The following is a 115,343-nucleotide window of genomic DNA, read 5'->3' on the forward strand; positions in this document are numbered from 1 at the left end:
AGCAGTTAAGCCCGCCAGAGCCGATGGTATTGCCGTAACAGGCGTGAGAGTAGGTCGGTGCCGGATTTTATTAAGCCCCTTTGCGTTCGCAAAGGGGCTTTTTTTTTTTTGCGATTCCTGCTTCAATTTGTACCTAAGCCCAACAATCCAGTGTGGCAGGCTCCATTTATTTACGTCATAGCTAAATTGGAGAGCTGCGGGTATCTTATTTGTTCCGCTATTGTCAGGTTTGATCCGTAAATTAGCCCTGAAACAGGTTGATCCTGAAACAGGTTAATATGGAAACAAAGCGATATGATGCGGTAGTGGTTGGATCCGGGCCAAATGGTTTAGCGGCAGCAATTACGTTGCAGCGGGAAGGATTGTCGGTACTGCTGTTGGAGGGCAAGTCAACTATTGGGGGTGGTATGCGCACCGGTGAGCTTACCCTGCCAGGGTTTCAGCATGATGTATGCGCGGCTATTCATCCGATGGGTGCGGCATCGCCGTTTCTGAAGTCACTGCCGTTGCAAGAATTCGGGTTGGAATATATCCATCCGGAAGTGCTGGCCGCGCACCCTTTTGATGACGGTAATGCGGCAGCGCTTTATCAGTCGCTGAACGCAACCGCCGAGGGGCTCGGTGATGACGGGGCAACATACCGTAAACTCTTTTCTCCCTTAGTGAAGGCGTGGCCACTTATTGAACATCACGTCTTAGGGCCGATGCTTAAAATGCCTCTAAATCCCAGACGGTTGGCTTTATTTGGCATGAAGTCACTTCAGTCGGGCAAAGGGATCGCGGCTCGATATAAGGGCAAGGAAGCACGGGGATTATGGGCTGGTATAGCAGCGCATGGGATGATACCGTTGGAGGCGTTTACCTCTTCGGCCATTGGTTTTGTCTTGACGATTGCGGGACACCGTGACGGATGGCCTTTATCAAGAGGCGGCTCCCAACGTATTGCAGATGCGTTGGGAGGTTATTTTCATTCGCTTGGCGGCACCATACAGACCGACACCATGGTGGAGAAGCTGGATAATCTTCCTCAAGCTAGCGTGATCCTTTTTGATCTGTCACCCCGGCAACTGCTTGATATTTGTGGTGAAAGGCTTTCTCCATTTTATCGATGGCAATTGAACCGTCATCGATATGGCATGGGCGTGTTTAAGGTAGACTGGGCGTTGAGTGAACCTGTTCCGTTTACAGCTGAGACAGCCCGCAGGGCCGGCACGGTACATCTTGGGGGTACATTTGAAGAAATAGCCCGGGGTGAACGGGAAGTCTGGCAGGGGAAGCATCCTGATCGTCCATTTGTCCTGTTTGCGCAGCAAAGCCTATTTGACGAAAGCAGGGCACCAACCGGCCGTCACACCGGATGGGCGTATTGCCATGTGCCTAATGGCTCGATTCAGGACATGACCGATAGGATAACGGCGCAAGTTGAGCGTTTTGCTCCTGGTTTTCAGGATATTATCCTGGGTATTAATGCTGTTAATACGGCAGCCATGGAACGCTATAACCCGAATTATATTGGCGGCGACATAAACGGTGGCGTTATTAATATTGCGCAGCTGTTTAACCGTCCGGCACTTCGTTTTTCGCCCTACCGCACATCAGCCAAAGGCATATACATCTGCTCAGCCTCCACCCCGCCGGGGGGAGGGGTGCATGGTATGGGAGGCTATCATGCCGCTAGACAGGCATTAAAGGATGTCTTTAAAATCGACGTGGCTCTTTCACGTTAGAAGTCAAATTCGTAACTTTAGTGCGTTTGTGACCTAACAATACGGCCGGTGGGTAGAAAATAATACACTGGAAACCTTCGCGGTGCTGCGCATAAGGCGGTGTAGCACATAAAAATTTGATGGATAAGGAATTATGGTATTAAGAACCAAGATTATGTTTGCGGCGTCAGTAACGCTCCTGGTCGCCTGCAACCAGCCGTCCAGCAGTGACAGCGATGCAGGGCGTATGGTAAGTACAGACAGTGCAGCTACCTGCGTCGCTCATGGTATTCCGTCGCGGGCAGCGGCAATAGCGGAGTCCAGGGCTTCACACAGCTTCCTCGGAGCTGACGATGCCCGGATGGTTTACATCGAGGGTGGGGAGTTTGAAATGGGATCTGAGGATTTCGCTGACGCGAGCCCGGTTCACAAAGTGACTGTAGATGGCTTTTGGATGGATGAGCATGAGGTGACTAATGCACAATTTTCCCGGTTCGTGGCAGCGACAGGCTATCAGACGGTGGCTGAGCGACCGCTGGATCCGAAGAACTTTCCCGATGTGCCACTTGATGCATTGCAACCCGGTTCGGCGGTATTTACACCGCCAGCGCGGGTTGCGGGCTTAAGCAATCACCTTCAGTGGTGGCGGTACGTTGTGGGTGCGAATTGGCGGCAGCCCGAGGGCCCTGGGAGCAGCATAAGCGGGCGGGAGAACGAACCAGTAGTGCACATTGCCTATGAGGATGCGGCGGCTTTCGCCAAATGGGCGGGCAAGCGGCTTCCTACAGAGGCGGAATGGGAATATGCTGCGCGTGGCGGCAAACCCAACAGCAAGTATTATTGGGGCGATGAGCTGAAGCCAGGCGGAAAGTGGGTCGCGAACGTTTATCAGGGTGATTTTCCAACCAATGATGCAGCTGAAGACGGGTACCGCGGGCTGGCGCCCGTCAAATCGTACGCGCCGAATGCCTTTGGTTTGTACGATATGGACGGCAACGTGTGGGAGTGGTGTGCTGATTATTATAGGCCCGACTTTTATAGCAATAGCCACGGCAAAAATCCCCAGGGGCCATCAGATAGCTACGACCCTATGGAACCTGGACTGGTAAAACGTGTGCAGCGAGGTGGGTCATTTCTGTGTAACGAACAATATTGTGAACGGTACATTGCAGGCAGCCGTGGCAAAGGCGAGGTGAGCAGTGCTAGTAATAACCTTGGGTTCAGATGTGTGAGTGATGATCCCCCTCCGGCAAATTGACCCACTGCTGCTCCTGCCGATGGATTGCTATATTGAAATTATTTATACATGTCATTAGCTAGACAAAGGCTCACTGAAGATTGGGCCGTTGTGATATTGGGGTTTGTTATCATCTTTTCGACTATCGGAGGACTTGCCATTCCGATGCCGAATTACAAATGGACTGACCATGATGCACTGCAATCATTGTTTTCGACCGGCAATTTGCTAAGTGTCCTTTATCAATTTTTCTTTGCTTATGTCATTGTCATTGTAGGAGCGGCCATGGTTGGGAGGCCTGCCAGGCCCCAACTTTCAGGCTTTCCTATGGTATTCGCGCTTACCGTGGGGGCATTGTTGCTGGCGGGAAATGCAACGTTGCGCGACTTAGGATTGGAGACTGTTATCTTTAGTCTGTTCATTGGACTTTTGGTGGGCAACTTGTTTAGGTTACCGGAGTGGTTCAGGGCATCGCTCAATGCGGAGCTGCTTGTAAAGATCGGATTGGTACTGTTGGGAACGAGTGTGATTTTTTCAGACATTCTGAAAGCGGGCTCACTGGGGCTCGTGCAGTCGCTGATTGTCGTACTGTCGGTATGGTATTTTGCCTTTTGGCTCTGTCGGAAACTGAAAGTCGATAAGGAATTGACGATGATGATATCGAGTGCGGTCTCCATCTGTGGCGTTTCGGCAGCCATCGCAACGGCGGGTGCAATCAGGGGTGATTCCAAGAAGCTGTCATACGTGGTGTCGATGGTTTTGATCACAGCAATTCCCATGATGATTGCCATGCCTTACGTGGCTCGTAAGTTCGGCTTTTCAGAGGAAATGACCGGCGCATGGTTGGGGGGAAGCATCGATACAACGGGCGCGGTGGTTGCTTCGGGTAGCTTGGTCGGCGAACGGGCGCTGGAGATCAGTACAATTGTCAAGTTTTCACAGAACGTGCTGCTTGGCATCGCTGCATTAGCAATTTCCGTCTACTGGACCTATCGCGGTGCACCAGATAACGGACAGATAGAAAAGCCGGGACTCCGGATGATTTGGGAGCGGTTTCCGAAATTTGTTCTAGGCTTTTTAGCCGCGTCCCTGTTGTTTTCTTTTGCATTGGAACCGAGTACGGTAAATCAGGTAAGGAGCGGTCTAAAAAACATTCAAGGACTGTGGTTTGCGCTAGCGTTTACAAGCATCGGCTTGGAAACAAACTTCAAGGACTTATTAGGTAATAACAGTGCAAAGCCTTTTTGGGCGTTTCTTATAGCGCAGGCGTTCAATATACTTGTTACTTTGGCCATCGCCTGGTGGCTATTTGGTTGACGTGAAGGAACCAATAATTGGCCGGCGTGCTCTAAATATGTAAAAAGCCGCCGGATACGCTTTACGTCGCGATGAAGCTCGACAGTGGAGCCTAAAATCGATCATACGGGGTGCCTGACGGTGATAGCTGCAAACCGGGGAAGGAAATTGCGCCGGAATGCCGTGCACAATAGCCCATTCGATGTTATATGATGCAGCATAATCCAGTTCGTCGTATCCGCGGCCAGAGACGAATAATTTCCCGCCTGCGGTTGCTTTACTGGCATCGGGTTTATCGTTGGTTAATGTGATTGTCAAGACATCGTCATAATCGTGAATAAAAGCCAATTTGCCCGATGTGCACAAAGGCGTTGGGTGCGGTATTCCGAAGTAGAAATTGGTTCATGTACCCTGCCTCAAGATCAAATCGGGGAGAAAGCCGATATCCAAATGAGAGATAAGCGCGGTTTTGATCGAAAAATCGCCCATTGAGCGTGTTTTTGTTTTGAATATTGAAAAAAAGTTCGTTCTGAAGCGATATAAACAAACCGCGGTCAAATTTTTTTTCAAGAGGGGAATTAACCGGAATAATACCGCGGATGAAATACCTTGCTCGTTGGGCAAAAGCCGTTTCATCCGGCCGTTTAAGAAATCGTTGTTCCAGCCGAAAGCGGTGCTGGACGGAGAATCCCAGTAGTTTATCGCTGATAATATATTGCTGCCAAATGCGGTGTTCGGTTAGCCGTCGGCTATTGTCGGATAGCTCGTTGGTCACTAATGTAGTAGCATAACCCATAGACGCGGTGTGCCGTTCATTGATATAATAGTTAACTCCCGGCCGGATCAGCAGGAGCGAACTGCTATTCCAGTCTTTTCCTGCCCGGAATTGGATGTCGTTGTTCATCCCCCATCTCTCCGAAAACTTGACATTATTGAACCAGGCGAACCAACTGTTGAAGGTGTGGTCTTGGGCCTGTGCGTACAGGGAGAGCTGTATAAATATTACGATTAGTCCCCATTTCCGAACAGCATGTTGCAACGGTAAATCCATGTTTTCTAACTGTTTGTTTTTATTGCTGAGTTATTTTTTTAGCGCCCTTAAAGTAATAAAAAAAAACAAAATTCGGTAGGAAGAATTTAACGCCTTGTCGGTTCGATAAGGACGGTATTTAAATAGGTAGCCTGCCCCCCTGCAAAGGTTTTGCTTCACGAAATATTGTAGCGATTAAGCTTCATAACATTTCGGCCTAACACCTTTTTTTTGAAAAAAGGACTCGTTATTCAACAAACTTTTATCTTTATGCATGATATAACCATATGATGCAGATGTTTCGTAGTTTCTTAAATCAATTATTGCCAGGGGTTATTTTCTTGGCAGGTGCGTGCAATCCATCATCCGGTACGCAATTGGCAGATGAACCGGCTCCCTATGGCCCAATACCCACACCCGCTCAATTAAATTGGCATGAAATGGAAATGTATTGCCTGATTCATTTCACTCCGACCACATTTCAGAACAAGGAATGGGGATTTGGGGATGCACCCGTTGAGCTGTTCAATCCGCAGAAATTTGATGCCAACCAAATTGCCGAAGCGGCTAGATCCGCCGGGTTCAACGGATTGATTTCTGTAGCCAAACACCACGATGGCTTTTGTCTTTGGCCCACTAAAACCACAGCATACAGCATTGCTCATAGCCCTTGGCGTAATGGGAAGGGTGATATGGTGAGGGAGTTTGAACAGGCGGCTCGTAAGCAGGGAATGCAATTCGGGATTTACGTATCTGCTTGGGACCGCAACCATCCGGAATACGGCAATGAGAAGTATGCCGACGCTTATCGCGAGCAATTGCGCGAATTATACAACGGTTACGGCGAGTTGTTTACCAGTTGGCACGATGGAGCAAATGGCGGTGACGGATACTACGGCGGTGCTAATGAAATGCGCCGGATCGACCGCTCCATTTATTACGAATGGGAAGAGAAGACCTGGCCTATTACCCGCGATATGCAGCCTTCAGCGGTAATCTTCAGTGATATCGGCCCCGATGTACGTTGGGTGGGCAACGAAAAAGGAATTGCAGGAGAAACCTGCTGGGCAACATTTACGCCGCTTGCCCCCGATGGAGGCAAGCCTGCCCCTGGGCATATCGACGAAAGATTTTTGGGAACCGGGCAGCGCGATGGCCGGTATTGGATACCTGCTGAATGCGATGTGCCGCATCGTCCGGGTTGGTTTTATCATCCCGAACAGGACCATCAGGTGAAGACTCCTGACCAGCTGTTTGACCTTTACCTCAAAAGTGTGGGTCGGGGTGCTGCTTTTAACCTCGGCCTTGCACCAACTACCGATGGGATATTGCACACAAACGATGTCACTTCGTTGAAGGCTTTTGGGGAGAAGCTGTCGAAAACATTCGGGGAAAATCTAGCCTTGGGCAGCACATTCGAGGCATCGAATATCCGCGATAGGCAAGAAAGGGAATTTGGCCCTCTTCATCTGCTGGACAACGACCGGTACAGCTATTGGGCAACGGACGACGAGGAAACTTCGCCTGAATTGGTCATTTCGCTGAAAAATGAAACGACGTTCGATCTCATTCGTTTGCGCGAAAACATCAAGTTGGGCCAACGGCTGGATAGTGTGTGGGTGGATGTGCGGCAAGCTGACGATTGGGTACCTTTGGCCATGGCCACTAGTATAGGGTCTAGTAGAATTATCCGTTTAGATGAGCCTGTTACAGCCAAGCAGCTTCGATTGCGCTTATTCGCGCCGGTTGCCATAGCACTAAGTGATTTTGGGTTGTTCAGGGAAGCCCAAGTAGCTTATCGTATACAAGATGTATACCGAACCCCGCTTAGCCGCGCGCTATGGACGGCCGTTGGCAGCCAGTTTGAGGGCGGGGATTCGCGGCTGGCTATTGACGGAAAGTGGGAAACGTTTTGGTATACGTCCGCCACGCAGCTGCCTGCGCATTTCGAGGTCGATATGGGACAAGCGGAGACCATCAGCGGTTTCAGCTACGTTCCCAGACAGGACGGCAATGCGGAAGGACTCATAAGCCATTACACTTTCGAGACCAGTGCAGACGGCACGATTTGGGAGATTGCGGCTGCCGGTGAGTTTTCCAATATTGTGGCCAATCCGATTGCCCAACACGTTGCGTTGGGGAGACAGCTCCAGGCGCGTTACTTTCGCTTTACGGTTTCAGCTGTTGCTAACGCTCCTTACCAACCGGTTCCGATTTCGATTGCGGAAATCGAGGTATATTAAGGGAGAGCTATAGTGCGCCCAATAGATTTCGCCACCCCACCAAGTTGCTGATAATCTCCTCCAGCTCGGAAGCGGCCACCCGTTCCTGTTCCATGCTGTCACGGTGACGTAAGGTAACGGTGTCGTCTTCTAATGACTGGTAGTCAACAGTGATGCAGAAGGGGGTGCCTATAGCATCCTGTCTTCGATAACGTTTTCCGATGGAGTCTTTTTCATCGTATTGTACGTTGTAATCGATCTTAAGCCGGTTGAGGATCTGCCTTGCCTTGTCGGGCAGTCCATCTTTCTTGGTAAGAGGCAGCACCGCTGCCTTTACAGGGGCCAGTGCAGGGTGAAAGCGCAGTACCGACCGGGAATCCTTTTTGTCGTCGGTACTCAAATCCTGCTCCTCAAACGAATTGCATAACACGGTGAGGAACAGCCGATCCAAGCCGATCGATGTCTCAATGACATAAGGCACATAGTTCTGATTGACTTCGGGGTCGAAGTACTGCAATTTTTTACCTGAATATTTTTGATGTTGGCTGAGATCGAAATCTGTGCGGGAGTGGATGCCTTCCACTTCTTTGAATCCAAACGGGAAGTCGTATTCGATATCCACTGCGGCATTGGCATAATGCGCCAGCTTAACGTGGTCATGATAGCGGTACCTCGCTGGGTCACCCCCGATGGCAAGGTGCCATTTCAATCGGTTTTCCTTCCATTTACCATACCATTCTAGCTCGGTGCCTGGGCGCACGAAGAACTGCATTTCCATCTGCTCAAACTCCCGCATACGCATGATGAACTGGCGCGCGATAACCTCATTGCGGAATGCCTTTCCAATCTGGGCGATGCCGAATGGTATCTTCATCCTTCCGCTTTTCTGAACGTTCAAAAAATTAACGAAGATACCCTGAGCGGTTTCCGGACGCAGATACACCATTTCGGCGTCTTCAGCGGAAGCACCCATCTTCGTCGAAAACATGAGGTTAAACTGGCGCACTTCCGTCCAGTTTTTGGTGCCGGATATTGGGCAGACGATGTTATGTTGTTCGATGATCGCCTTCAGCCGGGGCAGGTCGTCGCTATTCAGTGCCGCATCAAGGTCGGTTTGCAGCTGCTGCGCAACTTCCGTTTTGCCATCGGCCTCATAACGTGCAATTTGATCTTCGATGAGTTGATCCGCGCGGTAGCGCTTTTTTGAGTCTTTATTGTCTATCATCGGATCATTGAAGCCGTCTATGTGGCCAGACGCCTTCCAGGTGGTTGGATGCATGAAAATTGCCGCATCGATACCCACAATGTTCTCATGGAGCTGCACCATGGCCTTCCACCAATACGTCTTCAGGTTGTTTTTAAGTTCGGCACCCAGCTGTCCATAATCGTATACAGCGCTGAGGCCATCATATATCTCGCTTGAAGGAAATACAAAGCCATATTCCTTTGCGTGCGAAACCACATTCTTAAAGAAATCGTCTGTTTGCTTGCTCATAAGACGGCAAACATAGCCAAAATGCTTTGTATTCGCGAATACATCTTAAACAAAAATGGGCTGGAGCAAGCAGCCTGAATTAAGCGGTCACGGGGCTAATTGCTGTGCCGTAATCGCATAGACAGCGAAAGATGCCAGCCAGTGCTCCCCCATGTAGTCTCCGCTTGCTACATGCGGCAGTGCAGCTTCTAAATGTGTTTTTGCCAACGAAAAAAGTACCTTTTCGTTTCTACCTGCATGTTTGGCAATACCATACAAGCACCAAGCACGACTAAGGTTCAGCCCATCGAGGTGCACGAGCTTACCGTCGGTGCGGTCACTTACCGTGCCTGTTTCCAGGGTGACGGATTTTTTGAAAAGCGATGGCAGAAATCTTTTTACCCATTTCCTGTATTCGGCGGGGGGCAATATCCGCCACATCAGGTCGGCCTCTTCAAGGCAGGGACTTAGGAAATCCGCGCCTCCCGGTTCCCAGCTGATCGGACAGTCCGTGTCGCTCGCGTAGAAACGAAGGGCCGTGCTGCGGATGACCTCCTTTAACGTTATGTCATTGACCTGAGCAGCATAGTCATATGCGAGCTTCAACCCAAAAGCCAAGTTCGAGTGTTCGCCCACCCGTATAGCATAATTTATCTTGGGTAAGTATTCTTTGTATGATTGTGAAATTAAGTCAGCCATTGGCTGGAGATTCCGGCTTAATTTTCTGCCAACCGGATCATCCCATGATAACAGTTCGGCTTGAAGTTGCAACAGCCATGCCCATCCATATGTCCGCTCAAAGCTCTTGTTGAGTGCTGTGAAAAGCTTCACTTCAGTCGCGATATTTTCCGCACTCAGGTTTTCCGACAATGTACTTTTAATTTCTGCGGCTTCTGGCAAATCCGGAAAAAGCTTGAGTAGCCTTATCAACATCCAATGCCCATGTACGCTGCTGTGCCAGTCAAAGCATCCGTAGAAAGCGGGATGATAGTCAATGGGCGGACGGACCAGTGAGGAGTCGACAAAGACCACCCCTGTTTTGTACGGATAAGGTTGTTGGATGCAATGAAGCGGCAGCTGAGCGAGATGCGAGGCCCCTTCCAATGTAAGGGTGAACCGGTCTCCAATTGTTTGGTAGTGAACTCCGGGCTGTGCCTTGCAGACCCCGCAGGTCAACACGACAACGAGTGGAAAGATAAGATTGCGCATAACCATGAAAATCAACAGGCAAAGATATCAGTATACGGCTAAATACATAGCCTTTTACCGTGTTTAACGTTGGATCGGTTAAGATTTCTTGTTGCGTACGACAAAGTTGTCCGGAGGTGCATCATCTCCCCGCTTATTCGTTTCATAAATCCGTACCGTGATTAGGAAATACGACAGTAGTAATGGTCCGTAAACTAACCCCATTAAACCGAACAAGGGCAGGCCGATAATAACGCCAACCACGGTAATAATCGGATGTATATCACCGACTTTTTTGGCAATGATCAGGCGCAGTACATTATCAATATTGATTACTACCACAAAGCCGTATACCAGCAAGCCTATAGCGGCTACGTTATCTCCTTGCGTAAATGCGTAGACCGCAGCGGGCAAAAAAATGAGGGGCGGCCCAAGCAGGGGTATGAACGAGAGGATGGCACAGATCACTCCCCAAAAGAGCGGATCGTCAAAGCCGAATATCCAAAAGCCCAGCGACAGCGCGCCACCCTGCACGATGGCAATCAGGGTCTGGCCCAGCACGTTGGAATATGTGATGTTACGTAGTTCGAGGCCGAAGCGCATAGCGTTTTCCTCCTTAAAGGGCGAGTAGCGGAGCAAGCCGCGTTCAAATCCCCTGAAATTGGCAAAGATGAAGTACAGCAAGAAGTACATGACCGCAATGTCCAGGAAAAGGCTTGCCGCGCCACTGAGCAGCGACGTGAGTAGACCGCCGAGGTACGACGCACTTTTTTCGAGCTGTTCCTGAAGCAAATCCGGTTTTCCCAGCTTGTCACCGGCATACTCATTAATTGTATTCACCGTATTTTCTATCCACTGAGGATTTTTAACTAACGTTATTATCTTATTCGTCAGCATGGTGCCTATTCCCAAAAAGGGCAGTACAATGATGACAAAAGAAATAACCATAATGGTGACAGCGGCAATTGACCTTCGCCATTTCAACCGTTCAACCATCCAGATGTTCAGCGGCCTAAAGATGGTGTACATCACCATGGTGCCCAGCAGTGCGCCAATAATGCCCCGTACCGCGTAGGCGATCGTTGCGCCAAGCAGTATCAGCAATACAAGCGTAATGATATTACGTTCTTTTTGATTAAACACAGAAGTGGGCATACATGAGCGGCCGTTTACGACTAAACGTCAGATTTGAAGTTTGGTTTTCGTTTCGCTAAAAAAGCATCCACGCCCTCCTTGAAGTCGGGGGTGCCAAAGCATGCACCAAATTCTTCAATTTCCGTTGCAAACCCGCTTTTTACATGGCCAAGGCTGGCGTTGACCGCCCGGATCGCCGCCCGGATTGCGTTTGGCGAGCGCTCTGCGATTTGCTGGAGAATGCCTTCTGCTTTGGCAAGCAGCTCGTCGGGCTCCACCACATGGTTCACAATGCCATAGTCGTATGCTTCTGCTGCGGAAATCATGCCGCCTGTAAGAATCATTTCCATTGCCCTTGCCCTTCCGGCCAACTGAGTAAGCCTTTGGGTGCCGCCATATCCCGGGATAAGTCCAAGTGAAACCTCCGGCAGGCCCAATTTGGCATGGGATGCTGCAACCCGGATATGGCAGGCCAGTGCAAGCTCCAGACCACCGCCCAACGCATAGCCGTTGATCGCCGCAACGACGGGCTTTCCGGCGTTGTGTATCCGGTCAAACACCTTAGTCTGGCCATCGAGGGCAAGCGCTCGCCCCTGAGAAGGGTCGAACGACGAAAATTCGGTGATGTCTGCACCTGCCACAAATGCTTTAGGGCCTGCGCCAGTCAGTATGACGCCCCGTATGGTGTCGTCGTCCAATGCATCGGTAAGTGCTCGGTGCAAGTCAGCAAGAAGAGGTGTGTTCAACGCGTTAAGCTTGCTCTCTCTGTTGATAACGATACGCCGTAAACTGCTGTAGTCCTCGATTAACAAGTGTTTGTATGTCATCATAATTATGGGCTGTGGATTAGAAATCAACTTTCAAACTGAAACGGAATCCGCCACGGTCTACATCCGGATGGTTAAGATACGACAATCTCCTTACATATTCCACACGCAATACGTTCAAAATATTTTCTACTCCAGCGCTGGCCTCCATATAGGGTTTGCGTTCAAGGGTGAAGGTTGTCGCATCACCCTGGGCATTCGTCGGTAACATGAAAACCATCGGGTTGTACTCGGGACGGTTTTCTGGGCGCACGTTTCCATAAAGCAACTTGAAGCCCGCCAATTCGCGTATCTTCAGCTTTTTCAACAGCGGAATCTTATTCAGAATGAAACCGTGAAGTCGATGCTCGATACTCAACTTGATATACTGGTCGCTTACGAATTCTAGATCGTTCAGCAATGCGTAGGAGTCCGGCGCCAGTATGTACGTTTGGCTGGCGTTTGGAATATCGAGCAACGGAAATGGCACCGAGCCGAATATATATCCCGTACCCACGCTGATGTCGGCCAAACCCAGTTGCGAAAGGAACACACGTTTTGAGACATCCAGCCGCAGCGCGTGGTAGTTGTATTCCCCTCCGAAAAGACCTTTTATGCCCATGTTGTAGCGAAGGTTAAATACGGGGTACTCGTTGACGATGGGCGACCGTTCGAGGTTGCGTTGGAAAAATTCTTCATTCGGTGCCCAGCGTAAGTCTATACCTAATTCAGAGGTCTGCAGTATATTAATTGTGTCGGGTTTGGGTCCAGCAGCGACGAAATGCAGATTTGCTGCAGGGTTCTGTCGTTGTGAAGCAAAAAATGTCTGGAGCCGCATATGGTTGCCAAACTCAATGACATGGTTGAGCCTAAAGACGTCGTGGTAAGACCATTTATCCTGCTCGCCGGTGCGGAACGAGCGGGAAAAACTGTCACCATTTCGGAATCCCAGCAACTGACCCGGTTCGCGTACGTCCTGCTGATAAGTGGCCTGCAGGTAATGTGCCGGGTATTCCGCGATACGCTTCCGGTTGAGTGTATGAGCTACGCCGCCAAAGAATTTCAACCGCTCGTCGCGAAACCCATACGCGGTGTATGCTTCGGCATAAAGCTTTTCAGAAAACTGGCGGGTGGTGCGTCCGCTCAGTCTGATGCGACTGCCCTCAAGGTCATTGTAGCTGTATGAATATTCTAGTGGGCCGAACTCCACCGGCCCTGCATTCACATAGCTCTGGGCGAGGAGGTATCCGAGCTTTAGTGTGCTCTTAAAAGCTCGGTTATTTCGCAGACTGTCTATGTTCGTATAGGTTTTAGTCTCCACTTCGGTAAGCTGCAACGGGCGTTCGCGTTCCCATTGGCTGTCTGTCCTGCGGTTGGCATCCGCGGTTTTCACCCATTGCTGGCCGCTGAAGGTGCTAGCCGGTATTTCTGTTTCGGTGTCATAATTGCTATGGACAAGTGTTCGCTGGCCGAAAGCCCCACGCTTACCCTCGTAGAGGCCAAAATTGATTTTCATATCGGAATAGGTGAGCAGGTATATACCGGTGCGGCTATGGCGTCCGAAGCGCAGGGAGATGCTCACATCATTCACCCAGTTGAGGTTTGCTCGTCGGTCTATCCAAATATCTGCGCGGCGAATGCCGTAGTTGCCGTCGAGGGAGATTTGCAGCTTGCCCGAAAACAGTCGGTCTTCCTCATTGCGTGGCACGAAGGTTAGCTCTACAAATTGTCCATCAGCGGTTGAAATGGTATCAGTGATGAAGAACTTGTAAAAAACGGAGGCCGCATCCGCCGTAGGGCTGAGAAAAGGTTTATTGAGGATGAGAATGTTATTTTCATAAATATCGATGTCACCGTGGATAAATTTAAAATAGGTTTCAATGTTTTCATTGTTTATGTACCGTTTGTCGAGTTCGGTCTTTTTACTGGCAGTGACAACCGTCTTCCGTGCTTTTGGGTACATTCGTTGGTACCGCTTTGACAGGTTCTCTTCTAAGTAAACAGGCAGGAGCGAGCGACCCGGCACCAAGGTGGTATCTACGTTTTCAAAGGCAAAACGATAGCCCCGCGTCAGCGCGCTATTGGAGACGAATTTCGGCAGATCACTTACCGCCATCATAATTTTTTCGTAGGACTCATATGATACGTAATCAAAGCGAGAGAGACGGTTTACCTTTTTATGTTCGATGACTTTCTTGATAAGATCTACGGCTGGGTTATTCCGATTGCGGTATCGGCCTTTGCCGCTGATCACGACTTCATCAAGCGTATGAAAATCCTCTTCCAGCTCCACGTTGAGGGGTAGCCCGTTGTCGGGTAATGGCCTAGTTGCCGGCTTGTAGCCCAACGCATCGAATTGGATATGTGACGCGGTGGCGTCGTAAGTCAAGCTGTAGTGGCCCAGACTGTCCGTCGATGTTCCGACGGTGGTGTTCAGCAACGATACGGTAACGCCCTGGATGCCCTCCCCGGTGGATGCATCGGTCACTTTCCCCCGAATGGCTGTCTGGGCGTAGGTATAGGAAAAGGTAAATATTCCAATTATTATCCCTAGTCCCATTAACGTGGCAAGTCGTAGCGTTAGCCTCATAAAAGCACATCTCGTTCTTTATAACGAGCATAAACGCGGGCAAGATACAATTGTTTAGCAGATAATCCCAAAAAATGCACTCGGTCGACCGACAGGTCGCTTAGTTTCCCGTTAGGTCGCCAAAGTGCTTGCTCGCCACATCTTCAACCACCTGCTTAAGTGTGTTCAGATCAAAGGGCTTTGCTAAGAAGGCATCAGCTCCAGCGGTTTCTGTTAGCTGTTTGATATCGCTATTCGCGGAAAAAAAGATAACAGGTATGTCCTTGTATTCCGACTGCTTCAGCTGTTGTGTTGCTTCAATTCCGCCGACGTCCGAGATGCGGTTGTCCATCATGATCACCAATGGACGAATCTGCGCTATTTTTTCGATAATCGCATTAGACTCTCGAAACGCATACACATCCCAGCCTTCTCGGCTCAACACATATTCACAAATCGACAATATGTCTTCATCATCGTCAAAAATCACGATTTTCTTTTGCACAACATCCTCCTTTGTTTTCTCCATCGGCTATCCGCCGTAGGCATTTCCATGCCTGAATGATATCCTCCGATGCCATTGATAGCACCAATGCCGGTATGGCTTTACGTGTTGCGGACCGGGTGATTCAGGGAGAAGCAACACGAGCAAGCAGCAAGCCCGGATTGCCTGCGTGGGTCTTCCAGTTAACTAGAGGTGATGCGTGTCAACTGATGTGTTGGCGCTTATAAAATCAATATCAACACAAGTATGATCACAATAACAGCGCCTACAGACAAGTATATACCGCCTGAACCCCACTTTCTGGCCTGCTTGTTCATTTCCCTTAATTCCTTTTTAAGGGCCTTACGTTCCACCTTGCTTAAACTGGATTTATCCATAGCCTTGATTTCGGCCACCCGGGCACGCATTTCAGCCAGCCTGGCCTCTATTTCTGCATCGGTCATTTCCGTTTTCTTCCCAGGATCGTCGGCCAACGCTTTGGCCGACACTGTCTCGCCGAAAGTGAATGCCATCATCACTATCGCCAATAAAGTACAAGTTTTCCGTTTCATATTGTATCATGTTGACTGTAGATAAGACAGTCAGACACGAAAATTGTTTGCGTTGACCGACAGGTATCATTAAATAGCGTATAAAAAAGATTGGCTACCTACGAGTGGCTTTTCATCTTTTCTGTGCGAGTCCTCAGCAACTGAAGCACCTTATCAGTGGCTTGCCGGAAGGCCACATCAATGTTGTCGGCCGTAGCTGTCACAGCTTCGGGCTTCATGCTTTTTATGCGCACCTCGATGGTACAACGCTTGTCGTTGCTCCCTTGTCTTGCGCTGTTTTCGTCGGCCAGAAAGACTTCAACTCGGGAGATAAAATCTTCAAAATGGGACAGCGTATCGTTTATGTCTTGCGTGATTTTGCTGATGAAGCTTTCAGTTACTTCGATGTTTTTGTCTGAATTGATTTGTACAGTCATGATTCTTTTTTTGCGATATTACAAATAAGAATCGTGAAGGTTTAACCGTTAGGCCATAAAAATGTCATTTTGCGGCGGAGTCGGTAGTCCTACACTGACGCCATTCCTTTCAAGGCAGGTGACCATTGGCCCGTGGGTTGCCAAAAATCTGGAAGGGGCAGCCGTATAAAGCGCTAACGCAATCGCTCCAAAGCACCTTTACGTTTGACCAAGTTTTTGTAATCCCATTGAATGTTTCTGGCTTTTTCCAGCCATCGGTGTAGGTCAATGATGTTCAGTTGCGAGATTGCTGCATAGCGTATTTCTGCGGCCTTGAATTTACCTTCAGGTTTTAGATCGGCCTCGTCAAAAGATTGCCCGCTCCAAAACATCAAATTTAGTCCGTCTTTGCGTGTACTGTATCCCACGACCGGGTTGCCATCAAGGAACCACACTGGGTGACGATGCCAAATTTTGTGCTCGGCTTCGGGCAGGCGTGTACAGATGTGCTCATATAGCAAGGCTGCGATGGGCTGGTACACCCCGGGTAAGCTGTCGTGAAACGCTTTGATTGCTGCATTCATACACCAAAGATACAAGTGACGAAGGGCTTGTACAAGAGGAAGGCGCGACAACCACCGTGGCAATTTGCGCCATGAATTAGGCAAGCCTCATAATAATAGCTTTTCGGAAAAAGTTGCTCATACAAAGCAATTATCCATACCTTTGCAGCTGAAAACATTAAACGCCGTTTGCAGCGGTATCAATGAGTATATGAAAAAATACCAAACCCTGCTGTACTATTGCTACAGCCGCATCGACAATGCAGAGCAGTTTGCCGAAGATCACCTTACTTTCTGTAAATCATTAGGCTTGGTCGGGCGCATCATCGTGGCGAACGAAGGCCTCAACGGCACTGTATCCGGTACTCGCGAAGCTTGCAAGGCCTACATGGATGCCGTACACGCCGATCCGAGGTTTGCTAAGATCGACTTTAAAATCGATGAGGAAGAAAAGCCCTCGTTTATTAAAATGCACTGCCGGTACAAACCGGAAATCGTCCACTCGGGGCTACGCGATCCGAATATGATTGACCCGGCAAAGGAAACCGGCAAGCATCTGGCTCCCAAAGAATTTCTCGAAATGAAAGACCGAGAAGACGTGGTCCTGTTGGATGTGCGCTCCAACTACGAGCACAGTGTAGGGCGCTTCAAAAATGCGGTGACACTTGACATCGAGAACTTCCGCGAGTTTCCCGAAAAGATAAACGAGCTGGCGAAGTATAAAGACAAAAAAATACTCACCTATTGCACAGGTGGTATCAAGTGTGAAAAGGCGTCAGCCCTGCTGCTCAAAGAAGGGTTCAAGGAGGTTTACCAGCTTCATGGCGGTATTATCAAATATGGCAAGGAGGCTGGCGGCAAAGATTTCGAAGGTCAGTGCTATGTATTTGACAATCGCGTTACCGTAGAGGTCAACTCCGTGAACCCGACAGTGGTGTCTACCTGCTACAATTGTGGAGCGACCACCAGCCGGATGATCAACTGCGCCAACCCGGTGTGTAATGAACATTTTACGCAATGCGAATCGTGCGGGTGGAAGATGGAGGGGTGCTGCTCCGACACGTGCATGGAGCATCCGCGCAAACGGCCTTACGATGGCACGGGCTTTTATGTCAAGATACCGCAGCCCGTAAATGTGGAAAAGATCAGCAAGCGCAAACACAAGCGGCTCAACGCCAACTCCACTTTGCGTAGTTAATGTTCTTGGCTGTTGCGAGGTACTTCCGTTCGTAATAGGTCTTGATGGAGAGCACTTCATCGACGATATCGGAACGGTAGAGATCTGTCGTCTGCAACTGTACGGCCAACTCCAGCTCCGCTAACTTTTCCAACGTGTAGGCGAATAGCATGTCATTGTCAGTTTTCAGGTGCATAATGCCCTGCGGTGTTAGGATTTGTTGGTATTTAGACAGAAAGACGGGATTGGTCAGTCGTTTCTTTTCACGGCTTAACTGCGGCTGCGGGTCGGGAAAGGTGATCCAAATCTCGGACACCTCGTCCTCGGCGAAATAATCCAATATGGTTTCAATCTGAATCCTGAGAAATGCGACGTTGGCAATACCTTCTTCCAGTGCGGTTTTGGCTCCGCGCCAGATACGGTTTCCTTTGTAATCGATGCCGATGAAATTCCGGTCGGGAAATAATTTAGCCATATTGACCGTGTATTCACCCTTCCCGCAGGCCAGTTCCAGTACAATAGGATGGCCATTGCCAAAATGTGTTGCCGACCATTGGCCTTTCATCGATTTGCCTTCATCCAGTTGCAGGACATTGGCGAATGTGGCTATCTCCCCAAATTTTCTTAGTTTGTCTTTTCCCATGTTCCCGTCGCGTATGTTCTATCAAAGCGGTAATTTTCCCTCAAGCCACCTGCGGGCAGGCATGGTTGAAGGGCCTCAAGCGGCGTGCAAAAATAACCTTATCTTTGCATGATATTATAAAGTACTCGTGAAAAAAGACGCTAAAATATACATCGCCGGCCACCGCGGAATGGTGGGATCGGCGATACACCGGAGATTGAATGCACAAGGATTCAGTAACCTGCTGTTACGAACGTCTGGCGAACTGGACCTGCGCAATCAGCAGGATGTCGCTGAATTTTTTGCCGCAGAAAAGCCGGAATATGTGTTTCTTGCTGCGGCAAAAGTGGGCGGCATACTCGCCAATAACACCTTCAGGGCAGATTTTCTTTATGAAAACCTGGCCATTCAAAACAACGTCATTCACCAGGCATACCTCCATGGGGTGAAGAAACTGCTTTTTCTGGGGTCGAGCTGCATTTATCCAAAGCTAGCTCCACAGCCGATTAAAGAAAGCTCCTTGCTCACGGGATTGCTTGAGCCGACCAATGAGCCCTATGCTATCGCTAAGATAGCAGGCATCAAGCTCTGCGAGGCTTACCGCGCCCAATATGGCTGTAATTTCATCTCGGTGATGCCCACCAACCTCTACGGCTACAACGACAATTACCACCCGGAACACTCGCATGTGATGCCAGCCTTGATCCGCCGTTTCCATGAGGCTAAGGCCCTGGGCCAGCCAGAGGTCGTAGTATGGGGAACGGGCACACCCAGGCGCGAATTTTTGTTTGCTGATGATTTGGCGGATGCGTGCACGTATTTGATGGACCATTACACCAGCCCGGACCTGATAAACGTTGGAACCGGTGAAGACATCAGTATCAGGGAACTGGCCAATTTGATAAGATCTGTGGTTGGCTATGATGGGGAATTGATCTTTGACCGGTCTATGCCGGACGGCACACCGCGCAAGCTTATGGATGTGAGCAAACTACACGAAATGGGCTGGCGCCACAAAACATCTCTTGAGGCAGGCGTAAAAATGGCCTATGAGGATTTCATAGGCCGAATTGCACGTCAGTAGGTTTCGCTGTCAGGCGGGATCCCGTAATCCATGTGTTTATGAGCTTTCCGACGCCTTTTGGGCGGGCGGATAAAATCAGCCACTTTGTTGATCATATTGCTGACGTTATCCTTGTTCAGGACACCGGCTGCTTGCTGTGATAGCAACGTAACCAGCGCTCTTTTAATGAATCCCGCTTTGCGTAGGAAAAACCGGTTGAGGATGACGGGAAGCCCTATCCGAAGCGATTTGCTTATCCAGTCTTCGTCGCCCCTGCTTTTGGCAAACAGCCCTTTCGCGACGCCTGCCCCCGGAATCCAGTTAGCCAGCGAATTCATAAACCGTACAGGTGCGGCGATCCTTTCGTTAAAAAGCAGGTATTGATCATTCAGGTAGCGTTCCTGTTCGCCGGCAAGCGCTTTAAGGCGTGCAATCTCCAGCTTAAGCTCGTTGAGGTTCCTAACCTTGCTTTCCTTGCTCATCTTCATCGTCTATTTCATCATTCCATTTTTGCAGAAACCGCTTGATGGAAAGGTTCATGAATAAGCGTTCTAAGGGTGCTTCCATCAGCGATATCAATGCGATTAATATCACGAATATACCCGCCGTGGCAAGAAAACCTAATGACCGACTCCCTAATAGTTCACTCAAGTAAAATCCTAAAGCCAGGCTGAGGAAGAAAATAACGAACAAGGCTAATAGGGTCTTCGCTACGTCAACAATCAGGCTCGCAATCAGTCGAGAAGACCGTTCGACGAGCTTGAGTTTGACCAATTTGAATCGGGTGTCGATGTATTCCTTGCTCTTCTGGAACACTCCTTTAAGTGAAAATTTTCTTTCCTCCATCTGGCTTCACCAAGGATTTATAGATTATTAAAATATAACACACGGGCAATAGTGAGCAAATCATAGCTGTTTTCGCCCGTCGGGGATATTCCGACGCGATGACCTGCAGTGCCATGTCATGGCCTAGGGCCGGGCCCCTTTCTATATTCAGGCGTGCTCTTCCAATGCTTCTTCAACGGTTTGCTCCGCCTTGTTCGTGTTGGATTTTACAGCGGCCACTACCTTTTCTTTGAAATCATTGAGGTGCTCCATTTGTTCAGCCGTACGTTCTTTTAGTGCTTCGCCAAGATCTTTTAAGGAGTCATTAAGTTTATCACGCGTCTCAGAGCCTTTGTCTGGGGCGAATAAAATGCCGAGAGCGGCCCCTGCCGCCAATCCTGCTAATAGTGCTGCTACTACTTTTGCGTTATCATTCATAGTCTGTCGTGTTATTTTATGAAAACTTTTAGCGTTGTTTATATGCGTTCTGCTAAATATACAAATTTATCTGCAAATCGTTTGCCAAAAACTTAAATTGATTCCAACCGCGTGTATGTATGGGGCGAACAGTCAACATCGCGTATTTTAGCAGCGATTCTCAGGAACGGCATTAATGGCATAAATATTGCGTCCCTTACGTTAACGCGATTCAAATAATTCGAACAAATATCCATGTACTTGGTTATTTAGATTATCTTTGTCTCGGCTTGCTTCGTACTATACGCTATGCTATATGATAGACATTTACTTGGTGCTTTTTTCATTTTTGTTTTCATGCGTCATCACCTTATATGCTGTTCCTTCCCTGATTAAGCTTGCTTATCAAAAACGGTTGTTTGATGACCCGGCGCTTGAGGAGCGGAAAATTCACAAATACCGCACCCCGAATTTAGGAGGCATTGCTGTACTGACTTCATTTGCTTTCACCTCCTGCCTCTGTATATCCGGAAACATTCTACCTTACGCCAATTATATATTTGCTTCAGGGATCCTCATCTTTTTGGTGGGTCTGAAAGACGACCTGGCGGCCTTAAACCCATACAAAAAGTTTCTTGCCCAATCCATAACGGCGCTTATCGTTGTCTACTTTGCCGACATCCGGTTGACCGGGTTTCATGGTATTTTTGGCATCCACGATATTCATCCTGTTGTAAGCTACCCCTTTTCCAGTCTGCTTATCGTGTTTATCATCAATGCGTTTAATCTAATCGATGGTATCAACGGCCTGTTGGGAAGTGTGAGCCTGATTGTCAGCCTTACGTTCGGATATTTTTTTTTCCGGATGGAAGAATACGGACTGTCGTTATTGGCGGTGAGCATGGCGGGCGCAGTTTTGGGTTTTCTTAGGCATAATGCCGGGAAGGCTCGAATTTTTATGGGAGATGCCGGTGCATATACCATTGGCTTCATCGTATCGGTGTTGGCTATTCAGTTTATTGAATTGGCCAGTGCTCAGGAGTTTGCTCCGACTACCGCGTTTTTTGTTGAGTCGGTTCCCGCGGTTACCATCGCCATCCTCAGTATCCCGATATTTGACACGTTGCGCGTCATTATCATACGGCTTGCACAGGGCAAATCGCCTTTCATGGCCGACCGCAATCATTTGCATCATCGCTTGTTGGACACCGGTATGAGCCACACTCAGGCTACCTTGGTGCTCTCTGGTTTCAATGTGCTGATAATCGGAACGGCACTGTCATTCCAGCATATCGGTACCATCGAACTTTTGCTCCTTATCGCGCTGGTAGCGTTAGTGATGAACACAATGCTATGGTTATACGATGTACGTCAAGTCATCTCACAATCGCAGCCTCTTCTCGTAGAAGAGGATAAAGAAAACGTCTATCAGCTCCGGGACCATGCCCGCGAAGTAGCCGAGGAAGCGTTGCAGCAGTACGAAGAAAAGCAGCATCAAAACTGATTTTTTTGTATATTTAGCAGAAATTAAACGATTTCTGCCTATGCTGATCAAAACCTATGGGAGTGCTGTCTATGGCATTGAAGCAACCACCATTACCATCGAAGTCAACATTTCAGGGGGCACTAAGTATTACATTGTCGGCTTGCCGGACAATGCGGTGAAGGAAAGCCTGCGGCGTATTGAAAGCGCACTGTCCACGTCCGGCTACCGAATGCCCCGGCAAAAAATTGTTGTCAATCTTGCGCCTGCCGATATCCGAAAGGAAGGGTCCTCCTATGACCTGGCCATCGCCATTGCTATCCTCACGTCATCCAAACAAATAGAGGCACATGCGTTAGGTGAGTTTCTCATCTTAGGAGAGCTTTCTCTGGATGGAGGTATATTGCCTATCAAAGGGGTTTTGCCGATCGCCGTACAGGCCGCCCGAGAGGGGTTCAAAGGCATTATTCTTCCGCTGGCAAATGCCCGGGAAGCGGCGGTTGTGGACGGCCTGCAGGTTTATGGCATTCGGCATTTGAAAGACGCAATTGCTTTTTTTGCCGATCAAGGTTCGCTCGGCCGTACCGAGGTGAACACAGCGGACGAGTTTCTAAAGAATATTGATAACTATGATACCGATTTTGCGGATGTGCAGGGACAGGAGAACATCAAGCGCGCGCTGGAGATAGCTGCTGCCGGCGGCCATAATGCAATTTTAATCGGTCCTCCCGGGTCGGGCAAGACGATGCTGGCAAAACGCCTGCCGACGATATTGCCACCCTTGAGCCTGGGCGAGTCGCTGGAGACTACTAAGATACACTCTGTGGCGGGCAAGCTTGGTGCTACCGACTCGTTGATGACCGTAAGGCCATTTCGCGCCCCTCACCACACCATCAGCGACGTTGCATTGGTAGGCGGCGGAAATACGCCGCAGCCTGGAGAAATTTCACTCGCCCACAACGGCGTGCTCTTTCTGGACGAACTGCCAGAGTTTAAACGCGCCGTGTTGGAAGTGATGCGGCAACCTCTTGAGTCGAGGCAGATCACCATTTCGCGTTCCCGTTTTTCCGTCAATTATCCGGCTAGTTTCATTTTAATCGCTGCCATGAACCCTTGCCCATGTGGATTTCACAACCATCCGCAGAAAGATTGTGTGTGTCATCCGGGAATGGTGCAAAAATATTTAAGTAAGGTGTCTGGGCCGTTGTTGGATCGGATCGATCTGCATGTGGAAGTGACGCCAGTTGATTTCAGCGAGCTGACTTCGGTGCGCGTGCCGGAGAAAAGTGCGGTGATCCGCAGCCGGGTTATAGAAGCCAGGAAAATACAGGCAGCACGTTTCAAGTCCAACCCGGATATCCACAACAATGCGCAGATGAGCGCTAAGCAGGTGCGGGCAATCTGCAGCATCGATGAAGCCGGACGGGCGCTGTTGAAAACAGCCATGGAACGGCTGGGACTTTCCGCCCGGGCTTATGACCGGATATTAAGGGTATCGCGTACCATTGCCGATATGGACGGTAGTATGGAAATTGAAACGGCACACCTAGCCGAGGCCATTCAATTCCGAAGCCTTGACCGTGAAAGTTGGTCGGATTGATCGGACGGCAGTTCAGTTATTGAGTCGTTCTTCAAACAGTTTCAAAATACGCTTGTATTCGTCGGTCCAACTGCTCGGTTCCAAAAAGCCATGGTCTTCAACGGGATAAACAGCCAGCTCCCAGTTGTCCTTGCCCAGCTCGATTAAACGTTGGCTCAGCCTCACGATATCTTGGAAATGAACGTTTACATCGACCATGCCGTGGCACATCAACAGATGTCCTGTTAGCCCTTCAGCAAAATATATCGGAGAAGAGCGCTTGTAGGCGATCGGATCTGTGGTTGGTTCGTTGAGGATGTTAGACGTGTATCCATGGTTGTAGTGTGCCCAATCAGTTACTGAACGTAATGCAGCCCCCGCGGCGAAAACCTCCGGCTCATTAAACATCGCCATAAGGGTGATGAAGCCGCCGTAGGAGCCCCCATATATACCAATATTCTCCGGGTTTACACCATATTTTTCGGCTAGCAAATTTGCGCCGTCTACGTGGTCGCTCAGGTCTTTGCCGCCCATGTGACGGTATATACCGGTACGATGGTCACGCCCATATCCAGCACTACCCGTATAGTCGATATCCAAAACGGTGTACCCCAGATCAACCAGCAGGTTATGGAACATATATTCCCGATAGTATTGGCTCCACCAGTAATGCACGTTCTGCAGGTAGCCAGCACCATGTACGAATATGACTGCCGGTCGGCCGCGCTTTGGTTTATCAGGCTGGTAAAGTCTGGCATATACATCGTCACCAAATCGGTTTTTGAACGAGATGACTTCCGGTTCTCTCCATGCATATGCATTGAATTCATCGGTAAGCGATGCCGTGATCTTTTCCGCGTTGGCCCCCGGCTTATTTTCCTGAAGATAGAGCTCCCACGGCTTGTTGGAATAGGAATAGCGAATTGCCAACCATTTTTCATCTGGCGAAAGCGTGACCTCATTGCCGCCGTCCATGCTCGTTAGCTGTGTTGCGGTGCCACCTTTCACGGGGATGCTGTAAAAATGCGTGATTCCGGGGTGCTTAGCATTCCCGGTGAAGAAAAAGTGGCTTTTGTCGGCAGACAGCTGCAGGTTGCTCACCTCCCAATTGCCGTGGGTGAGCTGTTGTCGTTGTCCGGTATGTACGTTGGCAGTATACAAGTGCGAATAGCCGGATGCCTCGCTTTGGAAGTAGATCGTTTCTTCATCTATCCAGCCAATGTTGCCGCCCCCCCATGATCCGCCGATACCGGGGCCGGCAATCCAGGCTTCGTCACGCTGGCGGTCGATCAGGTGCAGTGAGCCATTTTCTGGATTGAGGCGCATGATCCACCGGTCTTTATTGTCTGCTGCAGTCACGACCACACATGCCGCCGTACCAGCTTCATTCCAATTTACCTGTCCAATGGTAACCTGCCGATCTTTATTCTCCTCCTGCAGCTCCCTTTTTCTGGTGGGGTAGTCGTCCCAAAAATCTGGCAGATCTCTTATTCCGGGTATCGTCTTTGTGTCGACACGGTACACCGTGTCCCGTTGCCGGTCATAAACAAAAGTCCGTGACACTGGTAGCGCACTGCCCACCTTGGTCCGTGCGGGAATATCTTCGGTGTATCCCGATTCGGTCACGTAATTGGGTACGATCGTATTCTTGTTGCCTTCGGCGCGTTGGGTAAGCCGGTACGTGATATAGCGGCGATTGGGGCTCAGCTGCTGCATCGACAGTATGTCATCCCCGATTTCCAGCTGCTTCAAGCCTCGCACATCGATTTCTTGTTGCCGGGCTCTTCTGATCGAGTCTTTCCGATTCCGTTGTGTCAATACGTTGAAAAGCTCCAATTGGTCGTCCTGTAGCCATTGGTTCTGCGGCGATAAATTTTCCGAAGGCTCGCCCCGCGTACGGCCATTCCTGGTGAAATTGCTGAGCTGGACCCAATCATACTGTTCCAAGCCGAGCTGGAACAGATTGTCCCCCTGTTGGAAGATTATGTGTTTTCCATCGCTGCTGAACTGCGGGTTGCTTTCCCGCAGCACCGTGTTCGTCAGCCGGACTTCCTGGCCCGTTTTCAATTCGTAGAGATAGATGTCGCCGTGCCGCTCAAAAACCGCCCGTCTGCGGGTTTTGTCGTACGTATATTGGTCAATTATTCCCTGTTCTTTTCTGGGGTTGATTTTGCGTGGCGTACGGTCAGCGGCGGTTACACGGTATAGCGAGGCAGCCTCTTCCGCCTCCGGATTCCAAGTGAAATAAAGTGTGCCGTTGATGTCCCAGTGTACCCGCTCTGGCGAGGAGCCGATCCATTTGGGATCGCGCATGATACGCTCTACCGTAAGCGAAGCTTGCTGCGCATAGGACAAATGGAAGCCGACGAAGGCAATGGTAAGCAGAATTTTATACATTGGCTGCCGTTTTTCTTGATACGAATCAACAGCGAATGTAACTAGTTTTTGCAGAACCGGAAGTAACAATTTGGTTTGCTTACCAAAAGAGGCTATACAGCAACACTAAAATCATACAGATGATGAAGCCGCCGATGTTGAATGCTGCTGGCGTCTTGAAGATCGACCGTTCCAAAACAATTCCTTTCTCATAGTCCCGTCCCTTGCCTTCTATGTAGCTGATGACGACCATGATGAGCATGACCAGTATCCAAGTAATCATCATTTGGTGCATAAACGGGAGATTCACGAACAGCGGACCTGTAGCCCAGCCGTTGGGTGCCACTTTGAAGTAAAAAGCAATAGGAATGGATGCCAGTATACCCCATATCGCCGCATTGTTGGTCGTTTTCTTCCAAAACAGGCCGAGCATAAACACGGCAAGGACGCCGGGGCTCACCACCCCGGTGTATTCCTGTATGTATTGAAAGACCTGCCCGAGGTTGGCGAGCTGGGGGGCGAGGACAATGGCGACCAACAACGCAAGCGAAGCTGAAATACGGCCCACGCGCACCAATCCTTTTTCTGATTCGCGTTTTTGGAAGTAAGGCTTGTAAATGTCCATCGTGAAGATCGTAGCGGTTGAGTTGAGCATGGAGGCCAGAGACGAGACGATGGCTGCCGCCAATGCAGCGACCACCAGCCCCTTAGCCCCGGTGGGCACAAACTCCCTGATGAGCCAAGGAGAAGCGTTGTCACTGATCACCGCTCCGGTTCTTGAAAAGAACGATGGGTCAGCGTGTTCAGCCGTAATCTGCCCATTGGCATCCATGTTCATGACGAAAGCGACAATGCCTGGAATGACCACAAGCAACGGCATAAGCAGCTTGATAAACCCTGCAAGGATAATTCCTTTTTGCGACTCCTTGAGGCTCTTGGCTGCCAGCGTACGCTGGATGATATACTGGTTGAATCCCCAGTAGTACAAGTTGGCCACCCACATGCCGCCGATGAGTACCGCGATACCGGGGAGGTCCCACCAGGCATCCCGCCCGCCAGGTGAGATCACTTCACCCTGTTCGAGAATCATTGAAAACTTTTCAGGTACCGCTTGGTATACCTTGACCAGGCCGGAGATTACGCCGCCGTCGTCCGAAATATGAGACAATGCCATGAATGTGGTGATGAGGCCACCGATAACCAGAAGCACCACTTGAACCACGTCTGTCCATGCCACCGCCGACAACCCGCCGTACAGGGAATAGGCGGCAGCAAATAGCGCCAGCCCGTATATGGCGTACATAAACAAGGAGCCATCGCCGGTGCCGAGGATCGTGTCCAGTGCCGTCGCTCCCAGGTACAACACGGAGGTAAGGTTAACGAAAACGAACAGGCAGATCCAGAAAATCGCCAAGATGGTTTTCAGGTTGGTGCCATACCTCACTTCGATAAATTGCGGGATGGTATATAATTTTTTCTGTATAAATATCGGCAAAAAGTACTTGCCTACGATCAAGAGCGTAAGCGCAGCCATCCATTCATACGATGCAATGGCAAGTCCAATCGCAAATCCAGAGCCTGACATCCCGATAAACTGCTCCGCTGAGATGTTGGCTGCGATCAGTGAAGCCCCTATGGCCCACCAAGGCAATGATTTACCTGCTAAAAAATAGTCTTCGGATGATGAGCCCTTTCCCCTTGATACCCACAAGCCAATCCCGATGATTAATACACCGTATCCGATGAAAATCAGTTTATCTATTAATGCAAATTCCATGCGTTGTCCGTTGGTGGTACACGATTAAGTTTACAAATCGGGCTAAAGTAAAAATAAATTGCTATAAATCCATACTACCCGTTGATATCAGTGGGGGTTGGTATGGCAAATCGCTGATTGCAAATCAGTTACAATGGTGTTCTAAAAACACCAAGGATCACCCCGTAAACCGCTGAATGAAGTGTTGTATCACCCAGGGGTAAAAGATGATTGTAAGCAAAATGCCAAAAATGGCGCCATAGAAGTGCGCGTCATGGTTGATGCTATCGCGTGCATTTTTAGAAGCCCAAACGCAATACGCCAGAAAGAGTACGCCGAACAGCCACGCGGGCATGGGAATAACGAAAAATATGCCCAACATCATTTTCGGATCGAAGAGGATAAAACTGAACAGCACCGCACAGATAGCCCCTGATGCCCCAAGGCTATAGTAGGAGAAGTTGTTTTTTTCTTTAAAAACGGTGCCAACATCACTCAATACGAGCCCGAGTACATAAATCAATGCAAATTGAAGGTGTCCCCATGTGCTTAAACCTGCCAACAGCGCTTCCAACGAAAAACCAAAAAAATAAAAGGTGAGCATATTGAACAGTAAGTGCCCCCAATCCCGGTGAATAAGCCCGCTGGTCAACAACGTGTGCAGGCGCTGTCCTTTACTCACACTATATGGGTGCAACATGAATCTGCCGAAAAGCTGATGGTTTGAAAAAGTATAAATACTGGTGGCTATCGTGAAGGCGAAGATAATGCTTGCCACCGGCGTATTAATCAGGTATTCTCTCATGCTTTTGTATTCGTGTGTCGAAAGTAAGAAAAAATATCTGCTATCAAAACAAATTCAGTTGCTTTCCGTTTTTCGGGGAAAAGCGGTCAAGCCGGAGTTCGGGTATCCTCGCCCCGCCCATATACCGTTTTATGCTCAACTTCACCAACTGGCGGATGCTATCTGCCAGTTTTCCCTCCCCGTGCATTCGTACCCCCCAGCGGCTGTCATTAAGTTTCCCGCCGTGGCAGGCAGCAATGCTATGCAGCACTTTGTCGGCGCGATCTGGATAAGCTTTGTGTATCCAATCCGTAAACAGTTCGCCTATGGCGCCGTTCAGCCTTACGATGGTGTATCCTGCGGCCCTTGCGCCATGGTCAGCAGCCGCTTTGATCACCTCAGGCACCTCGTCGCTGTTTAGCCCCGGCAGGATAGGCGCACACATGACCATGGTGGGAATGCCTGCATCACTGAGTTTCTGGATTACGTTAAGCCGCCCCTTGGCGGTAACCGTGCGCGGTTCCATCTTTTGCCTAAGCTCTTCATTCAGCGAATTGATGGAAATGGCTACATGAACAAGGCCAAGCTGTGCCATTTCTGATAAAATATCCATGTCTCGAAGCACAAGGCTGTTCTTGCTGATGATAGAGACTGGATGGCGGTATGCAAGCATAACCTCCAACATGGCGCGCGTAATCCTGAGTTTTCGCTCTACTGGTTGATAGCAATCGGTATTGCCCGAGAGCATGATCACCTTCGGTTTGTAATTCTTGGCGTTAAATTGACGCTCCAGCAATTCAGCAGCATTGCGCTTGACGATGATTTTACGCTCAAAGTCCAGACCGGCGCTATACCCCCAGTACTCATGCGCATTACGGGCATAACAATAGATACAGCCATGCTCGCAGCCTTGGTAGGGGTTTACTGAGTAACCCATGGGAAGGTCTGGACTGTCGTTGGTGCTGATGATTTTCTTGGGGTGTTCATTGATCAGCTGTGTACCCGAGTTCTCTAAAAACTCCTCATCCAACCCTTCGACGTGCTCAGCGACATACCGTTGCGCCACGAATTTATTGTGTGTATTTACCTGGGCACCGCGCCCTTTGAAATACGCTGAGTTTCGCATAGTTTTCATAAGGCAAATATACTAAATAAATTAGTATATTTACCTTAAGTCTATTGGTCTTCCAATAAGAACACGAATACCTCTTTGGGGCCGTGTGCGCCCAAAACGAGGGTCTTCTCGATATCAGCGGTACGGCTTGGGCCTGTGATGACGCTAATTAACGAAGGGAGCGCAACACCATAGCGTCGGCGCATCAAACCTAGGCCATCTTTGATGTCCATCACCAGTTGTGAGGTGTATGCCACGACAATGTGCATGTGCGGGTAAATGGTCAGCTGTCGGCCGGAGGCATCAGCATTACTTATCAATATGCTGCCAAATCGGGCAATAAGCGCCTCACAACCGGTGATTCCCGCTTCAGCTTCTGCGAACCCTTTATTGCTTCGGAAAAAAGGAAATTCATACTGCTCCAGCAGCTGCTGTATTCTTGGTTCCCAGGCATACATCCTGCGCAGCACTTCCTTATCCGCCAATGAAAGCAGGTTTTCGATGAAACTGACCTCGTTTTCACAATACACAAACTTTCCCGCGGCAGCGGTAAATCGTTGTGCAAACAGCACATCAATAGAATCAGTTTCTTCGGCATATAATTCCGTTTCCTCGAAACCGGGATAAGGATGCTCGCGCTTCTGTAGCAGCGCATGCCTGATTTTTTTCAGCATGCGCTCTTTTGCCGTTGTAGTCTTTACGTTCTTCTGCAAGGCATTACCTCTATATTAACCATCCCGTTTATCCGTGGCTTGCGTGTCGTCCTCGGACGGCTTGTTTTCAAATGTGCCCGAATTATCACCTACGCCGTCGTGCACCAAGCCTTCGGCAGCTTTTCGCTGATCGCCGTCTCCGTGCTCGCCGTTCACAAACTCGTCATACGTAGTACGGTGGTCAAACGGACGTTTCCCCAATATTTCTTCCAGATCAGCTTGGAAAAGGATTTCTTTTTCAAGTAGCTTTTCCGCCAGGGCTATCAAGCCCTCCCGCTTGTCGAGAAGCAGCTCCTTTGTCTTTTGGTAAATTTCCGCAATCAGTTTGCGTACTTCTTCGTCGATCAGCTCGGCTGTTTTGTCGGAATACGGCCGTTGGAACTGGTTCTCCTGATTATCGTTGAATGACACATTTCCTACGCGAGGGTTCATGCCGTATACAGCGACCATGGCATAAGTCAGTTTCGTTATCCGCTCCAAATCGTTTTGGGCGCCTGTTGAAATTTTGCCGAACGTAATGTCCTCGGCAACCCGCCCGCCCATGGTCATGCACAAGCCGTCTATCAGCTGTTCTGTGGTATATAAAAACTGCTCCTTGGGTAGGTATTGCGCATAGCCAAGTGCTGCCACGCCGCGGGGCACGATCGATACTTTCACCAACGGGTCTGCATGTTCCAGAAACCAACCCGCTATGGCGTGTCCGGCTTCATGGAATGCTACAATACGTTTTTCCTCAGGAGAAATGATCTTGTTTTTCTTTTCCAGGCCGCCGATTACCCGGTCTATCGCATCCTGGAAGTCTTGCATATCGATGGATGCCTTATTGCGCCTCGCGGCGATCAGTGCCGCTTCGTTGCAGACGTTGGCGATTTCTGCGCCAGCAAAACCTGGAGTTTGCGCGGACAATTTTTTGGCATCCACTTCGGCCGACAGTTTAAGGGGTTTGAGGTGTACCTTGAAAATCTGCTCACGTCCAACCAAGTCCGGTTTGTCAATGGATATCTGTCTGTCGAAACGTCCCGGGCGCAACAGGGCGGAGTCTAGGACATCCGGCCTGTTCGTTGCCGCCATGATGATGATACCCGAATCGGTACCGAAGCCATCCATTTCTACCAATAGCTGGTTCAAAGTATTCTCCCGTTCATCATTGCCACCCATTACGCTGTTTTTTCCACGGGCGCGCCCGATGGCATCAATCTCATCGATGAAGATGATACAGGGCGCCTTATCTTTAGCTTGGCGGAAGAGGTCCCTTACGCGTGAAGCGCCGACACCGACAAACATTTCCACAAAGTCAGATCCCGAAAGGGAGAAAAATGGTACTTGTGCTTCGCCCGCAACTGCCTTGGCCAACAATGTCTTTCCGGTTCCTGGCGAGCCGACCAGTAACGCGCCCTTGGGTATTTTTCCCCCTAAATTTGTGTATTTTTTGGGGTTCTTCAGAAAATCTACTATTTCCATCACCTCCTGCTTAGCCTCTTCGAGGCCGGCAACATCGCTGAATGTGATGGCCACTTGCGACTCTTTGTCAAAAAGAGTAGCTTTGGATTTGCCGATATTGAAAATCTGACCGCCGGGGCCTGCGCCGCCGCCGCCCATACGACGCATAATGAAAATCCAAAATACAATAATCAACAACAGCGGCAGCATAATAGAGAAAATCCATCCCGTCCACGCATTGGTTCGGTCCTCTAACCGCAAAGGCACCCTGTCATTGGCGTCTATTTCTTCTTGTGCCGTGTTCAACTTACGCTCCAAGGCGTCATATGAGCCGTCTGTAAAGAAATACTGCGGTCCGCTTGACGGGGTAAGTGTAAGGCTGTTCGAGCTTGGCTGTACGTCTTTGTATTTTGGATCTGAAAGCCGGTCTTTCTTGATGAATACCTCTACGAAAAACAGATCATTCCGTTTGTAAGCAACCAAGCGATCCACGTCACCCGTCTTCAACATGTTCTCTTCGAATTGTTGATAGGTGATCTGCTTTGGTTTGTCGTCGGCAAACATGTACTGCAAAGCAAAAAAGCCAAAAATCATGGCTACCCATAGCCACATGATATTGAATCTGGGTGGCTTGGGTGTCACCTTTTTGCTGGGCACTCTCTTTATTTTATCGGGTCCGTTAGGCATACCTTATCCTTCTCGTTTGTTAAATTTCCTTAGCAATACGCACTCTGTTAGAATTACGCACTCTGATAATATTCCAGTTCGGCATCGCCCCAAAGGTCTTCGATGCCGTAGTATTGACGTCTATCTGTTTTAAAAATATGTACAACCACATCGACAAAGTCCAAGAGGATCCACTCTCCGTGTTCCAAACCTTCTTTGCGCCATGGCTCCTGCTTTAATGCTTTGAACACTTCGTCCTCAACACTTCTGGCCAACGCATTTACCTGCGTAGATGAATCTGCGTGGCAAATTACGAAATAATCTGACACCGAACTATGGATGTTTCTTAAATCAAGCCGCACAATTTCATTTCCCTTCTTCTCTTGCATACCGTGGATGACAATCTCCGATAGGCGCGCTGATATGGCTGATTTTTCGTTTTTTATCATTAAAAATAATTATAGTTTTGGGCAATATTACCCCTTAATCTCATTCGTATTGCAAAGTAACACATTTTCGGGATTATTTGAAGGACAAAATGTTATTACATTACAGCGGATCCCTTCCACAAATGAATATCTGAAAAAAGAATTGTCAAAATCTGCGCCAGTTGCCGAAGGTACTGTAATAATGGCAGTTGACCAATATGCTGGCAGGGGGCAACACGGTACGTCTTGGCAAAGCGAAGCGGGACAAAACCTCACTTGCAGCGTGCTGCTTACGCCCACATTTATTGACCCCAAATACCAATTCCACCTTACCGTTGCGATCAGTTTAGCTATTGTCAGCTTATTGGAGCCTTTGCTTCAGACCAAGGTAGCGGTAAAATGGCCCAACGATATTTATGTCGGCGATAAGAAAATCGGAGGTATGCTCATTGAAAATATTCTCAAGGGAAAGCTGTGGAAATCAGCGGTTGTTGGCATCGGCATCAACGTAAACCAAACGGTTTTTCCGGAGGCTATCCGGCACAAAACCACTTCAATCAAGCAAATTTTGCATCGCGACACCGGATTGCCCGAATTGTTGGCCGGCCTTTGCCGGCATATCGAACGGGAGTACACGGCGCTCAAGAACGGTGCGTATCAGGAACAATTGCTCAGGTATAGCGCATGTCTTTACCGGATTGGCGAATCGCATCCCTTCCTGGTTGACGGTGTCGAGGTGCATGGGGTGCTGAGCGGTGTAAACGAAACAGGACGGTTGCTGATCGACTTCAACGGCCACACCGTTGACTTCGGTATCAAGGAGATTGCTTTTGTCATTTGACAGGAAAATTTTTATCTTTGCAGTGCAAACACCGAATATACCGGTTGATATTAAACCCCAGCCGGTGACGCGAGTCTTACATTAAACAATACACTTGAATGATTATGAAAAAAGTCGCATTAGCAGTAGCTATTTTGTTTGTTGCAGCAACCGGTGTTTCTGCGCAGATTTTAGACCCTGTAAAATGGCAATTCGGTGCCAAGAAGATCAGTGACGGTGAGGCCGTGGTTTTCATGAAAGCTACCATTGAGGACGGCTGGCATATCTATTCGCAGCATGTCGAAGAGGGCGGCCCGATAAAGACATCGTTCGCCTTTGCCCCTTCAGCTGACTATGCGCTGGTGGGAAAGCCGGCAGAGCCTAAGGCGAAATCCAAATTTGAACAGGCTTTCGGTATGGACGTTGCCTATTTCGACAAGGAAGTCGTCTTCCAACAGAAAGTCAAGCTGAAAAAAGGAACAACCACCGTGAGGGGTACCGTTGAGTTTATGGCATGTGATGCCGAGCGGTGCCTTCCACCGGATGAGGTGGAGTTTGCCGTAGCTGTGAAATAGGCGGCACCATGAGATACTGAAAAAGGCAGTTTACTGCCTTTTTTCATTAATGACGTTGGTATGGCCGTTTCCATCTCAAATCCATTTGGTACCTCGTAGGGGTTTTAGTATGTTTGCAATCCCCTTTTTTAAAGAATTTATTCATGAAGCATATTCTTCTTGCTTTATTGCTCCTTTCCGGAACCGTTATTACGTCTGCATTCCCTGCCTTTGCCCAAGATACCTTGTTCAACTTTGACGATATCGAATTTACGGATGGGCAGGACACCGATGGGCAGGACACCGCTGCGCAGGAATACTTGAATGTGCCCGACGATATAGAATTTACCGATGGGCAGGATGCCGCAGTGGCACCCGGGGATGATGCAGCCAGCAACAACAACCCCACCACATTGTGGGGAATATTCATTGCAGGCATCATCGGCGGATTCGCTGCATTCCTGATGCCGTGTATTTATCCCATGGTGCCGCTTACCGTTTCTTTTTTCACCAAGCAGAGCGGCACTAGAGCCAAAGGCGTGGCCAATGCACTGCTATATGGCCTTTTCATCATTGTGATCTACGTCGCATTGGGAATGCTTGTTACCCTTGTCTTCGGGGCTTCTGCGCTCAACGAGGCGGCAAGCAGTGCATGGTTCAATCTCCTATTTTTCATTATCATCGTCGTTTTTGCCGTTTCCTTTCTGGGTGCTTTCGAAATCACGTTGCCCTCACGGCTCGTCAATAAAATGGACGAAAAGTCCAACCGAGGTGGGCTGCTCGGCCTGTTTTTTATGGCTTTTACATTGGCCTTGGTGTCTTTTTCATGCACGGGACCAATCATCGGCTACCTGCTCGTAGAAGCGGTGTCGAAGGGTGCGTTGATGGGGCCCGCCATGGGCATGCTGGGCTTTTCAGTAGCGTTAGCAATACCGTTCATGCTGTTTGCTTTTTTTCCCTCGCTGTTGAAAGAGATGCCGAGTTCCGGCGGTTGGCTTAATACGGTCAAGGTATCGCTGGGCTTTCTGGAACTGGCCCTGGCGTTCAAGTTTCTTTCAAACGTAGACCTTGCGTATCACTGGGGTATTCTTGATCGCGAAGTATTCCTTGCCATCTGGATTGTCATATTCGGTTTATTCGGTCTTTATCTGCTTGGTAAACTGAAGTTCGCTCACGACAGCGATGTTTCCTTCATTTCTATCCCACGGTTATTTTTTGCCATAGCCGTCCTGTCGTTTACCGTATACATGGTTCCGGGCATGTGGGGCGCGCCGCTCAAAGCGCTGAGCGCCTGGCTGCCACCTTCACCTACGCAAGATTTCAACCTGCATCAGGCCAGTATCGCTGGGGCGACGCCCCCGGAAAGCGCGGGTATTGTCAAGAAATATGGAGATGTGTTTCATGCGCCCCATGGCATCGATGCCTTCTATGATTACGAGCAGGCGCTGGCATATTCCAAGCAAGTCAATAAACCTGTTCTACTAGATTTTACCGGGTGGAGCTGTGTCAACTGCCGCAAAATGGAAGAGTCGGTTTGGCCCGATCCGACGGTGTTGAAGTTGCTTAAAGAAGATTATATTCTCGCCTCCCTGTATGTTGATGATCGCACTGCCCTGGAACTTGATGAGCAGTATGTGTCGTCATTTAGCGGCAAAAAAATCCGTAGGGTAGGTCAAAAATGGTCTGATCTCCAACAGTCGAGATTCGGGGTAAACGCCCAGCCTTATTACGTCATCGTGGATGGCGAGGGCAATCAGCTTGTTCCAGCTCAAGCATATAACGAAGACATCCAAAATTACGTCCGTTTTTTGGAAAGCGGCTTGTCCGCATTCCATGCAAAAACATCAGCACACTAAGCAAAACCAATAATATATAATGAGTAGCAACATCAAAAACATCGCCGTATTTACTTCCGGTGGAGATGCACCGGGGATGAATGCAGGCATACGGGCAGTGGTCCGTACGGCATTGCACTATAATCTGAACGTTTTTGGAATAGGCCGGGGCTATGACGGTATGGTAAACAACGACATCTTTCCGATGGATGCCAAGTCTGTGGCCAACATCATCCAACGGGGGGGGACCATTTTAAAAACCGCGCGGAGCGAGGAGTTCCGTACCGTTGAGGGCCGCCGCCGCGCCTATGAAAACCTACAGAAACATGGCATTGACGGATTGGTCGCCATTGGCGGGGATGGCACCTTTACGGGAGCTGCCAAATTCATTGAAGAACATAATATTCCGGTGATCGGCTTGCCCGGCACGATCGATAATGACCTGGCCGGTACCGATTTTACCATCGGCTACGATACCGCCATTAATACGGTCATTGACGCGGTAGACAAAATCCGCGATACCGCCGAATCGCATGATCGTGTGTTTGTGGTGGAGGTGATGGGCCGTGATTCCGGCCTTATTGCATTACGTTCCGGTATCAGCGTTGGAGCAGAATGCGTGCTGATTCCGGAGATTAAGGTAAACTATGAAGCCATGATGGATCGGTTGGACCGTACGCGCAAGAATAAGGCCTCACGGGTGATCATTGTAGCTGAAGGTGATGAGGTTGGTGGCGCTTTTGCAGTGGCCGAGCGGATTAAGGAACGCTTTCCGCAATACGATTTGCGTGTATCGATCCTCGGCCATATACAGCGGGGCGGTAGCCCAAGCTGCATGGACCGCGTTTTGGCCAGCCGCTTAGGTGTTGCCGCTGTTGAGGCGCTGCTGGAAGGCCGTCGAGGCGAGATGGCCGGCCTTATCCATGGGAAGATTGCATTTACCCCTTTTGATAAAGCCATCAAGCACATTAGTACGATCAATGAAAACCTGCTCAGTATCGTAGATATCTTATCATCTTAGAAGGGCGTGCGCAAACGCCCATAAAAAAGGCCCGCCATTAGCGGGCCTTTTTTATGGGTGAGCAGGGCGCAAGTAAGTTGTAGTTAGTCCAGTAATTCCGCCAACGCCGCGTGAAGCGCTTCGCCGCGCAGGTTTTTGGCTACGATGCGCCCTTCAGGGTCAAGCAAGAAGTTGGCCGGTATGCCTTGGATGGCATATTGCTTGACGACATCAGACTCCCACCACTTCAACTCAGAGACATGTGGCCAGTCCTGCAAGCCGTCATCGTGGATGGCTCTAAGCCAAGCCTCTTTTTGGCCCGGTCGGTCAAGGGATACGCCGAACACGGTAAAGTTTTTGTCTTTAAATGCTTGGTATGCCGCTACTACGTTCGGATTTTCGTCCCGGCAGGGTCCGCACCAGCTTGCCCAGAAATCAACCAGTACGTATTTGCCTCTGAATGAAGATAATGGGATAGTGTTGCCGGCAGTATCGGGCTGAGCAAATTCCGGAGCAATCGCACCGATATCGATGCGTTTGACCGCTTCCAGCTGATCAGCAATCGCTTTGCCCTTGTCTGAGTTTTTAAGGGCTGCCGACAATCCGTTAAATGCCGGCTCCACCACCTCTGCTGCCGGCTCCGAACCGACATACGGGAAAAGCAGATCAAGACTCACGACGCTTGCCGGATTCGCTTTGATGTACGCAAAATCAATGATTTTCTGCTCCTCCTGGATAGCCATCGCTTCGGCCTGCAGTCCCGTGACAAATGCCTGATCTTGCTTCTGCTCGTCGGACGCCGCATAATAACGGCCCATAAGGGCCTCCATTTTTTCCTTTGGAGCGTCTAACTTCTCCTGGTATGCCGCAAAATCACGGTTTACGGCGCCACCCTTTACCGAAGCATTTACCAATGAGTCATCAGCGGTGATACTGATCGCGCCTTTTTCCAGGTAAAACTCCAACCGGTCAGGATCTTCCATTTGGCGGATGTCACCCCCTTCGTGAGCAAGAAGCACCAGCGCGCGCGATGGCTCGGCAACACTCCCGTTAAACTTAAATTCGCCGTTGGAAACGACTGCCGAATCCAATACCGCACCGTTGGCTGTACGGTAGCTTAGGTAAGCCTTTGCAGGAGCATTCAAGTTCCCTACGTTAGCTTTTATCGTGAAATCTTCTTGTGCAATTCCGGCAAACGGCAACACTGCCATCACCACCAAAACCATTTTTTTCATCTTGTGCCTGTTTTTCTTATTTAATAATGAAATCTGTTAAGCCGCAAATATGCTGTATTTTTATGTCAGCCTTGCAATATAAACGTTTTTTACAACATACTGAACAGACGGCCTTTCGGTACTTTACCACCGTCCACTGGCTCCGCCGCCGCCGAAGCCCCCGCCGCCAAAGCCTCCAAAACCGCCGCCGCCACCGCCGAAGCCGCCACCGCCGCCAAAGCCACCTCCTCTGCCCCCGCGGCCCATGCCGCTTAGGAGCGTCCACCACAGCAAATCGGATGTACCGCGGCCGCCCAACACCTTGCCGCCTCCTTTTCCGCCGCCGCGGCCGAGCAGGGATATGACCACGATGATGATGATAAACAACAGGACAAGTAAACCGCCGCCGCCGCCCGGCCGCTCTTTTTTAGGAGGCGCTTTATATTCCCCTTTGGTATAGGCGATGAGCGCATCGGTAGCGCGGTTAATACCCGTGAAATAATCCCCTTGCCGGAAAGGGGGTTTGATTTCGTTCTCTATAATCCGGTAAGCGATAGCATCCGGTACCGCGCCTTCCACACCATACCCCGTTTGTATGGTTACCGCCCGGTCCCCCAAAGCAACCAACAGCAGGATGCCATTGTTGTTCTCCTTACCACCGATACCCCAACGCTGGGCCAACCGCACCCCGTAGTCTGCAATGTCATATTGCCCGGTAGACTGCATCACGACAACGGCGATCTGGGTAGATGTACTATCGTCGAATGCTACCAGCTTGCGTTCCAACTGCGCTACCTGTGAAGCAGACAGCGTATTGGTATAATCGTTGACCAATTTATTGGGTGTCGGTGGAAATTCTTGCGTCCACGCGGTGGTTCCCGTTAGTAATAGGATGAATGCGGTTATAGAAAAGAGCCTAGTGCTTATCATCTTAATTTTTACCATCTCCAAAGGCTATGTCATTGGGCAGTTCATTTACGTCGTCATCCTGCCGCGGGAAGAAATGCTGCAACTGCTCCCCTGCATGCATAATCCCTTCGATAAGCCCCTGAACCAAATCTCCGCGCTTGAAATGCTGCAGCATGAGTGCTTTGGTTTCCTCCCAAAAATTCGGCGGCACCTTTTCATGGATTCCTTTGTCCCCTATGATCGCAAACTGATGGTCTTCCGTGGCGATATATATCAGCACCCCATTGTGCTGGGCGGTTTGGTTCATGCCCAACCGGTGGAAATACACAGCGGCACGATCCAGAGGCTCTTCTTTGCAGAATGGTTCCACGGCTAAGCGGATTTCTCCAGACGTACGCGCTTCAGCCAGCTGTATAGCATGTACAATCTTTTCCTGCTGTTCCGTTGTAAATCGCTCCATAAATCTTTGCTAAAACTGTACTTCGGGTGCTTGATTGGCGCCCGCATCCGCAGTGAAATATCCCTTTTGTTTAAAGCCGAAAAGTCCGGCCATCAGGTTATTCGGGAATCGTCTCACCGCAGAATTGTATTGCTGCGTAGCTTCGTTAAAGGCCCGCCGCTCCGTGCTGATGCGGTTTTCAGTGCCTTCCAGTTGTGCCTGCAATTCCAGGAAGTTCTGATTGGCTTTCAATTCAGGGTAGCGTTCTACGGAGACCAGCAAACGGCCCAGCGATTGCGACAGCGCATCCTGCGACTGCTGGAATTGCTGGATAGCTTCCGGCGTCAAATTTTCCGGGTCTACCGTGATGGATGTTGCCTTGGCTCTCGCTTCGATGACCTGTGTGAGGGTTTGCTGCTCGAAGTCGGCCGCACCTTTCACCGTATTTACGAGGTTCGGAATAAGGTCTGCACGCCGTTGATAAGCGTTTTCCACTTGTGCCCATTTGCCTTTTACGTTTTCTTCCAGGTTAACAAGGGTGTTGTAACCGCATGAACTGAACGATAACGTGACGAGCAGCCCCGTTATAGCCAGGAATAATCTTCTTTTCATGTTGACTGAGTTTAAATGCAATATTGCCCCTAATTTAGCACTTTGATGACAAAATTCATACCTTTGTTACACTTCGGGATAAAAACCCGACATCATTGCATGCAACACGAAATCGAATTGAGCATTCTTCCGGAACACATTTCGGACGAATTGTACATCATAAACCAAGGTGCCTTACGGCTGAAAATTGTCCCCTCAAGGATCAAAAGCCTGAAAATCCGGAAACGGTCCATCGATGCACGCGGTAAACAGGTGGTGTTCCGCGTGCGTGTGATTTTCTTTATCGATGAAGTGCCCGCACATGAAACACGACATGTGGAGTATGCCAATGTTGCAGACGCCATGCCAGTACTTATTATCGGCGCCGGTCCTGCCGGGTTGTTTGCGGCGTTGCGTTGCTTAGAAAAAGGGCTGCGCCCAATCGTTGTCGAACGGGGAAAAGATGTGCAGCGGCGACGCCGGGACCTGGCGTTGCTGAGCAAGGAGGGTGCCGTTGACCCCGATTCGAACTATTGCTTCGGCGAAGGCGGCGCCGGCACCTATTCGGACGGCAAGTTGTACACGCGGTCAAATAAGCGTGGCGATGTGCAGCGTGTGTTGCAGGTGCTGGTGGCTCATGGGGCTACAGAGGACATCCTGGTCGATGCGCGCCCTCATATCGGAACCAATAAACTGCCGCATATCATCCAAGCTATACGCCATACGATCTTAGAACATGGCGGAGAAATCCATTTTGATTGCCGGGTAACGGACATCATCGTAAGTTTCGGGCAGGTAAAAGGCGTTACATTGGCTGGGGGCGAAACAGTCACGGCAGAGCACGTCATTTTAGCTACAGGGCATTCCGCGCGCGACATGTATGAGCTCTTCCACCGCAAGCGCTGGCTTGCCGAGCCGAAGCCGTTTGCCCTAGGTGTCCGTATTGAGCATCCGCAGGCCATCATCGATCAGGCGCAATATCACTGCGCGGTACGGAGCGAACACTTGCCGCCGGCTTATTACAGCCTTGTTGAACAGATCGATGGCCGCGGTGTATTCTCCTTCTGCATGTGTCCGGGAGGCATCATTGCCCCCTGTGCTACCGATAAAGGGGAGGTGGTGGTCAACGGCTGGTCGCCCTCCAAACGCAACAACCCTTACGCCAATTCAGGTACGGTGGTGCAGGTCAATCTTTCAGATGTGCCGAACTCGGCGCGGTATCCGTTCGCGTTATTGGATTTTCAGCATGAGGTGGAAGAAAGAGCCTATGTAGTCGGTGGGGGCAAGCTGGTAGCGCCTGCCCAGCGGATGGTTGACTTTGTCCAGCGCAGGTTGTCTGCCGATCTGCCCGCGAACTCCTACAAGCCGGGAACTAAAAGTGCTATGCTCTCCGAAGTGTTGCCGCCATTTGTTGATCATGCGCTACGCAGGGCCCTGCCGCTGTTCGGCAAAAAAATGAAGGGGTATTATACAAATGAAGCCATCTTAGTAGGCGTGGAATCTCGCACGTCATCCCCCGTGCGTATAACGCGAGATAATAACACATTGCAGCATCCCCAAATCAAGGGATTATACCCCTGCGGCGAGGGAGCTGGATATGCTGGTGGTATCGTTTCGGCAGCGATTGACGGCATGAATTGCGCGGACGCAATAAACCGGTAAAAAGATTTGGAAATAACCGATTTACCGCACTACATTTGCAGTTGGAGAACACCAAGCGAAAGTAGCTCAGTTGGTAGAGCATCAGCTTCCCAAGCTGAGGGTCGCGAGTTCGAGCCTCGTCTTTCGCTCTCTTTGTTCTAAAAGGGCCTTGCCCGTTTTTTAGCATATTTTGTTCTTTGCGTTGCCATATGCTAAAACAACTTCCCTGTATCGATCCTGCAGTTTGCTCTTCACAATGTAGCCTGATGGTGTTTTTCGTAAAAATCAGTGTTCAATAATCATGATAAAATAAAGTCAGTATTGGCGAAGGAATAGATATGACTATATTCTAAAACACCCGACCTTAGTAATCAAATAAGATACTAACTAATATAACAATACGCTATTTAATAGCTGTATCGTACCTAAAGTTAACCTTGTAGGATATGTTAAAGGAGTAGATGCTATGACGTGTTGACTTAGTTTGTAAACCGCAAAATATCATTTTAGGACACCGGTTAGGCTTAAGTTTAGCCGTAGGTCACCGAGTTAATAGGTCGGTACAGGAGGGTTATGTCTTGAGAATTAAGAATTTCAAACGTTCCAATAAACTTAACATTATGAGAGTTTTTATCTTTTTAAACAAAATTGCGCTGAGTTGCATGCTCTTATTTTATGCAGGTAGTTCCGCTGCTGAAGCTATTCCTCAGTCGGTCCGACAGGATAAAATCGTGCAGGGATTGGTTTCAGAAGCAGGGACAAATGAACCGCTGGCCGGAGCAAGTGTTCATATCAAGGGAACTACCGTTGGTACGTTGACCAATAGCGCAGGGCGATATGAGATCAGCGTCGGCTCGGAGGATGCAGTGCTTGTTTTTTCTTACACCGGAAAAAAGCAGGAGGAACGCCCAGTAAGGGATGTGACCCTCATCAACGTGGTAATGGAGGATGAGGAAACCATGCTGTCGGAAGTCTATGTTGGGTACATGACCCAACGGAAAGCGGATCTCACCGGATCGATCGCGATAGCGACAGCTAATGACATCGCGAAAAACCCTTCGGCAAATGCTATGAAGTCACTGCAGGGAAAGCTTGCGGGCGTGCACATTACGACAAATGGTGGCAACCCGGCAGAAGGTGTGAATGTACAGATCAGGGGGCTTTCATCACTTTCCGGAGGCGTGAGGCCGCTAATTGTATTGGACGGGATGCCAACAGAGAATTTGAATCTTCGCGATATCAATGCAGGAGATATCGAATCTATTCAAGTGCTGAAAGATGCGGCATCGGCGAGTATTTATGGAGCAAGGGCTTCTGGTGGCGTGATTTTGGTGCAAACGAAGAAAGGGAAGGTTGGCCAGACGAAGGTCGATTATAACGGTAGCGTCGCGTTAAGTACGGTGATTGAAAAGCCTACGTTAATGAACGCAGAGCAGTATGGAGTAGCCACATTTCGTGCGTATGCATACGACGAATTGGCGTATGGTATTCCGATGTCGTTACCAGGTACTTATGAGTTCTCGTGGCACAGAAATGCTGGTGGAAGGCCGGTATTAGACGCAGTGAGACCAGCCGAATGGCTTAATGCGGATCAGACGGTGAAAGGTTCGGACACAGACTGGCTGGGCGAGATCCTGCAACCGGCTATGATGACCAACCATCAGGTGACGATATCGAGTGGAACAGATCGGTCAAGAAGCTTGTTTTCTTTAGGCTATTTTGATAATGAGGGCACGCAAATCCACACGTTCTTCAGGCAATATTCTATACGCACCAATACAGAGTACAGCCTGATAAATAATCGGTTGAAAATCGGTGAGAATTTAGCGGTGTCTTATTTGCAATACAGGGATGCCAATGAGATGCGTTGGGCATTGATCAATCCGCCGGCAGTTCCCGTCTATGACATAAACGGAGGATGGGCTGGGGCTGCAGGTTTTGACGATTTCACCAATCCGGTGCGTGTACTGACAGACAATAAAGATAACATCAGTAACTATGTTAAAATAATCGGAAATGTCTTTATGGATCTCAACATCTGGAACGGGATATCAGCCCGCACCCAATTCGGTATTGATTACGGAAACGCTTACAGCCGGACGGTTGAAAAGATGTGGTCAGAAACCGGAGGTAGGAATAGCAACGGAGAAAATTATGTAGGCAACAATCAGTCTCACCCGTTAAGCTACGTGTGGGCCAACACCTTGTCATATAACATGAGTAGCGAAAAACATAGCCTTGATGCCGTAGCAGGCGTTGAATATACCCGGTTTGTGCAGGAAGGTTTTTCTGCGAGGCGAGAAGGCGTCTATCTGGAAGATCGTGATTTCGCCCATATCGGCGTTACAACCGGGACGAGGTACTCGCTCGGCAGTTCGGCGGATGAATACATCTATTTCTCCTTGTTCGGTAAAGCTAATTACGTGTATGACCAAAAATATTTGTTTTCGGCAACATTGCGCCGCGATGGCTCATCCCTTTTCGGCGCAAACAACCGGTTCGCAATATTTCCGGCGTTTTCGGCCGGATGGCGTCTCAGCAACGAATCGTTCATGGAAAACCAGGGCTTTATATCCGACCTGAAAATACGCGCCGGCTGGGGAGCAAACGGCAATGTGCAGGGGCTGCCCAGGGGCTATACATCCACTCCGTTTACGACAGACTATTCCGGAACGTCTTATCCGATAGAAGGAAATGAAACCGGACCGCTGTACTCGGGCTATCGACGGACCTGGTTGGGAAATCCCAACCTGAAATGGGAAACAACGACACAAACCGACGTGGCGGTAGACTTCGGTTTTCTGAATAATCGGATAAGCGGATCGTTTGGCTACTACTTCAAAAAGACAAGGGATGTGCTGGTGCAGACACCGTACATCGCTGCAATGGGGGAAGGCGGCGAACCCTGGATCAATGGTGCGGATATGAATAATCGGGGCATCGAATTCGAAATCAGTTATCGCAATGACCCCAAACGTGCGTTCCAATACGGCATTTCAGCTAATATAGGCACCTATAAGACCAAGCTAGTGAGCCTCCCCGAAAACGTCATTAACAAATATCCGGGTGATGGCGTCCACGATCTAGTATTGGGCCGCACGCCCAATATCTTATATGGATTGGTGGCAGATGGCATATTTAAAACACAGGAAGAGGTAGATAACCACGCCGAACAACCCGGAAAGGCTATCGGCCGCATCCGTTATAAGGATTTAGATGGCAACGGTATAGTACAGGAACTCCATGATAGAACCTACATCGGAATCACGGATCCGGATTTCTTTGGCGGAGTTACTTTTGATTTTAGTTATCACAATTTCGATATGAATGTGTTTTTTCAAGGCGTCTTTGGCAATAAGGTAAATAACGTGTGGAAGCGGGAATCCGACTTATGGAACATCTCCGTACCGGCACATAAAAACCATCCCATCCGGATCTTGGACGCTTGGTCTTTCGACAACCCGACTTCCAGCATTCCGGCCATATCAAACTCCACCCAAAATGCAGAACACCGCTTCTCCAGCTATTTCGTGGAAGATGGGTCATATCTGAAAATGAGAAATGTTGAGCTGGGGTATACCCTTCCGTCCGCGGTGTCAAGCAAGATGATGATGCAGCATTTAAGGTTGTATGCCTCGGCGCGCAATGTGTTTACGCTCAAAAAATGGTGGGGCGCTGATCAATTTACCAGTTTCGATCCGGAGATGCCAGGCTATGGCTACCTGACTCCGTTCTTTCTAACTTTCGGACTTAACGTTACCTTTTAAATTTACTGTCATGAAAAAGTTTAAGTTCATCATACCTTCCGTTGTTTTCGTGTGCACGACCTTAAGTTGTGCCGATTCGCTCAATGTGCCGCCTAAACAGGTGCTTGATGAGTCACTGCTAACAAAGCCAAGCGATATGGAAGGTTTTGTTACGGCCGCATACGCCAGAATGGCGGATATACCGTCATGGGACTCGCCGTTCTCTCCCTGGTGGACGGGCTCGCTGCGTGCTGACGACTCATACAAGGGCGGCGGCGGTACGTGGGACGGAGACGGCTGGCACTTCATGGAAACTTTTGTCGGCGTTACGCCTAATGGCTGGCCGCTCGACTATCCGTGGTATGTTTCTTATCAGATCATCCAGCGGTGCAACACCGCCATACAAAAGCTGCATAACATCTCAGAGGAAGATTTTCCGCAAAAGAATGCCCGGCTTGGTGAAGTGACCTTCATCCGAACGTTTACACACTTCCGGCTCAAACAATTCTTCAAATATATCCCTTACATCGACGAAACTGTAGTCGGCACTTCTGCGGAATTCGAAGCTGTTCCTAACCGGGACCGGGACCAACCCAATGACCAATACCTATGGGGCCGTATTTTGGCCGACTTCAAAAAGGCAGAAGAGCTATTGCCTGCAGTGCAGCCTGAGAAAGGACGGGTAGACAAGAATGCAGCGACCGCCATGGTAGCACGAACACTGATGTTTATGGCGTATGAACAGGATGACAGACATAACGTGGTAAATATCAATAAAGACAGATTGGCTGAAGCGTTGCTTTACTTGGATAAATTGACCGATCAGGAAGGGGCAAAGGTTGGTTTACAGGCTGATTTCGCCGATAACTTCGATATCGCTTTCGACAACAACACGAAGGAATCGATTTGGGAAATACAATATTCCATCGACGACGGCAGCGCTGCCGGAGGCAAAATAAACCGGAGCGAGGGCTTGAATCATCCGTTTCAATGGGGCGGGTTCCAATGCTGTGGTTTCCACCACATCAGCTATAACATGGCCAACGCGTTCAAGACCGGGCCTGATGGACTGCCGATGTTCGATACGTATAACAATGGCAGCTATGCCGATGGACATGACGTCTTCTTCGGCAAGAATACATTCGATCCGCGTTTCAGCCACACGGCCGTCGCCCCGGGACAGCCCTGGAAATATAGGCCGGAGCTGCTGTTCGAAAGAGCCGGAATCCGCAACGGTGCCGAATACGGTTACCTGAAATCCGTCAAGGAATTAGTGCCGCCTGACTGCAATTGCTTGCTGTATGACGGCTGGCAGTTCAATTCGATGAACAAGCGGATGATCCGGTACGATGAAGTCCTGCTGTGGAAGGCCGAAGTGCTTATCCAGTTGGACCGGTGGAACGAATCTTTGCCGCTGATCAACAAAATCCGCGAACGGGCAGCGAACAGTACAGGCCGCTTGGTTATGGCCGACGGATCCCCCATATTGAACTACCGTATCGAAACTTACAAGCCGGGTATAAACTGCACCTGGGATAAGGAGTTTGCGTGGAAAGCATTGCAATGGGAAAACCGTCTCGAAATGGCTGGTGAGGGACGCCGCTTCTTTGACCTCCAGCGCTGGGGAATACTGGAAAAAACCATGAACGACTATTTCGCCGTCGAAAAGAACCGGTTCTCTTGGATGGATATCGCGCGCTTCACGGCCGGTCGCGATGAATATTTCCCGATACCTCAACCACAGATGAACTGGGCAAAAGGCAACTATACGCAGAACCCGGGTTATTGATAATTTACAAGATAATTTACAACATTTGGCGATGATACCGGCTGCCAAGCTAGTATCATCACCGTTAAATAAACGATTATAACGATGAAGAATTTAGTCCGTGTACTCATTATAGCAGTCACCATCACCGCGATTTCAGGTTGTTACGATAGGGGTATTATCGATTTTAAAGATTTCGGTCACGCGCTGCCCAGCGTAGACAACCTTACTTATACCAAGCAGGAAGATGCCGTCCATTTGACGTGGGAAATACCTGGTGACATATCCCCTGCTTTTCGGAGGCCGCTGGAGGTCAGTATACAAAAGGTTGAGAATGAAATTTATCGGGAAATCATTATTGTAGGAGTTGAAGGCACATCCCGCGAAATAGCCATCGATCCTGCCAAATCATACCGGTTTGTGGTAAAGTTAGCGGGATACCTGACAGACGAAGCAAGAGAAGCCGGAAAGCCCGACAGGGTCTATTCCCCGGGCAAGGTGATAGAAATCCATTGATCGGACGCTGATGATATCGGGAAATATCAAACATTATGCGGTATATATGACTTTGGGTTTTTGCCTATGCCTGTTAATTTCATGCCGCAAGGAGGGCGATAAAAAGGTTTATGTCCCGATAGATGAGATTACCTCTTCAGAAATAGACCTTGTTCCCGACAAGGATACAAAAACGGTTTCTACCGTGTTAAATTTCAAGAACGTTGATGCTATTGCTTATTTACTGGTCAAAAAGAGTGGTGGTGATAGTTATTCAGTCAAAATAGACCGACAAGCGCTATCACCATCCTATGTGCTTACCTACACCATTCAACCCTCAGATCCTGACTCTTTCAAGTTGGTGCTGACTGCCTACTACCCGGATGGTAATGCTTCCAAAGATCTCTTCCTGAGCATAGACAACCGTTGGGGATTTTTCATTCGAAATGTAAGCCGTATAGCCCGGGTCACAGGGAGGCCGTTGGCAGGTGAATCGTTTCCAAGTCCAAACAACACGGCTACAACCTGGAATGTAGGTGGAACCGACCTGGGTGTGGTGTGGGAAATGGAGCAGGGAAAGTATGGGCTTTTTTTCGGCGATACCTTTGGGCGCGATTTTGTGCCTAATCCGGCCAATCCGGGGCCCAATGGCGGCAGCTGGCGCAGTAATGTGCTCGCTTTTTCAACAGACACTGCGTTAAAAGATGGACTTTCCCTGAGCGGAATGGCTACCGACAACAATTGGAATGCCCGTGAAATTATTTACGGCGGGAAAGACCAGTCCGGCAATGGCAATTGGACCTCTATCCCCACTGCGGCTATTCGCGCAAATGGGGCTGACTATGTCCATTACTTCAACATCAGGTCGTGGACGGGTTGGGTTACAAATTATTCGGGGGTGTATAAGTCTGTGGATGATGGGCAGACATGGACGAAATGCACAGATGTCTTATTCTCGTCAACCAGCAATTTCGGACAGAGTGGCTATTTCAAAAAGGACGGTTATGTATACATGATCGGTACCAGAACAGGACGGGATAGCCCTGCATACCTGGCTCGTTTCAGAGAATCCGATATGGAATATCGTGAAAATTATGAATATTGGTGCAGCACTGCAGGCCAATGGGCGAAGGGCGACGAAAACAGGGCGACCGTACTAATCGACGATAAGGTCGGCGAGCTGTCTTTTATCTACAACAACGCGCATCAAAAATGGATCATTGCCTATTTTAATGCCGATAGGTATAACATTACCATGCGTACAGCTGCGGACATCACCGGCCCATGGAGCGCGCCTTATGAATTGGCTTCCGGGCAGGATTACAACCAGCTCTATGGTTCCTATTTCCACCCGATATCTGCAACCGGGAATAACTTGTATTTCCTGATGTCAATGTGGATGCCCTATAACGTCTTCCTGATGAAAGCTGAGCTGGCCGATATGGGGCTTTTCAGTCAGCGTTAGCCGCTACAGCCCCTGCTCCACCAAATGCTCGACATACTCCCGTACCACGGGGTTTGCAAACCGGCTGGTTACGTCAAAGGCAAAAGCGTGGACCAGCAGCACCCGCGCCTGCGCTTCGCTGATACCCCTTGCGCGTAGGTAAAACAGGGCGGCATTGTCAAACTGGCCGATTGTACAGCCATGGCTGCATTTGACGTCGTCTGCGAAGATTTCCAGTTGGGGCTTGGTGTACACGGCAGATTTCTCACCGATGAGCATGTTATTGTTTTGCTGGAATGCGTTGGTCTTCTGTGCATCCTGGCGGACAAATATTTTGCCGTTAAACACTGCCGTAGAAGTATCCTGTGTGATATTCTTGTACCATTCGTAGCTTTCGCAATGCGGCTTCAGGTGGTCCACGATGGTATGGTTGTCCACAAACTGCTTATCCGCGGTAAGCGTGATGCCGTACAAGTGGCTTTCCACTTCGCTTTCACCCAGCCGCACATTGATGTTGTTGCGCACAAAGGCTGCTCCCGGAAATGTGCAGTTGTAGTTGTTATAAAGACTGTGCTTTTCCTGGTAGATCTCGGTGTGGTTTAGATAATTGCTATGAGGCTCCGCGACTTGGAGGTAATAGTGCTGCAGTTTGGCATTTTCACGAACCACGATTTCACTCACAATATTGTTCAGGTTGCGTGCCGCGCCATCACCCGTGATAAACGATTCGATGAATTCGGCTTCAGCAAATGCACTGACCACATACAAATTCCGGGTTTGGGTAAACAGCGGTTTTGCCGAAGTGGCCATGTGGATGATGTGTACTGGCTTTTGCAACTGGTGGTTTTTTTCAACCTCGATGAACAGCCCCGAAGTGAACAGCGCGGTGTTCAGCGCAACAAACGGGTTGTCGGTTTTATCGGCATACTCCGCAAAGTACTTGGCGAAACACAGCCGCTCAAAAGCCTGGTCTATCGGCAGGATGGTCAAGCCGGGAATATCCTCGTCTGTGGATAGTTCACTGCTGTACTGCCCATCTACCATCACAATGCGGTAGGCGTCCAAACTCGGGATATCGGCCTTGCTCAAGTCCACATTGGGTGCCGCCGAAGGCAATTCAAGCGAATAGTCCTGGCCGATAAGTGGCTGTACATTGGTGTACTTCCAGTCTTCATCTTTTACGGTAGGAAACCCCGTATTCTTGAAACGCTCAAAAGCCTGTCTGCGGATTGCACCGAGTGAACGCGGCCCAGCCGAGGGCAGGCTGCCATCGTATGTCCGCATTAATTGTGTATGTAACGAATCGCTTACTTGTGTGATCATGGTTCGTTTGGTCAATCCACTGTGATTTTTTTTACCTACCAACACGTCATCCAACATAATATTCCTCTTTTAACAATGGACTGTTCTCATTTATTAACATGTTTGGTTCAAATCGCTCCCGCCGCATCTACGGTTTCCTTCAACCAGTCGTATCCTTTTTCTTCCAGCTCAAGGGCCAGCTCTTTGGTGCCGGAGCGGACAATCCGTCCGTTGTACAGCACATGTACGAAATCCGGAACAATATACTCCAGGAGGCGCTGGTAGTGGGTGATGACGATGAATGCATTGTCTTTGGAGCGAAGCTGGTTTACACCGTTTGCTACAATTCGGAGTGCATCGATGTCCAGGCCCGAATCGGTTTCGTCAAGGATGGATAGCTTAGGCTCCAGCATCGCTAATTGAAAAATCTCATTGCGCTTTTTTTCGCCGCCGGAAAATCCCTCATTCAACGAGCGGTTTGCCAGCTTGGCATCAAATTCCACCAGCTTTTGCTTTTCCTTTACACGGTTTAGGAAATCCCGGGCTTCCATTGCCGGTAGGCCCTTGTAAGTACGTATCTCGTTTAGTGCCGTTTTCAGGAAATTGATATTGGATACCCCCGGTATCTCTACCGGATACTGGAAGGCAAGAAACACGCCTTCGCGTGCGCGATCTTCGGGAGAAAGCTCTAATAAGTCTTTTCCATCCAATAACACTTCACCCCCGGTTACTTCATATGACTCCCTGCCGGCTAGTACATTGCCCAACGTGCTCTTACCTGATCCATTCGGTCCCATGATGGCGTGTACCTCACCCGCTTTCACGTCGAGGTCCAACCCCTTTAGTATGGCTTTATCTTCTATTGATGCGTGTAAATTCCGTATCGTCAACATTGCTTTCTTCGCTCTATTTTATGCTATAGTTAATTCAAAACGCTATCCCACACTTCCTTCGAGGGATATGGCCAGTAGTTTCTGTGCCTCCACGGCAAATTCCATCGGTAGTTGGTTCAGCACTTCCTTGGCGTAGCCGTTGACGATTAAGCCCACGGCCTTTTCAGGGTCAATACCGCGTTGCGTAAGGTAAAACAATTGGTCTTCCCCAATTTTAGATGTCGTGGCCTCATGCTCCAGCGTGGCGGTCTTGTTGCGGCTCTCGATATACGGAAACGTATGTGCCCCGCAACGATCGCCAATCAGCAGCGAATCACACTGCGTGAAATTGCGTGCGCTTTCTGCCCCCGGGCCGATTTTTACCAACCCACGGTAGCTGTTGTGGCTTACGCCGGCGGAGATCCCTTTGGAAATGATTTTGCTCCGTGTGTTCTTGCCCAGGTGAATCATTTTGGTACCCGTATCGGCCAGCTGCCGATTGCGGGTGAGTGCTACCGAATAAAATTCGCCCACGGAGTGATCGCCTTTCAGGATGACGCCCGGGTATTTCCATGTGATGGCTGAACCGGTTTCCACTTGGGTCCAGGCGATTTTACTGTTGTCACCCTTACACAAACCGCGCTTGGTAACGAAATTGTATATGCCTCCCTTTCCTTCCTTGTCGCCCGGATACCAGTTCTGTACCGTCGAATATTTTATCTCAGCATCTTTGAGCGCAACCAACTCCACCACCGCAGCGTGCATCTGGTTTTCATCGCGCATCGGAGCCGTACACCCTTCCAGGTAACTGACATAAGCGCCTTCATCGGCAACGATCAACGTGCGTTCGAATTGTCCTGTGTTTTCCGCGTTGATCCGGAAATACGTGGACAGCTCCATAGGGCAGCGTACGCCTTTGGGTATATATACGAAAGAACCGTCTGAAAAAACCGCAGAATTCAGCGCCGCGTAGATGTTGTCGGTCTGGGGCACCACCGATCCTAAGTATTGTTTGACCAGTTCAGGGTGTTCCTGTACGGCTTCGCCAAACGAGCAGAAGATAACACCCTGCTCCTTTAGTTTTTCACGGAACGTCGTCTTTACCGATACACTGTCAAATACCGCATCCACGGCCACCACACCGGCAAGCACTTTCTGCTCATCCAACGGAATACCCAGTTTCGCAAATGTAGAGAGCAGCTCAGGATCAACCTCGTCAAGGCTGTTCAGCTTTGGCTTGGCCTTGGGTGCAGCGTAGTAAGATATATCCTGGAAGTCGACATCCGGGTGCTCAAAGTTCTGCCAAGAGGGCGTCTTCATTTGCTGGAAGTGCCGTAATGCTTTAAGCCGCCATGCAAGCAGCCACTCCGGCTCGTTCTTCTTAGCTGAAATCAGCCGCACCGTATCTTCGGTAAGTCCTTTCGGAGCGATATCCATTTCGATATCGGTGGTGAAGCCGTATTTATATTCTTCGAGCGCAAGCTCTTTCAGCAATTCATCGTCTTTTGTACTCATAACGCTCCTTCACATGTTTTATCGTCAGGCAGACGGGCCACCTTCAAACTTTCGAAATGCAAAGTTACAATTTAAGTGGCAATAAACCGCATAGAAAGTCCATTCGTCGCAGGGTATTGCTATACGGGCCGTCATTTTTACAAATTGGTGATAATGAGCTGGATTGGCATGAAGTGGTGACGACTGTTTCGGTTGGTCTACTCGAGAATGACAGAAAGTATGAAATATTAATCGTATTATTGCAGAATATAATTTGGTTTCAAAAGCTTTCAGACATGCCTTTCCAACCCGATAAAACCGATTTCAAAATCCTGAAATTGCTACAGGAAAACGGACGCATTACAAACCTGCAACTCGCGTCGAGCATCGGCTTGTCGCCCGCACCCACGCTGGAGCGTGTGCGTAAGCTTGAAAACTCCGGCTATATCAAAAGTTACCACGCATTCGTCGATGAAGAAAAGCTCGGCCTGGGTATCAAATCGTTTATTCAGGTGTCGCTCGACTTTCATACGCACAATGCGATCCCCGAGTTTGTGGAAGCGGTGAAAAACATTAAAGAGGTAACCGAATGCCATCACGTGACCGGTCAATGCGACTTTATCCTGAAGGTATATGTGAAAGACATCAAGGCGTACGAAGCCGTCATCATGGAGAAGATCAGCAAGATTCCCTACGTCAAGACATTCCAGACGATGATGATCATGTCAACAAGCAAAAAAGAGCCCATTGTCCCGATGGAATATTGACGGTTAAACCTGCCAATCTATCGGCTCCAATCCCTGTGCAACCAAAAGGGCATTGGCCTTCGAGAAATGCTGGCACCCGAAAAAGCCGTTGTAGGCAGATAGGGGCGATGGGTGCGCCGCGGTCAGGATATGGTGCTTGCGATGGTCGATCAGGGCGGCTTTATTTTTGGCATACTGTCCCCACAACAGGAACACCACGCCGCTGCGTTGGGTAGCTAACTCCGCGATGGCCTTATTGGTAAACGCTTCCCACCCTTTGCCCTGATGCGAACCTGCCACATGTGCCCGTACCGTAAGCGTGGCATTAAGCAGCAGTACCCCTTGGTCAGCCCAGGCCGTAAGCTCGCCGTGGTTGGGAATCCGGAACCCAGGGATGTCCGTACTCAACTCCCGGTACATGTTGCGCAATGAGGGCGGGACGGGAACCCCGCGGGGTACCGAAAAGGCCAGCCCATGAGCCTGGCCAACGTTGTGGTACGGGTCTTGCCCCAAGATGACCACCTTCACACGGTCAAAAGGGGTGTGATTAAAGGCATTAAAAACGAAATTGCCCGGCGGAAATACGGGATGTTGCTTTTTTTCTTCCTGCAGAAACAGCTTGAGCGCTTGCATGTAAGGCTTTTCAAACTCCGGCCCCAGAGCCGTTTTCCAGCCACTTTCCAGTTGAATACTCATACCGCAAAAGTACACTTTATTGTAAAATCTAGTTCACCAACTGCTGAAGCGGGCAAATAGACGGATATTCCAGCTGGGGTCAAGAGGACTTCGCCGTTCCCAGTGGCGGCGAAGCGCGTGATAACTGCGTATGTTCATCAGCACCGATGAGGCAATCTGACGCGAATTATTTGCTTTTAAATGCAAGCAAATTTAGCTAAGTTTGCACGGTTATTGAGCACATTGGGAATAAATCACATCGACATGTCTAATCTCGTCCGCATCATCATATCTACGCTTATCCTTATCGGCACCGTTTCCCTGTTTTTTTATGGCGAATGGGGGTGGGGCATCCTGGGCATTTTGGTAACTATCATCGCCTTCGTCACGGTGTTTTTCAATGAGAATATGCTTGTCGCTCAGTTTTATCTGCGCAAGGAGAACATGGCCAAGGCAGCCCGGTGGTTGAGCCGTATCACCAACTACGAAAAGCAGCTCATCCGTGCTCAGCACGGCTATTATCACCTGCTGCTGGGGCTGATGGAATCGCAGAAGTCGCCGATGCAGTCAGAAAAATATTTTAAGAAGGCGCTTTCGTTGGGGTTGCACATGGCGCACAATGTGGCCTTGGCCAAGCTTAGCCTTGCCGGTATCGCCATGGCCAAGCGCAACAAGCGGGAGGCCGCCAAGTACCTACAGGAGGCGAAAAAGGCGGATAAAAATAAGCTGCTGGCAGACCAGATCAAGATGATGAAAGACCAAATGGGTATGATGGACCGGCAGCAAATCCGGTATCGTTAGATCGCTACTACCGGCCCGCTGCAGCTGGTGCCGTCAGGTATACATCCAAAAATTTGCCTTCATCCGTGCTATCTTCAAACACGATCTTCATAACCTGTATAGCGTCGGCGTCAGCGGAAATGTTGTCAGCGGTAACGGTTAGCTTCACGGCCGTATCTGGCTGCAGCAGGTAGTGCAGGTAGTTCTGTTTATCTTCAAACCGCATGAGTACCCGCCCCAGTTCGATGGTCGAGAAATAATAAGCATTCCGGTTGTTATCCACCAGCTGGGTCCCGTAAACGTTTAGTTTTAATTCGCGGGGCTTATCCTTCAGGCTGGTAAGCAATAGCTCCGCCCTGGCGTTCGCTGAATCAATCAGAAACCGGGATACTTCAAACCGGATATCGTCCAGCACAACGACATTGGAATCCTGGCCGGCATTGGAGTCGGCCATGCATTGGAAGGAAACACCGATAACACACCACAGTGTCAGCGCCGATATGAATGCCGTATTGCTCATCATCTCAACCGATCCGCTGATTTGATCAATTTTTCATCCTTTCGGATACCACCGATGGCCATCAATAAGAAAATAATACAGATGGGCAACAGGAAGAATCCTACCCCGACGTTTCTGGCCGAGAGAAATTGTCTGGCCTCCGTCAACGCTGTGCTGGCCGTTACATACAACCATACACCGAACAGCAGAAGTAGTACGATTTCAAGTATAATCAACTGAACCTGCTGCTTACGGTTTCGGAACTTGAAAATAATAAAAAGCGGAAAAAGGCCCAACAATACGGTGACGATGGTCTGTAGAATAAAAAACTCTTCGCGGATGGACTGCCCTTCAAGTCCATGGTATATTCCGGTTACTTTCAGTGCCTTGCCGACACCACCGATATCCGAATATTGGAGATAGGGAAAAAGGAATAACGCAAACACCGTTGCCGAGGCCAGAAACAACCAAACAGTCTGAATACGTTGGATCATAGGGTTTCTAATTTATGTTGTTGGGCAAACTTAGCTAAACTCGCCAATATACACAACATCCGGATGCCACTTGTGTTTGTCCTTACTTTCCCAAAACAAAACTGACCGAGCGCTGTATATTACTCTGTCCAGCATACGATTGAAATAAACACGTTCTGCGGTTACCCGCTGAAATCAACAGTTTAAAATAATTTAATTGGATATGACGTTCAGTAATAGTATGCGGGTGCTTCTATGCATGAGTTGCTGCGCAGGGATGCTTTGCAGCAGCTTGAAAAGTTATCCCACCACATTAGCAACCTTTAGCCAGCAGTCTTCCGCGCAAGATACCACCCAAGTGTCCCAACAGGACACCACTCAGGCAGATACCGCGCAGCGGGTGGTAAAAGGGCGGGTGACCGATGATAAGGAGACTCCGCTTAGCGGCGTTACGATTAGCATCAAGGGCACTGACGTCCGAAACCAGACCGACGAGGCAGGAGCCTTTGAAATCCGGTCGTCCACAGATTCGGCGGTCATGTTGGTGTTTTCCATGCTGGGCTTTGAGCCTTTGGAAATGCCTATGAGTGTGGCCGATGGTCAGGACATCGTGCTGACCCCCGCGGCGGCTGAGGTGTTGGATGAGGTAGTCGTCATCGGCTATGGCACGGTGCGGCGAGAAAATGTAACGGGCGCGGTGAGTTCACTTGAGGGCCGCGCCTTCCAAAACAATGCCATCAGTCACAGTGAAGAGGGAATCGCAGGCAAAATTGCGGGCGTACGGGTGAGCCAGAGCACCGGGGGGCCTGGGAAAGCGGCCAATATTACCATAAGGGGAATCAACTCCATCACCGCATCCAGCAATCCACTATATGTGGTCGATGGCATTCAGCAGAATCACATGCGCAATGTAAATCCTCGTGATATTGCTTCCGTCGAAGTGCTGAAAGACGCCGCTTCAGCCGCAATTTATGGTGCACGGGGTGGCAACGGCGTTATCGTCATTACGACCAAGGAAGGCGCGGCCGGGAAGACCACGGTTGATGCAAACAGTTACGTGGGGTATCAGGCGGTTGACCGCTTCCTGCCCATGATGAATACCCAGGAATATACGGCATACATCCGCTACCTGCGAGATTCGCGGTTTCAGCAGGCTGGGGGCGATCCCTCCCTCCCCATAGCCGGTAGGCCGGCGGAATTCCAGTATCCGGAAAGCTACCTCAACCCTGGGTCGCTGCCCGATAACAACTGGCAGGATATTGTGTATCAGAATGCCCCCATGCAAAACTATGCGTTGACCGTGTCGGGTGGCGGGGATGTGGGTACGTTTCTGCTATCGGGGTCATATCTTCGCCAAGATGGAGTAATGCAATACACGGGGTTCGAGCGCTATAACTTCCGGGCGAATACCAGTTTCAATATCGGCGAAAAATGGCGCCTCGGGGCCAACGTAGCAACGTCTTTCAACATCATGAATGATCCGGAAACGGACGGGAAGGAGAGCAACGCGCATTACGCCCTGGCGATGCCGCCGGTGGTTGGCATCGATCAGAATACCGTGGCAACCGGATTTTCGCCGGCGCAAACGTATGTCAACCCCTTGGCTCGTCTGCGCGAAATGACGGCCCGATCCCGGGCGAATGAGATGCAGCTCAACAGTTTTGCGGAGTACAGGCCAATCAAGACGCTGACGCTGCGCACCCAATTGGGTTATATCTATTCACATGCCGCCTATAATGAATTCCTCCCTGCAAATGTGAACCCTGGCGCCCAGGCGGTCGGCTACGCATCGAGCACGGACAACGGTACCTTCAGCATCCAGAACACTGCCACTTATCGCCCATACCTGGGTGACGACCACGTGCTTGAAATCTTGGGTGGCCAGCAATACGAATTTATACGTCAGGATGTTATGGCGGCGTCTGGCGACGGCTATCCCAATGACCTGTTGCCTACACTCAACAATGCCAACAATCCACTCCTGGCCCGTACCACCATCGGCGAAAGCGCCACAGCCTCTTTCTTTGGGCGTGTACAGTATCAATGGTTAGACCGGTATCTGGTGTCGGCCAGCGTCCGCTACGACGGGTCGTCCAGGTTCGGTGCGAATAATAAGTGGGGCCTCTTCCCAGCCGTCTCTGCAGGCTGGAAAATCAACGATGAGCCGTTCTTGAGTGATGCGGAATGGCTTTCGCTGCTGAAAATCAGGGGATCCGTCGGGAAAGCCGGTAACGACCGCATTGGCAATTACGAGCATATCTCGCTGCTGGGTAGGCAAGACTATAACCTCAACGGCAAACGCGTGATCGGTCTGGTTCCGAGCAATATCGCCAATGAAAACCTGAGCTGGGAAACGACCTTGTCCCGCGACATCGGCTTGGACTTCTGGTTGCTAGACAACCGCATTCAGCTGGCGGCCGACCTGTACTTCAACAAGACTTCCAATCTGCTGCTCAATGTGCCAACAAGCCGCGTTAGCGGCTTTTCCACCATCCGCAGCAACATCGGGGAGGTGGAAAACCGGGGGGTGGAACTGCAATTGACGACCGAAAATATCCGGAGTGAGGCCTTCACCTGGACGACATCACTAAACTTCTCCAAAAACACGAACCGCGTCCTCTCGCTTGCCCCAGGGATCAATGAGCTTATCCACCTGAGTACGCTCAACGATTTTAACGCCTACGCGACGATTGTGGGCCACCCCATAGGCAGCTTTTTTATGTACCAGACAGACGGAGTGCTCCTGCCGGAGCATTTTGATGCGGAAGGCAATGCACTAGTGCCGATCGTAAACGGGCAGCTCGAAGGCAATATCCGCATCGTAGACCGCAACGGGGACGGCGTGATCAACGAACAGGACCACACCATCGTGGGTAATGCACAGCCGGATTTCCTTTGGGGCGTATCTAGTCGTATGGGGTATAAGGGGTTTGACTTCAGCTTTGATATCCAGGGTCAGCGCGGTGGCGATCTTTTCTACCAAGGAAGGCGCGGCTTCAACAATGGACTGGGAGAGGGAACCAACCAATACCGCGACTGGCTACATGCCTACAAGCCCGAGCGTTTCCGGGGAAATATCCCGGCAGGGGTAGACATGAGCTGGGACGGTGTGACACCCAGCGTCGTGGGAGTGAATCCGGCATATAACGACACTTGGGTCTACGACGCCACCTTCGTGCGCATACGGAATGTGACATTAGGTTACAATTTCGCAGGCTCCTTGCTCAAAAAATGGAATGTCGGTGCGGTCCGCCTCTATGTTATGGCCGACAACCTGCACACCTTCACGCAATATCCCGGTTCCAACCCCGAAGCAAACAATGCCGGCGGGGGAGGCACAGCCGAGCATACGCAGCCGGGCACGGATTACGGCGGATATCCGATATCTAAACGCTTTACCATGGGAGTGAATGTCTCTTTTTAACTATGCCAACGCTTAGACAGCCATGAAAAAAATACGAATCATATTATTGCCCTTTATACTGCTGGCGAGCTGGGGGTGTAACAAGGAATTGCAGCTCACCCCTGAATCGGATTATAACACTGCTGATTTTTACCGATCGGTAAATGACTTCCGCCAGGCGCTGTTCGGTGCTTATGGCGGGCTGCGCAGCGTGCACGGCTTTGACTACCCCATGTTGGTGGAAAGCCTCAGTGACAATGTCAACACGCAGCAGAACACCGCAAATCTCCCCACTGCACGGTTTGGCTTTACTGCCGGCGACGACCTGATCCTTGGCGTATGGGGGGCGTACTGGGCGGTGATCAACCGTACAAACAATATCCTCGATCAAATCGACGATGGGGATTTTCCGGATGAGAATGTACGTGCCATCATGAGGGGAGAGACACGTTTCATCCGCGGTTTCTGCTACTTTCAGCTCGGCTGGCTGTTCGGTGGTATGCCGCTGATTGACCGCGTGATGCCCGCAGCGGAGATTGTTGCGGTAACCCGGAGTTCCCAGGAAGAAACCTTTGCCTTTGCAGCGGCTGACCTGGAAGCGGCGGCAGCGGTGCTGCCTGAAAGCCAGGGTGGAGATAACCTGGGCCGCGCAACGCGTTATGCCGCTAAAGGGATACTGGCCCGGCTGCACCTTTACATGGGCAACTACGGGGCTGCCCGCCCGTTGCTGGAGGAAATAATTGCCTACGAAGGCCTCAGCCCCTACCCCAAGTTTATTGAGTGCTTTCTGAACACCCGGGACAACGGCCCGGAACACGTCTTCCAAATTCAGTACACCAGCGGGCTGGTAAACCAGGGCAACCCGCTGGTATACTCTCTCGTCCCCCAAAATCTTCGCGCTGAGCAGTTTCCGCAGGGTGGACGGTCTACCTGGGTTGCCGTGTCAGACGACCTGTACGAGGCTTATGATACTACTGATGTGCGCCGTGATGTTACGATTCAAAAGGGTTACACGACGGTTAACAATGTCGTTGATAGCCTGACGAAGCTTTTCGTAAAATTTTCGCATGGCACGGTTCCGCTCAACAATATGGATAATGATGTAAACTTCCCGATACTACGCATCACGGATGTCCAGCTAATGTATGCCGAAGTGCTCAATGAAATGGGATATGAGGCAGACGGCGAAGCCTTTTCCCTGCTTAATGCGGTGCGCAGCCGTGCCGGCCTGGACAGCCTAACCAGCGTAGGTGTGCCAGATCAGCAAGCTTTCCGCGATTCGCTGTTCGCCGAACGCCGGTTGGAGTTTGCCTGCGAGGCACTGCGTTGGTTTGACATTGTACGCCAGGGGCCAGAGCGGGCAACCGAAATCATGAATGCCTTCCTTGCCCGTCCGGAAGAGGGTGGAGGTTCGTTGACGTTCGATCCCAGATATTTGTTGATGCCCATTCCCGAGAGTGAAATGCGTACCAACCCGTCATTAACACAAAACCCCGGCTACTGAAGCCGGGGTTTGCCTATATGATAATAAAGTCTGCTATTGGAATTTCTTCGCGTTGACCTTCCGCTCGTTTTCCGTGAGGTATATCTTGCGTAGCCGGATGCTCTTGGGCGTTACCTCGATGTATTCATCCGCCTGAATGTATTCCATGGATTCTTCCAGTGAAAATTTAATGGCTGGGGCGATACGTACATTGTCGTCGCTGCCGGAAGCACGCATGTTTGTCAACTGCTTCCCCTTCACCAAATTAACCACAAGGTCATTGTCGCGGATGTGTTCGCCAACGATCTGTCCCTCATAGATTTCCACACCTGGCTCTACAAAGAAACGGCCCCGGTCCTGTAGCTTGTCAATGGAGTAAGCCGTGGTTTGACCTTTTTCCATGGACACCAGCACGCCAGCCAGTCTTCCCGGTATTGGGCCCTTCCAGGGCTCATACGCCTTGAAACGGTGCGCCATTACGGCCTCACCCGCGGTAGCCGTAAGCACATTGTTCCGCAGGCCGATAATTCCCCGGGAAGGGATATCGAATTCGAGGTGCTGCATATCGCCCTTGGTTTCCATTACCAAGAGCTCTCCCTTGCGCTGGGTAACCAATTCGATGACTTTGCCCGATACTTCAGCGGGAACGTCGACCACCATTGTTTCGATCGGCTCGCATTTCACACCGTCGATTTCTTTAACGATGACCTGCGGCTGGCCAACCTGCAACTCGTACCCTTCGCGGCGCATGGTTTCGATCAGTACCGACAGGTGAAGGATACCCCTGCCGTACACCAGGTAAGAATCTGGCGATTCCGTCGGAACTACTTTGAGGGCCAGGTTCTTCTCCATTTCCTTATACAGCCGCTCCTGAAGATGGCGCGAGGTCACAAACTTGCCCTCTTTTCCGAAAAACGGGGAGTTGTTGATGGTGAAGAGCATATTCATCGTAGGTTCATCGATTTTGATGACCGCCAGCTGCTCCGGATTGTCAAAATCTGCGATGGTATCACCGATGTCAAACCCGTCGATGCCCACGACGGCGCAGATATCGCCCGCTTTTACCTCCTCTACTTTCACGCGGCCCAGCCCCTCGAAGGTATGGAGTTCTTTCACCCGCGATTTCACCATCTTGCCGTCGCGTTTGACCAAGGTTACGGGCTGATTCTCCTTAATGATGCCCCGTGCCACACGCCCGATGGCTATGCGACCCACGAAAGACGAATAATCCAACGAAGTAACCTGCATCTGCAAGGTTCCTTCTACATAAGGCGCCGCCGGAATGTGCTCCAGGATAGCTTCCAGCAGGTCCGTAAAATCTTCCTTGGGCTGCTTCCAGTCGGTCGACATCCACCCTTGTTTGGAAGACCCGTATAGCACCGGGAAATCAAGCTGATCCTCTGTGGCATCAAGGCTGTAGAACAGGTCGAACACCGCTTCATACACTTCGTCCGGGCGGCAGTTTTCCTTGTCGACCTTGTTGACCACAACGATTGGCTTAAGCCCTAAACCAAGTGCTTTTTGGGTCACGAAGCGGGTTTGCGGCATGGGCCCCTCAAAGGCATCCACCAAGAGGATCACCCCGTCTGCCATCTTCAGCACCCGTTCCACTTCCCCGCCGAAGTCGGCGTGGCCCGGTGTGTCAATGATATTTATCTTGACATCTTTGTAGCGGACCGCTACGTTCTTGGAAACGATGGTGATCCCCCGTTCACGTTCGAGGTCATTGTTGTCCAGAATCAACTCTCCGGTTTGTTCGTTATCGCGGAAGAGGTTGGTGAAGTGGAGAATTTTGTCTACCAGGGTGGTTTTGCCGTGGTCTACGTGTGCGATAATCGCGATATTTCTTGTTTTTTGCATCCCGGTGATGGGTATTTTTATTAAAATTGAGGGCGCAAAGGTAAACAAAAACTATGAGAATCAGGAGTTTTTTTAACCATTGCGAGGCTTTTATATAACCTTCAGCGCTTTTCCTACTTTTGTAAATGCCGCAATGGCCTTATCAAGATGATGCTGCTCCTGTGCGGCTGATAACTGCACGCGGATACGGGCCTTGCCTTTGGGAACTACCGGATAATAGAAACCAATGACGTATATACCTTCCTCGAGCATCCGCGCTGCAAATTCCTGTGCTAAGGGCGCTTCATAGAGCATCACCGGTACAATGGGGTGTACTCCGGGCTTGATATCAAACCCGGCTTCGGTCATTTTCTCGCGGAAATATCCCGTATTGTACTCCAGCTTGTCACGTAGTTCGGTGGTTTCACTCAGCATATCCAGCACAGCGATGGATGCCCCGGCAATAGCCGGAGCAAGGGTGTTGGAAAACAGGTAAGGGCGCGACCGCTGCCGCAGCATGTCGATGATCTCTTTCCGGCCGGAGGTGAATCCGCCGGAAGCGCCGCCAAGGGCTTTGCCCAAGGTGCCTGTAATGATATCTACCCGATCCATCACACCATGCAATTCATGCGTGCCCCGGCCTGTCTTGCCGATAAATCCCGTGCAATGCGACTCATCGATCATAACCAGGGCCTCGTACTTATCGGCCAGGTCGCAGATTTTCCCCAATGGCGCGATACTGCCGTCCATGGAAAATGCACCGTCCGTGACGATGATGCGGTGGCGGGCAGACTGTGCTGCTTTGAGCTGCTCTTCCAAATCGGCCACATCGCAGTTTTTATAGCGAAAGCGCTGCGCCTTGCAAAGCCGTACGCCATCGATGATGGAAGCGTGGTTGAGCTCGTCTGAAATGATGGCGTCTTCAGCGCCGAACAGGGGTTCGAACGCCCCGCCGTTGGCATCAAAAGCCGCCGCATAAAGGATGGTATCTTCGGTGCCGAGAAATTCTGAGATTTTCGCCTCCAAAGTTTTATGGATATCCTGGGTGCCGCAAATGAACCGCACGGACGACATGCCGTAGCCATGCGTATCGATGGCCTGCTTAGCCGCCTCGACGACTCTCGGGTTTGACGATAAACCCAAATAGTTGTTGGCGCAAAAGTTTATTACTTCTTTACCGCCCTGTACCTTGATATCCGCCCCTTGCGGGGTGATGATCATCCGTTCGTTCTTATATAGTCCGGCATCTTTGATGGCTTGTAATTCCTGCTGAAGCACGGGTTGGAGCGTTTTATACATAATCACTGGGTTTTGGTAGCAAAAGTACCTTTTTTCAGCATAAGGCAGAAAATCAAAATAGGAATAGTTATACCGGCACTTCATTAGAAGCGTTGCCCCTCTTTTGCAAACGCGTTTCTAACTGATCCTTTACGGTCCCCCATTAAATCGCTACCTTTGCGCCATGGCACGTGAAATCTACGAGACAAAACGCAAAGCATTGAAGATCAATCTAAACGACGAAATATACGGCACATTTGCGGAAATCGGGGCCGGGCAGGAGGTTGCCCGTAACTTTTTCAATGCGGGTGCAGCGTCAGGCACAATTGCCAAAACCATATCGGCCTACGACATGGCGTTCAGCGACGCTATCTATGGCGCGGAAGACTCGGGGCGCTATGTAAGCCAATCCCGGTTGCGCAAAATGCTCGGACATGAATATGCATTGCTTGCGGAACGCCTCGTTGGAGAGAAATATCAAAAAAAGCGGCTCTTCGCATTTGCCAATACCGTTGCAGCCCTCAATTTCAGTAAATCGAACGATCCGCACGGCTGGCTGGGCCTGCGGTTTCAGCACGAACTGGACAGCGAGCCTAGCGAGATCATTTTTCACGTGAGGTTGCTCGATAGTGACAACCTGCTGCAGCAAAAGGTGCTGGGTATTCTTGGTGTAAACCTTGTCTTTGCCGCTTATTACTATACACGGGATATCCAAACCATGATCGAGTCACTCGCTGATAACCTTTCGCCGGGATCAGTGGAAATCGACTTGGTAAAGGTCAGCGGTCCTGCCTTCAATGGCGTAAATGAACGGCTGATCAACCTCTACCTGATCGCCAAGGGGTTCTCAAAAGCTGCGATCTTCAACCCGGATGGTAGGGCCTATCAGAGCAAAGATTTCCTGTATAAAAAGGACATCATGATCTTGCGCACCAAATATCGGCAAAAGTCCAATCCAAACTTCGATTTGTTTAACCTCGCCGTAGACCAGTTCAAACGGAACCTCGGCATCCAAGACGATAACCTGGTGGTCATGATTGAGGTGTTGATGAGTAATGCGCTCGACCAGACGCCGCAGTTTACGAATGAGGACTTACAGTATTTTGCTGAGCGGGCCGAGTACCTTTGCAGTACGGGCAACCACATTCTGGTGTCCAATTTTACGAGAAACCATTACCTCGCAGAGTACCTTGCTCAGTTCAAACCGCGTAATGTGGGCATCTCCACGAACATCTCCAACCTGCGCAACATTTTCAATTCCAAACAATATACCAAAGGCAATTACACCGACGAGCTGCTGGCGTATGTAAGCGGGATATTCAGCAAAAATGTAAAGCTGTACGCTTACCCCTATCTCGACAAAAAGGACAACCGGATTATCAATACCGGCAATATGCCCGTATCGAACGAGGCACTGCCACTTTTCGATTTTCTTGTCAAGAATAAGTACATTATTGATATTGAAAATTACGATGAGCGGTATGTAAAAACGGTATAAAAGTGAATAACCAGTTAAGCGAAAAAATGAAAACGGAAAACGTCATATTAGTAGATGAGCAAGATCGTGAGATCGGCTCCATGGAAAAATTGGAAGCGCATCGCAAAGGGTTATTGCATCGCGCCATCAGCGTCTTTGTATTTGACAGCAAGGGGCGCTTGCTTTTGCAGCAACGCGCGGCACATAAATACCACACCCCCGGCCTTTGGACCAATACGTGTTGCAGCCACCCCGCTCCGGGAGAAACTGCCGCAGCGGCGGCAACGAGACGGCTTCAGGAAGAAATGGGGTTGGCCGTTCCGCTCACCTTCGCATTTACGTTTCTGTACCGTGCCGCTTTTGACAACGGCTTGGTAGAACATGAGTTGGATCATGTTTTCGTCGGATATACCGACTCCAACCCAGCTCTTAATCCGGATGAGGCTGCCGCTTTTCACTGGGCCGGCCTGCAAGAAATCGGAGAGGGTATAAAGTCCAATCCCGACCGGTATACGGCATGGTTCAAGCTCATTTATGAGCGCGCATTCGGATCAGCGGCCTCCGACAACCGATCTGGCGATTAATAAAGCCGCCGCGCCAGTTGTTCTTCTACCGCTTTATAGACTTGTAGCGGCTTTTGGTTGCGCCAGTTCAGCTCATCAAGTTTGCCGCCGAAGTTGATGAAATAATCGATATTGCTTGACTTAAACTCATCGATCACATGCCCGCGGAAGTTGACGCCTGCAATCCAGCCGTCCTCGATATCCTGAAACCACTCCTCGTAATAACAATCGTCAGAAGAATGGAAGTTCAGCACATTCTCACCGATCAGGATGAATTTGCCAATACCCGCGCTTACCATAATGTCAATGACTTCGCGCTTGAAAAGCATGATATCGTTATATATCGCATCATTCCATTCGCCTATCAGTTCAATGATTGCAAACCCGCGCTCATAGTCTGCAAACAGGATTTTGAGGTATAACGTGTTGGACCCGAATGTATCCCATTGCGGGTGAAGCAGGAAATTGTATATCTGCTTATCAAATTCAAATTCGCTGTACTCTGTGCCGTAAAACGGCGATAGCTCGTCGTCGGCAGCGATGTAATCATCCCTCCAGCGGTAGTATGGCTCAATCTCGTGCATCGCTTTTGTGCTTTTGCTTCCTGCAAAAATGCTAATATTTTGTGACAAGTTAAAGCGTTGCCGCTGCTATCCAGTTTGAAGAAGACGCGAAGGTTTATTTCGTATCAGAATATTGTCTTTTTTAGGTGTTTGGCAGCGAGAAATGCAAGAAACTATTTAATTTAGCCCGTGTTATCTAGGATGATGAGCAGGGAAACAAAAAGGAATTTGTTTGTGGCGGCTACGTACGGTGCCGTCCTGTTTTTAGGATTGCTGCTCGGTCAGAATTACGCAGGTGAAGACGCCCGCACGGGAGGGGGAGCACTGCTGCCTTTCGGTATTACGGACAAGACGGGCAAGGTGCAGCGGCTGATTGATATCATCGCGTCCAATTACGTAGACAGCGTAAATATAGGCCAGCTTCAGGATCTCGCTATCGATGAGATCGTATCACAATTGGATCCGCACTCGGAGTATCTGCGCCCTAATCAGGCACATAAGCAGCAAGAATCCCTTGAAGGAAGTTTCGAAGGTATCGGGATTGAATATTACAGCCTGAATGATACATTGATGACCGTCGGGTTGATTGCCGGCGGACCGGCTCAGCGTGCTGGTTTGCGCGTGGGCGACAAGCTCATTGCTATCGATGGGGATACCATTGCGGGTACCCCCATTACGGAAAAGGCGCTTGAAAAAAAAATCCGGGGGCGAAGGGGCACCGCTATTGAACTAACGGTACACCGAAACGGCAAAAATCTGCCGTTGCCCTTGAAGGTGATGCGCGACCGAGTGGAAATAAGTAGCATCGATGCGGCATACATCATCGATACGGCGACAGCCTATATCAAGATCCGGCGTTTTGGCGCCAAAACGGCCGATGATTTCGAGCAGGCCCTGCTTCACCTCAAGAAGCAGGGCGCTCAACGCCTGGTGCTTGACCTGAGGGAAAACGGCGGAGGGTACTTCCATGCCGCGACAGCGTTGGCCAGCCATTTTTTTGCGGATAAGCAACTGATCGTTTACACAGAGGGAGCGCACGAGGTACGCACTGACTATTATTCCAGCGCTGATGGCATATTTGGCGACGGCGACTTGGTGGTACTTATAGACGAACAATCAGCTTCAGCAAGCGAAATCGTGGCCGGCGCGGTACAAGACCTTGAGCGGGGCATCATTGTTGGGCGGAGGTCATACGGCAAGGCCTTGGTCCAGGAGCAGTTCGGCTTCGGCGACGGTTCAGCGCTAAACCTCACCGTGGCACGTTATTACACGCCACTGGGCAGATGTATACAGAAAACTTATACCGTCAATACACGCAAAACCATGCAGGTAACTAACCTGCCGGCCGTAGGAAGGCAGGATACCGACACTACGGTCTATAAAACCTTGTCCGGAAAGCTTGTGTACGGTGGCGGAGGCATTTCGCCAGATGTGTGGGTACCCGTGGATAGCAACGGGATCAGTGCATTGTACCGGAAGATACGGCAAGCCAGCATCATCGAAACGTTTGTCTACGGTCAGCTCACCAAATCCACACCGGCTTATTCGGTAGAGAATTACCTGAAGGGGTATTTCCTTCCCGATAAAGAATACCACGAATTCCTGCAGTACGCCAGCGAGAAAGGCATTAACTATACCCCAGATGAAGCTGATGCCGTGAAGCCATTGGTACGCACGGATATCGAAGCCTTGTTGGGCCGTTATTATTTCGGCAGTGAAGCCTTTTTCAAAGTGCGGAACCGCTCGGATAAAGTATTGGCAACAGCGCTGTTAGCCCTTCATGGAGAATGACCCTTTCTGATCAACTAACAATCTGTCCGTCAAGTAGCTCTACGATGCGATTGCCATATTCTGCATTTTTTTCCGAATGCGTTACCTGTACAATGGTTACCCCATCCTCTTGGTTGAGTTGCTTGAAGAGGTTCATGATCTCCTCTCCCTGCTTGGAGTTGAGGTTGCCGGTAGGCTCATCAGCCAGGAGCAGTTTTGGTGTAGTGGCCAATGCACGGGCAATACCTACCAACTGCTGTTGACCTCCGGATAGTTGCGTAGGAAAAAGATCTTTCTTGCCCACGATGCCAAAACGATCTATCAAATCACCCACGATAGCCTTTCGCTCGCTGCTTTTCAGGTTTTTGTAGATCAGCGGCGTCTCGATGTTTTCGTATACGGTAAGTTCGTCTATCAGGTGATACGCCTGAAACACGAAACCAATATGTTGCTTGTAGAGGGTCGACCGTTGCTTTTCCTTCAATCCAAGCACATTTTCATCCAGAAAGAGATATTCTCCTTCGTCGGGTTCGTCCAAAAGCCCAAGGATGTGGAGCAATGTCGATTTACCCGATCCGGAAGGCCCCATGATGGATACAAACTCACCCGCCGCAATGTGCAGGTTGATGTCCTTTAGCACAAAGGAGCGACTGCCGCCCACGTTGTACCATTTGAATATGTTGGTTAAGTGAATCATGTAGTTACTTGTTCGGTATCAGTATTCAGCATTGGGACGTCGCGCAAGGCATTCAAATATATTCATTCTTTTCGGCTTACCATGCCAAAATCCTACCAACAATGCAAATGCTTATTAACGAACTAAATGCCTGAATTTGATAAGCCGGTGGTGTGCGATTCCGAACAGCCCGTGTGCGATTTCGAACACCTTAATGCTTCGGCATGAACTGACTTTATCCGGTCAATGCCATATCATATTTTTAAATAAACGTTGGTGGATGCCTATAAATCAGCAGGAAGTATTTACATTTGTGTACTTTGTACACTAAGGCGTGAATGCACAAAGACGCAAATGGCAATGAAGAAGAGTTTACTACCACTTATGTTTGGCGGCTTGGGTATTGGAATTACCGAATTCGTCATGATGGGATTGTTGGAAGATATCGCCCGTGACCTGCATATTGACATTCCCTCGGCTGGCCATTTGATAGCTGCATATGCCTTGGGGGTCGTTATCGGGGCACCTTTGCTGGTAGTCATTGCCGGCAGATATCCGCCGAAGCGCATCTTGGTTGGTTTAATGATCTTGTTTACCGTTTTTAACGCTTTTTCGGCATTTGCGCCCAGCTATACCTCCCTGCTCATTTCGCGTTTGCTCGCTGGGCTTCCCCATGGCGCCTTTTTCGGGGTTGGCTCGGTAGTTGCCAGTCGCTTGGCCCAACCAGGCAAAGAGGCTCAAGCGATTTCGCTGATGTTTGCTGGGCTTACCATCGCAAACCTCATCGGCGTACCGCTCGGCACCTATGTCGGCCAACAACTTGTCTGGCGGTACTCATTTGCCATTGTGGTATTGGTAGGACTCGTCACGTTACTATCGTTGAACCGCTGGCTTCCGAACCTCCCCGTACGGCAGGCGGGTAGCGTGAAAACACAACTCGGCTTTTTCAGGCAGCGGTCGGCCTGGCTGATTATCGGGATGATTGCCATTGGCACCGGTGGATTATTCTCCTGGTATAGCTATATTTCGCCCTTGATGACAAAGGTCTCAGGTTTCGCGGAAACATCGATGACCTATATCCTGATGCTCGCCGGACTGGGCATGTTTATCGGTAACCTGCTGGGTGGGCGCTTAGCAGACCTGGTGTCACCTGCGAAAGCTTCGATGATGCTGCTCATCGCAATGGCAATCGCCTTGGTTTCCCAACAGTATCTGGCGGTATATCCCGTTCCTTCGTTGGTGATGACGTTCATCATCGGGGGCATCGCCTTCGCGCTCTCTGCTCCTATACAAATGTTGATGATCAATACGGCCAAGGGTTCCGAGATGCTCGCAGCCTCAGTGAGTCAGGCGAGCTTCAACATAGGCAACGCGCTAGGGGCCTTTTTGGGTGGGCTACCCATTGCTATGGGGTATGGCTACACCGCTCCCGAGTGGGTGGGAGCCGCAATGGCCGCAATCGGCGCCTTATTTGCGCTGTCTTTCATCACGCTGCAAGCACGACACCTCCGTGTGTTGCCCACGGCTGGACCCGGCGCACATAAGGAGGCTGAGAAAGTAATCGGAAGCGATCCAAAAGCTATTTTTTAGCCTGTAACACCTCGTGTCCGGTATCGCACAGTTGGCGAAAAGGTCCGGTTACTTCAATTGCTCCAGTTTTACTAGCGCGTAGAAAAGCGCAGCGGTATGCAACGCCTGTCCGAACTGGTTGTCGAGCAGCAGCCGCTTCAACTCGTCGGGCGACACCAGGAGCACGTCCAGCTCCTCTTGCTCGTCGAGTTCCTGCTCTTGTACCTTTACACCGCCGGTAAGCAAATAAGTATACGTCCGGTTGTTTGCCGTAGCCGGATTGGGAAAGAGCGTGGCCAGCTCCTCGATCGTGTCAAACCGGTATCCCGTTTCCTCCAGCAGCTCACGGGCTGCTGCGGTGGAGGCATCCTCGCCGGGGTCGATTACCCCACCGGGGATTTCAAGCACGTCCTGCTTTACTCCATGCCGGTATTGCCTGACAAGGATGAACTGGCCGTCGGCGGTGAGTGCCACCATATTCACCCAGTCGGGATACTCCAGCACGTAATATTCGGGCACGACATGCCCGTTGGGCATGCGGCATACGTCCTTGCGCAGCACGGCCCACGGTGCCTGCACCAAGTATTCTGACGATAAGGTTTCCCAATGTAGCATATCAGGCGATGTCTTTCATGATAAGGTTTACTCGTTCGTCCAGCTCACGGCTTACCCGTTCGTAGTCGGCAGTATCGGCAAGCGGCTGCCGCACGCTGCAGTAAAATTTGATCTTGGGCTCTGTGCCTGACGGGCGGGCAGATACCACATCCCCATCTACTGTGATGAACTGCAGTACGTCCGATTTCGGCAGGTTGATGGCGCCCCGTTTGCCGGTTTTCAGATCGAATGATTCGCTGTTTTTATAATCTTTGATTTCGGCTACCTCGATGCCGCCGATGATCTGCGGAGGGTTGCTGCGCAGGCGTTCCATCATAGCAACTATTTCCTCGGCACCCGATTTACCTTTTTTTGTCAGCGAAATCAGTTTTTCCTTGTAAAAACCGTGCTGCACGTAGAGATCGAGCAGCGCTTCAAACAGTGTTTTGCCCTGGTCTTTATAGTATGCCGCCATCTCCGCTATGAATACCGCAGATACGACGGCATCTTTGTCACGTACCAGCTCACCCACAAGGTATCCGTAGCTCTCTTCTCCGCCCACGAGGAAGCGGCCTTGTCCGGCCCGTTGTGTGATCAGCTCACCGATGTATTTAAAGCCCGTGAGCGTATCGTGGTATGTCACGCCATATTGTTTGGCAATATCAGCAATGAGGTTGGTGGTGACGATCGTTTTCACCACGTAGTCATCCGGACGGAGGTCGCCCTGCTCTTTCTTTGCCGAAAGCACGTAATTGACCAGCAGACTCCCGATCTGGTTGCCGTTGAGCAGCTGGTATTCTCCGTTTGCGTTCTTTATGGCCGCTCCCACGCGGTCCGCGTCTGGATCTGTGGCGAAGATGACGTCGGCCCCGATACGCTGGCCTTCCTTCACGGCCAGCGACATGGCTTCCTCTTCCTCCGGATTGGGGTATACCACGGTCGGGAAGTTGCCGTCGGGCGTTGCTTGTTCTTCCACGATTGATACGTCAGTAAAGCCCCAGCGCTCCAGTGTCGGAGGAATGAGCGTACCACCTGTCCCGTGGATGGGCGAAAAGACAATTTTCAGATCGCTTTGCCGGGCTACGGCATCGGGTCGGATGGTCAGTTCGGATACTGCGTTGAGGTAGGCATCATCCAGTTCCTTGCCCAATAGGGTTATGTTTTCTTCAACCGGGTCGAAGTTTATATCGCTGGGGTCTTCAATGGCATATACCTCGTTGATGACGTTTTTGTCGTGTGGTGGCACCAGCTGCCCGCCATCGTTCCAATAGGCTTTGTAGCCGTTATACTCTTTCGGATTATGCGAGGCGGTGAGCATTACGCCTGCATGGCAGTGCAGGTGGCGCACCGCGAAAGAAAGGTGCGGAGTGGGGCGCAGTTCGGCAAACAGATATACCTTTATGCCATTGGCTGAAAAGACGTCTGCTACCAAACGGGCAAATGCCTGCGAATTGTTGCGGCTGTCGTATGCGATAGCCACCCGGATTTCTTCATCCGGATATGTCTTGCGCAGGTAGTTGCTCAGCCCCTGCGTAGCCCTGCCGATAGTGTATTTATTCATCCGGTTAGTGCCTACACCCATGATGCCTCGCAGGCCGCCTGTGCCAAACTCGAGGTCCCGGTAGAAGCTGTCGGTCAGCTCCGTGTATTGTTCGGTATCAAAAAGCTGCTTTACCGCTTGGATGGTTTCGTCGTCATACGGGGCGCGCAACCAAGCTTCGGCGCGTGTCCGCACTGCCAGATCTAAATTCGTTGTAGCCATACTATCAATTTTTCCTAAGGTTCAAAAATATCAATTTGATTGACAAGTAAGCATAATGTGTACCAAAATAGCGATAATATGAAAAGCTGTAGGCCGTACGTAGGTAATGCGGGGCAACAGGGTACGAAGAATCACCGGGCAGGGCCGATCACTGCACTACCTTGTTAGCGCACGCTGAGCTGGCAAATGCTTCTGGCTTCGCCTTGAATACGAAGCCCATGCTGAGGATATAACCCATCGCATCGTGCAGCGCTTGGTTTGACTTGAACATCGGGTTGGTGTTGATGTCGGCATGCACCTCGAGATCGACATTATATCGATCCAGCAGGTCGCATAGGGAGTAGGCGGTCTCGATGGAGCGCTGCACCTCGGCAAGCATGCGCTCTTTGATGCTCATTTTCTGGGTGGTCCGGTCCTGATGGATATACATGAAGCCCCCTTTCTTTTCGCGCACGAATACAATAACGGTAGCAAACTCAGTGATGGCGCCTTTTACCTGCGAATCGGTGCCAATGCACACTTTGAGTTTGTTGCCCAATGCATATTCGCGGGCGATGGTGCCGGATACTTCGTCAAGAATGGGTTGGCGGATGGGTTCGCCACTGAATTTTTTCCAAGTCATATAAATGGGGATTGATAGATACGGAAAAGAACACTTGCATAATGCGATTTAAAGTTACGGATAAAAAGCGCCTAAATGCCAATAACTTATTATGAAGTTTTTGTTAACCTCCGTGCCGTTATTAACAATGGGCTTTGCGTCTAACCTTTAAGCATTACTGCGGTTGTTTGTAAATTTCCGGGCGCTAAGTGCTATTCCCTTGTCCCATACGCTAAGTCTCCGGCGTCGCCCAACCCAGGAACGATGTATGCTTTGCTGGTCAATTCGCTGTCTACACTGCCTACCCACAACCGGGCTTGAGGGAGAAACGCGCGGACGTGGGCAATGCCTTCTTCGCTTGCAATGGCCGACACGATCATGAGCGACTTGATGTTGAAATCGTCGAGTAACTCTTTGCAGGTGAGCACCGCCGTTTTACCTGTTGCCAGCATCGGATCGATCAAGATCAGCAAACGGCCGTCGAGGTTTACGCTACTTACATATTCCTTACGAATTTCGAACGCACCGCTCTTCTTGGTCTTTCGGTAGGCGCCAATGAAGGCACAATCTGCTTGGTCAAAGACGTTGAGCATGCCCTGGTGCAGCGGAATGCCGGCCCGCAAGATAGTGGCCAGCACGGGCTGCTCGGATAATAAGGCGGTTTCGGCAATGCCCAAAGGTGTTTCGACCTCTACAGGTTCATAGGTGAGCGTCTTACTGATTTCATAGGCGAAAATCTCGCCTAAGCGTTCCAAGTTGCGGCGGAAACGCATGCGATCCTGCTGTACTTCAATATTGCGTAGTTCGGCAAGAAAATGGTTGGCAATACTGTGTTGTTCGGTTAAGACATGGACCATGATTCAAACTTAGTCATTATATTCGTCATTTGCAATGACCTTGCGTGAAGCAGCTTTGCGCCTTCACGTGAAAAGATTATCTTTGTTCTCTTGCGCTAAAAACAATCCAGGTTGTTCTTAGTTTTTATGTTCAGCACTTCATGAATTTCAAACTTACATCCGAATACGTACCTACCGGCGACCAGCCAGAGGCCATCCGACAGCTGGTGGAAGGAGTCAATGCCGGAGAAATGTACCAGACATTACTGGGCGTTACCGGTTCGGGCAAAACGTTTACGATTGCCAATGTCATCCAGCAGACGCAGCGTCCAACTTTGATATTGAGCCATAATAAAACCTTGGCCGCGCAATTATATGGTGAGTTTAAGCATTTTTTTCCGGAAAATGCCGTCAACTACTTCGTGTCTTACTACGATTATTACCAGCCGGAGGCGTATATCGCATCTTCCAACACCTATATCGAAAAAGACCTTGCCATCAACGATGAAATCGAAAAGCTGCGGCTGCGGACAACCTCCGCATTGATGTCGGGCCGGCGAGATGTGATTGTGGTCTCTTCGGTTTCGTGCATCTATGGTATGGGCAACCCGGAAGATTTTTCGCGGTCGGTGTTCCGCTTTGGTGTGGGTACGGTTATTAGCCGCAATGCATTTCTGCACCGCTTGGTTGAAATCCTATACGCCCGTACAACGACGGATTTTAAACGCGGGACATTTCGTGTGAAAGGCGATACGGTGGATGTATATCCCGCCTACATGGATGAGGCTTACCGTATTTCCTTTTTCGGTGATGAGATTGACGAGCTTAGCGTGATTGATCCCGGTTCCGGCAAAACCTTGGATAAAATGGAAACCATGGCGCTGTTCCCGGCCAACCTCTTTGTGACACCAAGGGAGAAGTTCGTGGACTCACTGTGGGCTATTGGAGAGGAACTTGAGCTGCGCAAGGAACAGTTGCTCCTGGATGGAAAACCTTTAGAAGCCAAGCGGCTGGAGGAGCGCGTCAACTACGACCTGGAAATGATGCGCGAACTGGGGTACTGCAGCGGTATTGAAAATTATTCACGGTTTTTCGATGGCAGACAACCTGGTATGCGGCCATTTTGCTTATTGGATTATTTTCCCGAAGACTACCTGATGGTTATTGACGAAAGCCATGTGACGATACCCCAAATCCGTGCCATGTACGGGGGAGACCGTTCGCGCAAGATTTCATTGGTGGAGTATGGCTTCCGTTTACCTGCCGCATTGGACAACCGGCCACTGAATTTTTCGGAGTTTGAATCGATGGTCGGGCAGACGATCTATGTGAGCGCCACCCCGGGCGACTATGAACTGCAGCAGACCGAGGGTGTTGTCGTGGAGCAGGTGATCCGCCCGACGGGACTGCTCGATCCTGTAATTGAAATCCGCCCTATTGTCAACCAGGTTGACGACCTGTTGGATGAAGTGGACCGCGTATCCAAAGAAGGCGGCAGGATATTGGTAACAACGCTAACCAAACGGATGGCTGAGGAGCTCACGAAATACATGGCCAAATTGGGCATCCGCGTGCGGTATATTCATTCCGAAATCAAAACGTTGGAGCGTGTTGAGATTCTGCGTGGACTCCGCTTGGGCGAGTTCGATGTGCTGGTAGGAATAAACCTGCTCCGTGAAGGCTTGGATTTGCCCGAGGTTACGCTGGTAGCTATTTTAGACGCAGACAAAGAGGGGTTTTTGCGTTCTGAGCGTTCGCTCATCCAAACGATCGGTCGGGCTGCCCGCAACGATCGGGGCCGCGTGATCATGTATGCGGATACCGTCACCGAGAGTATGCGAGTGACAATTGAAGAAACCAACCGCCGCCGCGACAAGCAGATCCGGTACAACGAAGAGCACGGCATCACCCCCCGGACGGTTGGCAAATCTCGGGAAGCGATACTCGAACAGACCTCGGTGGCAGATTTCAAGAGTGGTGAGGCTAAGGCATATGTAGAGCCCGAGCTGGCGAGCAGTGTCGCGGCCGACCCCCTGGTGCAGTACATGAGCAAACCGCAGTTGAAGCAGGCGATCGATAAGGTTCGGAAAGACATGGAAAAGGCGGCCAAGGACATGGATTTTCTTCAGGCTGCCAAATTGCGTGATGAAATGTTTGCGCTGGAAAAAACCTACGCAAACCAGTTCGGCAAATAAGATCGCTCACTGAAACCGCTCGGGGTCGAAAAGTCCGATGTCAATAGCTGTTCGGTCGCCCAGTGCCAATTCAGACACCATTTTTCCCACAGCGGGTCCTGTGCTCAACCCCATCATGCCCAAGCCTCCCGCTACGATTAAATTCTTTACGGACCTGGAGCGGCCGATGTAGGGTAGGCCATCCGGCGGACAAGGCCTGAAGCCATGCCAGATTTCCCCGCGTGCGGGCATGGGCAGGCGGTATTCCGGATAATATTCGGGTATGGCGTTAACGATGCCTTCCACGCGGTTCATATTGATGCGATGGTTGATGGGGGCAAGCTCCATGGTGCCTCCGATGCGCACCTGGCTTCCCATCGGCGTCAAGGCCACGCGGTGCTCGAGCAGAAGGGCCGGGTGTCTCACCTTGCCTTCAAATGCGGTGGTCATGAGCGAATAGCCTTTCCCCGGCATCAACGGGACGCGCAGCCCCGCTTTTTTTGCCAAGCCCTGTAGCCAGGCCCCACCCGCAAGCACCACGCTATCGGCAGCAAAACTGCCGTTGGTGGTGATTACCTCGGCGATTTCCCTGCCGTGATGCTTGAACCCCACCACTTCGGCATGCGGTATCATGGTTACTCCCAGCTGAGCAAGTCGCGCTGTAAGCAACTTAATCAAAGCCGGCGGATAGAGGTGTGCATCGCAGCGGTAATGCGTGGCGCCCAACACGTCCAGTTTAACGTCAGGCTCGATAGCCTGTACTTGTTCGCGGCTCAGCATTTCCACATCGAGTCCAAATGACCGGGCATCTTCGGCCAGATGCATCTCTTCTTCGGCGGTTTTAGCTGTTTTATACAGCATGAGAATGCCGCGGTGCGCAAGTCCGAACCCATCGCCCAGGTCCGCCGCAAGTTCGTCATATAATACGTTGCCCAAGTTATTGAGCGCAAGCAGGTGAGGGGCCGATCGTTTTACATGTTGTTCATTGGCATGTTTAAGAAACTTCACACCCCATGATAGCAGGTTGCGGTTCAGTGAAGGTTTCACATAAAATGGGCTTCTGCTATTAAACATCCATTTGATACCCTGTGCCACGATGCCCGGTGCGGCCATGGGTGTGAAGTGACTGGGAACGATCATCCCTGCATTGCCGTAAGAGCAATTGTCGGAAAAATCGCTTTTATCAAGGATGGTAACCTTCCAATCGTCTTTTGCGAGGTAATAGGCCGAAGCCAGACCGATGATGCCGCCACCGACGACGACGGCCGTTCCCTTGGATGGCTTAGCAGCGGTTTGATGATCAGTGATCATTTCGTTGTTTTATGCAGATGAAACCTTTGGTATAAACTAAACAACTTGGAAACCGTAGGCGTAAGGATCCGCGTCGTCGATAATAATGGTGTTATAGCCTGTTATCATTGCCCACCCTTCGATACCGGGTACGATAGCTGGTCGTCCGTCGCCAAATGCATCGTACACGACATCCTCCACGGTTCCAATAAATTTTGAGCCGATGATGCTCTCGTGTATAAACCGATCTCCTTTCTTCAACTTCCCTTTGGCATACCATTGAGCCATACGGGCAGAGGTGCCTGTGCCGCAGGGCGAGCGGTCTATGGCTTTATCGCCGTAAAATACGGCATTGCGTGCAGTAGACGAAGCATCCAATACCGATCCTGTCCACTGGATATGACTCAGGCCCCTGATGTTAGGGTCCTCGGGATGTACAAACGTGTATTGGTCGTTTATCCGTTGGCGCAAGACCCGGCTCCAGCTGATGAGTTGGTCTGCCGAATAATACTCCAAACCGCTGAAATGATCCTGTGGGTCGATAATGGCATAGAAATTTCCTCCATAGGCGACATCTGCGGTGAGTGTGCCCAAGCCAGGGCACACTACGGTGATTCCCTCGGCCGCCAGGAAAGATTTGACGTTGGTCAGCTTTACAGACTTGACCTTTTTACCTTCCTGAACATAGTCGATCAGGACCACGCCGGCCGGTGTCTCCAGCCGCAGTCTTCCCGGAGTCTTCGGCGTGATCAAACCCTCCTCAATCGCGATGGTAACCGTGCCTATGGTGCCATGTCCGCACATCGGAAGGCAGCCACTCGTTTCGATGTACAATACACCGATATCGTTGGCGGAGTCGATGGGTGGATACAATATGCTTCCGCTCATCATGTCGTGCCCGCGCGGTTCGAACATCAGTCCCTTTCTTATCCAATCGTGCTCAGCCAAAAAATGGAGCCTGCGCTCCATCATGCTATTGCCCTGCAATAGGGGGCCTCCGCCGGCGACGAGCCGCACAGGATTGCCGCACGTGTGGGCATCAATGCAGAAGAATGTTTTTTTCATTTTTGCTATCAGCTTTTAGCTATCAGCCACGAGGCGCAGGCTCTTTTGTCAATGCACCGTTCACCGTGCGCCAGATGCCTAATGGGTTGGCGTCTTTCAGCTCATTGGGCAGAAACTCATCCGGCCAGTTTTGGTAGCTGATCGGCCTGGCAAACCGCCTGATCGCATCCGGCCCCACGGAGGTGAACCGATTATCTGTGGTTGCCGGGTAAGGCCCGCCATGCTGCATGGCATAACATACCTCTACACCAGTCGGGAACCCGTTGAGCAATAAGCGGCCGCATTTGTCGGTAAGTGCCTGAATCAACCGCTCGTTATTTTTGATATCGTCCTGCTCTGCGAGTACAGATACCGTGAGCTGCCCATCCAGGGCCTCGGCTATTGCTGTCGCCTCGTCAGCTGTGTCATAAATTACCAATAAGCCAAAAGGGCCGAATACTTCATGCGCCAATTGCTCATTGGCGAGGAACTGGCTGGCCTTTACTGTGGCCACAGCAGCATGCCCATGGCCTTCTGTATTTGTTTCCGCAACGGAAGCTAACACTTCCACCCCTTGTTGACTAAGCAATTCGGTTTTCTTTTTGGCATAGGCGGAAGCTATTCCGGCGTGAAGCATTGGTGCGGGTGCCGCCTCGATGATCTGCGACCGCAACGTATTAAGAAACCGATCGAGGCCAGGATGGTTCGGTGCCGCAAGAATACCCGGATTGGTGCAAAATTGTCCAACACCCAACATCAGCGAAGCCGCGTACTGTTTGGCGGTTTCCTCAGCGGCATGTTCCAGCTTGTTGGGGAGCAGGAATACCGGATTGACGCTGCCCATTTCCGCAAATACGGGAATCGGTTCGGGCCGTTTGCTTGCAAGATCGTAAAGCGCCTTGCCTCCGGCAAACGAGCCGGTAAAGCCGACCGCTTTTACCAGCGGGTGCGAGACCAGGTGCTGACCACCTTCAAATCCGTCGCTGCGTACCTCAGCAAACAATCCATCGGGCAATCCAGCCTTCCGTACAGCGGTTTTGATGGCCGTTGCCATCAATGCCGATGTCTCAGGATGGCCGGGGTGGGTTTTGATAATAACGGGGCAGCCCGCCGCGATGGCAGATGCGGTGTCGCCTCCTGCCGTTGAAAACGCAAAGGGAAAATTACTCGCCCCGAACACCGCAACCACGCCCAGGCCCACATAGGTTTTGCGGACATCGGGTTTCGGGGGCGTGCGTCCTGCATCGGCAGTATCGATCCGGACATCCAGCATATTGCCGCTGGACAGCGCATCCGCATAGCTTCGCCATTGAAAAACCGTTCTCGCCTTTTCACCTGCAAGCCGGGCTTCCGGCAGGTTCGTCTCGGACTGTGCCGCACGGATCAGTTCGGGCCCCAGCGCCTCGATTTCGTCGGCCACCTGATGCATAAATGCCGCACGGCGCTTAATATCGATACCTTTGAAGGTTAAAAAGGCTTCATGCGCGCGTTGAACCAGTTGATCTATTTCGGGAATCGGTGTGTCTTTACTCATGATGCTTGTTCTACTACTCGATTGAGCGGTAAATTTAAGTAATCTGGCAATACTGGCCGCGTGGCAATTGCATCATCGATGATTTTTTGGACGCGGGCCCGCTCCTCGCCTTCCAGCGGAAGCCGCGGAGCGCGTACATGTTCGTTGCTTAGTCCTTCGGCTGTGGCCGCAAGTTTGATGTATTGCACCAGGCGGGGATGGATATCCAGTTCCAGTAAGGGCATAAACCACCGGTAAATCGCCAGCGCTTCTTCCAGCCGCCCAGCCTGCGCCAACCGATAAATTGCCACCGTTTCCCGTGGGAACGCGTCAACCAGGCCCGCTACCGAGCCGTGGGCGCCCACAAGCTGGCTTTCCAGGGTTATTGTATCCACACCGCCCAATATTTTGAAGCGGTCGCCAAAGCGGTTGATCATTCGTGTGATGTTGGTCAAGTCACGAGTAGATTCCTTTACCGCCTGTATATTGGGGCTTTCGGCCAGTTCGGCAAACATATCCACGGTAACATGGATGGCGTAATCCACCGGATTGTTGTAGATCATAATCGGCAGATGCGTTGCGGCTGCGATGGTTTTGAAGAAGTGTACGACTTCCCGGTCGGAAGCTTTATACCGCATGGGAGGAAGCAGCATCAGGCCGTCTGCACCCAGTTTTTCAGCTTCTTTTGCAATACGTACCGCTTCCACAGTAAGCTGCTCCGCGATATTCAACACAACAGGTATATGCTCCGGTATATGTTGTTTAGCAAACGCCAACAAATCAAATTTCTCTTGCGCGCTCAGTGTGCTGGCTTCGCCCAAAGTTCCGGCAATGATCACACCGGAAACCCCGGCATCGATCTGTGCCAGAAAGTTCTTTTTAAACATTCCGTAGTCAATCGCTCCGTCTGCCGTAAACGGCGTAAGCAGCGCCGGATAAACCCCATGCCATAGTTCAGTTTTACTCATGTCTTATGTTTGCTTATTTATTTAATATATGCGTCGACACATCCGTCTTTTGGATGTCACAAAGATAATGGGACCAGACAGGCCAAACCACCTACTAATTAATCAATGCTGTGCAGATATTAACAATCCATGTTATTGTACGCCATTAAGGTACCGCGATAAATATTCCTTGGGCGAGGTGCCCGCCACGCTTTTAAACACCCGGTTGAAGTTGGTGATGCTGTTGAACCCACAATTGTAGGCTACGGTGGCGATGCTGTCGTATTCGCCCGAGGTGAGCTTTTTGCAGGCTTGGTTTATGCGCATTTCGTTGAGAAAAGTGACAAAAGTAACGCCGGTATGTTTTTTAAAATACCGGCAGAAAGCCTGTGGCGTGAGGTGCGCCTCAGCAGCTACTTCTTCGAGCGTCAAGGCGTCCCGGTAGTGTTGCAAAATATAGTTGTAAATATTGCCCATGCGCAGACCTTCGCCGTCGGTAACATGTTCTTTGCTGAATGTGGAGAGGTGCTTCGGTTTCGGGGACATGCGGCAAAACGTCCGCAAAAGGTGTAGAAAATGCAGCATTTGGTCCATGCTGCGGGATTCTTTCAGTTTCAATATATGCTTGGACACCGCCGGGAAAAATTGCTCTGAAAGTTTAAACCCGTATTTATACTCTTTTAGAAACGCATTGAGTTGGCTCAGTTCTGGTAACTGCAGGAAATTAGCCAGGTGACCGTTTGGATCATAAAAAATAGAGATGCTATGAACGTAGTCCGCTTCGGGCTGCACGGCTGCTTGGCGGCTACCCTTAAAGACATGCGACTGGTTAGGCGCAATCATGAAAATATCATTTGGCCGGAAGGTATGCATGGTGTTCTCTGCAATCAAGGTACCCTCGCCTTTGATAATCCAGATCAACTGCGCTTCCTTGTGCCGATGCAGGTAAGGGTAAAACTGAGGAATGATATCTTCCTGGATGATGACCGTTTTATCGGGCGTGACTGGAACGGTAAATTGAAGTGCTTTCATAAGCGTGCGAGTTAATAAAAACTTTACATAAATATACGGATATTAACCGCGTTTATCCAACAAATTCATGAAAAGTGGTTAAAATACGGTTACTAATGGCTAATAAGCTGAGATAAAACATTGCTTTGCGCAGCCACCCGCTATTGTTGGCACTATTTTTATAGTTAATATCGGCGAAACGTTATGATAACATCCAAGGCTCTTGTTTGTTACACAGTGAAGTGTTGGATGAAGAATTTAATATTTGGCAACGGTGTAGCATTTGTTGATCCTATTCCGTATTATACACGACGATACTTTTGCTGTACATTATAATAAATTAACACCGAACTACATGATGATTAGTGAAAAGGCGAATCGCATTTTTGAGCAAGCAATTGAAAACTACCATCTTTTTGATTCCATTGACTGTCCTTACAATAATCCCTATGCAAGTCATACACTGGATTACCTCTTATATAAAAAATGCTGGATCGATACCATGCAGTGGCATATGGAAGACGAAGTGCGGGATCCGGACATCGATCCGGTAGTCGGACTGGAGTGGAAACGCCGTATTGACGACTCTAACCAACTGCGGACAGATACCGTTGAGTTGATCGATAATTATTTTTTGCGTCATTTTTCGCATGTCATTCCGCAGAATGATGCACGGGTCAATACGGAGAGTCCGGCGTGGGCGTTGGACCGCTTGTCCATTTTGTGTCTGAAGATCTATCACATGCGCCAGGAGACCCAAAAAATTAATGCGTCTCCCCAGCATGTCACGTCCTGTATGGAAAAGTTGATGGTATTGCTGCGCCAGCATGAAGATCTTTCGCGTAGCATCGACGAATTGCTTGACGACATCCGTAAAGGAAAAAAATACATGAAAGTGTATAAGCAAATGAAGATGTATAACGATGCAACGCTGAACCCGGTATTGTATGCCGCTCGAAAATGAGGAAACGGGGAAGAATTCCGTGATACTGGTTTTCCGGTTTTCTGCCATGGGAGACGTTGCCATGGTGGCTAGTGTACTTCGGGAACTTGTAGAGCAGCGCCGGCACCTTACGCTAGTCATGGTCAGCAGGGAGGCCCTTCAGCCTTTTTTTGCCGATATATCGGGAGTTGTTTTCCATCCGTTTTATCCCCACGGGCCGCATCAAGGTATCAGCGGATTATACCGGCTCTTTAAGGAGTTGAAGCGGTATCAACCTACTGCCGTAGCCGATTTGCATCATAATATCCGGAGCAGGTTTCTTTCCCTTCTGTTTCGTCTAAGCGGCATTGCGGTCCGGCAATTGGACAAGGCGCGGAAAGAGAAGAAAGCGCTTACCCGCGCGTATAAAAAAATTATGAAGCCTCTTAAACCTACTGTTGAACGGTATGCGGATGTTTTCAGGAAGCTTGGCTACCCGATGGCGTTGAGCCATACCTTGAAACGGAGGAAGCAACCATTACCGGAGACGGCGAAGCGGCTGTTTGCGGATCATGGGGGGAAAAAGGTAGGCATTGCACCGTTTGCGAAACACCTGCCCAAAGTATATCCATTTGACCGCATGGAAGAGGTGATCGCCTACCTCGACCGACAGGGTCATACCGTATTGGTTTTTGGTGGCGGCACTGCCGAGCGGCAGGTGGCGGCGGGGTGGCAGGCAAGATACAGCCAAGTGCACAGCGTTGTTGATCAGTTTTCCCTGCAGCAGGAGCTGTCGATCATATCCCATCTTGATGTAATGATCAGCATGGATTCCGCAGGCATGCACATGGCATCGTTGATGGGTGTACGCGTGTTGTCTATCTGGGGCGCGACCCATCCGTATGCCGGTTTCTTAGGGTATGGTCAGGTTCCGGACGATTGCATTCAGGTGGACCATCCTGCACGGCCGAGCTCTATTTACGGAAACAAACCCTGTATCTGCGATGGAAAGGACAGCATGGAACTTATCGCTCCAGTAATGATCATCGATAAACTACGCGAAGCAGGACTATGAACATCGGGTTTGATGCCAAGCGAATATTTCACAACCAGACGGGACTGGGCAACTACGGACGGGATCTGGTACGCATCCTGAGTGCGCATTATCCCGAGCATGGGTATTACTTGTATAATCCGAAGGCTTCGGGCCGGAAGCTATTTGGCCTAAGCACCCCCAATGTGACCGAACGGTTGCCCCGATCGCGCTTCGACCGGACCTTCCCTAGCGTTTGGCGATCAAGTGGAATGGTGCATGACCTTCGCAAAGACCATATAGAGCTTTTTCACGGGCTATCCGGCGAGCTGCCCATCGGCCTCCGGCGTCACGGCATCCGGAGCGTGGTGACCATACATGACCTAATTTTTGTGCGCTATCCCGCATTGTACCATATCGTAGACCGGACCATATACCTAAGGAAATTTAAGCACGCCGCCCTTCATGCCGACCGCATCATCGCCATCAGTGAGCAGACCAAGCAAGACGTCGTAGCGGTTCTGGGTGTGGATGCAGGTAAGGTGGAGGTAATATATCAAGGATGTCACCCAGCGTTTAAGCAGCGCTATACCGACGCTGAGAAGCAAGCCGTGCTGGAGAAACATGGCCTTCCTCCCGATTTTATCCTGAATGTCGGTACCATCGAAGCGCGGAAAAATGCGTTGGTTATCATAAAGGCAATCGCGTCGCTCGATGTACATCTTGTTATCGCAGGAAAGGCAACCCCATACTTGGATGAGCTGAAAACCTATATTGAACAGCACAGGCTATCCAAGAAGGTCACCTTTATACATGGTACATCCATTGACGAACTAGCCAAGCTTTACCAATCTGCGCGATTGTTTGTTTACCCGTCGCTATTCGAAGGCTTTGGCATTCCAATTATCGAGGCATTATATTCCGGCGTACCGGTCATCACTTCCAACACCGGCTGTTTTCCTGAAGCCGCAGGCCCCAGCTCTAAGTATATCCCCCCGGATGATGTGGCTGCGCTCACCCAAACGATACAGACAGTGCTCGGCGATGCTTCCTTACGCATGGCCATGATAGCACACGGATTGGATTATGCCCGGCGATTTGACGATGCAGGCATTGCCCGGCAGGTACATTCACTGTACCGAGCGTTGTGTCCGTAAGCCGGTTAGGCAGCACAATTGTATTTGCGTTTCATTTTCCCTAATTTTGCCTCGCAAGAAGCAGGCAATCAATCAACAATGGGAATGCTTTATGAAGGTTAGCTTAATCATCTCGGTGTACAAGAATACGCTGTTCCTTAAAACCATTCTCGATAACCTGCGCTATCAAACGATCAAGCCCGATGAGGTGATCATTTCAGAAGACGGAGACAGTCAGGAAATGCGCGATTTTCTTGCCGGATATGAAAGCCCAGATACCGCGCTCGTGCACGTGACGCAGGCGGATGACGGTTGGCGGAAAAACCGGGCGCTGAACCGCGCTATTGTCACCGCTTCGCATGAGTACCTGATATTCATAGACGGGGATTGCGTGCTTCATTCACGTTTTGTCCAGAATCACCTCCGGTTGTCGCGACCACGTGATATCTTAGCGGGGAAGCGCGTGAAGGTGGGACCGCGGTATAGTGATCAGCTGTGCCGCATGCCTTTACCACGTTTCCAACGGGGAACTATCCGCCGGATACGCCAATTGGCGAAGGACGGCGGGAAGTTTGTGGAAGAAGCGGTATACTTGCCATTGAACAGGGTGACTGCATTCGCCATACGGAAGCTTGGCATTACTGGGATAAAGGGATGCAATTTCTCCTGTTACAAAGAGGCGATGTTGGATATCAACGGATTCGATGAGGACTACGTGCGACCGGCGGTCGGTGAAGACCATGATCTGGTGTGGCGTTTCCAGGGATTGGGTTACCGTATTGTCTCCGTTAAGCATTTTGCTGTTCAATATCATTTATATCACCCCGAAAGCTGGGTGTCCCAAGAAGAAAACCTTGCGTTGCTACGCCGCAAGCAAGCATCGGAACAATACCGTTGCTTAAACGGGATTATAAAACTATAATTAGAATTGCCAGATAATCAGATGCCAGCACCGGAGAAAAGGAAAGCCGTGTATACGGCTATATTCGGAGACTATGAAGGATTACTTCCGCAAAAGGAAATCGCGGGTTGGGACTTAATTTGTTTTACGGACAATCCGGCACTGAAAGCAAAACCCTGGAAGATAATTTTGATCGATCCGCCTGTCCCGGGCGACCAGGTCAGAAGCAGTAGGTATATCAAGATCAATCCGCACCTGTTTTTGAAAGATTATGATGTCAGTATATTTATTGACGGAAACTTTTTAGTCATCGGAAACATCGATAAGTTGGTTGGGACAATGCTGTCCGATGCGGTAATTGCCTGTTTTGATCACAACCAAAATACATTGGATGCCCGGGATTGCGTATACCTTGAGCACGCATCCATAAAGCGGATGGCTGAAGAAAGGGGTATTAATAAGGACGATCCGCAAGTGATGGAGAAGCAGATGGCCTACCTGCGGACCCAGCACTATCCGGAGCACAACGGGCTGGTATATTCGGGCGTATTATTAAGAAAGCATCATGATAAGCGGTTGATCAAGGCGATGGAAGATTGGTGGTATATGGTTAAAAACTACAGTAAGCGGGATCAGCTAAGTTTTGATTACGTGATGTGGAAGCATGGCCTTGCTTATGCGGTGATCCCCGGCGACTCCCGGCGGGGGAATGGCTATTTTTATATGCTGGGGAAGCATCGGAAGAATTGGTCCGGCAAGTTGCGTAGGTTTAAAATAAAGCGGTCATTGGGGTTGGTAAAAAAACACGGCTAACATGGGTTCCGAACAAATCAAAGCAATAGTAGCCACACCGGTGAAGGATTCCGTTGAAAATACATTGGAAACCATAGCGGCCGTCCGTGCCAACAAAGTAGCTATAGACCACTATGTGTATAACGATTTCAGCTCAGCAGAAACAAAGCAAGCGCTTGAGCAGCACAAGGTGCGCTATGGCTATCGGCTTGTCCATCTGGAGGATCTGACCAGCCATCCGTCGCCAAATTACCGGCTTGTGCTCCGGGATGCGCAGCGACAAGCGCTTAAGAAAAACGTTCCGCTGATCTTGGTGGAATCCGATGTGGTCATTGAAGCGGACACCATTAAAAAGATGCTGGATTTTTATGGGCAGCATCGCTCCGTTGGGCTCGTTGGTGCCATTACGGTGGATGAAGAAGGAAATGTAAATTTTCCTTACCTTCGATTCAAAGACGAGCCGGTTGAAGCAGGGCGCCTTGGAAGGAGCTATGTCGAGGTTAGAAAGAGTTTAAGCTTTTGTTGCACACTGATTTCCCTGGAATTTCTGCGGGAATATGATTTTGTGTACCTCAACGAATCAAAAGACTGGTTTGATATATTCATTTCAAACCAAGCGTTGGCTATGGGGTTCAAAAATTACTTATTGTGCGATGTTCCTGTGGTGCACCGGCCACATGGCAGCAGACCATGGAAGCAAATGAAGTATAAAAATCCAGTGAAATACTATCTGCTGAAATTTCTAAAAAGGAGAGATAAGATATGACCCCTTTGGTATCCGTCGTCATCCCGTTTTACAACATGGAAGAGTTTTTGGGCCAAACCATTGACTGGGTGCTGGAAAGTACCTATTCGGACATGGAGATCATATTGGTTGATGACGGTTCTACTGATGGTTCAAACGCTATTGCCAAGGGATATTCCGAGCGCTTCGGCAAGATCACCCTGCTGAAACAGGAAAACCAAGGCGTATCGGTAGCAAGAAATAACGGGATCAGCCAGGCTCGGGGAAAATATATTCTTCCGGTGGATGGCGATGATATGCTGTGTAGCGCTTTTATTGGGGAAGCCGTCAGCGTATTGGAGGAAAGGCCGGAGGTGAAAGTAGTGACAGCGGAAGGGGAGTTTTTTGGCGATAAAACGGGTGCGCGCAAGTTGCCCCGCTTTGATATCAATCTGCTGGCAAGAAGAAACGTTTTGCATGTTAGCGCATTGTATAGAAAAGTCGATTGGCTGGCCGCCGGCGGTTACTGCCCTGAAATGAAGGGCCGCGAGGATTGGGATTTCTGGATTTCGATGCTCAAAGGCGGCGGGGAGGTAGTCCGGTTGCCCATCATCGGCTACAAATACCGGATCAGGCCCAATTCCAAAAGAATACGGACGCGAAAGCTGAAAAGGGAAATAAACGACTTGCTCAACGCGCGACACCGTGAATTTTTCAAACGTGTGCTGGGTGGGCCGCTGCGTATCCAGCGCACTTGGTCGAGGCCTTACAACAAGGTTCTTTCCTTATTGGGATTGTTGAAATGATGGCAGACTATTGTAACGAAAACGGTATTTTATCCGTTCACTGGTAAACAACTTAGCGCAGACAAGCATAGGCGGAGATGAATGTTACCCTGTTAATTTCTACATATAACTGGCCGGAAGCACTGGATCTGGTGTTGCGTAGTGTTGTGCGCCAAAGCCGCGAGCCTGACGAGGTTGTCATTGCCGACGATGGCTCGGATGAACGGACGGCTGAGCTTATCGGTAGCTATGCCGGCTTGTTGCCAATTAAGCATGTTTGGCACGAAGATCAAGGATTCCGCAAAAGCATCATTCTTAATAAAGCGGTACGAGAAATTTCTTCACCCTATATTATCGAAATCGATGGAGATATTATCTTACATCGACATTTCATCAAAGACCATTTGAGGGCTGCAGAACGCGGTTTTTTTGTTCAGGGCAGCCGGGCGATGATTGGTGAGCGGAAATCGAAGCAAATATTGGAAAATAAGCAACTTGATCTTTATGCATTAAGCCGGGGCATGCATACACGGTTTAACGCTATCCGATTCCCTTTATTATCGGGGCTTTTCAAAACCAATCCGCAAAGTTCGCATAATGTTAAGGGTTGTAATCTAGCTTTTTGGTTAGACGACTATAAAAAAATTAATGGTTATTATAATGGCTTTGAAGGGTGGGGTTGGGAAGACTATGAATTTGCCGAGCGGCTCATCAATACAGGAGTAAAGAAAAAGCGGTTGAAATGGGCAGCGGTGGGCTATCACATCTTTCATCCACTCAGCTCCCGGGGAAATTTCGAGCCGAATGAGGTGATCTATAGGGAAACCGTGGAGAAAAAACTGGCTTACCGGGAGCCAGGGTATTTGTCGTAAGTATTCAATTTCAGCCATGAGCAATGAAGGTTTAGTATCAGTTGTCATACCCAACTATAATCATGGGAAATTTCTAGATCAACGCATTCAGTCAGTGTTGGCTCAGAGCTACGAGAGACTAGAGATTGTCTTGTTGGATGATGGTTCTTCCGATGACAGCGTGGATGTGATCGAAAAATACCGAAACCACCCTAAAGTGTCCCACGTTGTCATTAACGAGCAGAACTCTGGAAGCCCTTTCAAACAGTGGACGGCAGGTATTTCATTGGCCAAAGGTGAGTTTGTTTGGATCGCCGAGAGTGACGATTGGTGTGAGCCGACCTTATTGCAATATCTGTTGGAGGGAATACAACAAGATAGTGATTGTGTCATTAGCTATTGTCAGTCTTATTGCGTGACAGGAAATGAAATAAAGTGGCAATCATCGCATAGGCAACTTTCAGAAATTGTTAAAGGAAACGAATTCATTAGAAAGTATCTTTGTCCGAATCCCGCTATAGTTAATGTAAGCATGGCGATCTGGAGGAGGAAAAATTTTGCATTGATTCCCCGTGACTTTTTAAATTACCGGTTTAGTGGAGACTGGGTGTTTTGGATAGAGCTTGCCAAGACCGGTAATGTATGCATTAATGGTCGTTTACTAAACTATTTCCGGAAACACGAGGCCGATGTTAGTACTGGTGCATATGCAAGCGGGTTGAATTTCGTAGAGGGGCTCTCCATTTTGGACAACATGTTCAAAAACCAGCTTATCGGAAAGAAAGCATATGAGCATGCTTATAAGAAAAACTTCAGGGAGTTTCGAAGTGTAGCTGATGAAATCTCTGACCCGGTGAGAACCCAAGTTATCAATCGATTTCGGAATCCACTCACATCAAGAAAACTTTTCTATAAAATATGGTTAAGTGCGGTATGGAGAGCAATGAAAGGACGGAAATGATGCAGCAACTCAATAACGATTTACAACGTGGTGTTTCGGTTATTCTTTGTACATATAATGGAGCGGATAAATTGCCGGAAACCATCCGTCACCTTGCGGAACAAAAAATGCCTTTAGATGTGTCATGGGAAGTTGTTTTTGTTGATAATAATTCATCTGACGGGAGTTTGGAGGTTGCCTGTAGAGAGTGGGGTTTATATGGGCCTGTAAATGTGGATTTCATCGCACTACACGAAACGAGACCCGCCAAATATTATGCGCTGCAAACAGCCATGGCACATGTGCGTTTTTCGTATTTCGTAATTTGCGATGATGATAATTGGCTGGCCAGCGATTACCTCTCGCGGGCCCTTTCGCTACTCGAACGCCATCCGGAGGTGGGGGCTGTGGGTGGTCAGGGTATTCCTGTTTTTCCGGAGAACTGGCGATCCCCTTCCTGGTTTTCGTCGTATAGCGAAGGATATGCCGTAGGGCAGCAGGCGGACAAAACCGGATATGTGACCAAGCGGGGATATCTTTGGGGGGCAGGCTTAGGGTCGAGGACAGCGGTCTACAAATCCTTTTATGAAAAGTATCCGTCTTTTCTGTTATTACACGATGATCCGAGTATCATGACCACAGAAGATACCGAATACTGCCTCCGGCTTATCCTTCGCGGTTATGACTTGTACTACGACAGTGCATTAAAATTCAAGCACTTTATTCCGGAAGATAAGTTGACAGAAGACTATATGCATGCGTTATATAAGAAAAATCATGAAGGGTTTGTGGTAACCGGTAATTACTATTTAGCCGTCAAACTCTTTGATAAGTGTGGGCGGCTAAAGCCGTTGAACAAACTCCGTTTGAAACTGCTGACACCATTACGGTTGTGGTTGGCTCGCACGCATAAGAAACGGATTCGGGAGCAGACGATAATGTCCTATCTGTTTCTCTCGGCCAGATACAAAAATCACATTACTCCGCACGTTTTGGACTTTCTTAAAGATGAAACCGTCGCAAGGTACGGCCGCTTAGTCTCACAACCTTCAAGTAATGGCAATTAAATTGCTCGGCATCAGATTGCAGCACATAATGCTTCGAGCACTTTTTTTATCCGGTTGCGACAAGTCTAGTGTTTCGGAAAAGAAGTTTTCATTAAATTCGTCATGGGGTTCTGCGACGACTGATTCATATGCCGTAAGATATTATTTGACTAGCGGATCTTCACGAATTTAAGATTAGCCTTGCATGGTTAGGTGTACACCATTCGTTCAATGATATTCTATACCGGATTTGTGCCGGTGTATGAACATTTGGAATGACGAGACTTTTTAGAAACAGCTGGCTGAAATCAATAATGTGTATATTATGCAAGTTGTCTTTTTCGGATCCTCAGTACTTTGAAATAGAAATAAGCGGAAAGGGCCATCAGTCCAGCTGAATATTTTCCTTTTTTAAATAATTCTTTGCCTGTTTTTTTGATGATGCCTTTGTAGCGTAAAAACTCGGGTTGTCTAAGTTTACCGCCGTAATAATAAAGGATATTCTCCCATTTTTCGCGTTCAAACCGTTGGTCGACATGTTGCGTGCTCATGCCTCCGGTAGCAAAAGTGGCGATGATGAGAGGGGTGTATGCCACCTGATAACAAGCGAAACATCGGAGATTCAGGTCAAAATCGGCACAGATCGGGTAATCAAGGTTGAACCGAAGTCCATCATCGAAAATCTTTTTCCGGTATACGATCGCTTGGTGGCTTATGTTCTGTTCAAACAGCGAGGCGAGGTTTGTTTCTCCCCTGTAAATGGCACCGTCTTTAACCCAATGGCTGTCTCCGGACATCATAACGTTCCCATAAACAAGATCTGCTTTGGTTTTTTTTAGTATGGTGCTGAGGGAAACAAACGTGGACCGCTCATAAAGTGTGTCGTCACTGCCTAAGAAATACAGCCACTTTCCAGAAGCACGTACGATAGCGCGATTCATCGCGTCATATACGCCATTGTCCTTTTCGGAAAATACTTTAATTCTGTTGTCATTGAAAGCACGGACGATTTCAATTGTCTTGTCAGGAGACACCCCATCCTGGATGATCATTTCAAAATCCTCAAAGGTTTGTTCAAGCACACTGTTTATACATGCATGGATGGTCTTTGCCGATCGATATGTTGGAATGATGACGGATAAAAGTGGCTGTTTCATGTGCTTACCTAGGGAATAGTTTTTTTCCTATTCGTTTAATTAAGGAAGGCCTGTTTAGCTTGATGTGGTGGGCAAGAGCTTCGCGATCTTCTCCGATGGGGCGCTCGTATTCGTCTATCCGTTCACCGATAAATTGGTGGCCAGTCCGTTTTTTCGGAAAAGGTTTCCCTTCGAAAAACTCATCGTGTATCGTTTGCGAGTGCTTAAATTTCCGGTAAACTTCCTGTAGGAAAGCTTGGTCTATTCCATACTCATCCGGCTTATTGTTGATGAAGCGCTTAATGGAAGACTGCATGGGATAACAGCCGCCTTTTATACCCCACATGCCTCCCAATATCCCCATGTCTTGCGTTCCAAAGGGAATACGGTGATAGGGGTGGTCACGCATGATATGGATAGTCGTTCCGTCGGCAATCCATTGGTCTACGGCACTTTTTTCACGGGTGGAGATTCTGGAGTCGGTGTCTCTGAAAATGGCATAAGCGCAATCGGCGTTATCTGCAGCTAAGAAGCGCCAACATAATCCGTATACAGCGCTTCCAGACATGTCCTTCAAAATGACGCCGTGTCGCCGGAGCTCATTTAACACATCATTGGGGACGGTGTTGTCATGGTAAATCACAGCTTGCCAGCCTGGGTAAATGGTTTCGGTCAGCTCCGCATTCCGGATGGCGCCAATCGTGTAAGTTGCATTGTTGCCCCACAGACTAAAAGAGATGTATTTCCGGTCCCGCACAGGTTGCATTCTGCTATTTTAGTTACCAGACAAATATAGTAAACCGTGGTGTATTTTTTTTATTTTTGCCCCATGCCTGCAGTATCTGTATTGATGTTAGCCTATAATGTGCACGGTTATATTGCAGATGCTATTCAAAGTGTTTTAGACCAATCTTTTCAGGACTTCGAACTCATCATATATAATGACGGATCAACTGATGGCACAGTGAATGTTGTCCGTAAGTTTTCAGATTCGAGGATACGGCTTATCGACAATCCCGTAAATCAGGGTCTCTCCCACGCACGGCAAGCGACATTGGAAGCAGCTACTGGTAAGTACGTCGCAATTTTAGATAGCGACGATGTTTCTTTGCCTGATCGGTTGCAGAAGCAATATCATTTTATGGAACAGCATCCACAGGTCATGTTATGCGGAGGGAACGCCCTAATTATCGACGAGGAGAGCAACAAGACTGGAGAATTGCTGCATCAAATCTACGGGCACGACGAATTAAAGGTGCGCTTTTTCTTTAACAACATCCTTGTTAACTCTTGTGTCATGTTTCGTAGAGAGAAAGCCCTACAACTTGGGGGTTATCGAGATCGGGCTCCTGCTGAAGATTATGACCTCTTCGTGCGCCTTGCGGATCAGGGTGCCATCTATATTTTCAACGAGCCTCTGGTATATTACCGGATTCATGAAGCGAATATTTCCCAATCGAAGCGGGATGCCGCAATAGCTTATTTACGCGAAATTAAGGATGAACAGCTCCGATTATTAGGGAGCGACCCCCAGCAATATGGTGCCATATTTGATGCCTTGCTGTGGTGGCGGATCACTGAATACAGTCTTGAAGAGTTTTTTACGATGTTGGTGGCATTGAAAGATGCGAACCGGTTGACCCAAAAGCTGCCAGTTCGATTGTTCGAGAGAGAACTCTATACACGTTGGTACAACTTAGTTTTAGCAACGGCGCCTAAAAAGCAAGCGAGCAGTTACTTGCTAAGAAAGGAACTTTTCAATAGTTCTAATTTGACTTTTAAGCAGGCAAGGCGTATCGTTAAGTCTTGGTTGCGGTCGCTGTTCTAATACCGGACGAATGAAAAGGAGAGCGTCTGCGCCATGAAAATAATTAAATTCCTCGGTGGTTTGGGCAACCAACTGTTCCAATATGCATTTTTCCGCGCGATGCAACAACGGTTTCCCTTTGTTAAAGCTGATTTATCGGAATTTAGCACATACGGACTTCACCACGGTTATGAGCTTGAAAGAATTTTCGGCATCAAGCTGCCTGAGGCGTCCGCTTTTGAGCGCAAGCTGTTTGACCAACAGGACCGTCGTTGGATACAGCGTAAGCTGAGGAGGCTATACGGTACTAAAAATGGCTATTACGAAGAGCCATTGCTTTTTGCTTATGACGGATCGATATTTTATGATTCGAAAAGCCGCTATTACTGGGGATACTGGCAGCATATCAATTACATCAATCCCATTGAGACGCAATTGCGGACCGAACTTCAGTTTCCTGCTTTTTCCGATGCGCGTAATAAGGAGTTGGAATCAAGGCTGATCGCCGGAAATACAGTAAGCGTTCATATACGTAGGGGAGATTACCTCAATGACCCGATATTAGGCGGCATTTGTGACGAAGCGTACTATCATCGGGCACTGACCTATATGAGAAAATATGTGGTTGACCCGAAGTTTATCTTTTTTTCAAATGACATCCTTTGGTGCCGCGAGCGTTTTGCTATTCCTGGATCGGTCTACGTGGATTGGAATACCGGCCCGGAAAGCTTTCGCGATATGCAGTTGATGACGCTATGTGAACATCATATAATCGCCAACAGCAGTTTCAGCTGGTGGGCAGCATGGCTGAATCAACGTCCGGATAAGATTGTCGTCTCGCCAAAACGTTGGGTCACAGTAGCGGATTTAGACCTTTCGGGAATTATCCTTCCGGAATTTGTGACCTGTTGAGTGCTGTCCTTCGGGTTGGTTAAGGAGGAGCTACAGAACCGCTGTAAGGCATGATTATTGCGGCCTTATCATATGGCAAAAAACCTCTTCATCATCAGGCATGCAAAGTCCGATTGGAGTTTTGATGTAAATGACTTTGATAGACCGCTCAATCAGCGGGGATATGACAATGCGCCTGCTATGGCCACACGTTTGGCCCAATACGCCGTTCATCCAGATAAACTTATCAGCAGCCCAGCCAAACGGGCGATTACAACCGCACAGCTGTTTGCCGAACGCCTTGGGATACCTCCGGAAGACATCCAAACGGATGGCCGGATTTATGAGGCGCTACCCAACACGTTATTAGAAATCATCAATGGGCTGGACAATGTTTATAACAGTGTTGCACTTTTTGGACATAATCCGGGGTTGACATTACTGGTCAACTACTTAGCCGACGAAGATGTTTACAATGTGCCAACCTGCGGTATTGTACACATCCGGTTTGAACGTGTTGAAAATTGGGTGGAGGTAAGCGGCGGTATTGGCACCAATGTGTGGTTCGCTGCGCCCAAAGACGGCGCCTAAGCCACTTGATTTCAATATAAAATCGTTACCTTTACCCCGAACATGCCCAATAAGCTACATAGCGAAACTTCACCCTACCTGCGGCAACACCAGGATAACCCTGTTGAATGGTACCCTTGGAGCGAGGAGGCGCTAGCCAAGGCCAAAGCTGAAAATAAACTGATCATTGTTAGCATCGGGTATTCCGCATGTCACTGGTGCCATGTGATGGAGCGTGAAAGCTTTGAAAACGAGGCCATAGCGCAGGTGATGAACAGGCACTTTGTGTCTATCAAAGTCGACCGAGAAGAACGGCCCGATATCGATCAAATTTACATGATTGCCGTGCAGCTGATGACCAACCAAGGGGGATGGCCGCTCAATTGCATTTGCCTGCCTGACGGTCGCCCTGTTTATGGAGGGACATATTTCCGCCCGGCTGATTGGCAGAATGTATTGCTGCAATTGGCTGAAATGTGGCGCGAACGGCCGGAAGTAGCCCTTGACTATGCCGAACGCCTGACCACAGGTATCCAGCAAAGCGAGCAGCTGCCTGTAAACCGCATACCCGAGGCATATACACCGGAGGATCTGAAGGCGATCGTAACCCCATGGAAACGCCTTTTCGATACACAGGAAGGTGGGCATGCGCGGGTACCTAAGTTTCCCATGCCCAATAACTGGTTATTCCTTTTGCGATATGGGGTATCGTCCGGAGACCAGGAGGTATTGGAACACGTGCATTTTACCCTCCGAAAAATTGCATCCGGTGGGATCTATGACCATGTTGGCGGAGGGTTTGCCCGTTATTCGGTCGATGGCCGATGGCATATCCCGCATTTTGAGAAAATGCTGTACGACAACGCGCAATTGGTGAGCTTGTACGCCGAAGCTTGGCAGCAACGTCCAACACCTCAATATAAGCGGGTTGTTATGGAAACTCTGGAATGGGTTCGGCGTGAGATGACCAGTTCTGATGGAGGATTTTATTGTGCGCTGGACGCAGACAGCGAAGGCGTCGAGGGAAAGTTTTACACCTTCCAACAGGCGGAAATCGAAAATCTGCTGGGCGAGGAAGCCGAACTGTTTGTCCGTTACTTTGGCGTTACGGGAACCGGTAACTGGGAGGAAGAGCATACGAATGTCCTGAAAATCGATATCGATGCGGATCACATGGCAAAAGAGGTGGGGTTTTCTGATGAGGAGTGGGAGTCATACCTTGCACAAGGCAAACAAAGGCTGCTCGATTACCGAAATAAGCGGGTGCGCCCGGGGTTGGATGATAAGTTGCTGACCTCCTGGAATGCGATGATGCTTAAAGGGTTTACGGATGCGTATCGGATTTTTGATGAACCCGAGTATTTAGTTGTGGCGTTGCGCAATGCGGATTTCATCCGCAAGCACCTGTATGCAGAAGACGGCGGGTTGCTGCACCAGCCTCAGGCGAACGGCAAAGCCATCGCCGGCTTCTTGGATGATTATGCGTTTTGTATCGCCGCGTATTCGGCGCTGTATGAGTCGACCTTTGACGAGGCGTGGTTGAATGAAGCAAAGCGACTCATGGAATACACGCTGGATCATTTTTATGACGATGGGTCGTCAGCTTTCTTTTATACTTCGGCCACCGCTGAACAGCTTATTGCGCGCAAGCAAGAAATAATGGATAACGTGATTCCGTCGTCATCGTCTACCATCGTCCAGCAGCTTTACCGGCTGGGAGTGATTTTCGACGAACAGCGCTACACCGACATCGCATCGCAGGCACTGGCTAATGTGGCCCCTCATATGGCATCTTATGGTGCTGCATATTCCAATTGGGCCATCCGGCTGCTCGAAGAGGTATATGGTTGTCCTGAGGTGATGATCACCGGCCCCGGGTGGCTCTTGATGCGGAAGGCGCTGGACAGGCATTACGTGCCGAGCAAAATGTTATTGGGCGGAACAAAAGGGAGCCTTCCTTTGTTAGCTGGTAGGATGGGTGATACGACCAAAGCGTATGTATGCCGCAATAAAACATGCAGCCTGCCCGTGGAGCATGTGGAGGATTTATTGCAATTAATTACCAAATGATAACTGGGGTGTGCGCGCCACACCCGTAATTTTTAAACAAATGACAATAGCACCCAACAGCGTGGTAACGCTGACTTACAAACTCCACACCGTCGAAAATGGCGAAAGAAACTTCGTAGAGGAAGCCGGCCGGGATAACCCATTGGATTTCCTGTTTGGTGTGGGCATGATGTTGCCAAAATTTGAGGAAAATATTGCCGGACTGGAAGCCGGAGATACCACCGATTTTGAGCTGTCTGCGGAAGATGCTTATGGCGAAGTAAACGAACAGGCCATTGCCTCACTTCCCGTGGATATGTTCAAAGAAAGCGGCATTCCGGCCGTCGGGCAAATTCTGCCGTTGCAGGATAACCAGGGCAACCAATTCCGGGGAAAAGTGACCGAAGTGAGCCCGGAGACCGTCGTAGTCGATCTCAATCATCCCATGGCTGGCCAGAATCTGCATTTTGCAATAGAGGTTCTATCCGTCAGGGAAGCAACGGAGGAGGAATTAGAGCATGGCCATTCACATGGCCCCGATGGCACGCACCAGCATTAACGACCTGATTGATTTGTTGCCCGGAGCATCTCCCTTTTTCCAGGTGCTCCGGGCACTTTTTCGACTTTAAACCCCAAGGCTTTCAACGTCCGTTTAAGATTCCCGGTGATGGCGTAGGTGACAAACACACCGCCCGGTTTCAGGTTTCTGCATACATACTGGATGACTTCGGCTGTCCATAGCTCCGGCTGGTGTACGGCCGCGAATGCATCGAAGTACAGGATGTCGAAGCGCTGCCAGGTATCGAATTGCATGACATCGGTTGGAATAATCTCAAGCTGACATCCTTCGGAAATTGGTTGGCCGAAACGTAAACTGTCTTCATACCGAGCAAGAAAAGACGACCAAAGCGCATCAGACACATAAGCCCCGTAACCGGTTTGCGAGAGGGTGCCTGGTGGCAACGGATGTTTTTCCACGCCTATGTATGTCAACGGTATGCGCTGGTGATGGCAATAGTCTGCACTGAGCAGGAAGTTGAGTCCAGTGCCGAAGCCGACTTCCAAAATGGTCACAGCTTCCGGCGCTTGCGTGCTGAGATAGTGCCGGAGCCCCATCTGAAGAAACACATGCCTGCTTTCCTGTACGGCGCCATGCCGTGAATGGTAGTGCTCACCGACCTCAGGGTGATATAAGGTCTTCGAACCGTCCGCTGTGACAACAAATTCCATCATGTTGTGCAAACTTAAAATAAATCCACTACTTTAGTGACCTAAATATGGAAAGGCGAGCTTTCGGTTTTTTGAGGAACTATGGGAGTGTCCTGCTTTTGCTGCTTGGCATTTCAATAGGCAGCATCATTGGCGTTTTTTTTCCCGGTTTCGTGGACCGGCTTAAGCCGTTGGGGGATATTTTTCTCAATCTGCTGTTTGCCGCGGTCATCCCGTTGCTGTTTTTTGCCATCGCGTCTGCCGTTGCCAATATCGATGGCACCCAGAAGCTGGGACGTATTATCTTCACGATGGTTAGCGTGTTTCTGGGTACGATACTGATCGCAGCGGTGTGTACGATCGTAGCACTTTGGTTTTTTCCCGTTGAACCTCCCCGGCCTCTGCAAGAAACAGCCGATACGCTGTTGCAGGCTCCCGGCGATACTTGGGGCGACAAGCTGGTGAGGTTTGTCACCGTTGATGAGTTCTACAAACTGCTATCACGGGACAATATGCTGGCTTTTGTCATTTTTTCCTTTCTCGTCGGTATTGCTGCCATGCGGTCGGGGGAGTCAGGCACCTCGTTCAGAAAGTTTCTATTGTCGGGAAACGATGTGATGAAACACCTGTTGATTCTTATTATGAAAGTCGCTCCGGTCGGGCTGGGCGCCTATTTCGCGTACCAGGTGGGTACGATCGGCCCGGAGCTTTTCGGGTTTTATGCCAAGCCGCTGGGACTGTATTATGTTCTATGTGCATTCTATTTCATCGTAATCTTCAGCATATATGTGTACATCGCAGGGGGTTGGCACGGAGTAAACCGTTTCTGGAAAAATAATATTCTTCCTTCAGCTACAGCCATCAGCACGTGCAGCAGCATTGCCACCATGCCGGTCAATTTAGTAGCCGCGTCTAAAATTGGAATCCCGCCCGCGGTGGCGAATGTGGTGATACCGCTGGGGACAACCCTGCACAAAAACGGATCATCCATGTCCAGCATTGTAAAGATTTATGTGGCTTTCGTGCTCGTAGGCTGGGATTTTTTTGAGCCGATGACGCTGCTTACTGCCCTCGGTATCACGGTACTGGTCAGTATTGTGGCCGGTGGTATCCCGAATGGCGGTTATATCGGTGAGATGCTGATGATATCAGTGTACGGCTTGCCTACGGAAGCCATACCGGCGGTAATGATCATCGGCACGCTCGTCGACCCCATCGCGACGCTGCTGAATGCGACCGGCGACACGGTGGCTGCGATGTTGGTGAGCCGGTTTTCGCTTGGCCGTAGTGCATTGAAGACGGCTGCCCACAGGACGGGCGGGGATGAGGGCGATGGGAAAGATTGATACAAACACGTTGCTGCCTTTCGTGCAGTTTCAGACCTCTCGGAGCGGCGGTGCTGGCGGGCAGCACGTCAATAAGGTGGAAACCAAGGTCATGTTGTTGTTCGACCTGAATGCCGCACCCATCTTTTCGGAGGAGGAGAAAGGGCGAATCAAGCAGCGCCTGTCGAGCCGTCTGCGGGCTGATGGAATGCTGCAGCTCAGCAGCCAACAGACACGCAGCCAATTGCAGAACAAAGAAATCGCCCTCCAAAAACTGGCGGAGTTGCTGGTGAACGCGCTTAAGGCGGAAAAGCCGCGCAAGCCAACCAAACCCTCTAAAGCTGTGGTGCAGAAACGGCTCGATACGAAGCGCCAGCAGGCATTGCGGAAAATCAACAGAAAAAAAGATTGGCTTTAAAACCGATACCCCGCGCCTATGGAGCCGTACCGGTGCCGGAAGAACATGCCTGGAACTTCCCGGCTGTAAACGATGTACCTGAATTGCAGGGTCAGCGCACTATTCGCATACATGACACCGAACTGATTGTATAACACCCATCGGGCCGGCGTTTGGGTGACCGGGCCTTTATTATGCAAAAACATACCGCCTTGCAGCGTGGCATTATAGCCGACCAGGTTTAGTTGCGGGCTGTAATAGAAAAACAGCTCGTTGCCGACGGCAGCTTGCTTGTTGGATTGTAACCGGCTGAACGTATAGGCAGATTGGTAAAAGGGATTAAACCGTCCGAAACGCATGGTGGGAGCGAGCGACAGTCCCGTGTGATTGAGCCCGAGTGTTGCGGTGGCCTGTCCCGAAAGGTCAAACCAGTCGCCGGTGTTGCGGTACAGCAGCCCGCCATAACGCGCGGAAACATCAGCGCCGAACGCATTTTCCAATTGGTACTCCCAGCCGGCTGTTTCGTAGAGGTTCAATATCCGGTGTATGCTTTCCTGGAATTGTCTGCCCAGGGCGCGTTGGCCGATGGTTCCGATCTCCCCGCTGAATGAAAGGAATGTTTCATTGGGAAAATATTGATCAAGGTTGGCGGCAAGAAAAAGGTAAGCCGTAATGGGGCGGTCCACTTCCTCGATATACCGGATGTGTGCTGTGTATGCGTTGTACATTTTCTGACCGATGGTGACACCCCAAATCTTGTTGGCTCCGCTCATGTCCGGGCCTGCGCTATCAACCACCCTGCGGAAACTAAAGAAAATCCCATTGGTATAATACTGGTCCTGTTTATTGAAAAGGTAGAGGTCGTTGTCATTCTGGAAGCTGAATTCGTAGCGCGGCCTATATTGCGCGGTACAAATTGAATAAACCAAGAGCATCGCAATAATTAAGCAAGCCTTGAAGGTGGTATATAGGCTATTGGTCATTTCCGGCGGATAATACAAGCTGTCAGGCAACAAACATACGATTTTCAAGCAAAGGCACAAAGCTGACGCTGTTTAGAACGATTCTAAAAAACTCCAATCCCTTGCAATATTCGTAGCTTCAGCTTCCGTTTCGTAATTTTGCATTCCGGTAGTAATCCATTGGGGGATAATGACATGAAGAAAAGTTCGGTAATCGCCATCATTGTTATTGCAATCGCCATTGCAATGATTATCGTGATGTATGCGGATTCAAGCACGTACTCAACTTTTGCCGAAGCGAAGGAGAAGCAGTCGGAGTTGTACGTAGTGGGGGTGCTCAATAAGGAGAAAGATTTGCACTACGAACCTACGGTTGATGCCAATCATTTTTCGTTCTATATGTATGACAATGACAGCACCGAATGCCGGGTTGTGTTCAGAGGCGCCAAGCCGCAGGACATTGAGCGGTCTGAGCAGATCGTATTGACCGGCAAAATGGTAGGGAGCGAGTTTCATGCCAGCAAGATATTGATGAAATGCCCTTCTAAATATAACGAAGACCAAGTGGAAGTGATTGAGGCGTCAACCGCCCAGACCATTGGATTTTCCAAGCCGGCAGTTGATAATCGATAGGATGTAGATGGATATAAACTATGTAGGCGAAAGCCTTTTACCAGGGAAGATAGGCCAGTTTTTTGTTGTACTTTCCTTTGGTGCCGCATTGTTGTCGTGTGTCAGCTATTATTTCGCTGCTAAACACCACGAAGACCGTGCCTGGCATAAAATTGCCCGTGCTTCATTTTGGGTCAATATTATAGCCGTAGTGGGTATTGGCACCTGCCTTTACTACATCATTTACAATCATTTGTTTGAATACCATTACGCTTGGTCGCATTCCTCCCGAGCGCTACCTACGCACTTCATCATTTCCAGTTTCTGGGAGGGGCAGGAGGGAAGCTTTTGGCTGTGGATGTTCTGGCAGGCTGTATTGTCGGTTTTCTTGGTATTCAGAGCGAAGAGCTGGGAAGGTCCGGTGATGGCTGTGGTCATGCTATGCCAGACGGTGTTGGCCTCGATGCTCATCGGCGTGGAAATTTTCGGTGAGCGCGTGGGGAGCTCGCCTTTTATCCTGCTGCGGGAAGCAATGACTGACCCCATATTTTCGGAACCGAACTACTTAGGGATGATTGCCGACGGGCGGGGGTTGAATCCGCTGCTGCAGAATTATTGGATGGTTATCCACCCGCCTACCCTTTTTCTTGGGTTTGCTGCGATGATCGTTCCTTTCGCCTATGCGGCGGCGGGGCTGTGGCAGCGCCGTTATAAGGAGTGGATAGTGTCGGGCTTGCCCTGGGCGCTGTTTGCGGTGATGACTTTAGGCGCCGGCATCATCATGGGCTCTTTCTGGGCATATGAGGCCCTCAATTTCGGCGGGTTCTGGGCTTGGGATCCGGTGGAAAACGCATCCATCATTCCGTGGTTTACGCTTATCGCCGCTGTACACGTGATGGTGGCTTACAAGAATTCGGGACACTCTTACTTTACCGCCACCTTTCTCGCAATGGTGAGCTTCGTGCTGGTGATCTATGCTTCTTTCCTCACCCGGAGTGGCGTACTTGGCGAAACATCCGTGCATTCGTTTACCGACCTGGGCTTGTACTGGCAGCTGGTACTTTTCAATGTCATCTTCTTGGTGATCATGGTCTATCTGCTGGTTGTCCGCAAGAAGGAAATGCCGGCGACGCAAAAAGAGGAGGATATTTATTCCCGCGAATTCTGGTTATTTATCGGTGCCTTGGTTCTTTCGGTTGCCTGCGTGCAGATCATCGCTTCCACCTCCATCCCGGTGTTCAATGCCATATTCGGCACCAAGGTGGCCCCACCGTTAGACCCTATACAGCATTACAACAAATGGCAGGCCGGATTTGCCGTGGTGGTCGGCCTGCTTTCGGCATTCGCGCAGTTCATGAAGTACAAACGCACGGATGTCAGGAAGTTCTATTCTGCGGCGTTGGCATCGCTGGTGGTGGCGGCGCTAATCACCGCTCCTGTGGTTTACTTCACCAAGGTATATACCAACTTCATGTATATCCTGTTGGTATTTTCAGCGGCATATGCTATCGTGGCAAACGGCAGGATACTGGGTGAGGCCGTGCGGGGTAAATGGAAGCTTACCGGGTCGGCGGTGGCGCACATCGGCTTCGGCCTGCTCCTTATCGGAGCCTTGGTAGCCGCCGCCACCAACGAGGTGATTTCTGTCAACAGCAGCAACTACATAGCTGTAGCTGGCTTCGATCAGGTGGAAGAGCCGGGAGACAACCTGTTCCTGACACAGGATGAACCCGTGCAGATGGGCGACTACCGGATCACCTATGTGGGCGACAGCGTGGCACCTCCCAATGTGTACTATAAAATCAACTACGAGAAGATCGACGAAGAAACCGGCAGGGTCACCGAAAGCTTCCAGCTGCGGCCTTTCGCACAGCACAATCCGCAGATGGGAGGGCTCATCGGTACACCGGATACGAGGCATTACCTCACACATGACATCTATACGCTCATCACCGCCGCCATGTCTGATGTACATCAGCAGACCCAAACCGGAGACGAGCAGACCGGTTTCGAAGCTTACGAGGAGCCGGCGGTCTACGAAGCCAATATCGGCGATACGTTGCGCTACCGCAACGGATATATTGTGGTTGAAGGCATCAACCGCGACGCCACTGTGCAGAACATACCACGTAAGGATGACGATGTGATTGTCGGATTGAAACTGAAAGTACACGCGGTAAGCGGAGAAACATATCAGGCCGAACCGGTATTCTTGATTCGCGGGGGCACCACATTTGACTTGTTTAAAGACGTGGACGAGCAAGGCCTAAGGCTCCGGTTCAGCAACATCATGCCGCAGAAAGATAAGCTGGAAGTGATGGTCTATCAAAAGCCTGTGCCCGAAAAGAAATGGGTGGTATTCAAAGCCATTAAGTTTCCTTATATCAATTTCTTCTGGTGCGGCGCAATCGTCATGACCATCGGCTTCTTCCTCTCCATCCTGCGGCGCAACAAGGAAATCAAACCGGCAAAAAGCTGATGGACATCGTATTGCTGGGCAGCGGCAATGTGGCTACGCACATGGGGCGGGCACTGGTGAGTTCAGGTCACCGGGTGGTGCAGGTGTACAGTCCAACAATAACGCATGCAACGGTATTAGGCGACACCATAAATGCCCGTGCAATTGACGACCTCGCGGCCGTCGAGTCTGTTGCTGACGTTTATATCATTGCCGTAAAGGATGATGCCATCGCGCAGGTTGCCGCCCAGTTGCCCACATCGTCGAAGAGTATCGTTGTTCATACAGCCGGAAGTGTAGCTATGGAGGTGTTAGCAGAACACGCTGAGCGGTATGGTGTCGTGTACCCCGTACAAACCTTTTCCAAGGCAAAGCCGGTTGATTTTTCTCTAATTCCGGTAGCGGCTGAGGCGTCCGATGATGCGACGTACCAACAGTTGGCCACGTTGGCCGGCAGCCTATCCAATCGGGTCTTCCCGTGTGATTCCCGCCAGCGTCTTGCCTTGCATGTGGCAGCTGTATTTGCCTGCAATTTTACTAATCATTTGTACGCCATTGGTGCGGATATTCTGCGCGAACATGGACTTGATTTTGAGCTCATCCGGCCGCTTATCCTTGAGACAGCAGAAAAGGTGATGCAGTATCGTCCTAAGGATGTACAGACCGGACCTGCAGTACGCAATGATATGGGTACGATGCAGAAGCATTTAGCACTGTTGAAAGACCAGCCCGAGTTGGCGGAGCTTTATGAGCTAATCAGTGATCAGGTTCGGGGAAGATAAAAACTAATGGAGATATGCCAAATATTCATCCAAAAGCCTTAATTTTATTCCTCCAATGCACGTTCTACTTCTGTAGGTTCTCACTCTGAAGCTTGATAGCACGGATCGCTTCGTTTTATCGTCTCTGTAGAAGCCAGTATAGGGTGCAGGCTTTGCCTGCCGGAGTTTTGATTTCGTCCACTTTCAGCGGGAGTTTATGGAGAATTTGATGCTTTGTCGCTATCACTGCCATTTCCCTTCAACGTTTCCCCTTGCGCCAATTCCGACCGGCCGGATCAATCCAACTGTTTTACCACCATATCTGCTCACCGTTTTCAATAAGGAACGGGCGTTCTTCAATACCCTTGGTATGGTTATGGAGTAGAAATAACGCCCTTCCGGACAGTTTTGGAATACCAAATGATGACTGTTCGCTGTTTTGGTACCTAAAGATTTATGTCTGACGGTCTGGACGCTCAGGCAGGATTTGGACGAAGGCTATTGGTCACCCCTAATCATTCAGCTGTCCGTCGAATTTCATAACCTTCCTGTGTTTTCTTGATCAAAATTCAACCACAAGTACTTCGGGAATGGTTATACCATTGTGTTTAAATTCCTCAAACGGGTGATCCTCGATTTTAATATCAGTGATTGGAAAGTAATATGGGCGGCTACAGGGTGCTTCGGTTTCGTTTTCTTTTTTACTTACGGTTAGAGAAAATTTAACGCTACCGATTTCACCAAGTTGTATATTGTATGAATAATCACCTGCGGTTTCAGGGATACCATTAAGTCGGACCACTCCATTCAACGGATTTGGACTTTCAGGTTGAAAAACAATGTCCCAGCTTTTATATGGCTCTCCCGTCTTGGCGCTCGTTACCTGTATATTCGACGCGTCCGGATCATTCGTATTTATTAGGTTTTCGCCATTTTCCTTATCGACGAATAACACACCTACCTGCCTTAGTGGGCCTTCGTTCATAAGCCCGGCACAGGGGTCAGGGGTCGTCTTTGATTTCCGTTTTTTGGCAGCCGATGGCCAGTACTGACAGTAACAGGGCTGTCGGAAAAAATCGATATATTCGTGTAGGCATCGGTAATTAATTAAAGATTCTACTCTTTTGTGATTCACGGTGTCTTGCAATGTCATCGTCGGTGGCAGGACTGATAATCGCTATTTCATGCTGGTTATCCTCATAAACCTTTACCCGAACCGGAAGGCTGCTTTTCATAGCCTGTTTTATCAATCTGATATTGTCCTCGCTTTGTACCAAACCGGCATCGATGAAATACGGCATAGCGCTGGGATAAAGCGCCACCCCGACGGTGTCGTTCCTTGTATCCCTAAGTTCGGGTATCTTCAGTCCTATATCAATGGTTGATTGTTCCTTAATCCGTTTTTCACCGGCATCAGAAACTTTCTTTTTGCACGACACGAGTGAAAGTATTCCAAATAAGGCAACGTATAGGAATGGAATTAATTTTTTTTTCATATTTACAAGGTAAAAACAAATTGCCTTAATGACTGACTCTTAACAAAAGAAGTAAATATTTTTAAATAAATAAAATGTGTGATCGATGTTGCTCCGCAGGGCGCTCGCCGCGCGGGCAGGTTAAGGTTGGGCAACATTAGAAATAATATTTATATTTGTGTAGGTTTAGGTTGATCGCCCCTTAACCTCATTAGGGGCGGCTCCGTCGAAAGGCGGGGTTTTTTAATCGAAAACCTCTATTATCAGTGTTTTCATTTGCGCTTTGAAATCAAACAACATTTTTTTGACGGTTTTCTTAAATACACCGGGAGATACCTGACCGGCCACCATCCTGTGATGCAAGTACTTTGTTTTTCCGGTTCTATAGGAAACTTAAATTCTCCCAGCCAGGTGGTTTCAATACCAAAATACACCGTGCCCCAGCCTTTTTCCCAGGCTATGCATTCGGTGTTTTCACCGTTTACATGATATGTCAGTTTCTTTCCCCGCGCTTTTGGAATCGATGGATATGTCAGGTATCTCGAAATGATATTGTCAATTGTTTTCGCGAAATCCGTTATAGGACTAACCTCGAATCCTTTATCATTGAAATGAGCCGCCGAAACCGGTCATCCCAAACTGCTTCGGATGGAGTTATAACCCACCCGGCCAATTGTATTCACATTGAGGCAAAACAATTGCGGTCAATAGGAAGCTTATGTCTTTTTGTTAGTTGCCGTAAAGCCCGATTTCTCGGTATTGGATACTACATATACTATATAGACGGGCCCTGGTATTGAAAATTAAAAGGTTCACTATTGACACCGCAAGCATTGGTTCTATCTACTGAAAACTCAATTGAATCTCCCGGTAATGCTGGCAGCGGATCACCGAAATCTATAATCAAACCTTTAATAGCGTTCCGTAACGATTATGCAGCTTGTAGTTGCACCAACGTCCTGAAATGAATATCCCATTTCAGGACTTTTCCTTTTTTAGGGGTTAAAGGAGGGAGCCAACCATTAACCCCCAAGGCCCGGATCTATGCGCCGGTATTGTTGGCCAGCATATTATGTATTAACACTTGGCAAGGTCTTTCCATATCCGTGGACCAACTTGTACGAAAATCCAAGGGCGCTCCATTTCGAGTTGATCAGTTCAAGCGAGCCATCTTACGAGCGACTCCTGCGTTTGGCCATCACGTTCCAATTGTTGTCTTTTGCCATTTGGGCCGCAATTTGTTTCCGTGAGTATGAATAAAGCCATTAAGCTCCGTGCTGTCATCGATGAAATTTTGATTAGATTTTTCGTGAGCCTTGACGGCTAACGATACAATATGCTTTAGTTAATCTTATAATTAACTATAAAATTAGTTGAATGGTTTTGATTCTGCAACTATTTCAGGAAATTTTTTGGGGTTCCGGGAGCTGCGAGGGGGAGGTTTTATCCGATTATTGCTTTTTCGGTGCAGGTATTAGCGCTCCGATATACGCTGCCTTTGCATTTCATCAGGAATGGAATGTTACCGGTCATCCCTAAACTGCCCCTTTATCCGTTCTAGATTATCGATCATTTCCTGTATGCGTGTATTTTCATTGTGGATGTACTGTTTCATGAAGACAAAGTGACAGATGAGAAACCAGAAAATGATGAAGATGACCGCGCCAGCAAATGTCCAGAAAGGCAAGGCAAAATACATTTCAATGCCGTAGAGTGCAAATGCGACAGCTATGCACGCTTCATAAACCGCATAGTTGCGGGTGTTGAAGCGATTGCGCTTTTGCTGGAACGTTTTCAGGTAATTGATGTAGTCTTGTGGTTTGGACAGCAACTGGGCGCTATTGCTGATATTGCGGTAGTCTTTCCACTGCGTAAATAAATAGTAACTGATACAACCAATCATGATCGCTAACGCGAGATAAGTGGTCCATGTCGAAAAATCGACTGCGATGAACATCCAGAGCAAAACCAGGATAGCTACGGCTACCGATACACTTTGCCAAAACAGTTTCTTGGCAAGTGACGCCCGGTTTGTCTTAACGCGTCTCAAAACCGCATCGAAGCTAACGTTTGGCTCCGGCTCCTGCCTCTGCCAAAGCTGTTGTATCTCATCAAACCCTTTCATTGCTGTTGTATATTTCTGTTAGCTTGTGTTTTATCCGGTGAATTTTTACCCGAAGATTGCCTTCGGAGATACCGGCAATTTCGGCGATCTCTGGATACGGCACCTCGTCCAGTACCAAAGTAATAATGATCCGTTCATTTTCTTCCAGCTGTGCGATGGATTTATACAATAAGGCAATCTGCTCCTGCTTTTCCGAAGGCTCTTCGGCAAAATTTTCAATGATGCTGTCGTTGAGCTCGTCCGTCGCGCGACGTTTTACAGTGCGAAGGTACGAGAGGCAGGTGTTCACGGCTATGCGGTAGATCCAGGTTGAAAACTGTGACTCGTTGCGGAATTTATCGAGGTTTTGCCACACCTTAATAAAGGTTTCCTGCATGAGGTCGTTTGCCGAGTCACTGTCTCCGGTATACCCATAACAAAGGTGGTACACCCTTTTGGAGTTGTCTTCAAACAGTTTCTGAAACAGTTGTCGTTGGTCTCTCATGGACGGCAGTTACATGCTTTTGACGTACTTGATGCCAATATGTTACAGAAAAACGTTATCTTTATACCGATGGAAACATTTATTCCGATATTGATCGCTCTTTTGGTTTTCGCATTTCAGGCGTACGCCAATTTTCAAAAGGAGCAGGAAAAAGCCCGGAAAAGAAATCTGGGACAGCCTCCCTTGCCTGAGGATAATGCACAACGGCCGTTTGTTGACCAGCAGCCACCGATGAGTGATCCGGGGCTTCCGTATCCCGGCCATCGACTTCCGGAGCCCGAGCGCCGATCGTCACCGGCTGAACAACGTCCGCCAATAACCACGTCACGAGTACCGACTTCAAGTCACCGCCCGCCGGGCAGCGAATCCCATCCAGGCTCCCTTTCTGAACGATTTGGACGCTACTCCGGCGTATTGGATGCAGAAAAGTTTGGGCGTTTACGCCAAAGCAGACAACAACGGACGATCCAACGCTTGGAAGTGGACGAAGGGGTGACTACCATTGCCGCATCCGACAATATTGACTTTGACCTGCGTGATGCGGTCATCAAATCTGCAATTCTTGAACGGCCATACCAGTAATTAGCTTAGTCTTGTGATTTGCGATTTTACTGTCAGACTAAATTCATCCATATCCTTTAAAAAAGGCAGGCCTTGGCGGGTATCCTCCAAATCCTTTCGGTATATTGTAAACGTGTACAAGTCTTCATACTCGGGCTTATAATAAACAACATCGCCGACAGGTGAGATGCACATGGAACCTCCGGAGTAATAAATTTCGTTTCCGTCGTGTCCGACACGGTTTACGCCGATGACGAAGGCTTGGTTCTCGATGGCTCTTGCGGGAATAAGGCTCCGCCAATGCGCTGAACGTTTATCTGGCCAGTTGGCCACGTACAGCAGTATGTCGTATGCGCCGTTGAGGTTTCGTGACCACACGGGGAAACGGAGGTCGTAGCAGATCATCGGGCAGATCTTCCAACCGTTTAGGTCTACAATAACACGCTGCGTGCCCGGTGTGAATACAGTGTCCTCTTTGGCCATGCCGAAGAGGTGTCGCTTGTCGTACTTGACATAGTCGCCACTATTGGTCATCCAGACAAACCGGTTAAAATACCGGCCCTCCTCTTCAATAATGAGACTGCCTGCCACCACACAGTCGTATTTCTGAGCAATTTCTAGCATCCAGTGCATGGTTCGGCCATCCGTTTTTTCGGCACACTTCTCGACATTCATCGTGAAACCCGTGTTGAACATCTCCGGCAATACGATCAGGTCGGTTTTCTCGCGTATGGCCGACAGCCTGAGTGCTAAGTTGCTTAGGTTTTTTTCGATGTTTTCCCAGAAAAGGTATGCTTGAAACGTTGTGATCTTTAATGCATCCATAATAGTGAGCTATGGTGTGTCCGTTTACCTGTGGTATGCAAACGCACAAGGTAGCAAAAAATTAACAAAAACAAAATGGCAGCCCATCCGCTGCAATTATGTTGCCAGTTTCCTTCCCTTTTATTTGCTCCAACATGGCAACCGTTCTTCATACTATAGTAATTTACTACTTATATAACAGGTATATTAAAGCAATATCATAGGTGTTCGCCCCTATGATCTCCCTATGAAATCCCTATAAGATCCCTGTTACCTTCTAATAGATCGGACAAACGATTAGCAAATGGTCCTTAATTTTGGTTTACAGGAAGTGGTGTGGTGCTTAGTGCGTACGTGTGAGCAAGGCGTGGGCTAACGTTTGGAGTGGCGCTTTACGGCTTGCATGCACGCGAATGCGTTCCAGGGCGCGAAAGGAATGTTCAGCATACGCTTGCTTGGTAGCTTCAGCTAGTTTTCTGATACCGAGCTTGTCGTAGATTGATGTCATTTCGTGGACCTTTTTTTCAGGGTTACTGTCGTCGTGGAACCAGTGGTTCAACACAGTTATGGTATCCCTGTCGGCAATTTCAAGTGTTTTCAGCAGTAGAAGTGTTTTTTTGTTGGCGAGGATGTCCCCGCCCCGCTGTTTGCCGAATTGCGCAGGGTCGCCGTATACGTCTAGGATATCGTCCTGCAACTGGAAGGCGATGCCCACATTGACGCCGAAGTCGTAGAGCAGCTGTGCGTCGTTTTCATCCGCATGGCCGAGTATGGCTCCCATCTTTAAGGCGGTGCCGAGTAAAACGGAGGTTTTCAGCCGGATCATCTGCAGGTAATCGTCGATGCCGACCGATTCCCTGCGTTCAAAATCCATATCCAGTTGCTGTCCCTCGCATACTTCGGTTGCCATAGTATTGAATGCTCCCAGGAGCCCGGCAAGCTTGTCGGCAGGGCATTTTGCCAGTTGTGCGTACGCCATGACGAGCAGGTTGTCGCCGGAAAGAATGGCCACGTTGGGATTCCATTTTTCATGTACGGTCTGTTGACCGCGTCGCAAGGGGGCGTTGTCCATGATGTCGTCATGCATCAATGAGAAGTTGTGGAACAGCTCAACCGCCAGGGCTGCGGGCAGCGCCTTGTCTATCTCGTCAATGGAAAACAGGTCGGCCGCCATCAATGTAAGCAATGGACGGATACGCTTACCGCCGATTTGCAGCATATACTGAATGGGGGCATAAAGGTTCTCCGGGGAATCAGGTATATCAATCTCGTTCAGGCCTTGAACTATCCGTTGCTGCAATGTTGTGGTATCGTGCATGGCGTTGCGTAAATTTGCCGCTAATATAGGGTTTGCGACCACTAAATTATCAAAAAAAATGTAGTAGGTTTGACGAAGTATATGGGTTACCATTTGGGGTATAAGCGTATTAACAAGTGAGCGAGTTGCATAAATCTCCCGTACCGGAAGCAGACCTTAGAACCATCAAGGGTATCGCGCTTGGCGATGCCGGGGTTTTGGCAAGGCTTTACAGGGATTATTTTCCGATGGCTTTGCGCATGGTCACGCAGAATAACGGTACAGAAGACGAGGCGAAAGATATTTTTCAGGAGGCGGTGATCGTACTGTATGAAAAGGTTAGGCAGGGTGATTTCAAGCTGAGCAGTGGGCTAAAGACCTATATTTATTCCGTGTGCCGTCGGCTTTGGCTCAAACAGCTGGGCAGTAATGTTCGTACGTTGCATGATGTTAGCAGTTATGAGGAAGTCATTTCTGTAGAGGACGATCTGACCAGGCACCTTGAGATAGACCTGCAACTGTCATTGATGGAGCAGGCATTGGATAAGCTGGGAGAACCATGTCGGACCATCATACATGACTTTTACATATTGAACTTGTCCATGCAGGACATTTGCAACAAATTCGGATACACTAATGCGGACAACGCCAAAAACCAGAAATATAAGTGTCTCCAACGATTGAAAAAATTGTTTTTTACAGCGACGAATAAGTGACGCAGAAATGATGAACGAGCGGGAATTTATGACACAAGCCGACAGGTATTTGAGCGGCGAAATGAACGCAGCCGAACGGTCGGCTTTCGAAAACTATTGCGAAACGGATCCGATTGCCGCTGAACAATTGGAGCAGCATCGGTTGTTTTTAGAGCAGCTAAGGCACCAGGCCGACCGGGCAGCATTCAAAGAGACGTTATCATCCGTGGCGGCAGCATACCATGATAGGCCGGTTCGAGCGGGGGAAACACAACAACAACCCTTGATTGTTGCATTATGGAACCGATTCAAAATCAATTCGCTGGTTGCGGCGAGCGTCGCCATCGTTGCAGTATTCTCCACACTGTGGCTGTCAGGATATTACCAAACCATAGAAAAGACGACGTCTAACTACAGCGCCTTGCGGAGGGACATGAACACAGTGAAAAGAAATGTAAATGCCCAGAATGCGGTAATCCGAAACATCAACGAAAAGCAGAAAGGTGGGGCAGCGAGCCATTTCGGTGCCACGGGATTTTTGGTCGCTTCAAATGGTTACGTGGTGACCAACTACCACGTTGTGAAAGGTGCAGACTCCGTACACCTGCAAAATACCAAAGGCCATTCATATCGGGCAGATGTGATTTACATCGACCCTACACATGATCTAGCTATGTTGCGTATCACCGATAGCGCCTTCCAGGCGTTGAAAAGCATTCCATATACGTTCAAGGAAACCGCTTCAGACCTTGGAGAGGATGTGTACACCATCGGATTCCCCCGCGATGAGATTGTGTATGGGCAGGGGTATTTAAGTTCACGTACCGGCTATGCTGGTGATACCACAGCCTATCAGCTGTCCATTCCGGTCAACCCCGGCAACAGCGGGGGCCCTGTCGTAGACAGCCGGGGGCAGGTCATTGGCATCATCAGTGGTAAACAGACGGGAATTGACGGCGTTTCATTTGCCATTAAAACCGAGGCGCTTTTAAAATCGATTTCGGCAATACCGCCTGATTCGCTGGAGAACAAGCTGGTCATCAACAAAAAAAATATGCTGAATGGGCTAACCCGCACGGAGCAAGTAAAGCGGATTCAAGACTATGTTTATATGGTCAAGGTTTTTTAGGACGGTGTGAAATAACGGAAAGCGGTTGACGCTTTTCAGATCAACCGCTTTTTTTATATGTCCGTTTTGCCATTTATCACGTTATAAATTTGGCTGGGGGGTGGTGCGCAGGTACGGTTTAATGACCTTATGACCTTTGGGAAATTTGGACGGGATTTCTTCTGTCGGGATCGCCGGAACAACGATCACGTCGTCTCCATGTTTCCAATCGGCTGGTGTGGCCACACTATAGTTGTCCGTAAGCTGCAAAGAATCGATAACCCTGATGATTTCTATGAAGTTGCGGCCTGTCGAAGCGGGATAGGTAAGCGTAAGCTTAATCTTCCGGTCCGGTCCGATAATGAATACCGATCGTACTGTAGCCGTAGCAGACGCGTTTGGATGGATCATATCGTAAAGTTCGGATACCTTCCGGTCCTCATCCGCAATCAGCGGAAAATCCACTTCGCAGTTCTGCGTTTCGTTAATATCATTAATCCACCCGATGTGCTGGTCCAGCGGGTCAACACTGACGGCCAGCACTTTGACGTTGCGCTTGTCGAACTCCGCCTTCAAATTGGCTGTGCGGCCTAATTCTGTCGTGCACACCGGCGTGTAGTCGGCGGGATGCGAGAATAGCACGACCCAGCTACCTTCCGTGTAGTCATAGAAATCAAT

General features: G+C 49.6%; 105 protein-coding genes and 1 tRNA gene (1 of these 106 running past the window's edge). 50 read left to right on the forward strand and 56 right to left on the reverse strand.

The annotated features are described in order from the left end of the window. Positions 1–278: 278 nt before the first annotated feature. From ACFOET_RS12735 to ACFOET_RS12745, 3 genes are all read left to right on the forward strand, one after another. The gene (locus ACFOET_RS12735; protein ID WP_379023214.1) at positions 279–1,727 is read left to right on the forward strand and encodes a phytoene desaturase family protein; all 1,449 of its coding nucleotides are present in this window, start codon (positions 279–281) and stop codon (positions 1,725–1,727) included. A gap of 133 nt (positions 1,728–1,860) precedes the next feature. Further along, positions 1,861–2,964 (forward strand): formylglycine-generating enzyme family protein, encoded by a 1,104-nt coding sequence (locus ACFOET_RS12740; protein WP_379023216.1) that lies wholly within the window; start codon positions 1,861–1,863, stop codon positions 2,962–2,964. Positions 2,965–3,012: 48 nt separating this feature from the next. Next, a complete protein-coding gene (locus ACFOET_RS12745) occupies positions 3,013–4,260 on the forward strand; it encodes a YeiH family protein (RefSeq protein ID WP_379023218.1) in 1,248 nt (415 codons plus the stop codon). 101 nt (positions 4,261–4,361) lie between these two features. Here ACFOET_RS12745 and ACFOET_RS12750 read toward each other — a convergent pair whose 3' ends face one another. Further along, complete coding sequence (locus ACFOET_RS12750) at positions 4,362–4,526, reverse strand: hypothetical protein (protein ID WP_379023220.1); 165 nt, start codon at positions 4,524–4,526, stop codon at positions 4,362–4,364. Between the two features lie 38 nt (positions 4,527–4,564). Beyond that, a complete protein-coding gene (locus ACFOET_RS12755) occupies positions 4,565–5,290 on the reverse strand; it encodes a DUF2490 domain-containing protein (RefSeq protein ID WP_379023222.1) in 726 nt (241 codons plus the stop codon). A 266-nt stretch (positions 5,291–5,556) separates the two neighbouring features. Between ACFOET_RS12755 and ACFOET_RS12760 the strand changes: the two genes are divergently transcribed. After that, positions 5,557–7,512: an alpha-L-fucosidase gene (locus ACFOET_RS12760; protein ID WP_379023224.1), complete on the forward strand. Its 1,956-nt coding sequence runs from the start codon at positions 5,557–5,559 to the stop codon at positions 7,510–7,512. A gap of 7 nt (positions 7,513–7,519) precedes the next feature. On the opposite strand, the gene ACFOET_RS12765 is transcribed toward ACFOET_RS12760, so the two are convergent. From ACFOET_RS12765 to ACFOET_RS12805, 9 genes are all read right to left on the reverse strand, one after another. Continuing rightward, a complete protein-coding gene (locus ACFOET_RS12765) occupies positions 7,520–8,986 on the reverse strand; it encodes a glycine--tRNA ligase (protein WP_379023226.1) in 1,467 nt (488 codons plus the stop codon). A gap of 87 nt (positions 8,987–9,073) precedes the next feature. Then, complete coding sequence (locus ACFOET_RS12770; RefSeq protein ID WP_379023227.1) at positions 9,074–10,174, reverse strand: DUF2891 domain-containing protein; 1,101 nt, start codon at positions 10,172–10,174, stop codon at positions 9,074–9,076. A gap of 78 nt (positions 10,175–10,252) precedes the next feature. Next, positions 10,253–11,296, reverse strand: a complete 1,044-nt coding sequence (locus ACFOET_RS12775; RefSeq protein WP_379023229.1) for an AI-2E family transporter — start codon at positions 11,294–11,296, stop codon at positions 10,253–10,255. A 32-nt stretch (positions 11,297–11,328) separates the two neighbouring features. Further along, the gene (locus ACFOET_RS12780) at positions 11,329–12,117 is read right to left on the reverse strand and encodes an enoyl-CoA hydratase/isomerase family protein (protein ID WP_379023231.1); all 789 of its coding nucleotides are present in this window, start codon (positions 12,115–12,117) and stop codon (positions 11,329–11,331) included. Between the two features lie 16 nt (positions 12,118–12,133). Then, the gene (locus ACFOET_RS12785) at positions 12,134–14,683 is read right to left on the reverse strand and encodes a DUF5686 and carboxypeptidase-like regulatory domain-containing protein (protein WP_379023233.1); all 2,550 of its coding nucleotides are present in this window, start codon (positions 14,681–14,683) and stop codon (positions 12,134–12,136) included. 100 nt (positions 14,684–14,783) lie between these two features. Then, complete coding sequence (locus tag ACFOET_RS12790) at positions 14,784–15,191, reverse strand: response regulator (RefSeq protein ID WP_379023235.1); 408 nt, start codon at positions 15,189–15,191, stop codon at positions 14,784–14,786. A gap of 197 nt (positions 15,192–15,388) precedes the next feature. Next, positions 15,389–15,718, reverse strand: a complete 330-nt coding sequence (locus ACFOET_RS12795; RefSeq protein ID WP_379023237.1) for a hypothetical protein — start codon at positions 15,716–15,718, stop codon at positions 15,389–15,391. A 98-nt stretch (positions 15,719–15,816) separates the two neighbouring features. Further along, positions 15,817–16,134: an HPF/RaiA family ribosome-associated protein gene (locus ACFOET_RS12800; protein WP_379023239.1), complete on the reverse strand. Its 318-nt coding sequence runs from the start codon at positions 16,132–16,134 to the stop codon at positions 15,817–15,819. Between the two features lie 173 nt (positions 16,135–16,307). After that, positions 16,308–16,697 (reverse strand): DUF1801 domain-containing protein, encoded by a 390-nt coding sequence (locus ACFOET_RS12805; RefSeq protein WP_379023241.1) that lies wholly within the window; start codon positions 16,695–16,697, stop codon positions 16,308–16,310. Positions 16,698–16,887: 190 nt separating this feature from the next. Here ACFOET_RS12805 and trhO point away from each other — a divergent pair, with 190 nt between their 5' ends. Continuing rightward, on the forward strand, positions 16,888–17,874 hold the full coding sequence (gene trhO / locus ACFOET_RS12810; RefSeq protein ID WP_379023243.1) for an oxygen-dependent tRNA uridine(34) hydroxylase TrhO: 987 nt from the start codon (positions 16,888–16,890) through the stop codon (positions 17,872–17,874). Here the strand turns inward: trhO and trmB are convergent. Next, the gene (trmB, locus tag ACFOET_RS12815; RefSeq protein WP_379023245.1) at positions 17,846–18,496 is read right to left on the reverse strand and encodes a tRNA (guanosine(46)-N7)-methyltransferase TrmB; all 651 of its coding nucleotides are present in this window, start codon (positions 18,494–18,496) and stop codon (positions 17,846–17,848) included. The two genes, trhO and trmB, sit on opposite strands and share 29 nt — an antisense overlap. 127 nt (positions 18,497–18,623) lie before the next feature. Here trmB and fcl point away from each other — a divergent pair, with 127 nt between their 5' ends. Beyond that, the gene (gene fcl, locus ACFOET_RS12820) at positions 18,624–19,559 is read left to right on the forward strand and encodes a GDP-L-fucose synthase (protein ID WP_379023247.1); all 936 of its coding nucleotides are present in this window, start codon (positions 18,624–18,626) and stop codon (positions 19,557–19,559) included. Here fcl and ACFOET_RS12825 read toward each other — a convergent pair. The 3 genes from ACFOET_RS12825 to ACFOET_RS12835 form a co-directional block, all read right to left on the reverse strand. Continuing rightward, positions 19,553–20,020 (reverse strand): hypothetical protein, encoded by a 468-nt coding sequence (locus tag ACFOET_RS12825; RefSeq protein ID WP_379023249.1) that lies wholly within the window; start codon positions 20,018–20,020, stop codon positions 19,553–19,555. The genes fcl and ACFOET_RS12825 overlap by 7 nt on opposite strands. Further along, the gene (locus ACFOET_RS12830; protein ID WP_379023251.1) at positions 19,998–20,384 is read right to left on the reverse strand and encodes a phage holin family protein; all 387 of its coding nucleotides are present in this window, start codon (positions 20,382–20,384) and stop codon (positions 19,998–20,000) included. Before ACFOET_RS12830 ends, ACFOET_RS12825 begins: the two co-directional genes overlap by 23 nt. Positions 20,385–20,531: 147 nt before the next feature. Then, positions 20,532–20,801, reverse strand: a complete 270-nt coding sequence (locus ACFOET_RS12835) for a YtxH domain-containing protein (protein ID WP_379023253.1) — start codon at positions 20,799–20,801, stop codon at positions 20,532–20,534. A 295-nt stretch (positions 20,802–21,096) separates the two neighbouring features. Between ACFOET_RS12835 and ACFOET_RS12840 the strand changes: the two genes are divergently transcribed. After that, positions 21,097–22,284, forward strand: coding sequence for a glycosyltransferase family 4 protein (locus ACFOET_RS12840; protein WP_379023255.1), 1,188 nt, complete (start codon positions 21,097–21,099; stop codon positions 22,282–22,284). Between the two features lie 40 nt (positions 22,285–22,324). Continuing rightward, positions 22,325–23,863 carry a YifB family Mg chelatase-like AAA ATPase gene (locus tag ACFOET_RS12845; RefSeq protein WP_379023257.1) on the forward strand — a complete coding sequence of 513 codons (1,539 nt, stop codon included), beginning with the start codon at positions 22,325–22,327 and terminating at the stop codon, positions 23,861–23,863. Positions 23,864–23,875: 12 nt separating this feature from the next. Here ACFOET_RS12845 and ACFOET_RS12850 read toward each other — a convergent pair whose 3' ends face one another. From ACFOET_RS12850 to rsfS, 7 genes are all read right to left on the reverse strand, one after another. After that, positions 23,876–26,239, reverse strand: a complete 2,364-nt coding sequence (locus ACFOET_RS12850) for a prolyl oligopeptidase family serine peptidase (RefSeq protein ID WP_379023259.1) — start codon at positions 26,237–26,239, stop codon at positions 23,876–23,878. A 79-nt stretch (positions 26,240–26,318) separates the two neighbouring features. Beyond that, complete coding sequence (locus ACFOET_RS12855; RefSeq protein ID WP_379023261.1) at positions 26,319–27,995, reverse strand: sodium/sugar symporter; 1,677 nt, start codon at positions 27,993–27,995, stop codon at positions 26,319–26,321. A gap of 157 nt (positions 27,996–28,152) precedes the next feature. Continuing rightward, positions 28,153–28,779 (reverse strand): rhomboid family intramembrane serine protease, encoded by a 627-nt coding sequence (locus ACFOET_RS12860; protein ID WP_379023263.1) that lies wholly within the window; start codon positions 28,777–28,779, stop codon positions 28,153–28,155. 43 nt (positions 28,780–28,822) lie between these two features. After that, positions 28,823–29,893: a PA0069 family radical SAM protein gene (locus ACFOET_RS12865; RefSeq protein ID WP_379023265.1), complete on the reverse strand. Its 1,071-nt coding sequence runs from the start codon at positions 29,891–29,893 to the stop codon at positions 28,823–28,825. A 41-nt stretch (positions 29,894–29,934) separates the two neighbouring features. After that, positions 29,935–30,585 (reverse strand): LutC/YkgG family protein, encoded by a 651-nt coding sequence (locus ACFOET_RS12870; RefSeq protein ID WP_379023267.1) that lies wholly within the window; start codon positions 30,583–30,585, stop codon positions 29,935–29,937. 15 nt (positions 30,586–30,600) lie between these two features. Further along, positions 30,601–32,691 (reverse strand): ATP-dependent zinc metalloprotease FtsH, encoded by a 2,091-nt coding sequence (gene ftsH, locus ACFOET_RS12875; RefSeq protein ID WP_379025112.1) that lies wholly within the window; start codon positions 32,689–32,691, stop codon positions 30,601–30,603. A gap of 74 nt (positions 32,692–32,765) precedes the next feature. After that, positions 32,766–33,140, reverse strand: a complete 375-nt coding sequence (rsfS, locus tag ACFOET_RS12880) for a ribosome silencing factor (protein WP_379023269.1) — start codon at positions 33,138–33,140, stop codon at positions 32,766–32,768. Between rsfS and ACFOET_RS12885 the strand changes: the two genes are divergently transcribed. The 4 genes from ACFOET_RS12885 to pfkA all read left to right on the forward strand — a co-directional run bounded on the left by ACFOET_RS12885 (position 33,115) and on the right by pfkA (position 37,349). Beyond that, the gene (locus tag ACFOET_RS12885; RefSeq protein WP_379023271.1) at positions 33,115–33,960 is read left to right on the forward strand and encodes a biotin--[acetyl-CoA-carboxylase] ligase; all 846 of its coding nucleotides are present in this window, start codon (positions 33,115–33,117) and stop codon (positions 33,958–33,960) included. The two genes, rsfS and ACFOET_RS12885, sit on opposite strands and share 26 nt — an antisense overlap. A gap of 104 nt (positions 33,961–34,064) precedes the next feature. Further along, entirely contained in the window at positions 34,065–34,514 is a 450-nt protein-coding gene (locus tag ACFOET_RS12890; protein ID WP_379025114.1) for a protein-disulfide reductase DsbD domain-containing protein, read from the forward strand. Between the two features lie 143 nt (positions 34,515–34,657). Then, positions 34,658–36,349 carry a protein-disulfide reductase DsbD family protein gene (locus ACFOET_RS12895; RefSeq protein WP_379023273.1) on the forward strand — a complete coding sequence of 564 codons (1,692 nt, stop codon included), beginning with the start codon at positions 34,658–34,660 and terminating at the stop codon, positions 36,347–36,349. Positions 36,350–36,368: 19 nt separating this feature from the next. Next, positions 36,369–37,349 (forward strand): 6-phosphofructokinase, encoded by a 981-nt coding sequence (gene pfkA / locus ACFOET_RS12900; RefSeq protein WP_379023275.1) that lies wholly within the window; start codon positions 36,369–36,371, stop codon positions 37,347–37,349. Between the two features lie 83 nt (positions 37,350–37,432). Here the strand turns inward: pfkA and ACFOET_RS12905 are convergent, their stop codons facing one another. The 4 genes from ACFOET_RS12905 to ACFOET_RS12920 form a co-directional block, all read right to left on the reverse strand. Continuing rightward, positions 37,433–38,563, reverse strand: a complete 1,131-nt coding sequence (locus tag ACFOET_RS12905; RefSeq protein ID WP_379023277.1) for a redoxin domain-containing protein — start codon at positions 38,561–38,563, stop codon at positions 37,433–37,435. Between the two features lie 123 nt (positions 38,564–38,686). Continuing rightward, positions 38,687–39,472: a TPM domain-containing protein gene (locus ACFOET_RS12910; protein WP_379023279.1), complete on the reverse strand. Its 786-nt coding sequence runs from the start codon at positions 39,470–39,472 to the stop codon at positions 38,687–38,689. 1 nt (position 39,473) lies between these two features. After that, a complete protein-coding gene (locus tag ACFOET_RS12915) occupies positions 39,474–39,911 on the reverse strand; it encodes a TPM domain-containing protein (RefSeq protein ID WP_379023281.1) in 438 nt (145 codons plus the stop codon). Positions 39,912–39,920: 9 nt separating this feature from the next. Beyond that, positions 39,921–40,502, reverse strand: a complete 582-nt coding sequence (locus ACFOET_RS12920; protein ID WP_379023283.1) for a LemA family protein — start codon at positions 40,500–40,502, stop codon at positions 39,921–39,923. Between the two features lie 99 nt (positions 40,503–40,601). Here ACFOET_RS12920 and ACFOET_RS12925 point away from each other — a divergent pair, with 99 nt between their 5' ends. The 6 genes from ACFOET_RS12925 to ACFOET_RS12950 all read left to right on the forward strand — a co-directional run bounded on the left by ACFOET_RS12925 (position 40,602) and on the right by ACFOET_RS12950 (position 49,596). Then, positions 40,602–42,143 (forward strand): NAD(P)/FAD-dependent oxidoreductase, encoded by a 1,542-nt coding sequence (locus ACFOET_RS12925; RefSeq protein WP_379023285.1) that lies wholly within the window; start codon positions 40,602–40,604, stop codon positions 42,141–42,143. A 55-nt stretch (positions 42,144–42,198) separates the two neighbouring features. Continuing rightward, a tRNA-Gly gene (locus ACFOET_RS12930) sits at positions 42,199–42,271 on the forward strand. 471 nt (positions 42,272–42,742) lie between these two features. Further along, entirely contained in the window at positions 42,743–45,889 is a 3,147-nt protein-coding gene (locus ACFOET_RS12935) for a SusC/RagA family TonB-linked outer membrane protein (protein ID WP_379023287.1), read from the forward strand. 10 nt (positions 45,890–45,899) lie between these two features. Further along, complete coding sequence (locus ACFOET_RS12940) at positions 45,900–47,657, forward strand: RagB/SusD family nutrient uptake outer membrane protein (protein ID WP_379023289.1); 1,758 nt, start codon at positions 45,900–45,902, stop codon at positions 47,655–47,657. 84 nt (positions 47,658–47,741) lie between these two features. Beyond that, positions 47,742–48,152: a DUF4945 domain-containing protein gene (locus ACFOET_RS12945; RefSeq protein ID WP_379023291.1), complete on the forward strand. Its 411-nt coding sequence runs from the start codon at positions 47,742–47,744 to the stop codon at positions 48,150–48,152. A 46-nt stretch (positions 48,153–48,198) separates the two neighbouring features. Continuing rightward, on the forward strand, positions 48,199–49,596 hold the full coding sequence (locus ACFOET_RS12950; protein ID WP_379023293.1) for a DUF4185 domain-containing protein: 1,398 nt from the start codon (positions 48,199–48,201) through the stop codon (positions 49,594–49,596). A 3-nt stretch (positions 49,597–49,599) separates the two neighbouring features. Here ACFOET_RS12950 and sufD read toward each other — a convergent pair whose 3' ends face one another. The 3 genes from sufD to sufB form a co-directional block, all read right to left on the reverse strand. Then, complete coding sequence (gene sufD / locus ACFOET_RS12955; protein WP_379023295.1) at positions 49,600–50,898, reverse strand: Fe-S cluster assembly protein SufD; 1,299 nt, start codon at positions 50,896–50,898, stop codon at positions 49,600–49,602. A gap of 107 nt (positions 50,899–51,005) precedes the next feature. Further along, positions 51,006–51,770, reverse strand: a complete 765-nt coding sequence (sufC, locus tag ACFOET_RS12960; protein WP_379023297.1) for a Fe-S cluster assembly ATPase SufC — start codon at positions 51,768–51,770, stop codon at positions 51,006–51,008. Positions 51,771–51,812: 42 nt separating this feature from the next. Beyond that, complete coding sequence (gene sufB, locus ACFOET_RS12965; RefSeq protein WP_379023299.1) at positions 51,813–53,264, reverse strand: Fe-S cluster assembly protein SufB; 1,452 nt, start codon at positions 53,262–53,264, stop codon at positions 51,813–51,815. A 275-nt stretch (positions 53,265–53,539) separates the two neighbouring features. On the opposite strand from sufB, the gene ACFOET_RS12970 reads away from it, so the two are divergent. Beyond that, a complete protein-coding gene (locus tag ACFOET_RS12970) occupies positions 53,540–54,010 on the forward strand; it encodes an Lrp/AsnC family transcriptional regulator (RefSeq protein WP_090630636.1) in 471 nt (156 codons plus the stop codon). Between the two features lie 3 nt (positions 54,011–54,013). On the opposite strand, the gene ung is transcribed toward ACFOET_RS12970, so the two are convergent. Next, positions 54,014–54,685, reverse strand: coding sequence for a uracil-DNA glycosylase (gene ung, locus ACFOET_RS12975; protein WP_379023301.1), 672 nt, complete (start codon positions 54,683–54,685; stop codon positions 54,014–54,016). 243 nt (positions 54,686–54,928) lie between these two features. Here ung and ACFOET_RS12980 point away from each other — a divergent pair, with 243 nt between their 5' ends. Continuing rightward, complete coding sequence (locus ACFOET_RS12980) at positions 54,929–55,465, forward strand: tetratricopeptide repeat protein (protein ID WP_379023303.1); 537 nt, start codon at positions 54,929–54,931, stop codon at positions 55,463–55,465. 7 nt (positions 55,466–55,472) lie between these two features. Here the strand turns inward: ACFOET_RS12980 and ACFOET_RS12985 are convergent, their stop codons facing one another. Together ACFOET_RS12985 and ACFOET_RS12990 are read right to left on the reverse strand one after the other, a co-directional pair. Then, positions 55,473–55,967 (reverse strand): hypothetical protein, encoded by a 495-nt coding sequence (locus tag ACFOET_RS12985; protein ID WP_379023305.1) that lies wholly within the window; start codon positions 55,965–55,967, stop codon positions 55,473–55,475. Further along, positions 55,964–56,437 carry a DUF4293 domain-containing protein gene (locus ACFOET_RS12990; protein ID WP_379023307.1) on the reverse strand — a complete coding sequence of 158 codons (474 nt, stop codon included), beginning with the start codon at positions 56,435–56,437 and terminating at the stop codon, positions 55,964–55,966. Before ACFOET_RS12990 ends, ACFOET_RS12985 begins: the two co-directional genes overlap by 4 nt. A gap of 271 nt (positions 56,438–56,708) precedes the next feature. On the opposite strand from ACFOET_RS12990, the gene ACFOET_RS12995 reads away from it, so the two are divergent. Together ACFOET_RS12995 and ACFOET_RS13000 are read left to right on the forward strand one after the other, a co-directional pair. Beyond that, positions 56,709–59,840 carry a SusC/RagA family TonB-linked outer membrane protein gene (locus ACFOET_RS12995; RefSeq protein WP_379023309.1) on the forward strand — a complete coding sequence of 1,044 codons (3,132 nt, stop codon included), beginning with the start codon at positions 56,709–56,711 and terminating at the stop codon, positions 59,838–59,840. A 22-nt stretch (positions 59,841–59,862) separates the two neighbouring features. Beyond that, complete coding sequence (locus tag ACFOET_RS13000) at positions 59,863–61,323, forward strand: RagB/SusD family nutrient uptake outer membrane protein (protein WP_379023311.1); 1,461 nt, start codon at positions 59,863–59,865, stop codon at positions 61,321–61,323. Positions 61,324–61,356: 33 nt separating this feature from the next. Here the strand turns inward: ACFOET_RS13000 and typA are convergent, their stop codons facing one another. Beyond that, the gene (gene typA / locus ACFOET_RS13005; RefSeq protein WP_379023313.1) at positions 61,357–63,162 is read right to left on the reverse strand and encodes a translational GTPase TypA; all 1,806 of its coding nucleotides are present in this window, start codon (positions 63,160–63,162) and stop codon (positions 61,357–61,359) included. Between the two features lie 90 nt (positions 63,163–63,252). Beyond that, positions 63,253–64,440: a glycine C-acetyltransferase gene (gene kbl / locus ACFOET_RS13010; RefSeq protein ID WP_379023315.1), complete on the reverse strand. Its 1,188-nt coding sequence runs from the start codon at positions 64,438–64,440 to the stop codon at positions 63,253–63,255. 163 nt (positions 64,441–64,603) lie between these two features. Between kbl and ACFOET_RS13015 the strand changes: the two genes are divergently transcribed. Beyond that, positions 64,604–65,917 (forward strand): nicotinamide mononucleotide adenylyltransferase, encoded by a 1,314-nt coding sequence (locus ACFOET_RS13015; protein WP_379023317.1) that lies wholly within the window; start codon positions 64,604–64,606, stop codon positions 65,915–65,917. 26 nt (positions 65,918–65,943) lie between these two features. Continuing rightward, complete coding sequence (gene idi, locus ACFOET_RS13020) at positions 65,944–66,480, forward strand: isopentenyl-diphosphate Delta-isomerase (RefSeq protein WP_379023319.1); 537 nt, start codon at positions 65,944–65,946, stop codon at positions 66,478–66,480. Here the strand turns inward: idi and ACFOET_RS13025 are convergent. Next, positions 66,477–67,043, reverse strand: coding sequence for a hypothetical protein (locus ACFOET_RS13025; RefSeq protein ID WP_379023321.1), 567 nt, complete (start codon positions 67,041–67,043; stop codon positions 66,477–66,479). The genes idi and ACFOET_RS13025 overlap by 4 nt on opposite strands. A 180-nt stretch (positions 67,044–67,223) precedes the next feature. Between ACFOET_RS13025 and ACFOET_RS13030 the strand changes: the two genes are divergently transcribed. Beyond that, entirely contained in the window at positions 67,224–68,813 is a 1,590-nt protein-coding gene (locus ACFOET_RS13030) for a S41 family peptidase (protein WP_379023323.1), read from the forward strand. A 10-nt stretch (positions 68,814–68,823) separates the two neighbouring features. Here ACFOET_RS13030 and ACFOET_RS13035 read toward each other — a convergent pair whose 3' ends face one another. Then, the gene (locus ACFOET_RS13035; RefSeq protein ID WP_379023325.1) at positions 68,824–69,489 is read right to left on the reverse strand and encodes an ABC transporter ATP-binding protein; all 666 of its coding nucleotides are present in this window, start codon (positions 69,487–69,489) and stop codon (positions 68,824–68,826) included. Between the two features lie 339 nt (positions 69,490–69,828). On the opposite strand from ACFOET_RS13035, the gene ACFOET_RS13040 reads away from it, so the two are divergent. Then, on the forward strand, positions 69,829–71,058 hold the full coding sequence (locus tag ACFOET_RS13040; protein WP_379023327.1) for an MFS transporter: 1,230 nt from the start codon (positions 69,829–69,831) through the stop codon (positions 71,056–71,058). Between the two features lie 48 nt (positions 71,059–71,106). Here the strand turns inward: ACFOET_RS13040 and ACFOET_RS13045 are convergent, their stop codons facing one another. The 4 genes from ACFOET_RS13045 to upp form a co-directional block, all read right to left on the reverse strand. After that, the gene (locus tag ACFOET_RS13045) at positions 71,107–71,652 is read right to left on the reverse strand and encodes an NUDIX hydrolase (RefSeq protein WP_379023329.1); all 546 of its coding nucleotides are present in this window, start codon (positions 71,650–71,652) and stop codon (positions 71,107–71,109) included. Position 71,653: 1 nt separating this feature from the next. Further along, complete coding sequence (locus tag ACFOET_RS13050; RefSeq protein WP_379023331.1) at positions 71,654–73,393, reverse strand: phospho-sugar mutase; 1,740 nt, start codon at positions 73,391–73,393, stop codon at positions 71,654–71,656. A gap of 148 nt (positions 73,394–73,541) precedes the next feature. Next, entirely contained in the window at positions 73,542–74,015 is a 474-nt protein-coding gene (locus ACFOET_RS13055; protein WP_379023333.1) for a ribonuclease H-like YkuK family protein, read from the reverse strand. A 191-nt stretch (positions 74,016–74,206) separates the two neighbouring features. After that, positions 74,207–74,851 carry a uracil phosphoribosyltransferase gene (gene upp, locus ACFOET_RS13060; RefSeq protein ID WP_379023335.1) on the reverse strand — a complete coding sequence of 215 codons (645 nt, stop codon included), beginning with the start codon at positions 74,849–74,851 and terminating at the stop codon, positions 74,207–74,209. A 140-nt stretch (positions 74,852–74,991) separates the two neighbouring features. Between upp and uvrB the strand changes: the two genes are divergently transcribed. Next, on the forward strand, positions 74,992–77,025 hold the full coding sequence (gene uvrB / locus ACFOET_RS13065; RefSeq protein ID WP_379023337.1) for an excinuclease ABC subunit UvrB: 2,034 nt from the start codon (positions 74,992–74,994) through the stop codon (positions 77,023–77,025). 6 nt (positions 77,026–77,031) lie between these two features. On the opposite strand, the gene ACFOET_RS13070 is transcribed toward uvrB, so the two are convergent. The 5 genes from ACFOET_RS13070 to ACFOET_RS13090 form a co-directional block, all read right to left on the reverse strand. Next, positions 77,032–78,315 (reverse strand): NAD(P)/FAD-dependent oxidoreductase, encoded by a 1,284-nt coding sequence (locus ACFOET_RS13070; RefSeq protein ID WP_379023339.1) that lies wholly within the window; start codon positions 78,313–78,315, stop codon positions 77,032–77,034. Between the two features lie 36 nt (positions 78,316–78,351). Further along, positions 78,352–79,359, reverse strand: a complete 1,008-nt coding sequence (locus ACFOET_RS13075; protein WP_379023341.1) for a 4-hydroxyproline epimerase — start codon at positions 79,357–79,359, stop codon at positions 78,352–78,354. 22 nt (positions 79,360–79,381) lie between these two features. Next, a complete protein-coding gene (locus ACFOET_RS13080; RefSeq protein ID WP_379023343.1) occupies positions 79,382–80,872 on the reverse strand; it encodes an aldehyde dehydrogenase (NADP(+)) in 1,491 nt (496 codons plus the stop codon). Beyond that, positions 80,869–81,819 carry a dihydrodipicolinate synthase family protein gene (locus tag ACFOET_RS13085; protein WP_379023345.1) on the reverse strand — a complete coding sequence of 317 codons (951 nt, stop codon included), beginning with the start codon at positions 81,817–81,819 and terminating at the stop codon, positions 80,869–80,871. Before ACFOET_RS13085 ends, ACFOET_RS13080 begins: the two co-directional genes overlap by 4 nt. A 132-nt stretch (positions 81,820–81,951) precedes the next feature. Then, positions 81,952–82,830 carry a helix-turn-helix domain-containing protein gene (locus ACFOET_RS13090; protein ID WP_379023347.1) on the reverse strand — a complete coding sequence of 293 codons (879 nt, stop codon included), beginning with the start codon at positions 82,828–82,830 and terminating at the stop codon, positions 81,952–81,954. Between the two features lie 337 nt (positions 82,831–83,167). On the opposite strand from ACFOET_RS13090, the gene ACFOET_RS13095 reads away from it, so the two are divergent. The 10 genes from ACFOET_RS13095 to ACFOET_RS13140 all read left to right on the forward strand — a co-directional run bounded on the left by ACFOET_RS13095 (position 83,168) and on the right by ACFOET_RS13140 (position 91,960). After that, the gene (locus ACFOET_RS13095) at positions 83,168–83,773 is read left to right on the forward strand and encodes a DUF4254 domain-containing protein (protein WP_379025116.1); all 606 of its coding nucleotides are present in this window, start codon (positions 83,168–83,170) and stop codon (positions 83,771–83,773) included. Then, complete coding sequence (locus ACFOET_RS13100) at positions 83,757–84,806, forward strand: glycosyltransferase family 9 protein (protein ID WP_379023349.1); 1,050 nt, start codon at positions 83,757–83,759, stop codon at positions 84,804–84,806. Before ACFOET_RS13095 ends, ACFOET_RS13100 begins: the two co-directional genes overlap by 17 nt. After that, positions 84,803–85,921 (forward strand): glycosyltransferase family 4 protein, encoded by a 1,119-nt coding sequence (locus tag ACFOET_RS13105; protein ID WP_379023351.1) that lies wholly within the window; start codon positions 84,803–84,805, stop codon positions 85,919–85,921. Before ACFOET_RS13100 ends, ACFOET_RS13105 begins: the two co-directional genes overlap by 4 nt. Before the next feature lie 91 nt (positions 85,922–86,012). After that, positions 86,013–86,822: a glycosyltransferase gene (locus ACFOET_RS13110; protein ID WP_379023353.1), complete on the forward strand. Its 810-nt coding sequence runs from the start codon at positions 86,013–86,015 to the stop codon at positions 86,820–86,822. Positions 86,823–86,843: 21 nt separating this feature from the next. Continuing rightward, a complete protein-coding gene (locus ACFOET_RS13115) occupies positions 86,844–87,614 on the forward strand; it encodes a glycosyltransferase family protein (protein ID WP_379023355.1) in 771 nt (256 codons plus the stop codon). A gap of 1 nt (position 87,615) precedes the next feature. Continuing rightward, positions 87,616–88,359 (forward strand): glycosyltransferase, encoded by a 744-nt coding sequence (locus ACFOET_RS13120; protein WP_379023357.1) that lies wholly within the window; start codon positions 87,616–87,618, stop codon positions 88,357–88,359. Then, a complete protein-coding gene (locus tag ACFOET_RS13125; RefSeq protein ID WP_379023359.1) occupies positions 88,356–89,123 on the forward strand; it encodes a glycosyltransferase family 2 protein in 768 nt (255 codons plus the stop codon). The genes ACFOET_RS13120 and ACFOET_RS13125 overlap by 4 nt, the downstream gene beginning before the upstream one ends. 77 nt (positions 89,124–89,200) lie before the next feature. Continuing rightward, positions 89,201–89,974 (forward strand): glycosyltransferase family 2 protein, encoded by a 774-nt coding sequence (locus ACFOET_RS13130; protein WP_379023361.1) that lies wholly within the window; start codon positions 89,201–89,203, stop codon positions 89,972–89,974. A gap of 16 nt (positions 89,975–89,990) precedes the next feature. After that, positions 89,991–90,914, forward strand: a complete 924-nt coding sequence (locus ACFOET_RS13135; protein WP_379023363.1) for a glycosyltransferase family 2 protein — start codon at positions 89,991–89,993, stop codon at positions 90,912–90,914. Continuing rightward, positions 90,887–91,960: a glycosyltransferase family 2 protein gene (locus ACFOET_RS13140; RefSeq protein ID WP_379023365.1), complete on the forward strand. Its 1,074-nt coding sequence runs from the start codon at positions 90,887–90,889 to the stop codon at positions 91,958–91,960. Before ACFOET_RS13135 ends, ACFOET_RS13140 begins: the two co-directional genes overlap by 28 nt. Before the next feature lie 302 nt (positions 91,961–92,262). Here the strand turns inward: ACFOET_RS13140 and ACFOET_RS13145 are convergent, their stop codons facing one another. Together ACFOET_RS13145 and ACFOET_RS13150 are read right to left on the reverse strand one after the other, a co-directional pair. Then, entirely contained in the window at positions 92,263–93,096 is an 834-nt protein-coding gene (locus tag ACFOET_RS13145; RefSeq protein WP_379023367.1) for a glycosyltransferase family 2 protein, read from the reverse strand. A 4-nt stretch (positions 93,097–93,100) separates the two neighbouring features. Then, positions 93,101–93,841 (reverse strand): hypothetical protein, encoded by a 741-nt coding sequence (locus ACFOET_RS13150; protein WP_379023369.1) that lies wholly within the window; start codon positions 93,839–93,841, stop codon positions 93,101–93,103. A 63-nt stretch (positions 93,842–93,904) separates the two neighbouring features. On the opposite strand from ACFOET_RS13150, the gene ACFOET_RS13155 reads away from it, so the two are divergent. The 5 genes from ACFOET_RS13155 (at position 93,905) to ACFOET_RS13175 (ending at position 98,951) form a co-directional block, all read left to right on the forward strand. Further along, positions 93,905–94,903: a glycosyltransferase family 2 protein gene (locus ACFOET_RS13155; RefSeq protein WP_379023371.1), complete on the forward strand. Its 999-nt coding sequence runs from the start codon at positions 93,905–93,907 to the stop codon at positions 94,901–94,903. Between the two features lie 33 nt (positions 94,904–94,936). Continuing rightward, positions 94,937–95,794: an alpha-1,2-fucosyltransferase gene (locus tag ACFOET_RS13160; RefSeq protein WP_379023373.1), complete on the forward strand. Its 858-nt coding sequence runs from the start codon at positions 94,937–94,939 to the stop codon at positions 95,792–95,794. A gap of 72 nt (positions 95,795–95,866) precedes the next feature. Then, on the forward strand, positions 95,867–96,364 hold the full coding sequence (locus ACFOET_RS13165; protein ID WP_379023375.1) for a SixA phosphatase family protein: 498 nt from the start codon (positions 95,867–95,869) through the stop codon (positions 96,362–96,364). Positions 96,365–96,406: 42 nt separating this feature from the next. Continuing rightward, positions 96,407–98,413: a thioredoxin domain-containing protein gene (locus ACFOET_RS13170; RefSeq protein ID WP_379023377.1), complete on the forward strand. Its 2,007-nt coding sequence runs from the start codon at positions 96,407–96,409 to the stop codon at positions 98,411–98,413. Between the two features lie 40 nt (positions 98,414–98,453). Then, positions 98,454–98,951 (forward strand): FKBP-type peptidyl-prolyl cis-trans isomerase, encoded by a 498-nt coding sequence (locus tag ACFOET_RS13175; RefSeq protein WP_379023379.1) that lies wholly within the window; start codon positions 98,454–98,456, stop codon positions 98,949–98,951. Here ACFOET_RS13175 and mnmD read toward each other — a convergent pair. Then, entirely contained in the window at positions 98,948–99,625 is a 678-nt protein-coding gene (mnmD, locus tag ACFOET_RS13180; protein ID WP_379023382.1) for a tRNA (5-methylaminomethyl-2-thiouridine)(34)-methyltransferase MnmD, read from the reverse strand. The genes ACFOET_RS13175 and mnmD overlap by 4 nt on opposite strands. Positions 99,626–99,669: 44 nt before the next feature. Here mnmD and ACFOET_RS13185 point away from each other — a divergent pair, with 44 nt between their 5' ends. Then, complete coding sequence (locus ACFOET_RS13185; RefSeq protein WP_379023383.1) at positions 99,670–100,947, forward strand: dicarboxylate/amino acid:cation symporter; 1,278 nt, start codon at positions 99,670–99,672, stop codon at positions 100,945–100,947. After that, on the forward strand, positions 100,934–101,344 hold the full coding sequence (arfB, locus tag ACFOET_RS13190) for an alternative ribosome rescue aminoacyl-tRNA hydrolase ArfB (protein ID WP_379023385.1): 411 nt from the start codon (positions 100,934–100,936) through the stop codon (positions 101,342–101,344). Before ACFOET_RS13185 ends, arfB begins: the two co-directional genes overlap by 14 nt. Here the strand turns inward: arfB and ACFOET_RS13195 are convergent. Further along, positions 101,341–102,306: a lipid A-modifier LpxR family protein gene (locus ACFOET_RS13195; RefSeq protein ID WP_379023387.1), complete on the reverse strand. Its 966-nt coding sequence runs from the start codon at positions 102,304–102,306 to the stop codon at positions 101,341–101,343. The genes arfB and ACFOET_RS13195 overlap by 4 nt on opposite strands. A 174-nt stretch (positions 102,307–102,480) precedes the next feature. On the opposite strand from ACFOET_RS13195, the gene ACFOET_RS13200 reads away from it, so the two are divergent. Genes ACFOET_RS13200 through ACFOET_RS13210 form a run of 3 tightly spaced genes read left to right on the forward strand, consistent with a single transcriptional unit; the run spans position 102,481 to position 106,137 of the window. Next, positions 102,481–102,918 (forward strand): cytochrome c maturation protein CcmE domain-containing protein, encoded by a 438-nt coding sequence (locus tag ACFOET_RS13200; RefSeq protein WP_379023389.1) that lies wholly within the window; start codon positions 102,481–102,483, stop codon positions 102,916–102,918. Positions 102,919–102,925: 7 nt separating this feature from the next. Beyond that, positions 102,926–105,376: a cytochrome c biogenesis protein CcsA gene (gene ccsA / locus ACFOET_RS13205; RefSeq protein ID WP_379023391.1), complete on the forward strand. Its 2,451-nt coding sequence runs from the start codon at positions 102,926–102,928 to the stop codon at positions 105,374–105,376. Continuing rightward, positions 105,376–106,137 carry a Rossmann-like and DUF2520 domain-containing protein gene (locus ACFOET_RS13210; RefSeq protein WP_379023394.1) on the forward strand — a complete coding sequence of 254 codons (762 nt, stop codon included), beginning with the start codon at positions 105,376–105,378 and terminating at the stop codon, positions 106,135–106,137. The genes ccsA and ACFOET_RS13210 overlap by 1 nt, the downstream gene beginning before the upstream one ends. Before the next feature lie 541 nt (positions 106,138–106,678). Here ACFOET_RS13210 and ACFOET_RS13215 read toward each other — a convergent pair. The 4 genes from ACFOET_RS13215 to ACFOET_RS13230 form a co-directional block, all read right to left on the reverse strand. Continuing rightward, a complete protein-coding gene (locus tag ACFOET_RS13215; protein ID WP_379023396.1) occupies positions 106,679–107,101 on the reverse strand; it encodes a hypothetical protein in 423 nt (140 codons plus the stop codon). A gap of 118 nt (positions 107,102–107,219) precedes the next feature. After that, positions 107,220–107,612: a hypothetical protein gene (locus tag ACFOET_RS13220; protein ID WP_379023398.1), complete on the reverse strand. Its 393-nt coding sequence runs from the start codon at positions 107,610–107,612 to the stop codon at positions 107,220–107,222. A gap of 1,501 nt (positions 107,613–109,113) precedes the next feature. Continuing rightward, a complete protein-coding gene (locus ACFOET_RS13225) occupies positions 109,114–109,716 on the reverse strand; it encodes a hypothetical protein (protein WP_379023400.1) in 603 nt (200 codons plus the stop codon). After that, positions 109,703–110,200 carry an RNA polymerase sigma factor gene (locus ACFOET_RS13230; RefSeq protein ID WP_379023402.1) on the reverse strand — a complete coding sequence of 166 codons (498 nt, stop codon included), beginning with the start codon at positions 110,198–110,200 and terminating at the stop codon, positions 109,703–109,705. The genes ACFOET_RS13225 and ACFOET_RS13230 overlap by 14 nt, the downstream gene beginning before the upstream one ends. 69 nt (positions 110,201–110,269) lie before the next feature. Between ACFOET_RS13230 and ACFOET_RS13235 the strand changes: the two genes are divergently transcribed. Further along, the gene (locus ACFOET_RS13235; RefSeq protein ID WP_379023404.1) at positions 110,270–110,782 is read left to right on the forward strand and encodes a hypothetical protein; all 513 of its coding nucleotides are present in this window, start codon (positions 110,270–110,272) and stop codon (positions 110,780–110,782) included. On the opposite strand, the gene ACFOET_RS13240 is transcribed toward ACFOET_RS13235, so the two are convergent. Together ACFOET_RS13240 and ACFOET_RS13245 are read right to left on the reverse strand one after the other, a co-directional pair. Beyond that, positions 110,783–111,586 carry an amidohydrolase gene (locus ACFOET_RS13240; protein WP_379023406.1) on the reverse strand — a complete coding sequence of 268 codons (804 nt, stop codon included), beginning with the start codon at positions 111,584–111,586 and terminating at the stop codon, positions 110,783–110,785. It lies immediately after the preceding gene. Between the two features lie 322 nt (positions 111,587–111,908). Beyond that, entirely contained in the window at positions 111,909–112,883 is a 975-nt protein-coding gene (locus ACFOET_RS13245; protein ID WP_379023408.1) for a polyprenyl synthetase family protein, read from the reverse strand. Positions 112,884–112,999: 116 nt separating this feature from the next. Here ACFOET_RS13245 and ACFOET_RS13250 point away from each other — a divergent pair, with 116 nt between their 5' ends. Next, positions 113,000–113,578 (forward strand): RNA polymerase sigma factor, encoded by a 579-nt coding sequence (locus ACFOET_RS13250; protein ID WP_379023410.1) that lies wholly within the window; start codon positions 113,000–113,002, stop codon positions 113,576–113,578. 7 nt (positions 113,579–113,585) lie between these two features. Continuing rightward, positions 113,586–114,686 carry a trypsin-like peptidase domain-containing protein gene (locus ACFOET_RS13255; RefSeq protein ID WP_379023412.1) on the forward strand — a complete coding sequence of 367 codons (1,101 nt, stop codon included), beginning with the start codon at positions 113,586–113,588 and terminating at the stop codon, positions 114,684–114,686. An 81-nt stretch (positions 114,687–114,767) separates the two neighbouring features. Here the strand turns inward: ACFOET_RS13255 and ACFOET_RS13260 are convergent, their stop codons facing one another. Next, on the reverse strand, positions 114,768–115,343 hold the 3' portion of the coding sequence (locus ACFOET_RS13260) for a peroxiredoxin (RefSeq protein ID WP_379023414.1). The gene runs 60 nt beyond the window's last position; only the last 576 of its 636 coding nucleotides appear in the window; the start codon falls outside the window, past its right edge — the gene reads right to left on this strand; the stop codon is at positions 114,768–114,770.

The organism is Parapedobacter deserti (assembly GCF_042646065.1).
Classification (GTDB): Bacteria; Bacteroidota; Bacteroidia; order Sphingobacteriales; family Sphingobacteriaceae; genus Parapedobacter; species Parapedobacter deserti.

Coding starts and splice junctions, on each gene's coding strand:
- ACFOET_RS12735 (WP_379023214.1), top strand. CDS start 279: ATGGAAACAAAGCGATATGATGCGGTAGTGGTTGGATCCGGGCCAAAT.
- ACFOET_RS12740 (WP_379023216.1), top strand. CDS start 1,861: ATGGTATTAAGAACCAAGATTATGTTTGCGGCGTCAGTAACGCTCCTG.
- ACFOET_RS12745 (WP_379023218.1), top strand. CDS start 3,013: ATGTCATTAGCTAGACAAAGGCTCACTGAAGATTGGGCCGTTGTGATA.
- ACFOET_RS12750 (WP_379023220.1), bottom strand. CDS start 4,526: ATGCCAGTAAAGCAACCGCAGGCGGGAAATTATTCGTCTCTGGCCGCG.
- ACFOET_RS12755 (WP_379023222.1), bottom strand. CDS start 5,290: ATGGATTTACCGTTGCAACATGCTGTTCGGAAATGGGGACTAATCGTA.
- ACFOET_RS12760 (WP_379023224.1), top strand. CDS start 5,557: ATGATGCAGATGTTTCGTAGTTTCTTAAATCAATTATTGCCAGGGGTT.
- ACFOET_RS12765 (WP_379023226.1), bottom strand. CDS start 8,986: ATGAGCAAGCAAACAGACGATTTCTTTAAGAATGTGGTTTCGCACGCA.
- ACFOET_RS12770 (WP_379023227.1), bottom strand. CDS start 10,174: ATGCGCAATCTTATCTTTCCACTCGTTGTCGTGTTGACCTGCGGGGTC.
- ACFOET_RS12780 (WP_379023231.1), bottom strand. CDS start 12,117: ATGATGACATACAAACACTTGTTAATCGAGGACTACAGCAGTTTACGG.
- ACFOET_RS12785 (WP_379023233.1), bottom strand. CDS start 14,683: ATGAGGCTAACGCTACGACTTGCCACGTTAATGGGACTAGGGATAATA.
- ACFOET_RS12790 (WP_379023235.1), bottom strand. CDS start 15,191: ATGGAGAAAACAAAGGAGGATGTTGTGCAAAAGAAAATCGTGATTTTT.
- ACFOET_RS12795 (WP_379023237.1), bottom strand. CDS start 15,718: ATGAAACGGAAAACTTGTACTTTATTGGCGATAGTGATGATGGCATTC.
- ACFOET_RS12800 (WP_379023239.1), bottom strand. CDS start 16,134: ATGACTGTACAAATCAATTCAGACAAAAACATCGAAGTAACTGAAAGC.
- ACFOET_RS12805 (WP_379023241.1), bottom strand. CDS start 16,697: ATGAATGCAGCAATCAAAGCGTTTCACGACAGCTTACCCGGGGTGTAC.
- trhO (WP_379023243.1), top strand. CDS start 16,888: ATGAAAAAATACCAAACCCTGCTGTACTATTGCTACAGCCGCATCGAC.
- trmB (WP_379023245.1), bottom strand. CDS start 18,496: ATGGGAAAAGACAAACTAAGAAAATTTGGGGAGATAGCCACATTCGCC.
- ACFOET_RS12825 (WP_379023249.1), bottom strand. CDS start 20,020: ATGAGCAAGGAAAGCAAGGTTAGGAACCTCAACGAGCTTAAGCTGGAG.
- ACFOET_RS12830 (WP_379023251.1), bottom strand. CDS start 20,384: ATGGAGGAAAGAAAATTTTCACTTAAAGGAGTGTTCCAGAAGAGCAAG.
- ACFOET_RS12835 (WP_379023253.1), bottom strand. CDS start 20,801: ATGAATGATAACGCAAAAGTAGTAGCAGCACTATTAGCAGGATTGGCG.
- ACFOET_RS12840 (WP_379023255.1), top strand. CDS start 21,097: ATGATAGACATTTACTTGGTGCTTTTTTCATTTTTGTTTTCATGCGTC.
- ACFOET_RS12845 (WP_379023257.1), top strand. CDS start 22,325: ATGCTGATCAAAACCTATGGGAGTGCTGTCTATGGCATTGAAGCAACC.
- ACFOET_RS12850 (WP_379023259.1), bottom strand. CDS start 26,239: ATGTATAAAATTCTGCTTACCATTGCCTTCGTCGGCTTCCATTTGTCC.
- ACFOET_RS12855 (WP_379023261.1), bottom strand. CDS start 27,995: ATGGAATTTGCATTAATAGATAAACTGATTTTCATCGGATACGGTGTA.
- ACFOET_RS12860 (WP_379023263.1), bottom strand. CDS start 28,779: ATGAGAGAATACCTGATTAATACGCCGGTGGCAAGCATTATCTTCGCC.
- ACFOET_RS12865 (WP_379023265.1), bottom strand. CDS start 29,893: ATGAAAACTATGCGAAACTCAGCGTATTTCAAAGGGCGCGGTGCCCAG.
- ACFOET_RS12885 (WP_379023271.1), top strand. CDS start 33,115: ATGGCTGATTTTTCGTTTTTTATCATTAAAAATAATTATAGTTTTGGG.
- rsfS (WP_379023269.1), bottom strand. CDS start 33,140: ATGATAAAAAACGAAAAATCAGCCATATCAGCGCGCCTATCGGAGATT.
- ACFOET_RS12890 (WP_379025114.1), top strand. CDS start 34,065: ATGAAAAAAGTCGCATTAGCAGTAGCTATTTTGTTTGTTGCAGCAACC.
- ACFOET_RS12895 (WP_379023273.1), top strand. CDS start 34,658: ATGAAGCATATTCTTCTTGCTTTATTGCTCCTTTCCGGAACCGTTATT.
- pfkA (WP_379023275.1), top strand. CDS start 36,369: ATGAGTAGCAACATCAAAAACATCGCCGTATTTACTTCCGGTGGAGAT.
- ACFOET_RS12905 (WP_379023277.1), bottom strand. CDS start 38,563: ATGAAAAAAATGGTTTTGGTGGTGATGGCAGTGTTGCCGTTTGCCGGA.
- ACFOET_RS12910 (WP_379023279.1), bottom strand. CDS start 39,472: ATGATAAGCACTAGGCTCTTTTCTATAACCGCATTCATCCTATTACTA.
- ACFOET_RS12915 (WP_379023281.1), bottom strand. CDS start 39,911: ATGGAGCGATTTACAACGGAACAGCAGGAAAAGATTGTACATGCTATA.
- ACFOET_RS12920 (WP_379023283.1), bottom strand. CDS start 40,502: ATGAAAAGAAGATTATTCCTGGCTATAACGGGGCTGCTCGTCACGTTA.
- ACFOET_RS12925 (WP_379023285.1), top strand. CDS start 40,602: ATGCAACACGAAATCGAATTGAGCATTCTTCCGGAACACATTTCGGAC.
- ACFOET_RS12935 (WP_379023287.1), top strand. CDS start 42,743: ATGAGAGTTTTTATCTTTTTAAACAAAATTGCGCTGAGTTGCATGCTC.
- ACFOET_RS12940 (WP_379023289.1), top strand. CDS start 45,900: ATGAAAAAGTTTAAGTTCATCATACCTTCCGTTGTTTTCGTGTGCACG.
- ACFOET_RS12945 (WP_379023291.1), top strand. CDS start 47,742: ATGAAGAATTTAGTCCGTGTACTCATTATAGCAGTCACCATCACCGCG.
- ACFOET_RS12950 (WP_379023293.1), top strand. CDS start 48,199: ATGACTTTGGGTTTTTGCCTATGCCTGTTAATTTCATGCCGCAAGGAG.
- sufD (WP_379023295.1), bottom strand. CDS start 50,898: ATGATCACACAAGTAAGCGATTCGTTACATACACAATTAATGCGGACA.
- sufC (WP_379023297.1), bottom strand. CDS start 51,770: ATGTTGACGATACGGAATTTACACGCATCAATAGAAGATAAAGCCATA.
- sufB (WP_379023299.1), bottom strand. CDS start 53,264: ATGAGTACAAAAGACGATGAATTGCTGAAAGAGCTTGCGCTCGAAGAA.
- ACFOET_RS12970 (WP_090630636.1), top strand. CDS start 53,540: ATGCCTTTCCAACCCGATAAAACCGATTTCAAAATCCTGAAATTGCTA.
- ung (WP_379023301.1), bottom strand. CDS start 54,685: ATGAGTATTCAACTGGAAAGTGGCTGGAAAACGGCTCTGGGGCCGGAG.
- ACFOET_RS12980 (WP_379023303.1), top strand. CDS start 54,929: ATGTCTAATCTCGTCCGCATCATCATATCTACGCTTATCCTTATCGGC.
- ACFOET_RS12985 (WP_379023305.1), bottom strand. CDS start 55,967: ATGATGAGCAATACGGCATTCATATCGGCGCTGACACTGTGGTGTGTT.
- ACFOET_RS12990 (WP_379023307.1), bottom strand. CDS start 56,437: ATGATCCAACGTATTCAGACTGTTTGGTTGTTTCTGGCCTCGGCAACG.
- ACFOET_RS13000 (WP_379023311.1), top strand. CDS start 59,863: ATGAAAAAAATACGAATCATATTATTGCCCTTTATACTGCTGGCGAGC.
- typA (WP_379023313.1), bottom strand. CDS start 63,162: ATGCAAAAAACAAGAAATATCGCGATTATCGCACACGTAGACCACGGC.
- kbl (WP_379023315.1), bottom strand. CDS start 64,440: ATGTATAAAACGCTCCAACCCGTGCTTCAGCAGGAATTACAAGCCATC.
- ACFOET_RS13015 (WP_379023317.1), top strand. CDS start 64,604: ATGGCACGTGAAATCTACGAGACAAAACGCAAAGCATTGAAGATCAAT.
- idi (WP_379023319.1), top strand. CDS start 65,944: ATGAAAACGGAAAACGTCATATTAGTAGATGAGCAAGATCGTGAGATC.
- ACFOET_RS13025 (WP_379023321.1), bottom strand. CDS start 67,043: ATGCACGAGATTGAGCCATACTACCGCTGGAGGGATGATTACATCGCT.
- ACFOET_RS13030 (WP_379023323.1), top strand. CDS start 67,224: ATGATGAGCAGGGAAACAAAAAGGAATTTGTTTGTGGCGGCTACGTAC.
- ACFOET_RS13035 (WP_379023325.1), bottom strand. CDS start 69,489: ATGATTCACTTAACCAACATATTCAAATGGTACAACGTGGGCGGCAGT.
- ACFOET_RS13040 (WP_379023327.1), top strand. CDS start 69,829: ATGAAGAAGAGTTTACTACCACTTATGTTTGGCGGCTTGGGTATTGGA.
- ACFOET_RS13045 (WP_379023329.1), bottom strand. CDS start 71,652: ATGCTACATTGGGAAACCTTATCGTCAGAATACTTGGTGCAGGCACCG.
- ACFOET_RS13050 (WP_379023331.1), bottom strand. CDS start 73,393: ATGGCTACAACGAATTTAGATCTGGCAGTGCGGACACGCGCCGAAGCT.
- ACFOET_RS13055 (WP_379023333.1), bottom strand. CDS start 74,015: ATGACTTGGAAAAAATTCAGTGGCGAACCCATCCGCCAACCCATTCTT.
- upp (WP_379023335.1), bottom strand. CDS start 74,851: ATGGTCCATGTCTTAACCGAACAACACAGTATTGCCAACCATTTTCTT.
- uvrB (WP_379023337.1), top strand. CDS start 74,992: ATGAATTTCAAACTTACATCCGAATACGTACCTACCGGCGACCAGCCA.
- ACFOET_RS13070 (WP_379023339.1), bottom strand. CDS start 78,315: ATGATCACTGATCATCAAACCGCTGCTAAGCCATCCAAGGGAACGGCC.
- ACFOET_RS13075 (WP_379023341.1), bottom strand. CDS start 79,359: ATGAAAAAAACATTCTTCTGCATTGATGCCCACACGTGCGGCAATCCT.
- ACFOET_RS13080 (WP_379023343.1), bottom strand. CDS start 80,872: ATGAGTAAAGACACACCGATTCCCGAAATAGATCAACTGGTTCAACGC.
- ACFOET_RS13085 (WP_379023345.1), bottom strand. CDS start 81,819: ATGAGTAAAACTGAACTATGGCATGGGGTTTATCCGGCGCTGCTTACG.
- ACFOET_RS13090 (WP_379023347.1), bottom strand. CDS start 82,830: ATGAAAGCACTTCAATTTACCGTTCCAGTCACGCCCGATAAAACGGTC.
- ACFOET_RS13095 (WP_379025116.1), top strand. CDS start 83,168: ATGATTAGTGAAAAGGCGAATCGCATTTTTGAGCAAGCAATTGAAAAC.
- ACFOET_RS13100 (WP_379023349.1), top strand. CDS start 83,757: ATGCCGCTCGAAAATGAGGAAACGGGGAAGAATTCCGTGATACTGGTT.
- ACFOET_RS13105 (WP_379023351.1), top strand. CDS start 84,803: ATGAACATCGGGTTTGATGCCAAGCGAATATTTCACAACCAGACGGGA.
- ACFOET_RS13110 (WP_379023353.1), top strand. CDS start 86,013: ATGAAGGTTAGCTTAATCATCTCGGTGTACAAGAATACGCTGTTCCTT.
- ACFOET_RS13115 (WP_379023355.1), top strand. CDS start 86,844: ATGCCAGCACCGGAGAAAAGGAAAGCCGTGTATACGGCTATATTCGGA.
- ACFOET_RS13120 (WP_379023357.1), top strand. CDS start 87,616: ATGGGTTCCGAACAAATCAAAGCAATAGTAGCCACACCGGTGAAGGAT.
- ACFOET_RS13125 (WP_379023359.1), top strand. CDS start 88,356: ATGACCCCTTTGGTATCCGTCGTCATCCCGTTTTACAACATGGAAGAG.
- ACFOET_RS13130 (WP_379023361.1), top strand. CDS start 89,201: ATGAATGTTACCCTGTTAATTTCTACATATAACTGGCCGGAAGCACTG.
- ACFOET_RS13135 (WP_379023363.1), top strand. CDS start 89,991: ATGAGCAATGAAGGTTTAGTATCAGTTGTCATACCCAACTATAATCAT.
- ACFOET_RS13140 (WP_379023365.1), top strand. CDS start 90,887: ATGGAGAGCAATGAAAGGACGGAAATGATGCAGCAACTCAATAACGAT.
- ACFOET_RS13145 (WP_379023367.1), bottom strand. CDS start 93,096: ATGAAACAGCCACTTTTATCCGTCATCATTCCAACATATCGATCGGCA.
- ACFOET_RS13150 (WP_379023369.1), bottom strand. CDS start 93,841: ATGCAACCTGTGCGGGACCGGAAATACATCTCTTTTAGTCTGTGGGGC.
- ACFOET_RS13155 (WP_379023371.1), top strand. CDS start 93,905: ATGCCTGCAGTATCTGTATTGATGTTAGCCTATAATGTGCACGGTTAT.
- ACFOET_RS13160 (WP_379023373.1), top strand. CDS start 94,937: ATGAAAATAATTAAATTCCTCGGTGGTTTGGGCAACCAACTGTTCCAA.
- ACFOET_RS13165 (WP_379023375.1), top strand. CDS start 95,867: ATGGCAAAAAACCTCTTCATCATCAGGCATGCAAAGTCCGATTGGAGT.
- ACFOET_RS13170 (WP_379023377.1), top strand. CDS start 96,407: ATGCCCAATAAGCTACATAGCGAAACTTCACCCTACCTGCGGCAACAC.
- ACFOET_RS13175 (WP_379023379.1), top strand. CDS start 98,454: ATGACAATAGCACCCAACAGCGTGGTAACGCTGACTTACAAACTCCAC.
- mnmD (WP_379023382.1), bottom strand. CDS start 99,625: ATGATGGAATTTGTTGTCACAGCGGACGGTTCGAAGACCTTATATCAC.
- ACFOET_RS13185 (WP_379023383.1), top strand. CDS start 99,670: ATGGAAAGGCGAGCTTTCGGTTTTTTGAGGAACTATGGGAGTGTCCTG.
- arfB (WP_379023385.1), top strand. CDS start 100,934: ATGGGAAAGATTGATACAAACACGTTGCTGCCTTTCGTGCAGTTTCAG.
- ACFOET_RS13195 (WP_379023387.1), bottom strand. CDS start 102,306: ATGACCAATAGCCTATATACCACCTTCAAGGCTTGCTTAATTATTGCG.
- ACFOET_RS13200 (WP_379023389.1), top strand. CDS start 102,481: ATGAAGAAAAGTTCGGTAATCGCCATCATTGTTATTGCAATCGCCATT.
- ccsA (WP_379023391.1), top strand. CDS start 102,926: ATGGATATAAACTATGTAGGCGAAAGCCTTTTACCAGGGAAGATAGGC.
- ACFOET_RS13210 (WP_379023394.1), top strand. CDS start 105,376: ATGGACATCGTATTGCTGGGCAGCGGCAATGTGGCTACGCACATGGGG.
- ACFOET_RS13215 (WP_379023396.1), bottom strand. CDS start 107,101: ATGAACGAAGGCCCACTAAGGCAGGTAGGTGTGTTATTCGTCGATAAG.
- ACFOET_RS13220 (WP_379023398.1), bottom strand. CDS start 107,612: ATGAAAAAAAAATTAATTCCATTCCTATACGTTGCCTTATTTGGAATA.
- ACFOET_RS13225 (WP_379023400.1), bottom strand. CDS start 109,716: ATGAAAGGGTTTGATGAGATACAACAGCTTTGGCAGAGGCAGGAGCCG.
- ACFOET_RS13230 (WP_379023402.1), bottom strand. CDS start 110,200: ATGAGAGACCAACGACAACTGTTTCAGAAACTGTTTGAAGACAACTCC.
- ACFOET_RS13235 (WP_379023404.1), top strand. CDS start 110,270: ATGGAAACATTTATTCCGATATTGATCGCTCTTTTGGTTTTCGCATTT.
- ACFOET_RS13240 (WP_379023406.1), bottom strand. CDS start 111,586: ATGGATGCATTAAAGATCACAACGTTTCAAGCATACCTTTTCTGGGAA.
- ACFOET_RS13245 (WP_379023408.1), bottom strand. CDS start 112,883: ATGCACGATACCACAACATTGCAGCAACGGATAGTTCAAGGCCTGAAC.
- ACFOET_RS13255 (WP_379023412.1), top strand. CDS start 113,586: ATGATGAACGAGCGGGAATTTATGACACAAGCCGACAGGTATTTGAGC.